General features: G+C 59.7%; 85 protein-coding genes (1 of these 85 only partly in view). 54 read left to right on the forward strand and 31 right to left on the reverse strand.

What is annotated here, in order from left to right; translation table 11 throughout:
* From DW211_RS03550 to DW211_RS03595, 10 genes are all read left to right on the forward strand, one after another.
* Positions 1-798 carry the 3' portion of an MFS transporter gene (locus tag DW211_RS03550; protein ID WP_118259240.1) on the forward strand. 402 nt of this gene lie to the left of the window's left edge, so the window shows 798 of its 1,200 coding nt (coding positions 403-1,200); its start codon lies beyond the left edge, outside the window; it ends in the stop codon at positions 796-798.
* Between the two features lie 240 nt (positions 799-1,038).
* The gene (gene dnaE / locus DW211_RS03555; RefSeq protein WP_117647693.1) at positions 1,039-4,842 is read left to right on the forward strand and encodes a DNA polymerase III subunit alpha; all 3,804 of its coding nucleotides are present in this window, start codon (positions 1,039-1,041) and stop codon (positions 4,840-4,842) included.
* Between the two features lie 28 nt (positions 4,843-4,870).
* Positions 4,871-8,335, forward strand: coding sequence for an SNF2-related protein (locus DW211_RS03560; RefSeq protein WP_118259242.1), 3,465 nt, complete (start codon positions 4,871-4,873; stop codon positions 8,333-8,335).
* A 150-nt stretch (positions 8,336-8,485) separates the two neighbouring features.
* The gene (locus DW211_RS03565) at positions 8,486-8,848 is read left to right on the forward strand and encodes a desulfoferrodoxin family protein (RefSeq protein ID WP_089572163.1); all 363 of its coding nucleotides are present in this window, start codon (positions 8,486-8,488) and stop codon (positions 8,846-8,848) included.
* Positions 8,849-8,965: 117 nt separating this feature from the next.
* Positions 8,966-10,951 carry a hypothetical protein gene (locus DW211_RS03570; RefSeq protein ID WP_118259243.1) on the forward strand — a complete coding sequence of 662 codons (1,986 nt, stop codon included), beginning with the start codon at positions 8,966-8,968 and terminating at the stop codon, positions 10,949-10,951.
* Positions 10,952-11,193: 242 nt separating this feature from the next.
* Positions 11,194-11,715, forward strand: coding sequence for a crossover junction endodeoxyribonuclease RuvC (gene ruvC / locus DW211_RS03575; protein ID WP_035137351.1), 522 nt, complete (start codon positions 11,194-11,196; stop codon positions 11,713-11,715).
* A complete protein-coding gene (ruvA, locus tag DW211_RS03580) occupies positions 11,715-12,335 on the forward strand; it encodes a Holliday junction branch migration protein RuvA (protein WP_117735947.1) in 621 nt (206 codons plus the stop codon). Before ruvC ends, ruvA begins: the two co-directional genes overlap by 1 nt.
* A complete protein-coding gene (ruvB, locus tag DW211_RS03585) occupies positions 12,335-13,402 on the forward strand; it encodes a Holliday junction branch migration DNA helicase RuvB (RefSeq protein WP_118259245.1) in 1,068 nt (355 codons plus the stop codon). Before ruvA ends, ruvB begins: the two co-directional genes overlap by 1 nt.
* A 146-nt stretch (positions 13,403-13,548) precedes the next feature.
* On the forward strand, positions 13,549-15,216 hold the full coding sequence (locus DW211_RS03590) for a formate--tetrahydrofolate ligase (protein ID WP_118259247.1): 1,668 nt from the start codon (positions 13,549-13,551) through the stop codon (positions 15,214-15,216).
* A gap of 180 nt (positions 15,217-15,396) precedes the next feature.
* Positions 15,397-16,386, forward strand: coding sequence for a hypothetical protein (locus DW211_RS03595; RefSeq protein WP_118259249.1), 990 nt, complete (start codon positions 15,397-15,399; stop codon positions 16,384-16,386).
* A 12-nt stretch (positions 16,387-16,398) separates the two neighbouring features.
* Here DW211_RS03595 and DW211_RS03600 read toward each other — a convergent pair whose 3' ends face one another.
* Entirely contained in the window at positions 16,399-17,580 is a 1,182-nt protein-coding gene (locus DW211_RS03600) for a cation diffusion facilitator family transporter (protein ID WP_118094763.1), read from the reverse strand.
* 218 nt (positions 17,581-17,798) lie between these two features.
* Here DW211_RS03600 and DW211_RS03605 point away from each other — a divergent pair, with 218 nt between their 5' ends.
* The 3 genes from DW211_RS03605 to DW211_RS10425 all read left to right on the forward strand — a co-directional run bounded on the left by DW211_RS03605 (position 17,799) and on the right by DW211_RS10425 (position 19,721).
* Positions 17,799-19,136: a hypothetical protein gene (locus tag DW211_RS03605; protein WP_118259251.1), complete on the forward strand. Its 1,338-nt coding sequence runs from the start codon at positions 17,799-17,801 to the stop codon at positions 19,134-19,136.
* Between the two features lie 116 nt (positions 19,137-19,252).
* Entirely contained in the window at positions 19,253-19,624 is a 372-nt protein-coding gene (locus tag DW211_RS10110; protein ID WP_158568477.1) for a DUF1499 domain-containing protein, read from the forward strand.
* Positions 19,551-19,721 carry an SHOCT domain-containing protein gene (locus DW211_RS10425; protein WP_118259253.1) on the forward strand — a complete coding sequence of 57 codons (171 nt, stop codon included), beginning with the start codon at positions 19,551-19,553 and terminating at the stop codon, positions 19,719-19,721. Before DW211_RS10110 ends, DW211_RS10425 begins: the two co-directional genes overlap by 74 nt.
* Positions 19,722-20,230: 509 nt before the next feature.
* Here the strand turns inward: DW211_RS10425 and DW211_RS03615 are convergent.
* The 3 genes from DW211_RS03615 to DW211_RS03625 all read right to left on the reverse strand — a co-directional run bounded on the left by DW211_RS03615 (position 20,231) and on the right by DW211_RS03625 (position 22,350).
* Entirely contained in the window at positions 20,231-20,452 is a 222-nt protein-coding gene (locus DW211_RS03615) for a hypothetical protein (RefSeq protein WP_118259255.1), read from the reverse strand.
* A gap of 32 nt (positions 20,453-20,484) precedes the next feature.
* The gene (locus DW211_RS03620; RefSeq protein ID WP_118259257.1) at positions 20,485-21,273 is read right to left on the reverse strand and encodes an ADP-ribosylglycohydrolase family protein; all 789 of its coding nucleotides are present in this window, start codon (positions 21,271-21,273) and stop codon (positions 20,485-20,487) included.
* 63 nt (positions 21,274-21,336) lie between these two features.
* Positions 21,337-22,350 carry a YhcG family protein gene (locus DW211_RS03625; protein ID WP_148334027.1) on the reverse strand — a complete coding sequence of 338 codons (1,014 nt, stop codon included), beginning with the start codon at positions 22,348-22,350 and terminating at the stop codon, positions 21,337-21,339.
* Between the two features lie 203 nt (positions 22,351-22,553).
* Between DW211_RS03625 and DW211_RS03630 the strand changes: the two genes are divergently transcribed.
* On the forward strand, positions 22,554-22,823 hold the full coding sequence (locus tag DW211_RS03630; RefSeq protein ID WP_147357234.1) for a hypothetical protein: 270 nt from the start codon (positions 22,554-22,556) through the stop codon (positions 22,821-22,823).
* Positions 22,824-22,918: 95 nt separating this feature from the next.
* Here the strand turns inward: DW211_RS03630 and DW211_RS03635 are convergent, their stop codons facing one another.
* From DW211_RS03635 to DW211_RS03645, 3 genes are all read right to left on the reverse strand, one after another.
* Positions 22,919-25,405 (reverse strand): phosphatidylinositol-specific phospholipase C, encoded by a 2,487-nt coding sequence (locus DW211_RS03635; protein WP_118259263.1) that lies wholly within the window; start codon positions 25,403-25,405, stop codon positions 22,919-22,921.
* A 304-nt stretch (positions 25,406-25,709) separates the two neighbouring features.
* Positions 25,710-26,303 carry a hypothetical protein gene (locus tag DW211_RS03640; protein ID WP_118259264.1) on the reverse strand — a complete coding sequence of 198 codons (594 nt, stop codon included), beginning with the start codon at positions 26,301-26,303 and terminating at the stop codon, positions 25,710-25,712.
* 231 nt (positions 26,304-26,534) lie between these two features.
* A complete protein-coding gene (locus tag DW211_RS03645) occupies positions 26,535-27,134 on the reverse strand; it encodes a hypothetical protein (RefSeq protein ID WP_147357235.1) in 600 nt (199 codons plus the stop codon).
* Positions 27,135-27,510: 376 nt separating this feature from the next.
* Between DW211_RS03645 and DW211_RS03650 the strand changes: the two genes are divergently transcribed.
* From DW211_RS03650 to DW211_RS03680, 7 genes are all read left to right on the forward strand, one after another.
* Positions 27,511-28,143 (forward strand): cyclodeaminase/cyclohydrolase family protein, encoded by a 633-nt coding sequence (locus DW211_RS03650; protein WP_158568478.1) that lies wholly within the window; start codon positions 27,511-27,513, stop codon positions 28,141-28,143.
* A gap of 2 nt (positions 28,144-28,145) precedes the next feature.
* Positions 28,146-29,000: a bifunctional 5,10-methylenetetrahydrofolate dehydrogenase/5,10-methenyltetrahydrofolate cyclohydrolase gene (locus tag DW211_RS03655; protein ID WP_118259269.1), complete on the forward strand. Its 855-nt coding sequence runs from the start codon at positions 28,146-28,148 to the stop codon at positions 28,998-29,000.
* 99 nt (positions 29,001-29,099) lie between these two features.
* Positions 29,100-30,623: a C69 family dipeptidase gene (locus tag DW211_RS03660; protein ID WP_118259271.1), complete on the forward strand. Its 1,524-nt coding sequence runs from the start codon at positions 29,100-29,102 to the stop codon at positions 30,621-30,623.
* 99 nt (positions 30,624-30,722) lie between these two features.
* On the forward strand, positions 30,723-31,139 hold the full coding sequence (locus DW211_RS03665; protein WP_117583986.1) for a hypothetical protein: 417 nt from the start codon (positions 30,723-30,725) through the stop codon (positions 31,137-31,139).
* Between the two features lie 8 nt (positions 31,140-31,147).
* Positions 31,148-32,911: an AarF/ABC1/UbiB kinase family protein gene (locus DW211_RS03670; RefSeq protein ID WP_117655841.1), complete on the forward strand. Its 1,764-nt coding sequence runs from the start codon at positions 31,148-31,150 to the stop codon at positions 32,909-32,911.
* A 431-nt stretch (positions 32,912-33,342) separates the two neighbouring features.
* Positions 33,343-37,119 (forward strand): DUF4430 domain-containing protein, encoded by a 3,777-nt coding sequence (locus tag DW211_RS03675; protein ID WP_158568479.1) that lies wholly within the window; start codon positions 33,343-33,345, stop codon positions 37,117-37,119.
* Between the two features lie 9 nt (positions 37,120-37,128).
* Positions 37,129-38,019, forward strand: a complete 891-nt coding sequence (locus tag DW211_RS03680; RefSeq protein WP_233540937.1) for a DUF4430 domain-containing protein — start codon at positions 37,129-37,131, stop codon at positions 38,017-38,019.
* 160 nt (positions 38,020-38,179) lie between these two features.
* Here DW211_RS03680 and DW211_RS03685 read toward each other — a convergent pair whose 3' ends face one another.
* The 3 genes from DW211_RS03685 to DW211_RS03695 form a co-directional block, all read right to left on the reverse strand.
* Entirely contained in the window at positions 38,180-38,587 is a 408-nt protein-coding gene (locus DW211_RS03685; protein WP_022095123.1) for a GtrA family protein, read from the reverse strand.
* Between the two features lie 218 nt (positions 38,588-38,805).
* Entirely contained in the window at positions 38,806-39,201 is a 396-nt protein-coding gene (locus DW211_RS03690; protein ID WP_117629590.1) for a GtrA family protein, read from the reverse strand.
* Positions 39,202-39,279: 78 nt separating this feature from the next.
* Entirely contained in the window at positions 39,280-41,196 is a 1,917-nt protein-coding gene (locus tag DW211_RS03695) for a fructose-1,6-bisphosphatase (RefSeq protein ID WP_118259275.1), read from the reverse strand.
* A gap of 320 nt (positions 41,197-41,516) precedes the next feature.
* Here DW211_RS03695 and DW211_RS03700 point away from each other — a divergent pair, with 320 nt between their 5' ends.
* Positions 41,517-42,407 carry a DegV family protein gene (locus DW211_RS03700; RefSeq protein ID WP_118259277.1) on the forward strand — a complete coding sequence of 297 codons (891 nt, stop codon included), beginning with the start codon at positions 41,517-41,519 and terminating at the stop codon, positions 42,405-42,407.
* 81 nt (positions 42,408-42,488) lie between these two features.
* On the opposite strand, the gene DW211_RS03705 is transcribed toward DW211_RS03700, so the two are convergent.
* Positions 42,489-43,580 (reverse strand): hypothetical protein, encoded by a 1,092-nt coding sequence (locus tag DW211_RS03705; RefSeq protein WP_118259279.1) that lies wholly within the window; start codon positions 43,578-43,580, stop codon positions 42,489-42,491.
* Positions 43,581-43,771: 191 nt separating this feature from the next.
* Between DW211_RS03705 and DW211_RS10115 the strand changes: the two genes are divergently transcribed.
* The gene (locus DW211_RS10115) at positions 43,772-43,942 is read left to right on the forward strand and encodes a hypothetical protein (RefSeq protein ID WP_158568480.1); all 171 of its coding nucleotides are present in this window, start codon (positions 43,772-43,774) and stop codon (positions 43,940-43,942) included.
* Positions 43,943-43,966: 24 nt separating this feature from the next.
* On the opposite strand, the gene DW211_RS03710 is transcribed toward DW211_RS10115, so the two are convergent.
* On the reverse strand, positions 43,967-45,070 hold the full coding sequence (locus tag DW211_RS03710) for an RsmB/NOP family class I SAM-dependent RNA methyltransferase (RefSeq protein WP_118259281.1): 1,104 nt from the start codon (positions 45,068-45,070) through the stop codon (positions 43,967-43,969).
* Positions 45,071-45,106: 36 nt separating this feature from the next.
* Complete coding sequence (locus tag DW211_RS03715) at positions 45,107-47,257, reverse strand: class I tRNA ligase family protein (protein WP_118259283.1); 2,151 nt, start codon at positions 47,255-47,257, stop codon at positions 45,107-45,109.
* Between the two features lie 132 nt (positions 47,258-47,389).
* Here DW211_RS03715 and DW211_RS03720 point away from each other — a divergent pair, with 132 nt between their 5' ends.
* From DW211_RS03720 to queA, 3 genes are all read left to right on the forward strand, one after another.
* The gene (locus DW211_RS03720) at positions 47,390-47,959 is read left to right on the forward strand and encodes a DUF3267 domain-containing protein (RefSeq protein ID WP_118259284.1); all 570 of its coding nucleotides are present in this window, start codon (positions 47,390-47,392) and stop codon (positions 47,957-47,959) included.
* 126 nt (positions 47,960-48,085) lie between these two features.
* Positions 48,086-48,661, forward strand: coding sequence for an epoxyqueuosine reductase QueH (locus DW211_RS03725; protein ID WP_118259286.1), 576 nt, complete (start codon positions 48,086-48,088; stop codon positions 48,659-48,661).
* A gap of 70 nt (positions 48,662-48,731) precedes the next feature.
* Complete coding sequence (queA, locus tag DW211_RS03730) at positions 48,732-49,943, forward strand: tRNA preQ1(34) S-adenosylmethionine ribosyltransferase-isomerase QueA (RefSeq protein WP_118259288.1); 1,212 nt, start codon at positions 48,732-48,734, stop codon at positions 49,941-49,943.
* 367 nt (positions 49,944-50,310) lie between these two features.
* On the opposite strand, the gene DW211_RS03735 is transcribed toward queA, so the two are convergent.
* Positions 50,311-52,074: a hypothetical protein gene (locus DW211_RS03735; RefSeq protein WP_118259290.1), complete on the reverse strand. Its 1,764-nt coding sequence runs from the start codon at positions 52,072-52,074 to the stop codon at positions 50,311-50,313.
* A gap of 294 nt (positions 52,075-52,368) precedes the next feature.
* Here DW211_RS03735 and DW211_RS03740 point away from each other — a divergent pair, with 294 nt between their 5' ends.
* The 5 genes from DW211_RS03740 (at position 52,369) to DW211_RS03760 (ending at position 56,441) form a co-directional block, all read left to right on the forward strand.
* On the forward strand, positions 52,369-53,169 hold the full coding sequence (locus DW211_RS03740) for an SDR family NAD(P)-dependent oxidoreductase (protein ID WP_006235414.1): 801 nt from the start codon (positions 52,369-52,371) through the stop codon (positions 53,167-53,169).
* Between the two features lie 437 nt (positions 53,170-53,606).
* The gene (gene tgt, locus DW211_RS03745; protein ID WP_118259292.1) at positions 53,607-54,746 is read left to right on the forward strand and encodes a tRNA guanosine(34) transglycosylase Tgt; all 1,140 of its coding nucleotides are present in this window, start codon (positions 53,607-53,609) and stop codon (positions 54,744-54,746) included.
* A gap of 213 nt (positions 54,747-54,959) precedes the next feature.
* A complete protein-coding gene (locus tag DW211_RS03750; RefSeq protein ID WP_117629061.1) occupies positions 54,960-55,718 on the forward strand; it encodes a TIGR00730 family Rossman fold protein in 759 nt (252 codons plus the stop codon).
* Between the two features lie 112 nt (positions 55,719-55,830).
* Positions 55,831-56,130 carry a type II toxin-antitoxin system RelB/DinJ family antitoxin gene (locus DW211_RS03755; protein WP_117583791.1) on the forward strand — a complete coding sequence of 100 codons (300 nt, stop codon included), beginning with the start codon at positions 55,831-55,833 and terminating at the stop codon, positions 56,128-56,130.
* A gap of 2 nt (positions 56,131-56,132) precedes the next feature.
* Complete coding sequence (locus DW211_RS03760; protein WP_117583790.1) at positions 56,133-56,441, forward strand: type II toxin-antitoxin system YafQ family toxin; 309 nt, start codon at positions 56,133-56,135, stop codon at positions 56,439-56,441.
* 64 nt (positions 56,442-56,505) lie between these two features.
* On the opposite strand, the gene DW211_RS03765 is transcribed toward DW211_RS03760, so the two are convergent.
* From DW211_RS03765 to DW211_RS03770, 3 genes are all read right to left on the reverse strand, one after another.
* A complete protein-coding gene (locus tag DW211_RS03765) occupies positions 56,506-59,490 on the reverse strand; it encodes a DEAD/DEAH box helicase family protein (protein WP_158568481.1) in 2,985 nt (994 codons plus the stop codon).
* A gap of 369 nt (positions 59,491-59,859) precedes the next feature.
* Positions 59,860-60,036: a hypothetical protein gene (locus tag DW211_RS10120; protein WP_158550945.1), complete on the reverse strand. Its 177-nt coding sequence runs from the start codon at positions 60,034-60,036 to the stop codon at positions 59,860-59,862.
* Between the two features lie 193 nt (positions 60,037-60,229).
* Positions 60,230-61,090 (reverse strand): DegV family protein, encoded by an 861-nt coding sequence (locus DW211_RS03770; protein WP_158568482.1) that lies wholly within the window; start codon positions 61,088-61,090, stop codon positions 60,230-60,232.
* A 157-nt stretch (positions 61,091-61,247) separates the two neighbouring features.
* Between DW211_RS03770 and DW211_RS03775 the strand changes: the two genes are divergently transcribed.
* The 9 genes from DW211_RS03775 (at position 61,248) to DW211_RS03815 (ending at position 70,733) form a co-directional block, all read left to right on the forward strand.
* On the forward strand, positions 61,248-61,910 hold the full coding sequence (locus DW211_RS03775) for an HAD hydrolase-like protein (RefSeq protein WP_158568483.1): 663 nt from the start codon (positions 61,248-61,250) through the stop codon (positions 61,908-61,910).
* Positions 61,911-61,964: 54 nt separating this feature from the next.
* Positions 61,965-63,401: a M20 family metallopeptidase gene (locus tag DW211_RS03780; RefSeq protein ID WP_118259299.1), complete on the forward strand. Its 1,437-nt coding sequence runs from the start codon at positions 61,965-61,967 to the stop codon at positions 63,399-63,401.
* 294 nt (positions 63,402-63,695) lie between these two features.
* Complete coding sequence (locus DW211_RS03785; RefSeq protein ID WP_118259301.1) at positions 63,696-64,634, forward strand: phosphate ABC transporter substrate-binding protein; 939 nt, start codon at positions 63,696-63,698, stop codon at positions 64,632-64,634.
* Positions 64,635-64,658: 24 nt separating this feature from the next.
* Positions 64,659-65,567: a phosphate ABC transporter permease subunit PstC gene (pstC, locus tag DW211_RS03790; RefSeq protein ID WP_118259302.1), complete on the forward strand. Its 909-nt coding sequence runs from the start codon at positions 64,659-64,661 to the stop codon at positions 65,565-65,567.
* On the forward strand, positions 65,560-66,486 hold the full coding sequence (gene pstA, locus DW211_RS03795) for a phosphate ABC transporter permease PstA (protein ID WP_118259304.1): 927 nt from the start codon (positions 65,560-65,562) through the stop codon (positions 66,484-66,486). The genes pstC and pstA overlap by 8 nt, the downstream gene beginning before the upstream one ends.
* Positions 66,483-67,355 (forward strand): phosphate ABC transporter ATP-binding protein PstB, encoded by an 873-nt coding sequence (gene pstB / locus DW211_RS03800; protein ID WP_118259306.1) that lies wholly within the window; start codon positions 66,483-66,485, stop codon positions 67,353-67,355. The genes pstA and pstB overlap by 4 nt, the downstream gene beginning before the upstream one ends.
* A 163-nt stretch (positions 67,356-67,518) precedes the next feature.
* Complete coding sequence (locus tag DW211_RS03805) at positions 67,519-69,378, forward strand: ABC-F family ATP-binding cassette domain-containing protein (protein WP_117655831.1); 1,860 nt, start codon at positions 67,519-67,521, stop codon at positions 69,376-69,378.
* A 6-nt stretch (positions 69,379-69,384) separates the two neighbouring features.
* Positions 69,385-70,155 (forward strand): Cof-type HAD-IIB family hydrolase, encoded by a 771-nt coding sequence (locus DW211_RS03810; RefSeq protein ID WP_118259307.1) that lies wholly within the window; start codon positions 69,385-69,387, stop codon positions 70,153-70,155.
* A 188-nt stretch (positions 70,156-70,343) separates the two neighbouring features.
* Complete coding sequence (locus tag DW211_RS03815; protein WP_118259309.1) at positions 70,344-70,733, forward strand: metal-dependent transcriptional regulator; 390 nt, start codon at positions 70,344-70,346, stop codon at positions 70,731-70,733.
* A gap of 279 nt (positions 70,734-71,012) precedes the next feature.
* On the opposite strand, the gene DW211_RS03820 is transcribed toward DW211_RS03815, so the two are convergent.
* The 5 genes from DW211_RS03820 to DW211_RS03840 form a co-directional block, all read right to left on the reverse strand.
* Positions 71,013-72,965, reverse strand: a complete 1,953-nt coding sequence (locus DW211_RS03820) for a heavy metal translocating P-type ATPase (RefSeq protein WP_199576676.1) — start codon at positions 72,963-72,965, stop codon at positions 71,013-71,015.
* A gap of 100 nt (positions 72,966-73,065) precedes the next feature.
* Positions 73,066-73,284 carry a cation transporter gene (locus DW211_RS03825; protein WP_035137286.1) on the reverse strand — a complete coding sequence of 73 codons (219 nt, stop codon included), beginning with the start codon at positions 73,282-73,284 and terminating at the stop codon, positions 73,066-73,068.
* A 62-nt stretch (positions 73,285-73,346) separates the two neighbouring features.
* Positions 73,347-73,712 carry a helix-turn-helix transcriptional regulator gene (locus DW211_RS03830; protein WP_117634970.1) on the reverse strand — a complete coding sequence of 122 codons (366 nt, stop codon included), beginning with the start codon at positions 73,710-73,712 and terminating at the stop codon, positions 73,347-73,349.
* 389 nt (positions 73,713-74,101) lie between these two features.
* Complete coding sequence (locus DW211_RS03835; RefSeq protein ID WP_147357236.1) at positions 74,102-75,223, reverse strand: hypothetical protein; 1,122 nt, start codon at positions 75,221-75,223, stop codon at positions 74,102-74,104.
* A 637-nt stretch (positions 75,224-75,860) separates the two neighbouring features.
* On the reverse strand, positions 75,861-76,829 hold the full coding sequence (locus DW211_RS03840) for a 3'-5' exonuclease (RefSeq protein WP_117766893.1): 969 nt from the start codon (positions 76,827-76,829) through the stop codon (positions 75,861-75,863).
* A gap of 171 nt (positions 76,830-77,000) precedes the next feature.
* Between DW211_RS03840 and DW211_RS03845 the strand changes: the two genes are divergently transcribed.
* Entirely contained in the window at positions 77,001-78,089 is a 1,089-nt protein-coding gene (locus DW211_RS03845) for a putative manganese transporter (protein ID WP_118259312.1), read from the forward strand.
* Between the two features lie 167 nt (positions 78,090-78,256).
* On the opposite strand, the gene DW211_RS03850 is transcribed toward DW211_RS03845, so the two are convergent.
* Together DW211_RS03850 and DW211_RS03855 are read right to left on the reverse strand one after the other, a co-directional pair.
* Positions 78,257-78,739 (reverse strand): DUF188 domain-containing protein, encoded by a 483-nt coding sequence (locus tag DW211_RS03850; protein ID WP_118259314.1) that lies wholly within the window; start codon positions 78,737-78,739, stop codon positions 78,257-78,259.
* Positions 78,740-79,342: an HdeD family acid-resistance protein gene (locus DW211_RS03855; RefSeq protein WP_118259315.1), complete on the reverse strand. Its 603-nt coding sequence runs from the start codon at positions 79,340-79,342 to the stop codon at positions 78,740-78,742.
* Between the two features lie 264 nt (positions 79,343-79,606).
* Between DW211_RS03855 and DW211_RS03860 the strand changes: the two genes are divergently transcribed.
* The 3 genes from DW211_RS03860 (at position 79,607) to DW211_RS03870 (ending at position 81,556) form a co-directional block, all read left to right on the forward strand.
* A complete protein-coding gene (locus DW211_RS03860) occupies positions 79,607-80,278 on the forward strand; it encodes a nitroreductase family protein (RefSeq protein WP_158568484.1) in 672 nt (223 codons plus the stop codon).
* 82 nt (positions 80,279-80,360) lie between these two features.
* Positions 80,361-80,903, forward strand: a complete 543-nt coding sequence (locus DW211_RS03865) for a histidine phosphatase family protein (RefSeq protein ID WP_055252053.1) — start codon at positions 80,361-80,363, stop codon at positions 80,901-80,903.
* Between the two features lie 17 nt (positions 80,904-80,920).
* Positions 80,921-81,556 carry a histidine phosphatase family protein gene (locus DW211_RS03870; protein WP_118259319.1) on the forward strand — a complete coding sequence of 212 codons (636 nt, stop codon included), beginning with the start codon at positions 80,921-80,923 and terminating at the stop codon, positions 81,554-81,556.
* Positions 81,557-81,684: 128 nt separating this feature from the next.
* On the opposite strand, the gene DW211_RS03875 is transcribed toward DW211_RS03870, so the two are convergent.
* Both DW211_RS03875 and DW211_RS03880 read right to left on the reverse strand, forming a co-directional pair.
* Positions 81,685-82,368, reverse strand: a complete 684-nt coding sequence (locus DW211_RS03875; protein WP_118259321.1) for a DUF1015 family protein — start codon at positions 82,366-82,368, stop codon at positions 81,685-81,687.
* A gap of 39 nt (positions 82,369-82,407) precedes the next feature.
* The gene (locus DW211_RS03880) at positions 82,408-83,628 is read right to left on the reverse strand and encodes a M20 family metallopeptidase (RefSeq protein WP_118259322.1); all 1,221 of its coding nucleotides are present in this window, start codon (positions 83,626-83,628) and stop codon (positions 82,408-82,410) included.
* A 397-nt stretch (positions 83,629-84,025) separates the two neighbouring features.
* Between DW211_RS03880 and DW211_RS03885 the strand changes: the two genes are divergently transcribed.
* Positions 84,026-84,832 (forward strand): hypothetical protein, encoded by an 807-nt coding sequence (locus tag DW211_RS03885; RefSeq protein ID WP_147357237.1) that lies wholly within the window; start codon positions 84,026-84,028, stop codon positions 84,830-84,832.
* Between the two features lie 347 nt (positions 84,833-85,179).
* Here the strand turns inward: DW211_RS03885 and DW211_RS03890 are convergent, their stop codons facing one another.
* The 4 genes from DW211_RS03890 to DW211_RS03905 form a co-directional block, all read right to left on the reverse strand.
* Positions 85,180-86,343, reverse strand: a complete 1,164-nt coding sequence (locus DW211_RS03890) for a phosphoglycerate dehydrogenase (RefSeq protein WP_118259326.1) — start codon at positions 86,341-86,343, stop codon at positions 85,180-85,182.
* A gap of 72 nt (positions 86,344-86,415) precedes the next feature.
* Positions 86,416-87,540, reverse strand: a complete 1,125-nt coding sequence (serC, locus tag DW211_RS03895; protein ID WP_118259328.1) for a 3-phosphoserine/phosphohydroxythreonine transaminase — start codon at positions 87,538-87,540, stop codon at positions 86,416-86,418.
* A gap of 129 nt (positions 87,541-87,669) precedes the next feature.
* Positions 87,670-88,020: a type II toxin-antitoxin system RelE/ParE family toxin gene (locus DW211_RS03900; RefSeq protein WP_158568485.1), complete on the reverse strand. Its 351-nt coding sequence runs from the start codon at positions 88,018-88,020 to the stop codon at positions 87,670-87,672.
* Positions 88,007-88,309 (reverse strand): type II toxin-antitoxin system Phd/YefM family antitoxin, encoded by a 303-nt coding sequence (locus tag DW211_RS03905; RefSeq protein ID WP_158568486.1) that lies wholly within the window; start codon positions 88,307-88,309, stop codon positions 88,007-88,009. Before DW211_RS03905 ends, DW211_RS03900 begins: the two co-directional genes overlap by 14 nt.
* A gap of 381 nt (positions 88,310-88,690) precedes the next feature.
* Here DW211_RS03905 and DW211_RS10125 point away from each other — a divergent pair, with 381 nt between their 5' ends.
* From DW211_RS10125 to pglX, 9 genes are all read left to right on the forward strand, one after another.
* Complete coding sequence (locus DW211_RS10125; RefSeq protein ID WP_158568487.1) at positions 88,691-93,076, forward strand: hypothetical protein; 4,386 nt, start codon at positions 88,691-88,693, stop codon at positions 93,074-93,076.
* Positions 93,077-93,087: 11 nt separating this feature from the next.
* Positions 93,088-94,317, forward strand: coding sequence for a hypothetical protein (locus tag DW211_RS03930; RefSeq protein WP_118259342.1), 1,230 nt, complete (start codon positions 93,088-93,090; stop codon positions 94,315-94,317).
* The gene (locus DW211_RS03935; RefSeq protein WP_118259343.1) at positions 94,318-95,202 is read left to right on the forward strand and encodes a hypothetical protein; all 885 of its coding nucleotides are present in this window, start codon (positions 94,318-94,320) and stop codon (positions 95,200-95,202) included.
* Entirely contained in the window at positions 95,117-96,235 is a 1,119-nt protein-coding gene (locus tag DW211_RS03940) for a helicase-related protein (protein ID WP_118259345.1), read from the forward strand. Before DW211_RS03935 ends, DW211_RS03940 begins: the two co-directional genes overlap by 86 nt.
* Positions 96,236-96,238: 3 nt before the next feature.
* Positions 96,239-97,249, forward strand: coding sequence for a hypothetical protein (locus DW211_RS10130; RefSeq protein ID WP_158568488.1), 1,011 nt, complete (start codon positions 96,239-96,241; stop codon positions 97,247-97,249).
* Positions 97,250-97,354: 105 nt separating this feature from the next.
* Positions 97,355-98,026 carry a DUF1819 family protein gene (locus DW211_RS03960; RefSeq protein WP_118259351.1) on the forward strand — a complete coding sequence of 224 codons (672 nt, stop codon included), beginning with the start codon at positions 97,355-97,357 and terminating at the stop codon, positions 98,024-98,026.
* Positions 98,027-98,029: 3 nt separating this feature from the next.
* A complete protein-coding gene (locus DW211_RS03965) occupies positions 98,030-98,653 on the forward strand; it encodes a DUF1788 domain-containing protein (protein ID WP_118259353.1) in 624 nt (207 codons plus the stop codon).
* Positions 98,654-98,662: 9 nt separating this feature from the next.
* Positions 98,663-102,316 carry a BREX system P-loop protein BrxC gene (gene brxC, locus DW211_RS03970; protein WP_118259355.1) on the forward strand — a complete coding sequence of 1,218 codons (3,654 nt, stop codon included), beginning with the start codon at positions 98,663-98,665 and terminating at the stop codon, positions 102,314-102,316.
* A gap of 30 nt (positions 102,317-102,346) precedes the next feature.
* Positions 102,347-104,878 carry a BREX-1 system adenine-specific DNA-methyltransferase PglX gene (gene pglX, locus DW211_RS03975; RefSeq protein ID WP_118259357.1) on the forward strand — a complete coding sequence of 844 codons (2,532 nt, stop codon included), beginning with the start codon at positions 102,347-102,349 and terminating at the stop codon, positions 104,876-104,878.
* 72 nt (positions 104,879-104,950) lie between these two features.
* Here pglX and DW211_RS10030 read toward each other — a convergent pair.
* On the reverse strand, positions 104,951-105,410 hold a 460-nt coding region (locus DW211_RS10030), incomplete at its 5' end, for a BREX-1 system adenine-specific DNA-methyltransferase PglX (RefSeq protein ID WP_233540938.1).

A 105,410-nucleotide genomic window follows, 5' to 3' on the forward strand; every position in this document is an offset into this window, starting at 1 on the left:
GCTCGGCTGCTTGCCGCACAATCAATCGCTACGGGAATGGCAATTGTGCTCGGATCTTTCATTGCCCAAGTATCTTGGAGCGCCCTCTACGTATGTGTCTCCGTTTTCTATCTCCTGCAGCTTTTCCTTCTGTATCCCATTGAGAGGACGGAAGCGACCCGTTCTGAAAGCTCTGAAAAGGGAAGGTTTGACGCGGCCAAGATGTTCAGACGCGAAACCTGGCGTGTTGGAGAATCCGCTTTTGCGGTATTGCTTCTTCTAATCGGCACAAGCATGCTCGATGGATTCTATGGGAGTTATTACAACTTGAATCAGTTGGTATTCGACGCATTTGATGCTCCCGTCTCCATAATAGGAATCTTTTTCGGTGCATCCTATGCAGTAAATGCGACGGCCTACATTGCAGCAGATTTCTTCTCATTGCGTTTCGGGAAAAGAAATACCATGCTCGGCTCGATGCTAATCGAGGCTGGCCTTTTCATGATTCTTCCGTGGTTCGCTTCAAATCCGCTGTGTTTGTTTGGCCTTAGCATGGTGCTTTGTTTTCTCCCAGAAGTGGTGTACATCACTTCGGAAAACTTAATCCAAGACGCGATAGCGGACGATCTCCGCGCGACGATCCTTTCCGTCGCGTCTCTGGTAAGGGCTCTCTTTTCTGCAGTGTTTTTCTCCATATTTGGACATGTGTTGGGGTTATATCCCATTCAGATAGCGCTCGGTATTATTGGTGCAATCGCGATAGCAATTACCGCCGTTGTTTCATTAAAAATGGTTGGAATACAGGTCTCCAAGAATTGATATATCGATTGACGAGCTATCTGAAGCGTCGAGCCTTCTTGATGGACATGACTATTCGTCACAAATCATTCCGCGCATCGCCGGGGTTCCAGTAATACTCGATATATCTGGATGCCCTCATTCCCCTTTTTGAAGGTCCCAAATTGACTACCCGTGTTGGTTTGGCTAGGTTCGGGTGCTATCCGCGCCGTGCGGTAAAATCGTTCAGTCAGAACACGAACCCGCATCGGAGCTCATCACATGGCATTCGTCCATCTGCACAACCACACCGTTTTCTCCATGCTCGACGGCGCAACCCGTATCCAGGATATGGTCAACCGTGCCGTTGAGCTTGGCATGCCCGCCGTGGCCATTACCGACCACGGCTACATGTATGGCGTGCCCGATCTGGCGCTGGCCTGCGACGCCGTCAACCACAACACGCCCGAGTACAAAACCTGGAGCCACGACAAGGCCTTCTTGGAAAAGGACCGCCGCGACGAGCTGGTGGAGCCCGATCCCGAGGAAAACCCGCGCGAGCATGCCCAGTATGTGAAGGACATGGCCATGTGGGACGAGAAGGGCAACATCGACGAGCTCAAGCCGCCCCTGGTCATCAAACCCATCTTTGGCTGCGAGGTCTACTTTACGCCGGACGAGACGCTCGCTCGCGACCATAAGCCCGAGCTCTACCACATGATCCTTCTGGCCAAGGACCAGGAGGGCTACGTCAACCTGATGCAGACGGTCTCCGAGGCCGCCGTGCAGGGCTTTTACTACAAGCCGCGTGTGACGCTCGACAACCTGCGCCGCCATGCCAAGGGCATGATCTGCACGAGCGCCTGCATCGCGGGCATCATTCCCAAATACATCGACCGCGGTGACATGGAGGGCGCCATCAAGTGGGCCGAGACCTTCCGCGACACCTTCGAACCTGGCGACTTCTACATCGAGATCCAGGAACACGGCATCACCACCGACAACGGCCTGACCGACGAGCAGATGGACCGCACGCTCATCGATATCGCCAAGCAGGTGGGCGTCAAGGTCATTGCCACCAACGACTTCCACTACCTGCGCCGCGAGGACGCGCCGGTGCAGGACGTCATCATGTGCATTGGCATGAACGCCAAGGTCGACGACCCCAACCGCATGCGCATGACCGGCTCGGAGTTTTATATGAAGACCGAGGAGGAGATGCGGGCGATGTTCCCGTATTGCCCCGAGGCCTGCGACAACACGCTCGAGATCGCCGACAAGTGCTACGTAGAGCTGGACTGGGACTCCATCATCCTGCCGCGCTTCCCGCTGCTCGACCCCGGTGAGACGCACGAGAGCCAGTTCCGCCGCGAGTGCGAGAAGGGCCTGCGCCAGCACTACGGTGACGACTGGGCCACGCGCGAGATCGGTGGCGTCAACATCAAAGAGCGCTTTGAGTACGAATACAAGGTCATCTGCGACAAGGGCTTTGCCGCCTACTTCTTGATCGTTGCCGAGTACGTGCAATGGGCCAAGGACAACGGCATCGGTGTCGGCCCTGGCCGTGGTTCGGCCGCCGGCGCTATCGTCGCCTACGCCATGAACATCACCGCGTTCGACCCGCTCGAGAACGGTCTGATGTTCGAGAGGTTCCTGTCCCCGCAGCGTACCGAGATGCCCGATATCGATATGGACTTCGACGATGAGCGGCGCCTCGAGGTCGTGGAGCACGTTCGCCAGCTCTACGGCCCCGAGAAGGTCACCCACGTCATCACCTACTCGACCATTAAGGCCAAGCAGGCCATCAACGACGCCGCGCGCGTCCTGGACTACCCGGTCTACATGGGCCAGCGCCTGTCCAAGATGGTCTCGAGCGACCCCAAGGTCAAACTCAAGCAGGTGCTCGACAAGCAACCCGGCAAAGAGGATCTGTTTAACCCCGATTTTGCCGAGGCATATAAAAAGGACGACGACGCCCGCCGCATCATCGACACGGCGCTCTCGATCGAGGGCCTTACCCGTGGCGAGGGCGTGCACGCTTGCGCCGTTCTGATCTGCCGTGACCCCGTCAACGAGCACGTGCCCACCAAGCTCGACACCAAGGGCGGCGTCGAGATTACCCAGTACGAGGGTCATACCGTCGCCGATATGGGCCTGCTCAAGATGGACTTCTTGGGCCTGCGCACGCTGACGGTTATCTCCAAGGCAAAGGCAAACATCAAAAAGAACTTCGGCATCGACATCAAAGAGGAAGAGATTCCCTTTGACGACCCCGAGATCTTTAAGCTCATGGGCTCCGGTCACACCGCCGGCGTCTTCCAGGTCGAGTCCGCCGGCATGACGGCCACGATCAAAAACATGAAGCCCACCGAGTACAAGCACGTCGTGGCATTGATCGCCCTGTACCGCCCGGGCCCGCTGGGCGCCGGCATGGTGTCGTCCTACATCAACCGTATGAACGGCAAGGAGCCGGCCGTCTCCTACGACGACCGTCTGGACGACATTCTGGGCGAAACCTACGGCACCATGGTCTACCAGGAGCAGGTCATGCTCATCTCCGTCGAGATGTGCGGCTTCTCCAAGGGCGAATCGGACTCGCGTATCCGTAAGCCCGTGGCTAAGAAAAAGATCAAGCTGCTCACCTCGACGGTGCTCCACTGGGAGGATGGTTCGGACGAGACCACCTACGACCACTGGATGAACGGCGCCATCAAGAACAACTACACGCGCGAGGTCGCCCAGAAGATTTGGGACGATGTTCTTGAGTTTGCGTCCTACGCCTTTAACAAGTCGCACTCTGCCGGCTACGCCATCCTGGTTATGCAGACGGCGTGGCTCAAGGCGCACTATCCGCACGAGTACATGGCGGCCGTTCTGACGTCCTACACGGGCAAGACCGACAAGATCGTGCACTACGTCTCGGCATGCCGCCACGACGGCATCCCCGTGCTTTCGCCAGATGTCAACGAGTCCGGTACCGAGTTCACGGCTACCAAGGAGGGCGTGCGCTTTGGTCTGGCCGGCATCCGCGGCGTGGGCACCGGCGTGGCGCAGGCGATTATCGCCGAGCGCGAGGCGGGCGGTCCGTTTAAGACGCTGCACGATTTTGTCGAGCGCGTGGACTCGAGCCAGGCCAACCGCCGCGTGATCGAATCGCTCATCAAGGCAGGCGCCTTCGACTCCACGGGGTATCCGCGTCGCCAGATGATGCACTTTGTGGACAAGAACAACCCCGAGAACATCATCGATGCCGCGGTAAAGCGCCAGAAGGATCGCGCGAGCGGCCAGACGTCGTTCTTCGATATGTTTGGCGACGTTGAGGGCTCGGGCTTCGAGGTCAGCGTGCCCGATCCGGACGGCCAGGAGTGGGATCGCCACCTTAAGCTGAGCCAGGAGAAGGAGGTTCTGGGCATCTATGTCTCGGACCACCCGCTGCGCCCGTTTGAGTATGCACTAGCCAAGGCGCGCGACTTCTCGTTCTCGCAGATCGATACCGGCTACGAAGTTCAGAATCCTACGGGCGGCACCATCAACCAGGAGATTCCCGAGGGCAAGGCGCTGTGGTGGGCCGGCATGGTCTCGAGCGTGTCCAAGCGCGTGACCAAAAACGGTGACCCCATGGGCATCGTGCAGCTCGAGGACATGGAAGGCGAGGCCACCGTCGTCGTGTTCCCCAAGACCTATAAAGAGGCCGAGGGGTACCTGTACGGCGAGGTCGATCCCGAGACCGGCGCGCAGCTGTCCGATGCCTTTGTGCGCATTAAGGGCAAACTCGAGCGCTCGGACCGCGGCGACCAGATCATCGCGCAGGAGATCGTGCCGCTCGAGCTCAACGAGGAGAACAACAAGCCCAAGGTGTTTGAGGTCATGGTGCCCAACAGCCGCTTTAGCCAGGGCAATATGGCGCGCCTGGCCACGGTGCTCACCGCCAACCCGGGCGGCGACCGCGTGGAGATCTTTATCGAGCAGGTGGACGGGCGCGTACTGCGTGCCGAGGTACCTGCCAAGGTCAACGCGCGTTCGATTCCGCTGCTGGCCGAGGCCAAGGCCATTGTGGGTAACCAGGGTCGCGTGACGGTGATCTAAGCTACCCCGGGTGAGATTGGAGGAAGTGATGGCGCAGGGGACGTTTGTGCAGGCGCTTCGCAAAGAGGCGGCGTTGAGCGGCACCTTTATGAAGGGGCGTTCGCTCATGCTCAACGGCGCCGTGCTGTCGATTGAGGACAGCGGCTCGCGCTTCTCCAAAAACGTGACGGTTGAGGGATCGGTGCGCGGCTCGCGCGGCGACCTGTACAAGACGCACGTGGCGCTCGATATGGACGAGCACGAGGTTATCGACTACGACTGCGACTGCCCCGCCGCATACCGCTATCCCGGTATGTGTAAGCACGCTATTGCCACGGCGCTGGCGTATTTGGATGCCAGCGGCGCCGAGCCCGTCGAAGGTTTGCGCACACCGGTTCGCACGTTTACGGCGCAGCCGAAACAGCCCGCGCGCACCGCGCCCAAAGCGCCGGCCGTCAACCCCAACTTTCCCTTCCCGGCGCCCGTCCCCACGAGCCCGAGCCTTATGGCGGCGCTCTCCGATCTTTCGGACGCGCGCATGAATGAGCTGGCGAGCATGCGCCGCAAGCTTGCCGGTGCCGTCGATCCCGACGCCCCCAAAGCGGCATTGGAGCCCTCGTTGGTGCCGTACTACAATCCGCTGTTCGCTGACCGCTTTAGCTGGGCGCTCGAGTTCCGCATTCGCTGTGGATCGGTCTCCTACGTGGTCAAGGACATCGACGGCATGGCCGATGCCTACGTGCGCGGCGGCACGTTCTCCTATGGCAAGAAGCTCACGTTTGTCCATTCACCTGAGGCCTTTGACGAAACATCGGCAAAGCTGCTCAACCTTGTTGTGACGACAGTTGCCTATCTCGATGACATCACAAGCTCACGTTCGGCGTCGTACGACTTTGCCCGCAGCGGTTTTGTTGCCGAGCGTCAGTTGCCTCTGTCCGAGCATAGCATCGTATATGTGCTGGACCTGCTGCGCGGCCAGACCATCTCCTTTGAGCCCGCCTGGTCGCGGGGGATGACGACGCATCGCACCTACGACGTGGCGGTTGAGCTGTCTCCGCAAGGGGAGGACGAGGCATCCGCTAAGCGCCCACCGCTGCTTGCCGCCAAAATCGCGCCGGCGGCTGGTGGTAGCTATGACCTGCGCCTGCCCGCCGATATGTACTGCTTTGCGTCGGGCGATGCCGCCTACTTGGTTGACACGCGCCGCGCGCGCCGTACCGACGCTGCATTTGCTCAGCATGCCGCACCTTTTTTGTCGCGCTTGCTGCCGTGCCGCACGCCCGCCCATATTGCCGCCGAGCAGGTGGGTGAGTTCTGCCGTATGGCGCTGCCCATTTTGCGCGACTACACCGACCTCACCGCGCCCGCCGCGCTCGATACCGTGGCACCCGAGCCGAGCTTTGCTATGGCGATCGGTGTCGACGATGGGCTCGTGACCTGCAAAATTACGGTTACCTACGGCGATTGGTCGGCGGATCTCTTTAGCCTGGGCGCTCCGGGCAGCCCCTTCGAAGAGCAGCGCCCCGGTGTGCCGCCCCGCGACGAGGTGGCGGAGTTTCGCGTTATGGATACGGCGGCCCTGTACTTCGATTTCTACGAGGGCGGTCTGGCGTTTGAGGAGCGCGATGACGCCCGCTTGTTCTGCCTGCTGACCGAGGGCCTGTCCGCCCTGTCCGAACTGGGTGAGGTCATGCTCAGCGACCGTCTGCGCCAGATCTCGGTCCGCCCCGCGCCCAAGCTCTCGGTTCGTGCGACCGTTAAGAGCAATCTGCTCGATGTCGAGCTGGGCGCGAGCGGGCTTTCGGCCGCGGACCTTGCCGTCTATCTCGATTCGTACAAGCGCCATCAAACGTTTGCGCGCCTTACGTCCGGCGACATCATTCGCCTGGACGAGGGGGCGCGCGCCGCGTTTGGCCTTGCCGAAGATCTTGGTGTCGATGCCGTCGACCTGCTCGACGGCGTGTCGCTTCCCGCGTCGAGCACCCTTTTTGTCGATAGCATGCTCGTGCGCACGCCGGCGCTCGAGGCCGATCGCGACGCTGCGTTCCGCCGCACCGTCGAGCGCCTGGACACGCTCGGCAAGATGGACTTTACGGTACCCGCCTCGCTCAAGGCCACGCTGCGTGGCTACCAGGTCGACGGATACCAGTGGCTCGGCTCGCTCGAACACCTGGGCCTTGGCGGCATCTTGGCCGACGACATGGGCCTGGGCAAAACGCTCCAGATGATCGCGCATATCCTGGCGCGCGTGGAGGCGGGGGACACCAAGCCCACGCTCGTGGTATGCCCGGCCTCACTCGTGTACAACTGGACCGCCGAGCTGGAGCGCTTTGCCCCGTCGCTCGATGTGTGCGCCATCGTGGGCGCCAAAGCTCAACGTCGTGTACAGATTTCCGGCGTGGCCGAGCATAGCGTGGTTGTGACGTCGTATGATCTTATGCGGCGCGATATCGACGAGTACGTCGAGCAGGATTTTGCCCGCGTGGTGCTCGATGAGGCCCAGTACATTAAAAACCCGCTCACGCAGGTGGCGCGCGCCGCAAAGCGCCTGCCTGCCGGCGCGCGCTTTGCCCTGACGGGCACGCCCATCGAAAACCGCTTGTCCGAGCTTTGGAGCATCTTCGACTTTTTGATGCCGGGCCTTTTGGGGACGCGCGAGTCGTTTGCCAAGCGCTTTGAGAGCCCCGTCGAGCATGCCGAGGGCGATAGCGCCGCTCGCCTGCAGGCGCTCGTGTCGCCGTTTGTGCTGCGCCGTGTTAAGGAAGACGTGGTGGCCGACCTGCCCGAGAAGATCGAGGACACCGTCATGGCACAGCTTACCGGCGAGCAACGCAAACTCTACCTGGCCAACCAGGACCGCATCGCCCAGCAGGTGCAGCACCGCGAGGCTGGGGAGTTTAAGAAGGACAAGCTCAAGGTGCTCGCCGAGCTCACCAAGCTGCGCCAGATCTGCTGCGACCCGCGTCTACACTACGAGGATTACAAGGCGGGGAGCGCCAAGCTCGATACGTGCATGGAGCTCGTGCACGGCGCACTCGACGGCGGGCATCGCATCCTGTTGTTCAGCCAGTTTACGGGTATGCTCGATATCATCGGTAAGCGCTTGGCCAAGGAGGACATCGCCTTCCTTAAGCTCACGGGCGCTTCGTCCAAGGAGAGCCGCGCCAAGATGGTCGCGCAGTTCCAAGCGGGCGAGGTTCCGGTCTTTTTGATTTCGCTCAAGGCGGGCGGCGTGGGCCTTAACCTGACGGCGGCCGACGTGGTCATCCACTACGACCCGTGGTGGAACGTGGCAGCGCAGGACCAGGCGACCGACCGCGCGCACCGTATTGGCCAGCAACATACCGTGACCGTGTACAAGCTCATCGCCAAGGACACGATCGAGGAGCGCATTATGCAGATGCAGGAGTCCAAGCGCGACCTGGTCAACAGCGTGCTCGGCGGCGACGGCATCTCGTCGGCGCTGTTTACCCGCGAAGATGTTCTGGCGCTGCTGGGCGGCGACGGGCGCTAACCCGCTCGGGTGGGGCCGCCAGGGCGGATAGCGCACGCTGCCCCATCGTCCCCGCCTGTTATGTGTTCATTTGCAATGCCGTGGATGGTTTGTCTGCCTTTGGGCATAAGAACCATCAAGAACATTGGCACGTCAGCAAAGGAGAACATCATGGCGAAATTCTTTAAGGACCCCGACGGTAAGCTCATTGCCGCCCTTGGCAACGACGTTGCAACCCCTGCCGGTTGCACGGAACTGACCGCAAACACTGAGGACGCGGCGCACGAGAAGCACGTGCCTGTTGTCGAGACCGAGCGCGACGGTCACGTGATTCGCGCACGCGTTGGCTCGGTCGAGCACCCCAGCCTGCCCGAGCACTATATTGAGTGGATCGCCCTTGAGGCCGAGGGCCGCTTAGAGGTCCATTACCTTGAGCCCGGCATGAAGCCCGCGACGTTTTTTGCCGGCGGTTCCAAGACCGGTACCGTCTATGCCTACTGCAACCTGCACGGGCTGTGGTCTGCGACGTTCTAGGAGCGCGCCCCCGCTCGGGGTATCATAGCTAGCATATGCACATGCGAGCGCCGACTGCATCATGCGGCCGGCGCTTTTACTACGATTTCGATGGTTTACGATGGAAAGGGCTGAGCCATGAAGCTCGCGCTTGCACAGATCGATATGCGCCTGGGTGATATTGAGGGCATTTGCGGCCGCATCGAGGACCAGGCTCGTCTGGCCCACGAGCGCGGGGCGCGCGTGCTGTGCGTTCCGGCTCCGCTCTTTATGGGCGCCATGCCCGGTGGCCTGGTGGGCGCTGCCGACTTTGAGCACGACATGCTTGCCGGCTTGACTGGTGTCGCCGAGCGCATCCAGGAGCTTGACATGATCTGCATCGTGCCCGCGGCGGTTTCGTTTGAGGGTCAGCCGCTGCTCGACTACATGATGCTCAAGGACGGTCATGTGGTGCCGGCGCGTTCGAGCATTGCCCTGCAGCGTGGCGAGAACAACGACACGCGTTGGGCGCCGCCGGTGTTCGACGTGGACGGCGTGCGCATCGCCGTGATTTTTGACTTGGACCGCGAACTCGAGATGTTGCCGACCGGTGTTGACCTCATTGCGTATTTCCAATTCAATGCGTTTGACATAACCGACCGCGAGACTGCCGCCATTGCCGCCGTTCGCAGCGGCGCCTACCGCAAGATCGCATCCAAGCGCAGCGTGTGGTTTGCCTGTATGGCGCCGGTCGGTGCCTATGACGAGTCGGTGTATACCGGCGGTTCGTTTGTGCTCGACGACTGCGGCCGCGTGGTGGCCCAAGCGCCGTGTTTTGAGGAGAGCCTGCTGGTTCAGGAGATTCAGCGCGGCGTGATGCTCGATGCCCTGGAAGATCACGAACTGCCCGAGTTCCGTTCCGAGGAGTGGCTGTGGCAGGCGCTGGTGCTCGCCGTGCGCGACAACGCCCGGGCCCACGGTGCGTCGCGCGCCGTGGTGGCACTCGAGGGCGACTTGCCGTCGTCCCTGCTGGCGGCGCTGGCCGTCGACGCTCTGGGCCCACGTAATGTGATTGGCCTGGTGCTGGGGCGCAACCGCATCTTTACGCCGGCGCAGGAGGAGGCCGAGGCTGCTCGCTGTGCCGCCGTTCGCGCCATTGCCGAGCGCCTGCATATTCGCACGGTTGAGCGCGATGCGCCGGATGCCGCGCGCGTGCTCGACCGCGATGTGTCGGCGGGCGACGCCGAGCGCCTGCGCTCTCGCACGCTGGGCCTCATGCTGGAGGATACGGCGCTCGAGCTGGGTGCGATGACGTTGAGTCCGCTGTCCAAAACCGAGTACGCGCTGGCGGCGCCGGCGCTTTGCGGCGGCTACCAGGGAGATTACGCGCCCTTTGGCGATGTGTACCTGTCGACGCTTGAGTTTGTGGCGCGTGTGCGCAACCGCGCGTCTGCCGTGGTGCCCCAAGAGCTCGTGACGCTCAACGCGGTGGAAGATTGTATGGAGCGCGTGCTGGCGCAGGCGCTCTCGACGCTCGACGGTCCGGTCGATATGCTCGACCGCGCGGCACAGCTGCTCGGCGGGGTCGAGCCGGGTGAGATCGATGGCGCGCTTGAGGCGCACGTGGACCGCAATCGATCTTTCGACGACATCCCGATGGCCGCTGGCAAGCCTGAGGCCTGCTCGCTGCTGCTGATGCTCGTTCGACAGGGTGAGGCTGCCCGCCGCATGTTGCCGACGGCGCCGATCGTTTCGTCCCGTTCGTTTGCCGAGCGCTCCTGGCCGTACATGCTTGCGTGGTCCGATCTGGGGCTCAACGGCAAGGAGCGCATGACGGTTGATTCGCTTGCGCGCGCCGAGGTGCGACGCTTTGCCGACGACGATACGAGTGACCGTATGCGCGGCGAGATGATGGGCCTGTTGGGCGAGCTGTTGGGTATTTCACCCGAGCAGATGGAAGAGCTGCGCTCCGAGGACGGTCAGCGTCGTCTGCATGAGGGCATGAAGCGGTTTGAGGGCGAGGTCCAGGACGCCATCGACAAGATGATGGGCGGCCAGGGCGGACCGCAGGGCGGGCCCCAGGGCACGCCGATGTCGCATCCACCGGTGGATCCGAGGCAGTTCCCGTTCTTCTCACAGAACTAGGTCGCTGCGCGCCCGCCAGAGCGGCAATCTGCCTTTCAATCGTCGGGCATGACCGCAAGGTCAATGCCCTCCTCTTTCAAGGCACCTTGCTCGCTCTGGCGGGCGCTCGCTTGCGTATGCTCAACCTACAATTCGATCTCGGCTGACTTATGGAGCTAGCGTTGTGTTATTCTAGAACAGACGTTCGTGAATGATGCGCGGGGCCTTGTCTTGCGCTGTGCTTGTGGCGAGGGGAGGTTGGCTTGGTCATTTTGGGTATCGACCCTGGTTTGGCCCATACGGGTTGGGGGATTATCGAGGAGCGGCGTGGCGAGGTTCGTTGCCGTGCCTACGGTTGCATCGAGACCAGCGCGGGCAGCCCGCTCGCGGTGCGCCTGTCGCATATCGCCCGCGACCTCAAGGGTGTCGTGGAGCGTTATCGACCCGATACCGCTGCTATCGAGAGCATTTACTTTGGCGCCAACGTTCGCTCGGCCATCCCCACGGCGCATGCCCGCGGTGCTGCGCTCGTGGCGCTTTCGGAGTGCGCGCTCGAGATTGGCGAATACACGCCCATGCAGATCAAACAGGCCGTGGTGGGCACCGGTGCCGCGGACAAGCGACAGGTCGCCTACATGGTGCGTACGCTCACACAGCTCGATCACGACCCGCATCCCGACCATGCCGCCGATGCTCTGGCTTGCGCCATCTGCCACGTTAACCTCAGCCGCACCCGGGCGCTTACCGGCGGCGAGTTCTATCAACAGAGAGGAACCGGATACTGATGATCTCCCAGCTCCATGGAACGCTTGTCGAGGCCACGATGAGCTCGGCCGTTGTCGATGTATCGGGCGTGGGCTTTGAGCTCGGCATTTCGGGCAGCACTGCCGCCACGTTGCCCACACCCGGCGGCGAAGTTCGCCTCTATACCCGTATGCAGGTGCGTGAGGACGCCATGACGCTCTTTGGCTTTGCCTCCAAGGACGAGCGCACGATGTTCGATCGGCTCGTGTCCGTCTCGGGTGTCGGTCCGCGCCTGGCGCTTGCCGTGCTCTCCACCTATACCGTGGGCCAGCTGTATTCCCTGGTAATGGCCGAGGACGACAAGGGTATGGCCAAGGTTCCCGGTGTGGGCAAAAAGACCGCGCAGCGTCTGATTCTGGAGCTCAAGAGCACCTTTGCCAAGGACAAGGGCTTTGTTCCGGTCGACGTGATTCCCGGACAGGTTGCGATGCCCGTGCCCGCCGCCGCTCCTTCGGCGATCGATGACGCCCGTGCAGCACTCCTTTCCATGGGCTTTAGCCCGCAGGAGACCGATGTTGCCCTGAGCGGGTATGATGGGCAGAATATGCGTGTCGAGGATCTGCTCGGCGCGGCGCTTAAGCGACTTGGAATGGATGCGTGATGTGGGAAGCCGATGACTCTCAGGACCTGTGGGCGACGCCCGGCAGCTCGCCGGCGGCATCCATGGCGCACGGTGAGCGCATGGTGGGCTCGGAGCTGACGCCCGAGGACCTCGATGTCGACCGTACCCTGCGCCCCCAGCGCTTGGATGACTACTGCGGTCAGGAGCACATCAAACAGAGCCTTCGCGTGCTGATTGAGGCCGCGCAGAGCCGTGGCGAGACGCTCGACCACGTGATCTTCTCGGGCCCTCCGGGTCTGGGTAAGACCACGCTGGCTACGGTTATCGCCAACGAGCTGGGCGCTCAGATCAAGACGACGAGCGGTCCGGCCATCGCGCGCACCGGCGACCTGGCGGCCATTCTGACTAACCTGCAGCCGGGTGACGTGCTGTTTATCGACGAGATCCACCGCCTTAACCGTTCGGTCGAGGAAGTTCTGTATCCCGCGATGGAGGACTTTGCGCTCGATATCGTGATCGGCAAGGGTCCGGCGGCGCGCTCGATTCGCCTGGATATCCCCAAGTTCACGCTGGTGGCGGCAACGACTCGCTCGGGCATGTTGACCGGCCCATTGCGCGACCGCTTTGGCATCTCGTATCGCCTGGATTACTACACGGTCGAGGAGCTCGCTCAGATCGTGACACGCTCGGCGACCATTCTGGGCGTGACGATCGACCATTCCAGCGCACTCGAGATCGGCTCGCGTTCGCGTGGTACGCCGCGTCTTGCCAACCGTCTTCTCAAGCGCGTGCGCGACTACGCGCAGGTGCGCGGCAACGGCCCCATCGAGCTCGATATCTGCCGTCAGGCGCTCGAGTTCTTTGAGATCGATGAGCTTGGTCTGGACTGGATGGATATTCGCATTTTGGAGACACTCGCCAAGACGTTCTCCGGCCGTGCCGTGGGCCTGACGACGCTTGCCAGCGCGGTGGGCGAGGACCCGGGGACGCTCGAGGATGTCTATGAGCCTTATCTGCTGCAGTGCGGCTTGATGATTCGTACACCGCAGGGTCGCCAGGCAACCCTGCGCACATTCGAGCATTTGGGTATTGAGCCAACCCTGTAGGAATGGGCTTGTTTTAGCGCATCTGTAGGCTATCGCTGAGCATTGGATAAACATATCGCCGTTTGTCGGTTGCGGGTGCTTTACTATTGCGCGCCCGTGCTATGCTGAATTGGTCTTTTTCTCATCCGGTAACGAAAGGACCGTCCATGCCTACTGACATCGAAATCGCACGTTCCGTCACACCGCTGCCCATTACCGAGGTGGCCAAGAACGCCGGTGTCGACGTAAAGCACCTGATTCCGTACGGCTTCGACAAGGCTAAGGTCGACTACTCTCTGCTCAACGAGCCGACCGATCACCAGGCCAAGCTCGTCCTCGTGACCGCTATCAATCCCACGCCCGCAGGCGAGGGCAAGACCACCACGACCATCGGCCTGGCCGACGGCCTGCGTCGCCGCGGCGTCAAGAGCGCCGTGGCCCTGCGCGAGCCTTCGCTCGGTCCCGTGTTTGGTGTGAAGGGCGGTGCCGCCGGTGGCGGTTGGGCCCAGGTCATCCCCATGGAGGACATCAACCTGCACTTTACCGGCGACTTCCATGCTATTGGTGCCGCCAACAACCTGCTGGCAGCCATGCTCGACAACCATATTCAGCAGGGCAACCAACTCGGTATCGATGTTAAGCGCATCACCTGGAAGCGCGTCGTCGACATGAACGACCGTCAGCTGCGCCATGTCATCGACGGTATTGGCGGCAAGGCCCAGGGCGTGCCGCGCGAGGACGGCTTCGATATCACCGTTGCCTCCGAGGTCATGGCGATCCTGTGCCTGTCCACGAGCATCAACGATCTTAAGGAGCGCTTGGGCGAGATTGTTGTCGGCTACAGCTATGCCGGCGAGCCCGTCCGCGCACGCGACCTTAAGGCCCAGGGAGCTATGGCCGCACTGCTCAAGGATGCGCTCAAGCCCAATCTGGTGCAGACGCTCGAGGGTACGCCCGCGTTTGTCCACGGCGGTCCCTTCGCCAATATCGCCCACGGCTGCAACTCTATCATGGCCACGCGTATGGCCATGCGTTTTGGCGATGTTGCCATTACCGAGGCCGGCTTCGGTGCCGATCTGGGCGCCGAGAAGTTCCTCGACATTAAGTGCCGCATGACGGGCGTTCGCCCCAGCGCCGTCGTGGTCGTCGCGACCGCTCGTGCGCTGAAGTACAACGGTGGCGTCGCCAAGGCCGACCTCAACGAGGAGAACCTCGAGGCACTCAAGGCTGGCATGCCCAACCTGCTGCGTCACGTCGACAACATCCAGAACGTCTACGGTCTGCCCTGTGTGGTCGCCATCAACCGCTTCCCGACGGACACCGAGGCCGAGCTCGAGCTCATCGAGTCCGAGTGCCAGAAGCTGGGCGTCAATGTGAAGCTGTCCGAGGTCTGGGCCAAGGGCGGCGAGGGCGCGCTCGATCTGGCCGATGAGGTCATGCGTCTGATTGAGCAGCCGAGCGAGCTCAAGTTTGCCTACGAGGACGGTGCCGATGTGGCCGACGCCCTCGAGGCCGTTGCTACCAAGGTCTACCGCGCCGACGGCGTTGACTTTACGCCGGCTGCCAGGCGCCAGCTCGCCGAGCTGCGCGAGAACGGCTTTGGCAACCTGCCGGTGTGCGTGGCCAAGACCCAGTACAGCTTTAGCGACAACGCCAAGGCGCTGGGCGCTCCCGAGGGCTTCCGCATCACGGTGCGCGAGCTCAAGGTTTCCGCCGGTGCCCACTTTGTGGTCGCGCTGACCGGTAGCGTTCTGACCATGCCGGGCCTGCCCAAGGTTCCCGCGGCCGAGAACATCGACGTCGATAACGACGGCAACATCACCGGCTTGTTCTAAGCCTGCTGCTCATAGCCGCTTGCCCGCCCCGTCGCGCCTACCAAGGCCCGGCGGGGCTTTTTGATCCTTAGGCCCGCGCATGTCTTGTAGATACCGACGGCCTTTGCCCATCACAGGCTTTTGCGCGGGTAGAATGCATGGATAACTTGATGCTCACGAGCGACGGAAAGGAATCGTTGCATGGATCAGGACAAGACAACCGTGATGGGCGGCTACGGTTCCGCGCAGGCTGGCGATAGCGCCGATGCGACCCGCGTTGTTCCTAACCCCGGTTATACCGACCCCGCCGCGACACAGCCTTCTGCCGAGCCCACCCGGGTTATGGGCTATGGCGACTCGGCGCAGGATTCTTGCGCTGCATCTTCGCAAGGCCCCTATGGCAACGCAGCTCCGGACCCGTTTGATTACGCGCCGCAGGATTCTTATGCCGCCTCGACACCGAATCCCTATGATGACCTGCCGCAGAATCCCATTCCGCAGCCTCAGCAGACGACGTATATGCCTCGCACGGCGCAGCCTCGCTACGAGTCGCGCGAGCCGTATCGCGAGTACCCCAAGTCGATACCGCAATATGGCGAGGACGAGGAGAAGAAGCCGTCGCGTTCGTCGAGCGTGATCAAGAAGATCCTCATCGTGTTGGCGATCTTCTTTGCTCTCTCGGTTGTGTTTGCCATTGTGTCGGGCATGCTCAACAAGCGAGGGAGTTCAACGGCCGATACCGCTGCCGAGCAAACCGAGTCCGCCTCGTCTAGCACCGTCGATCTGAGCGATATCCCGGGGCAGTACTGGTCCAACGCCAAGAAACTTCTCAAGTCGCGCGGCGCCAATCTTTCGAATGCCGTGGTCCTGACTGATGATGGCTCAACGCCCGTCATCGATGCCAACTGGGTCGTTACTTCTGCTTACTATAACGACAGCGGCAACCTCGAAATTCAACTCACGCACAAGAACAGCTCGGGCAACTCGTCCGACGGCCAAAGCGGTACCGACAGCTCGAGCTCCAATACGCTGGAGGACTTGAGCAACAAGGCACAGGAGTTGGGAGACAAGGCGCAAGAGCTGGGCGATACGGCGCAGAACCTAGGCGACACCGCTCAGAACCTGGGTGATATGGCGACGGATGCCTGGAACGCACTGCAAAACGGCATCTCGGGCGCGCAGGGAAACTAGCTGTTAAGCGGGCTACAGTTGCTCGGCCGGACGCTCGGGCGAGCTAAAGCCCGAATCAAACGTGACGACGCACGAGACGTCGGGCCGGCGCTCGTGCACGATGCGCGTGACGAGCTCCAGCAGCTCCTCGTCGGATATGTCAAAGCCGTCGGGACGCACCAGGTCAAGCGAAACGAACCCGTCGTGCTCGTGCAGGTCGTGGATGGAGAGCGCGGGGTCGATCTGCATGACGCCGCGCTTGACCCAGCCGCGTAGGTCGTCGCCGGTGGTGGCGATGGGGTCGCAGTGCAGCGTGATACCGATGCCCATCTGCCGTTTGATATCGTGCTCGATGGTGTCCAAAATCTCGTGGTGCTCAAATGCGTCGCCCTCGCCGGGCATCTCCACGTGGGCGCTGGCAAACTGACGACCGGGGCCGTAGTCGTGCACCATGAGGTCGTGTGTGCCCAAGACCTGGGGGTACGACATAATCCTGTCGCGGATTTCCTGGACGAGCTTGGGGTCGGGCGCTTGTCCTAACAGCGGGCTGATGGCGTCGCGCACCAGGCCCAGGCCGCTGATGCAGATGAAGATGCCCACACCCAGGCCTGCCCAGCCATCGAGGTCAAAGCCGGTCGTCTGCGAAATAAGCGCCGCCACCAGGACCGAGCCCGAGGTGATGACGTCGTTTTTGGAGTCCTGTGCTGTGGCGATGAGCGTCTCTGAGTCGATGCGGTCGCCCAACGTGCGGTTGAACGCGGCCATCCAGAGCTTAACGAGCATGGACAAGACGAGGGCGGCTAAGGAGAGCACCGAATATGCAGTGGGGGAAGGCTTGATGATCTTAGTGACCGACTCGAGGATCAGGTTGATGCCGACGGCGCAAACCAGGACGGCGACGAACAGACCGGCTAGGTACTCGTAGCGACCGTGGCCATAGGGGTGGCCTTCGTCTGCCGGGCGGCTGGCAAGGCGGAACCCGAGCAGGCTCACGATGTTGCTCGAGGCGTCGGAGAGGTTGTTGAAGGCGTCGGCGATGAGCGAGACAGAGCCGGCGAGCAGGCCCGCGATGCCCTTGGCCAGGCACAGAGTGACGTTGAGGCCAATGCAGATGAGGCTTGCGGCGAAGCCCGCGTTGGTGCGGCAGGAGGTATCGACCGGCTCGCCCTCGCTGCCGGGAACAAGCGTATGTACCAGCCGATTTACAAATAGCATAGCGGTCGTCCTCACAATCATGTTTAAGGGGATAGTGTAGCTCGCGCGGAGGCGCTGTGCACCGATGCTCAGAAAATGCAGTAATGGTCTGCCGGTGCTAACGAGCGGGCCTTCTCGTCTGCCTGGGTGGTCCATTTTGGGCCACATGGGTATGGGCATGTGCCTGTTTGCTCGACATACTTAACGTCGATAGCCCCTGTGCAAAGGAGGACGTTTCCATGGACGAGATGTTTGCCATTAAATGTCAAAACTGCGGCGGCCCTATGTACTCGCACCAGGCTAAGCGCAGCTTTGAGTGCGCCTATTGCGGCGCGGTCATTCCGTGGCAGGCGGACGCCGGAGAGCCCAAGAGCGCTTTGGGCATTCGCCATACGCCGTTGACGGTGGTGGATGGACTGCTCAAGCTCACGCATGTGTCGCAACTCGAGCGCCCGGAGGACCCGGACTGGTATTTCTTCAATTCGCACTGGCGCAATCAGTCGGTCCTGGAACATCTGCTGTGGGAGGATCGCGGCACGGCGCAGGAGTTCCAAGAGGCCACGCATGTGAGCATTCCTTGCCCCTTCTGCGGAGCGTCCTTTGAGGGCGAGTCAACGCAGCGTGTGTTTGAGTGCCCGTCCTGCGGCAACAAGATCGGCATTGCCGACCTGCTCAAGCCCGGTACGTTTAGCAAACGTCTGACCATGGGCGTGGGTGCGGAGTATGTGCCGGAGCAGGGTATTCCCTGCGAAATCTCACCGCAGCAGGCACGTGCCAACGCACTGCAGCTGGTGCGCCAGTACCCGGATGCCTTTGCCGGGCACGAGGTGGAAGACGCAATCCAAAACGACATGATGCTCTTCTATTTCCCCATGGCGCTGGCGGACCTGCGTATGATGGCGAGCTTCCCGGGCAAGGGCCTGAGCAAGGAAACCCTGGTGTACTACGAGGTGCTCGACTGGGCGTATCCGCGGGCAAACTATCTGGATGTTCGCCTTATGGGCATTTTGGAGCCGTGGGACTTTGCCAAGGTTGGGCCGTTTGACCCGGCCATGCAGGAAGGTGACTTTCGCGTTGTCTCCGTCGATGCGTCTACCAAGGACCAAGTGGTCATTGATAAGTTGGCGCTCGACATTGTCGGCAACGATGCCGAGGCAGTGCTTGGGCTCAATAAAAAGAGCATCCGAACCTGGGCGCGCAAGGCCCGCAAGCATAAGGACGGTCTGGTGATGGTGCCGGTCTACTTTGTCGATCGTCCGGCGACGGACAGCCGCGACGGCGAGCAAGTGCGCATCGCTGTGAACGGCCAGACGGGCCGCGCGGCCGCGGTGGTGTTTAGCGACAAGCGCGAGACGCATGTGGTGGCACCGCTCAACCCGAGCCTGCATCTGTCCGGCGAGAGCACCGTGCACGCCACGCCCATCGAGGTCAAATACGTTAAGTCGCCGTTTCTGTACCAGATCGTGCGCCGTGGAGGCGGCGAGCAGCAGCATCAGGTGGCAGCGGTCGCCGAGGGTTCTTACCGAGAAGAAAAGCCCAAACGCAAGGGATTGTTCGCTGCGATTTTTGGTAAGTAGGGGAGTGGTGCCGGGGCGTCGGGCTGCATCGCAAGGTCATGAGACGAACTTAAGACTGCTGGGAACGTGCTACCATTGCCGATAGCCTTAATCTTGTAAGAAGCGGAGGCCAGATTATGGGTTTTGCGGATCAGCAGCTTCAGCTTCAGGTACCGTATTCTCCTGACGACACGTTTAATGCCTTGAAGGCAGCTATGGAAAAGCTGCCTAAAGTAAAAGTTGATAGTGCATCGCCCACAACAAGAACAGTTGCAGCCGAGATTGGTATGAGCCTTTGGTCTTGGGGCGAAAATATCAGTATTTCGGTTGTTCCAGTTGAAGGCGGATCTGGCGTTACTGTCAAGTCGTCATCTAAGGTCAGGGCAAACGTATTAAACGGGGGCAAAAATGCAAAGAATATTGCCGAGATAGTCGATGCCCTATCGAAGGAGCTCGAGCGGTATCCGCAGGTTTCACGGACTATTGAGACGCTGGCGGATAGTGGTTGATGTAGTTGCAAGGCTTGAGAGGCTTGCAGCACTGTGTGAGAGTGGAGTACTTACCGAGGAAGAGTTTGCTGCAGAAAAGGCAAAAATCCTTTCGTAATCAGACATGATGGTTGGATTTGCATTCTATTATTGAACTTGTTTATACCAGGCTGAAAACATCGTGTGTAATAAAGGTGCGTAGTAGTCTCGTCTTGATTGGCAGATGTAAATAAACGGTGGAACGGCTGTAAAAGAGCCTTGCCACTGGGTAAAATCAGGATGTGCCGCGGAACCCGCTCCTCAGTCGGTCAACTTTGGAAGCGCGGGCAACGCAGGTATTATCGTCTAAAGGGCCGGGTGCAACCGGCCCTTTGCATGACTCCCTTCGCTATCCGTTACTGCTTATATTCCCGCCAGATCGAGTAGAGGTTCCGGACGATGCCGGTTACATACATCGAGAGGCGCAGGATTTCAAGAAACAAGTTCATAGGCTTCACCCCAATCAGAGATTAGAGCGTTGCCCGCAGGCGGATTCCGCGGCAGGCATAATTCTACCTCACGGGCCGCGGTGGAGGATAGCCTGCCCCCTGGTTTTGAGCAGTGTCGATCTAACGGGCAATCAAGCCTCTAGTTCTCTTTGAATTGAGCAAGCATCTGCCCGAAGAAGCTTAGTTCGGATGGCTCATAAATGATCGAACCGCCGTCCGCGGTCCTGTAGACCCCGCAGGGGAGGTAACGCCCGTCGGGGAAGACATAGAGGCTGGCTTCCTCCTTCAGTCCTACTGGAAATAGCGGAATCCCGTTTTCGTCCACTTGGAACTCGTCTATATTTGCGATCTTCCTCTCCATGATGCCTCCTGCCTTATTTCTTGAATGGCGCCTTAAAACAGGCAGCTCTCAATCAGCTCTTTGCCGCGCAGAGTGTCGATCCACTCCTGTGGGATGGCTTTGAGACCGTATGCCGTGCCGGCGAGGGCGCCGGCGACGGCTGCGGTGGTGTCGGTGTCGTCGCCTAGGTTGACGGCGGCAAGCACGCAATCTTCGTAGCTGTTAGTGTTGACGAAACACCAGGTGGCTGCCTTAAGCGTGTCGCGCACGAAGCCACCCGACCTGATCTCCTGCTCAGGCACGCCTTTCAGATGGAGCGCCCACGAGGGGAGCACGTCGTTCATCACATCCCTCATCAGCTCGACAAATATGATGCATGCGTCGGTCGACGTTCTGTGGGCGTGCGTAATCGCGGAGACCTTGCTGACCTCTTCGTCTGTCGCATCGGTGAACGCCAGGGGAGCGATGCGCATGAGCGATCCGTTGCCGTTGTCGCGCTCGCCGGAGCCTCCTTTGCCGGTGCGCAGGGCGCGGGCGGTCGTACCGCCGTAATCGAAAACGCCGTCGATCGTATACTCGCCACGGGCAATCCAGCTTACGAACTTGTCGCGCATGTCCGCGGTGTCGATGTGCCCGAGCTCCCTAATCGAGTCGCAGGTAGCAAGCGTCATAGATGCGTCGTCGCTCCAGGTGCCGGCGGGTTGCCCATGCGTGCCGTAGCCGATCATGTCCGTGCATTCGAACGTACCGCGGGGCCTGAACTCGTAGGGAACGCCCAGCGCGTCACCGACGGCAAACCCATAGATGCAGTCGCGCAGTGTTGTTTTCGGTCTGTCTGTCATGGAAAGCTCCTCTTATCCCGGGTGATGTGGAGCGCCGTCGGGGGTATCGGTCGCAACGTGCCGCTACCCTTGCGCTTCGCCATTAGTCGCTTCGTTGATGGCGCGGTACTCGGCACTCAGCTCGCGCGCCAGCTCTTCCTTGCTTGGAAGATACGGCAGGTATTTGGCGGCAAACACTTGGTCGTTGTCTTCGGGCAGCGTGTACTCGACGATCGAATCGCTTTTGTCCGCGCAGAGCACGATGCCTATGGGCGGATTGTCGCCTTCGTTCATGAGCTCGCGCGTGTAGTAGTTCATATACATTTGCATCTGGCCCAGGTCCTGGTGCGTAAGATCGTCCGTCTTAAGGTCGATGAGCACGAAGCAGCGCATCAGATAGTTGTAAAACACAAGGTCAATATAGAAATGGCGCCCATCAAAGGTGATGCGCCTTTGGCGCGCCTCGAAAGCGAAACCACGGCCAAGCTCCAGCAGGAACTTCTGAAGATGCGTGATGAGCGCCTGCTCTAGATCGCTCTCGCGAAACGCAGTATCGTCCGAGAAACCTAAAAACTCCAGCACATATGGGTCGCGGATGATATCCTCGGGGCGACGAGCCGGGGCGCTCTTTTGGATTTCCTGGGTGACGGCCTCCTTGTCCTTGCTGACAAGCAGGCGCTCGCGGAACATGGTGTTGATCTGGCGCTCGAGCTGACGCGTGCTCCAGCGAGAATCGGCACATTCGTTCATGTACCATGTTCGAGCATCAGGGTCGGTTATACGCGATAACCTGCGGTAATGTGTCCAATTCAATTCGGAACGCAGCGCGTTCCGAATTGGGAACGCAAGATAAAACTGACGCATGTATCTTAAGCTTCTGGCGTTGAAGCCTCTGCCAAAATCCTTAGTCAATCTAACGGCAAGTTCGTCGATCAGTGCATCGCCATACTTGGCGCGCTCCTCTCCGCCCTGCTCATCAACAATGCTCTTGCCGATCTCCCAATATGCCTCAACCATCGCAAAGTTAACGGCGGTATAGGCCTTGTTGCGAGCGGCGTTGAGAATCGAGGAAACCTGCTTGTAAAGAACTTCTGGCACGATTGCCGATTCCCCGCGGTTTACCAGTTCATCCATCAATATCGCCCGACTTTCCTCTTGAGGAGTGCATCTTTATTGTCTTTAGTTTAAAGCCTCGTGCGGACACGGATTCCAGTGCTCTGAGCGCGATCGCGAAAAGGGTTTGCGGCGACTAGAATGTGATGGTGAAGGCAGTTTTAACTCTAACCATGAGAGCGATGCGTATGGACAACAACACGCTGCTGTTTCAGGACAAGGGTTCGGGTAGGTTTAAAGACGTCAAGATCTACCCTAACCGCATTGAGGTGCTCAAGAAGGGCTCTTTCGGCGGCAAGCACACCGAGATTGTCTATCTTAAGGACATTACGGGCGTCAATAGAATCAAAGGCCGCGACGTTTTCCTACGTAACAGGCTGTTGACTGCTTGTGTTTTTAGCCTAAGCAGTCGTGCGAAGGCCCAGGAGTTTGTTAACGCGCTGAATATGGTGATGTAGCCTATGGCGGCGTTCGGGCCAAGGTAAAAAATGGGGGGCGCAGAACGGTGTCCTGCGCCCCTCGTCGAGTCGATGTGTCAAAAGGGTCGGCTTGTCTATTCGCTATCGTCCTCAGCGTTTTCGCGGTCATTTGCAAGCATCGCTGCGCCAGCGACTGTCGTCGCCACGGCGGCGGCGGCGAGCCCGGCGGCGATGCCAGAGCCGTCGCCTGTGCCGGCAAGCTTTTCGCCTGAGCCCTTGCGCTTGTTGCCCTTGTCGTTCTTGTCGGCGCCGCCTGCGTTGGTGCCGTTGCCGTTGCCGTCGCCGGTGTCCGTAGCGCCTGCGTTGCCCGAAGCCGTCACGGTAAAGCTCGCGGCTCCGTCATTAGCGAGCTTGTAGTTTTGCGCCGCGTCGCCCAAAAGGCCTTTCGCGCGCACCCAGTACGTCCCTGCGGCAAATGTTTCGCCCTCGGCCATTGCCGTGCCCGGAGCGCCGTTCGCGTCGTGCACAAACTCGAGCTGGGCCGTGCAGGCATCGGTTTCGAGCTTGCCGTCGAGCAGCGCCGTGATCTTGGCGCGCACGTCCTCGCCGGCCTTAAGGCCCTCGAGCCCCTCAAAATGGGGCGTCAGCGCGCGCGGGTCGATATCGATGGGCACGGAACCCTGCAGCCCCGTAACGGTCTTGTTGCCCAAGGCGTCGACATCCACATATTCGATGGCAAACGCATGGCCCGAAGCCGCCACGTTGAGTACGTTGCTGCTGTCGACAAGGCGGAAATGGCCCTCGCCAACGGTCTTGCCATCCTGGAGCGAGGCATCGCTCAGCGAGTCGCCATACGTCATGCGCATGCGGGTCGGGAGATAGCACGAAACGGTCTGCTTGTGCTGCGCATCGTTGTAATTGCGCTGGTAGATGCTTCGTGCCAGTGCCGCATCAACAAAGTCGGATGCGATGATGCCAATGTGCTTACTGCAGTCCTCTTTTGTGCCCTCAACTCCGGTATTGTTTATATACGAGCTCTTGTACAGGTGCTCGTCGACCACTCGCGCTGCGGTAAAAGGGTTGTTTTGCGTGCAGCTCGTGTAGTTGATAAACCAGCAGCGCTCCGTTGCCTGCGCCGTTGTCCCGTCCGCGGCAGGGACATCTACGGAGTTACGTTTGAGTTCGGTCGCTGCCTTCAAGGCCATATCGACCCAGTCGATCTTACTGGATCCCGTGCAGCTGTAATGGTCTTGGGCATATACCTTGGTGCAATAGGGCTCTTTGTCGCCTGTATTGCCCGTAGCCTCAAAGCCTCGCGCGTCTTGGACGAGGCACATGGACTTTCCGGAATGCACCTTGATTTTGTCGTCCCATTCGGTGAGGTCGAGGCCCCACGTGTGGCCGTCTACGCTGTCGCCGGCGAGTTTAAATCGACGCAGCAGGACGATCTTTCCGCGCACCTCGTTCAGTGTGGGGACATGGCTCGACGTATAGAACAGATCGGAGTTATTGCCCATAACATTGGCGAAAGCCGTCGTAACGCTTTCGTCGGTAGCTTCGTCGTTGCCTCGTGACACAAGCATGATGAGCGCTTCTGACGGGTGTTCGTTCAAAAATGTTTTGAAGTAACCGATGACATTGGAGAGCTGCATATAGCCCCCGTCTTTTTTGAGCACGTAGCATATTCCATGATCGATGCCGGGGTCGCCGTTCTTGTCGTTCTTTCCAAGTCGGATATCAAAATAGCGAATGCCTTCGAGCAACTGCGTGGGGATGTAATCCTGCTGGCACTTTGCAAGCGAGGTTTGGGGCTCGGTGTCGTTGTCGACGCTGCAGGTGCCCGAATCGTGAGTTCCCGGGATGCTCAGCTCGTCGAGGTACTTGCTGCCATCGACGTGGCTCATCCAACATGGTCCGTCGACGTAGCTGCTATACGTGGTCCAGTCGATACTGCTAACTGTGGCATTGGTCTTGTCCATGCTGTAGCCGACAAGTTCGAGCTCCCACGGAATGCTCTTACTCTTATGGCAGATCTTATTGTTGTCCTGGTCTTTGCCGTCCTTTTCTATTGCCAGGTACTTAATGTCTTTTTTCTCGGTTTCTTTCTCGACCGTGCGGTCTCGGATGATGTAGGTTCCGTTTTGCTGGCGATCGAACGCAAAAGAGCGGCTGGGCTTGTCGTCATGCTCGCCACTCCATACGTGGATGACCTTTCCATCTTTGTCCGAGTCGCCATCGACCGACCAAATGCTGTAGCCCGTCTTCTTGTGCTCTTCGAAATTGAGCAGGGTGCGGATGGCATACCAATTTCTATTATCTGTATCGGTCCCTACGTGCTCAAGGATGAGCTTGCTGGACGTGCCGTCGTTAAACAGATGGCAGACGTTGCCCTTGAAGTTGCCGTCTTCGTTGACGCTCGCGGTGCGAAAATAGCCCGCGGGGCGAAGGCGAATGACGAACTTGTCGAGGTTGACCGCTGATGTGGGCGTGTCTTCTGCAAATGCCGCGCGCATGGGATGGCCCAATCCCGCGGTTTCGGGCAGGCTTGCAAGCGGCGACAACGCCGCGAGTCCAAGGCCCAGCGTAAATGCTCGACGACTGATGGCATGATGTTCGGTCATAACTCCTCCATTCGCAGGGTGCGGTTATGCACTCATTTTGGTAACTATACCGTCCAGATGTCTAAACGTGTTGGCTTAATTGTCTGCGCGGCGCTATAAATCGGCGGGCGGACATGTTGAGGCGCCTGTCTATTGGTGCTACTGGCGCGCTTGGGATAGTTTTGGAGTCCGGCATCCTCGCGTTCACCAGCTACCGGCATAAGAAAGGGAGGGCCGGTGAGCCGACCCTCCCTTGGTACGAAGCGCTGGGTCACTGTCGCTTGCTTGCGCTGCGCCCGTGTTTCCCGTTGCGCTCGCCAGTCGCTTAGCGCTTGATCTCGATATCGTCGAGCTTAACGTCCATGGCCTCAGTCTTGGCCTTGGCGATGTCATCGGCAAATTCCAGGGACTTCATCATGGCTTCGACGGCGTCCTTGTGCTCCTCGACGTTGTCGATGCGCACGTAGACGCTGCCGCCCTCAACGTCGGTGAAGTACTCGGTCGTCACGCCGCCCGAGTGCGTAAAGTAGGCGCTGCGCCAGGTCTTGCCGTTGTACTTAACGGGATCGCTCTCGGTCCATCCGGAGTTGGCCTTCCACTTTGCCTCGTAGTCGAAGAGCTCGTCGGCGTTCTTGTCAGAGTCGAAGACAGGGATGAAGCGGTCGCTGGCGTGCTCGCTCTCGGTGAACTTAAACTGGGCCCTGTCGGCGGTGTCGCCTGCGACGTCGGTGATCTCGACGCCCTCCGGGACCTCGACCTTAAACCAGATGAAGTCGGTCCTCATGTCCACGGCCGGCTTTTCTGCGCCGCCGCCCCCACCGCTGCCGGCAGCGCCGCCGCTTCCACCACAGCCTGCCAGGGCAACTGCGGCAAAGAGACTGATGCAGAGGGTGAGAATCGCAAAGGCCTTCTTTTTCATGGTCGTGTCCTCCTCGGTCTGTAACCGCCCATGGATTACCTGTCTTTACTGTACGCGCGAGCGGCTCGTTCGGGTGGGCCATGTGTCCCATTCTGGGGGCCGGATTTGCGCCGACAAGTGGCAATATGCCCGGGCGCAAAAGAGGGGAGGGCCGGTGCTGCCGGCTCTCCCCGGGATGAGGTGCCCGTTGTTTTAATGGGGTGCGTGTACGCGGGCGTGTGCGGGATTCAACTACTTGATCTCGATGTTCGAAATCTCAACTTCGCGTGCCTCGGAAACCGCCTTCGCCATGTCATCGGGGAATTCGATGGAGTTGAGGAGCGCCTCGGCTTCTTTCTTGTGCAGGTCGAAGTTTGAGATAAGGACGTAGACGCTTCCCGGCTCAACGTCGGTAAATAGGAGGGTCGAGACGCCGCTGTCATCCTCGTACGTTCCGACGAGCCACGTCCTGCCGTTATACTCGACGGACCCGCTGTCCTTCCACTGGAACGTATCACCTTTCTTTTCTGCCTGGTCGGCGTGGGATTCCTCGGCAGTCAGCGCTTTTTTCCAAACGGGGATAAAACGATCGGCCGAGGCGTTCTCGTCTTCGGGGAAGGTGAGCTGGACCCTGTCGGCATTCTTGCCGGCGGAGTCGCTTACGCCGACGCCCGCGGGCATCTCGACCTTAAACCAGATAAAGTCGGTCTTCTTGGCGACGGGGGCCTTTTCCTTGCTCTCGCTCTTGGTGCTGCCGCCTCCGCCCGATGCGCTCCCGCCGCAGCCGACAAGGGCAAACGCGGCAAAGAGGGCGATGCAAAGGGAAAGGATCGATAGGGTCTTTTTCTTCATGGTGGCGTCCTCCTTGTCTGCCAGGGACATCATGTGCCGCGGATCGCTGGGGCAGCGGTGACGCATGCACATGATGCCTTTGTTTACTGTGCGGTTATTCCTCCATTCGTCGTCCGGTGCCGTGATGAGCTTGCCCCAACATAGGGCTCCTTACCTATATGTATGCCCCAGTTGCCGCTGCCCGGAAGTCTCGAAAGGTGGGCCATGTGTCCCATGTTTGCGGTGCCGACGCCTATCGTTCGTCATAGTAATCCGCGATGGCCAGGTGCGCTGACGCTCGAGTACTTATGGGCTAGACTTAGCACCATTATGTGATCGATGCGGTCGGTCGGCGGTTGCCACCCGACCGATGTATATGACTTGAAGGTGCATGTGTATGAGCCAAGAGATGATGGACAAGACCTGCCGCGGGTTTGCCGAGGCGCTGGCCGCGCGCGAGCCGGTTCCCGGCGGTGGCAGCGCGAGCGCCTTTGTGGGCGCGCTGGGCGCCTCGCTGTGCGGAATGGTTGCCCGCTACGGTGCGACCAATCCCGCGCTTGCTGATCGTGCGGATGACCTGACGCGTGCGTTTGCCCATGCTGATGAGCTGGCCCAGGAGCTTGTCGAGTTGGTTGCCGAGGACGTTCGTGCCTATGGGCAGGTGTCCGCGGCGTACGGTATTCCGCGTGACGATCCGGCTCGAGCGATCGCGATTCAGGATGCGCTGCATGTGGCCGCTATGCCGCCGTATCGCATTATGGATGCCTGCGGGCGTGCACTGGCGCTGCTCGAGGACATGGCCGACAAGGGTTCGCGTCAGCTGCTGTCCGATGTGGCGTGCGGCGCCGTGTTCTGCCGTTCCGCTATGCAGGGCGCGAGCTTGACGCTCTTTGCGAACACCACGTCTATGAAGGATCGCGCTCGTGCTGAGGAGCTCGAGACGGCGTGTGATGAGTTGCTCGACACGTGGTTGCCGCGCGCCGATGCGCTGGCGCGCCGCGCCGCCGACGCTGCAAGGAAGAGAGGATAGCCATGGCTGAACTGCTGAAGGGTGCCCCCGTTGCTCGCGCTTTGACTGAGGAACTTGCTGCTCGCTGCGTGGCTTTGCGTGAGCGCGGCGTTGTGCCGACGCTGGCCATCGTTCGCGTGGGCGAGCGCGAGGACGACCTGTCCTACGAGCGCGGTGCGCTCAAGCGCTGCGAGAAGGTTGGCATTGAAGCTCGCCGCATTTTGCTTCCCGCCGATGTTTCGCAGGACGAGCTGTTGACGGCCATCGAGGACATCAATACCGATTCGTCTGTTCATGGCTGCCTGATGTTCCGCCCGCTGCCCGCCGGCCTTGACGAGGACGCGGTTGCCGCAGCGCTCGATCCTGGCAAGGACGTTGACTCTATGACGCCGGCTTCGCTGCTCACCACGCTTTCGGGGCGCGGCGAGGGTTTTGCCCCCTGCACAGCCGAAGCCGTGCTTGCTTTGCTGGATCATTACGGCGTTGAGCTGGATGGAGCTAAGGTTGCTGTGGTCGGGCGCTCGCTGGTGATCGGGCGTCCTGTTGCCGCCATGCTTACGGCGCGCAATGCGACCGTGACGACGTGCCATACGCATACGCGCGACCTTGCTGCCGAGTGCCGTGCTGCCGACATTGTGGTTGCCGCCGTTGGACGCGCGCGTACGATTGGCGTGGATGCGGTTCGCGAGGGCCAGACGATCATCGATGTTGGCATTAATTGGGACGAGGCCGCTGGCAAGCTGGTCGGGGACGTCGATTTTGATGCTGCGGAGCCGGTTGTTAACGCCATCACGCCCGTGCCGGGCGGCGTGGGCGCTGTGACGACGGCGATCCTCGCCAAACACGTGATCGAGGCGGCCGAGCGCGCATCGAAATAGGTTTTTGACCACAAGGGCTGCCGAGGCCGTGGTTTCGCCCTTTTTGTGCCGAAGCGATACACTGTTGCCGTTTGATTTCTTCGCTCAAGGAGGATGCGCATGCCGTGCACAACGATTTTGGTTGGTAAGAACGCGAGCTACGACGGGTCGACGTTGGTTGCCCGCAACGAGGACTCGTCCAACGGGGTGTTTGAGCCCAAGCGTATGCGCGTGGTGCATCCCGACGAGCAGCCGCGCGTCTACACGAGCGTCCTGAGTCACCTGACCGTTGAACTGCCCGATAATCCCATGCGCTACACGAGCGTCCCCGATGTTATTCCCGGTCACGGCATTTGGGCCGAGGCGGGCTTCAACGAGCTCAATGTGGGCATGTCCGCAACCGAGACGCTCACCACCAACGAGCGCGTTCGCGGCGCCGACCCGCTCGTGGACTACGTGCCCGCCAAGGGCAACGAGGGCGAGGACGGATACGTTCCGGCACAGCCCGGTGGCCTGGGCGAGGAGGACATGGTGACCCTGGTGCTGCCATATGCCAAATCCGCCCGCGACGGCGTACGCATTCTGGGTGACCTGCTCGAGCGTTATGGCACCTACGAGAACAACGGCATCGCCTTTAGCGACGTGGACGAGATCTGGTGGCTCGAGACCATCGGCGGCCACCACTGGATCGCCAAGCGCGTGCCCGATGACGCCTATGTGACCATGCCCAACCAGCTGGGTATCGACAGCTTTGACCTGGATGACGCCGAGGGCGCCCAGGCCGACCACATGTGCTCCGCCGACCTGCGTGCCTGGATGGCCGAGTGGCATCTGGACCTGACGCTGGGCGTCGATGGCGACGGCCCGGCTGCGATCTTTAACCCGCGCGAGGCCTTTGGCTCGCACAGCGACAGCGACCATGTCTACAACACGCCGCGCGCGTGGTACATGCAGCGCTGCCTTAACCCCAGCGATGTGTGGGACGGCCCCGACGCCGACTACACGCCCGAGAGCGATGACATCCCCTGGAGCCGCGTGCCCGAGCGTAAGGTGACCATCGAGGACATCAAGTACGTACTCTCGAGCCACTACCAGGGCACGGAGTACGACTGCTACGGCAGCAAGGGCACGCCCGCCACGCGTGGCGCTTATCGCCCCATCGGCATCAACCGCAACAGCCAGCTCGCCGTGTTGCAGCTGCGCCCCTATGCGCAGCCGGCCTATCGCGCCGTGCAGTGGATGGCCTTTGGTTCCAACTCGTTTAACGCGCTGATTCCGCTGTACGCCAACGTCGAGACCATGCCCGAGTACTATGCCGACACGCAGGCTCGCGTGACGTCCGAAAACTTCTACTGGGCCAACCGCCTGATCGGCGCGCTGGCTGACGTTCGCTTCCATGAGTGCGGCCGCGCCGTGGAGGACTATCAGGAGAAGGTCGGTGGCATGGGCCACAAGCAGATTCATGACGTCGACGCCGCCGTAGCTACCCTGCCCGAGGCCGAGGTGCCTGCCGAGCTCGCCCGCGCCAACGAGGAGTTTGCCGAGCGTGTTCGTGTAGAAACCGATGCCCTGTTGGGCAAGGTGCTCTACACCACGAGCTGCGCCATGAAGAACTCTTTCGCGATGAACGACAACGTGAGGTAGGGATTTCCCGTCGATCGTATAGCGCTAAAACGCTTTGTCGCTTTCGCTCAATCTTGGGTACAAGAACGCCAATGCAGTTGTTTGTGATTGGAGACAACCATGGTTATGAAACTCGATCAGCTTGTTAACGGCGCTATTAACGTTGGCTTTGGCGCTGCCGCCGTTGCCGTCGAAGGCGGCAAGAAGGTCCTCGACGACCTTAATACCAAGGGCGAACAGGTGCGCAAGGACACCGCCACCCCCGATATCGCCCGCAGTGTGTCCGACATGTTCGAGCAGGCCGGTGGCACCATCTCCGATCTGACCGAGCGCTTGGGCATGCAGGGCGAGACCGCGGCCCAGCGCGTGCTCGACGAGCTCATCCTTGCCCGCGTCCGCGTTATGACCGCTCCCGAGCGCACGGCCTTCCTGGCCCATGTGCGCGACATCGTCGATTCGGTCGAGGACAACGTGACCTCGGTGCCCGTCGAGTCCGTTGAGCCCGACGATGCGAAGGATACCGAAGAGGCCGAGTAGCAGCGCAGATGGCAGATTCCACCACCGATTACAACAATCTAGATCCCTTGGGTGACGAGGCGGCGGTTGTCGATGAGGTCGACGCCGCCGTCTCGGGCGCTCGCAAGAAGCCGCGCGCTGTCGATATGGTGCCAGAGGAGCCCGACGCGATGGCGCCGGACGAGGAATACCAGCTCACGCCGGCGGGTCGTCGCGAACGCATCGGGCAGATTGTTCGCCTGGTCAAAAAGTACCGTGTGTGGGATAACCTCACGCCGGTTCGTTTGCGCCGCCTGCTCGAGGAACTCGGCCCCATGTTCGTCAAGATGGGGCAGATTCTGGCCAACCGGTCCGAGATTCTGCCGCAACGCTTTTGCGACGAGCTGCGTCGTCTGCGCTCCGACGTGGAGCCGGTGCCGTACGAGGTCGTACTCAGTTGTCTGGAAGAAGAATACGGCCTGCGCCTGGGGGAGATGTTCGATGCGATCGACCCCAATCCGCTTGGTAGCGCATCGCTCGCGCAGGTGCACCGCGCTCGTCTGGTGACGGGCGAGGACGTGGCCGTCAAGGTGCAGCGCCCCGGTGCGCAGCAGGTTATGGCACAGGACATCGATATCATCCGCTCGGTGGTGCGTATCGTTTCCAAGTTCGTCAACACCGATCAATTTGTTGACCTGCACGGCGTAGTCGAGGAGTTGTGGACCTCGTTTCGCGAGGAGACCAACTTTTTGGCCGAGGCCAAAAACCTCAACGACTTCTACGAGTTCCATAAGAGCGTTCATGGCGTGACGTGTCCTAAATCCTATCTGGACCTGTGCACCGAGCACGTGGTGGTTATGGACTACGTCGACGGCATTTCGATCGCCGATCCTGAACGCTTGGTGGCCGAGGGCTATGACTTGGAAAAGATCGGTGCCGCAATCGTCGAGGATTACTCGACGCAGGTGCTCGATGACGGCTTTTTCCATGCCGACCCGCATGCGGGAAACATTATTCTCAAGGACGGCATCGTTTACTTTATCGACTTGGGCATGGTCGGACGCATGTCGAGTCACGATCGCGGTATCGTCAAGGACATGATTTTCGCCGTGGCCGAGGGTGACGTGCCCAAGCTCAAGGATTCGCTCATGCGCTTCGCCGTGACGCGTGGCGACTCGGCTGAGCTCGATCATTCGGCCTTTTTGTCCGATTTGGACTTTATCGTGGCTGACTTTGCGGGCCTTGACCTGAAGGATCTGGATATCGGCGAGTTTTTGACCTCGCTGTTAAACCTGGCGCGCAAAAACGACGTTGAGCTGCCGAGCGTGGTAACGATGTTCGCCCGCGGCATGGTGACGCTCGAGGGCCTGTTGACCGAGTACATGCCCAACGTCAACATGATCCAGATCATTCAGACGCATATCAAAAACGAAAAAAGCACTTATGCGCGCGTGCGCGACATGGGACGCGATCTTGCCGCGAGCAGCTATCGCGCGGCAAAAGGCTCGCTCGAGGCGGCCGAGTATCTTGGCCTGGCTTCGCGCATGCTCACGCGCGGCCAGCTTAAGGTGAACACGCAGATCATGAGCAGCGATAAGGCGCTGCGACAGCTGGGTGGAATTATCGACCGCATGTCGATGGCAATTGTGATCGCCGGTCTGTTTATCGGTTCGTCGGTGGTGTACTACGCGCGCATCGAGCCGGTTGTCCTCGGCATTCCGGTCATCGGCTTCTTTGGCTACGTGAGCGCGCTGGTGCTGGCGCTTATGCTGGGTCGCAATATCTGGCTCAACAGCCACGGCGGCAAGCACTAGAGGCTGCGGCCGTCACCGCATTCTCCTATCGCAAACAATAGCTTTTACCTTGGGCTTCGCCTGCGTGCGAGGCCCTTTTGCGTGATACCATACTGACGGTAATAATCGATGGCCTAGATGGTGGTGCGGAGACGCATGAATGCGCGGTTTACCTGCGCGTTTGGGAGAATTGGGGTGCAAGTCCCCGGCTGTACCAGTAACCGTAATTCCTCTTGGCTCGGGATGTTCGCGTCGCAGATCGGACGACGTGCCCGAGTCGTTAAGGTTAAGTCGGATCGCCTCCCATCTTGCATGCGGCTGCGGCGTATGCTGCCGGTGTGCATAGGGCTCTGGAGGGAAGAGAGATCCCAATGGGGGAACTCGAGCGCAACATGCGCGATGACGTGGGGCAGCCTCAAGGCAACGCTCCAAGTACAGACAATGGGGGACAAATGGATATGTTTGAGGACGAGCGCGAGCGCGCCTCGTTGCATCGCCGTGGCGCGATTGCACGCGGTGTAGCCAAGCGCGGCCTGGTGGCATTCCTGACCTTCGCGATGGCCTTTGGCACCACGCCGGCTCAGTTGTGGGCCGAGGGCGCCGAGGGCATTGCCGAGGCTGTGGCTCAGGCTGCGACGTCGGGCGAGGACGCAGCGCTTGCGGGCGGTGCCGCTGAGCAGAGCGGCGCCGAGGTTTCGGATTCCGAGGACGCGCCTGCAGCTAGTGCAGCCATAACAGAGGCAGCAACTGGCGACGAAGGCTCGGCGACGGGGGAGAGCCCTGCTACGAGCGAGCAGTCTTCGACGGCATCCGCTGGCCAAGCAGGATCTGCCGCCGCGGCTGCCGTTCAGACGGAGAACCCGACAGAAACTGGCGATGTCGCCAAGAAGCAAGTCGAGGTCTCGTTCTCGATTATCGGCACCGATGCCGACGGCAAGGCTCAGACCTGGGTGGCACCTACGCAGCTTAAGCTCGACGAGGGCTCGACGGCTGCGGACGCCTTCGTTAAGCTGCAGGAGAAGACGGGCTTTAAGGCGAAATACGATCCGAACACGGCATACGGTTTCTACCTCGAAAGCATCACGTCCCCGAGCGATGGCCGCACGCTTGCCTTCGATCCGGCGACTTATGCCTACTGGCAGCTGTTTGTCGACGGCGCGTCTTCCTCGGTTGGTGCGAGCGGCGTCAAGCTCACCCAGGGGCAGAAGATTGAGTTTGCCTATACGGCTGGTAGCTCGTCCCCTGTCGTTAAGGACCAGGTTGCCGCAAATGTGACCGTCATTGGTCGCGATGCCCAGGGCAAGACTCAGACTTGGGTCGATAACGCGCAGTATGTGGTGACGTCCGGCTCGAACGCACTTGACCTTACGAAGGTCGCGCTCGAGGCGAATGATATTGACGCCGTTGTTGCGGGCTCCTTCATTCTGAGCCTTAAGTACAATGGCGTTGAGCTGGGTACGCCGCTCGATTATTCGACCTCTTGGCAGCTGTTCATCAACGGCAAGTCGAGCGACCGCACGGCGGACAATGTCACCATTCATGCCGGCGATACCGTTACGTGGTTCTACGGTGGCTGGGGCGACCAGTTGCCCTCTGATTCCGTCCATGCTTCCGTTCAGGTGCTTGGCAAGGACAAGGACGGCAAGCAGCAGGTGTGGGCCTCGACGGGCCAGACGAGTCTCAAGGCGGGCTCTACTGCCAAGGACCTGTTGGAGCAGACTGGTCTTGATCTCGTTACTAGTGAAGAGTCTTGGGGCTGGTACCTCAGCGGCATTAAATCGCCGCTTGACGGTAAGACCTATAAGTCTGATCCTGCGACCCGCAGTTATTGGCAATTCTATGTAAATGGCAAGTCCGCCACGGTCGGTGCCGGCAACTACGAACTCCAAGATGGTGACGCCGTCACCTTTATGTATGCTGGCGACAGCGATGCCCTTCCTGGTCAGGTTCTTGGGTCTGTCGATGTTATCGGTCCCGATGTCAACGGCAACAATACTTGCTGGGGCTCGGCAAGCAGTGTTTCTTTGCCCGAAGGCTCTACTGCCCAGAACCTTATTGAGACGGTCCTGAAGGCCAAGGGCGTTACGTACAACGGCTCCCAGAGTGGTGAGTACTGGTCCCTCAATTCCATCAACTCGCCGTTCGATCACAAGCCGTATGCCTGGGATGCTGCGACCAATAAATCTTGGCACCTGTATATCAATGGAGAGCCCTCCTTACTCTGCGCCAACCAGATTACGCTCAAGAGCGGCGATAAGGTCACGCTTGCCTATACCACCGACGATTCGCCCATGCCCGATCCCGACAAGATTGTCGTGGACCCGAGTGCGACGACTCCTGATTGGGATGCCGAGTGGGCCGGCTACGGTAACAGCGGCAACGGTACGTCCGTTACGGACGCCAAGACGCCTGCGCAGGCCGCCGGTCTTAAGTGGGCCTTCGATTGGAAGGCCGAGTCTGGTCAGCAGTATGCCAACTGCAGCGAGCCTGTCATTGCTAACGGTTTTGTGTACATCGCGACCGAGAACGAGCTCATTAAGATCGATTCGTCCACGGGCAAAAAGGTTGCCTCTGCGCCGCTTGCCTCCAAGGTGAGCTATACCTCTCGTCCGATCTATACCAATGGCCTTATCATCGTTCCGCTCAACGGCGGTGCGGTCCAGGCGATTACTGCAGACAAGCTGATCTGCAAGTGGCTGACGCCTGGTTTGACGGACTTGACGCAGAGCTCCTGCACCGTCGTTTCGGACGGCGAGTACGTCTATGTAGGCTCGGTCGATATTTCGTATGACGAGAATTACAACGCGACCTACGGCAACGGCTCCTTTGCGCGCATTAAGATTGCCACGGGCGAAGTTTCTTGGCAGAACATCGACCCTGCCGAGGGCTATTACTGGACTGGTGCGGCTTTGACGGATAAGTATGCCATCGTTCCTACGAGCGCGGGTACGCTTAAGTGCATTGATAAGACGACGGGCGATGTCGTTTCGACCATGAAGCTCGGCGCTCTCGCAAATGCCGATTGCATTGCCGATCCGTCCAATGGTTCGACCTTCTATCAGATGACGCACGACGGAAAGCTCCATGTGATTTCGCTTTCGGCGAAGGGCGTGTTGAGTGAACAGAAGACGGTTGATCTGGGCCTTACGAATAACATGAGCGCTCCGGCGGTGGCTGGTGAAAACTTGATTGTCGGCGGACAGACGGCTACTGGCTCTGCTCTGGTTCTCTATAACCTGAAGACGGGCAAGACCACGATGGTCGCTGCTGCCGACGGCAAGGCGCTGCCGGCTGGTCTCAACGGTATTGCTGCTACTCCGCTGGTGAGTGTTCAGGGCGGCAAGACCTATGTGTACTTCACCGTTAACAGCGCGGATAGCAAGGATTACGTCAACTACTCTGCTGGTGGTGGCGTGTATCGCTATACGCTTGGCGACGCAGAGGCGACGCAGATTTATGATGCGGCTGGCCATTACCAGTACTGTGACTCTCCGGTCATTGCCGATGCATCTGGCAACCTGTACTACATCAATGATTCGGGTACGCTGTTCAAGCTCGGGGCTGTTGAGTCTTGGACGGTTGCCTTTAATTCCAACGGCGGGTCTGCTTGCGACACTAAGTTTGTTGCTACGGCCGACGGCAAGCTGGTCAAGCCGGCCGATCCGACGCGCGATGGCTACACTTTCGGCGGTTGGTTCACCGATGAGGCTTGCACGCAGGCGTATGACTTCAGTACGCCGGTGACGGCCGATCTGACGCTGTATGCCAAGTGGACCAAGAATGCTGTTAACCCTGGCGGCAATGGCGGTTCTGGCACTAATGGTGGCAACGGTGGCGCTGGCAACGGTTCCGGTGCTGGCACGGGCACGGGCTCCGGCTCCGGCACGAAGGGCCAGCAGGCTGGCGGCGCTGTCGCCCCGGGTCAGAAGCCGGTGACCAAGACGACGGTGTCGACCAAGACCGAGACCAAGGACAACAAGTCCGACAAGAAGGACTCCGATAAGTCCGATAAGAAGGACGAGAAGAAGCCTGACAAGAAGGACGGCAAGTCCGACAAGAAGTCCGATTCCAAGTCCGATACGGGTGCTGCTTCCACGACCACTGCTAAGAAGTCCTCTAGTGCTTCCGAGCAGGAGATTGGCACCAACCCGCTCGCCATTGTTGGCGTTGCCGCCGGCGTCATCGGTCTCGCCATCGTCGGCGTGTTCGTGTTCACCAAACGTCGGTAGGTGAGGGCTGTGTCCAATAAATCCAAGGACGCTGAACCCAAGCAACCAAATTCCTCGTTCATTCAGTTCGACGATGCAAAGCAACAGGGCGCCGCTTCGGCGGCGTCCGCCCCTCGACGGAAGGCGCTTCTTGGCGTTCTGATTGCCGCGTGCGTTGCGCTGATTGTCATATCGCTGGGCTTCGTCCATCCTTCCGAGAGCGGCGCCTGGTCCGTTGATTGGATCATTCAGACCGTGACGGGGGAGAGCGTCGTCGCGAAGGACGCCAAGGGGTCTGAATCGACTACGACTTCGGGCGAGGCCAGTTCCAAGGATTCCAAGTCATCGAATGACGCAAAAGATGGGTCCAAGTCCAAGGACGATTCCGAGTCTTCAAACAAGGAATCGGATAAAAGCGCGGATGGCAAGAAGTTCGATAGTCAGGACGGCAAGAAGTCTGGAGATAAATCCGCTGCCCAGAATACGGGAGCCGGCGATACTTCCAATGTGTCTGGCGGTGCTTCTTCGGGCGGCGGTCAGTCGTCTGATGGAGCCTCCAGCTCTAATGGCGGAAGCGCTCCCTCGGGCGGCCAGGGCGGCTCGCAGGAGTCCAACTACGTAACGGTGACGGTTTCGGTCACATCGAGCGCCGTGGGCAATCCTGTGTCTTCTGGCGGCACTTTTACCTTTAACGAAGGCGCTACCGTTTACGATGCCCTGTGCGCGCTGGGCCTTTCTGTCAACGCACACGGCTCATCGTACGGCACGTATGTTTCTGCGATTGGTGGTTTGGCCGAGAAACAGTACGGCGGCACGAGCGGCTGGATGTACTCCGTCAACGGCGCAACGCCCATGACGGCCTGCAGTAACTACGTTCTCTCCAATGGCGACAACGTGGTCTGGTATTACGTAACAGGCTAGAAGCCTCGACATAGCGCGCCAGACGGGCGGTTCGGACAAACATCCGGGGCCGCCCGTTTTTCATGCGAATTGGACTGGGTCACCGGGTCTCTCGGCAAACAAAAAACCGGTTGGAACGGGAATTCCAACCGGTTATACATTCAAGCAAATAGTGAATCGACTACGACCGTGCGCCCTCGAGGAAGAAGCGGCGGCTGAAGTAGTTGTACCAGGTGACGAGGAACGTAGCGATCGCTTTCATGGCCTGGTAGCCGATGCTCAAAAACGTGACGCCCACAAACATGTACAGGTCGTTGAGGCCCAGGCCGATCACCGACAGGATGGTGAAGATCGTGAACTCGCGCTTGCGGCTCATGCCCTCGCGATGGTCGAACACGTACTTCATGCTGAGCCAGTAGTTAACCACGACGGACGTGATGAACGAGACCGTGGTGCTCATCAAAAAGTCGAGGTGGAACAGCTCGACAAGCGCAATGAGCATACCCCAGTCGATGCCAAAGGAGATAAGACCTACGACAGCGAACTTGAGGAACTGCTTAGTATGAGGTTGTGCCAGTGCCTTGCGCACGTAATCACATCCAATGCGTTGATGAATCGAGCAGAGGATACTTTAGAGCTTTTGCAAGGGAAACGTAAGGTCTTTGCCAAGAACTATACGAACTCGCCAAATTTTCAAGAGCTAATCCGCAAACGTTGAAAATTTGCCCGTAAACGAGCAAAGCCCACGAACAACACAGCGCTCGACGCGCGTCATCCGTGGGCATCGTAAAGCTGTAAGGTTGCGAGTTACTTGGTCTCGTCGCCTTCCAGGAAGATCTTTCGGGTCACAAAGTTGTAGACCATGACAAGCGCGGTGGCGCAGATCTTGGCGATATTGGCCTCGAGTCCCAGGCCGGCGTTGAGTGTCAACACGATACCGTCGTTGAGTGCCAGGCCGATCACGGACAGCACGACAAAGATAATGAACTCGCGGCGGCGGCTTATGCCTTCCTTGTGCGCAAACACGTATTTCATGCTTGCGAGGTAGTTAAAGATGAGTGAGATGATAAAGCCGCTGGTGTTGGCGATTAGGATGTTAAGGCCCAGACCGTAGTGGAGCAGATTCATAATGCCAAAGTCGATGACCGTGGCAATGACACCGACGACGCCAAATTTCATGATCTGCGCAAGGAGCTTTTGCATGGTACCTGCCTTAAGCTGGCGCCGAAGCGCCGCGGGGATGACAAACTCAGCAAGTTTAGCCAATCCCCACGGGTGGAGCTAGGCGCGCTCCTCGATAGCACCGTTTCTATATGCATCGAGCAGCTGGCGCAGGTCCTGGATCTGGCTGCGGATCTTGACACCGGAATCGGTGTCGCTCACCATGCGGCGACGGTCTGCTTGGTCAAAACGATTGGTCTCGCTCTCGATGTCCACGTTGCGTGTGAGTGCCTCGGCAACCGTCGTAAAGGCCCGGTGCGACTTGAGGCGGCAGCCGCGCGAGCTCGAGATGAGCGTATAGCCGGCGATACCCGTCTTGGGATGGTAAGCGCGGCAGAAGCCGCCATCGATGACCAGCAGCTTGCCCTCGGCGCGGATGGGCTGCTCGCCCTTGGTGGTTTTAACGGGCGTGTGGCCGTTGATGATGTGGCCGGTCGGTGAACATGCCATGGGCGCGACACCAAACTCGTGCATGATGTCGTCGCAGACCGAGGGCGACTTGGTAAGCGTAAAGTACGGGTCCATCGGCTCGACCCAGGTGCTCTTATCGGCGATATAGGCGCGCTCAAAGGTGCGCACCAGGCGTCCGCTGGCGGGTGAGTTAAAGCCAATCCACAGGTACCACATCCAGTCGAGAGCGTCGCGGTCGCCCACGCGCCAGGCGCGGCGGGCGATGTGGTCGCAAAAATCGAGATAATCGCGGCCAGCGTGCCAGGTGCCCAGGCATTTCATGCTGCTAAAGGTGCCGTCTTCGTTGAGTGGCACGCAGCCATGGAACAGCAGGTTGCCGTTGGCGACCTTGTACATCGAGCCGTGGGAATAGAGGAAATCGATATGGCGATGCAGGTGATCGGCGGTGATAAACTCGGACACGAGCTTGTCGATGATGTGCTGCTCCTGAGACGTGAGCGTATAGGGGTCCGTCGGGTCGACGGTGGGGAAGTCGTTGGTCGTGAGCGGCCACACGCTGCCGTCGGCGAGCGTGACCGTGCCGGCGTCGTGGTCGATCTTGTCGAGTAGCAGGCGGTCGGTCATGTCGAACTCGGGGTGGCGCTGGATAATCTGACCCTCGAGCTTAAAGAGCAGCACGTTGATGGCCTTGATCAGCGGGGTGATGGACTCACCGGCGGTGTAGGTGGCATCGGCAAAGGCGACAAGCTCACGCAGCGAGATGCCGTAGTCGTTCTCCAGGATCTCGTAGTTGTCGTAGCGTAGGTTGTTGCGCAGCACCGTGGCGATGCAGGCGGGCTCACCGGCCGCAGCGCCCATCCACAGCAGGTCGTGGTTGCCCCACTGGATGTCGAGCGAATGGTAGGTGAGCAGGCGGTCCATAATCTTGGCCGCGCCGCCGCCGCGGTCGAAGATGTCGCCCACCAGGTGCAGGTGGTCGACGGCCAGGCGCTTGATGAGCGAGGCAAGCGACTCGATAAAGTCGTCGGCGCTGGCGGTCTCCAGAATGGACTCCACGATGCGCTCGTGATAGCGCACGCGATAGTTGTTCTCGTCCGGATGCGTGTGCAGCAGCTCGTCGATGATGTAGGCGTAATCGCGCGGGATGGCCTTACGCACCTTGGAGCGCGTATAGCGGCTCGAAAGCGAGCGGGCGACCATGATGAGCTGGTCAAGCATCGTCCTGTACCAGGTGGGCGAGTCTTCGCGCCGGCTGCGGACCAGGTCGATCTTCTCGCGCGGGTAGTAGATGAGCGTGCACAGCTCGCCCTTCTCATCGAAGGAGAGCGTGTCGCCATAGATTTCGTCGACATGCTCGCGCACGACGCCCGAGCAGTTGTTGAGGATGTGCATGAAGGCTTCGTATTCGCCATGCAGGTCGCTCATGAAGTGCTCGGTGCCCTTGGGCAGGTTGAGGATGGCCGAGAGATTGATGATCTCGGTAAACGCGGATTGCTCGGTGGGGAATTGTCTCGACAGCAGGCGCAGATACTTGAAGTCTTGCGGATTGCGATCGAATGCGACCATGAAACACCTTCCGATGGGGTTGGTAAAACTGATAAACAGCGTCAAACGTTTATCAGTATGCGCCGCTTTTGTTTCGATTGGGTATGGGCGGCCGAATTGTTGGCCGAACGGTTTGGTAAATCGATTTAGTTGAGGTAGATATGGCGGTTGGGTGGAGACGACAGAGGGTGTTTTCTCAGATATTTATGCGTGGGGTCGGTGGAGACGATGGTGGTAAAGATGTTCGCTATTATTGGTTCGATTTGGTAAATAGTGGACATATGTACCGTATGTAGGCTCACTGTGCGATAATTTGCGCAGCAATGAGTAAGGAGTCTCATATGAGTGATTTTGTCCTGACCTGTGAATCCGCCGCCGACCGAACCCGTGAGTTCTTTGCGTCGCGCAATATCCCTGTCGTGTGTTTTCATTACGAGATCGACGATGTTGTCTATACGGACGATCTGTATCAGTCGATTGCGCCGGACGAGTTTTTTGCCCAGATTGCCGCAGGCGCCATGCCTAAGACGTCTCAGGTGAGCGTGGGTGAGTACGAGGAGTTTTGGGAGCCGCTTGTTGTCGAGGGTAAAGACGTGCTGCACCTGACGTTGTCGTCGGGTATTTCGGGTACGTATGGCTCGGCTTGCGTTGCGGCGCAGATGCTCGTGGATCGCTATCCCCAGGGCGGCAAGGTGCGCGTCATCGATTCGCTGGCGGCGTCTTCGGGCTTTGGCCTGCTGGCGGAATGTGCCGCCGACGTGCGCGATAGCGGGGCTTCACTCGACGAGACGGCTGCCTGGATCGAGGAGCACAAGCTCAACCTGCACCACTGGTTCTTCTCGACCGATCTGTCGAGCTACCTGCGCGGCGGTCGCATTTCGGCTGCGAGCGCGATCATCGGCACGGCGCTTAAGATTTGCCCGCTTATGACGGTCGATTGCGACGGCAAGCTGTCGCCACGTGAGAAGATTCGCACTAAGAAGCGCGCGATTTCCGAGATGGCTAAGACCATGATGGCACACGTGCAGGACGGTGCGGATTATTCGGGTAAGTGCGTCATGTCGCACTCGGCGTGCCGCGAGGATGCCGAGGCAGTTGCGGCACTGATCGAGGAACAGATTCCGCAGCTTAAAGGCAAGATTGAGATCAATAACATCGGTACTCTGATTGGCTCGCATACCGGACCTGGTACGGTGGCGCTCTTCTTTATGGGCGACAAGCGCGTGGATTAGTTTGCCCCATCACATCGCTGCATGATTGCTCAAACGAAAACGGCCCGCCTCACGTTTGTGGGGCGGGCCTTGCTGTTGGGGTTAGCGTTTCTTTCCGCGGAAGAAGAAACCGTGCAGTGACGGCTTGAGGCCGCGGTTGGCGCGACGCTCCTCGACGCGCTCGTGGATCGAAGCGACGCGCTCGATGACCTCGTCGGGAATCGGCACGTCGGGATTCATGTTCTCGACCTGGCTGACCTCGGCGGCGGCGACCTGGTCGATAATGGGCACATCGTCGTGCGAGATGACAGGTGTGGCGTCTTCCTTCATCTTGCGGTAGCGCTGCATCATGTCGGTCTGCAGCTGCTGGGCCGAAGGCGGCGTCCAGATGATGGCGTTGGCGCCGGCGGCGATGGTCTCGCGGATGCTCTCGGGCGTCTTGCCGCCCGGCGCGATGAGCGGCAGGTTGGGATAGTGCTCGCGCAGTTCACGCAGGACCTGCGGCGTGTTTTTGCCAGCGGCGATGTTAAGAATCTTGGCGCCGGCGCGCACCTTTGCGTGAGCATCGTCGTCGCAACGTACGACCGTGGCGATGACGGGGATGTCGGCGATGTTGGTGATGTGCTCGACCATCTCGGCGGTGGCGGGGGAGTTGACCACACAGCCCGCCGCGCCCTGCATCTCGGAGACGGCTGCCATCTGAACGGAGCGCTTGCCGGTGGTGGTGCCACCGCCCACGCCTACGAAGACCGGGCACTCGGCGACGGTCAGCAGCGCCTGCGTAATGGCGGGCTGCGGCGTGAAGGGGTAAACGGCAAAGACGGCATCGGCGTTGGAGTTGCGGATGACCGCGACGTCGGTGGTGTAGATGAGCGATTTGATACGACGGCCGAAGAGCGTAAAGCCGCTGGCTTCCTCGATCTCGTCGGGCATTCGGAGGGCCGCCTTTCGCAGACGCCCGTCGATGGGCAGCGGCTCCATGGGGAGCAGTCCGTTGGGGGTCACGGCTACCTGGGGCTCGGTGAACTCGTCTGCGAGCTCGACCTCGGAAAAATCGACCGACGCGACGATGTCCTCGTGAACCTCGGCGGGAACATCGATGGGGGCTTGGTCGTTTGCCGTGACCGGCGTGTCGAAGGAGCTGGTGCCGACAAAGGCGTCGACGCGCTCGTTTAGGTCGTTGAGGGTATCCATGGACGCTCGATTCTATGCGATGGTGGTCGGCAGGGTGCCGGCAGCGTTGTGCTTGCTAAATCGTTTGACGAGTTGATTTTTCCCCGCCGCGCCATCCGTTAGACCGAAGGGCCGGCGAACGTGAAGGAGCTGTGGTGGCGGGTATTGAGGTGCTATCTTGAATGTCCCGTTTAAAAGAGAGGTGACGCGGAATGGAATTCACAGCAATGTTGGTCTCGATTGGCCTGTGTGTGGGCGCAATCGTTGCCGCCGCGGTCATCTACTTGGTGGTCACGGCCATTAAGGGCAAAAGAGCCGAGCGCAAGGAACGCGAGGCACTTAAGCAGCACCGTGACCAGCAGGACAAGCGCGCACAGAGATAGCTTGTTGAGTTTTGAATCCGTGCGCTAGCTGCGTTTTCGGATCAAGGCGATGTAGAAGCCCTCAAAGTCGCGGCTGGGCGGAATGGTCAGCGTGCCGGGCATACCGTTGGTGACGGACGAGACGTGGCCGGCGGCGATGGCCACGGTAAGGGCGTTGCTCTCGACGCGTGGCTCTTCGCCAGCTTCCTGGGCGCGGCGCTTTTCACTTTCGCTCGGCGTGCCATCGAGGGGGATAAGCTCGCAGTCCATGTGCTTGTCGAGGGCCTCTTGCAAGGCGTCCTCGTTTTCCTGCGGCATAATCGAACAAGTGGAATAGACGAGCGTGCCGCCCGGTTTGAGGGCACCCATGGCGCGGTCCAGAAGTGCTCGCTGCGAGCGGGCGCACTTGTTGAGCAGCTGCTCGGTCAGGCCACGCAGGCTCTTCTCGTTGCCGCTGATGACGGTGCCCGTGCCGGTGCAGGGAGCGTCGAGCAGGATACGGTCAAAGCGGAAGAACTCGTCGAGCTCGCGTGCGTCAATACGCATGACGGGCACGTTTTTTGCGCCTTGGCGGTGGAGGTTGGCTTCGAGCTTTTCGGCGCGGGGAATACTCATCTCGCAGGCGGTAAGGTGCGCCTGGCCCTGCGTGAGGGCGGCGATCTGCGTCGTCTTGCCACCGGGGGCTGCGCACATGTCCAGGATGTCCTCGCCGGCCTGGGCGCCCAGGACCAACGGCGGCATCATGGACGACAGGCTTTGCAAGTAGATCTTGCCGTCGCGGTAGATGTCGAGGTCCCACAGATCGGTCACCTGGGCCTCGGGCAGGATGAAGGCGTCCGGATACCAGGTAACGGTTTGGTGCGCGATGCCGGCCTCGTCGAGTGCGGCGGCGATGTCCTCGGCGGTCTCCTTGAGCGTGTTGGCGCGTAGTGTGACTGGGCGTGTGGCCGCGGCGCCAAAGCCTTCGATCATGAGCTGAGCATCAGTGGGGGCATAGGCGCCGGCGACCGTGTCGACCATAAAGCGCGGCAGGTCGGCGGCGGAGGGTTGGGCGGCAAGCTGGTCGGAAAGCTCGGTGGCGGCAAACTGCCTGAGCTTGAGCTCGGCCTTAACCTGCTTTTTCTGCTTACGACGACGCGGCTTGGACATCCGTCTTTCCTTCCCATTCCATTACATGTCGAGTGTTTAGTACTGGCTCTCGTGCTTGCTGAAGAAGTCGAAGCGCGGGGGCAGCGGCTTCACGCGGTGCTCGCCGGGCTTCTCGCCCAGGCTCTCCACAAACTCGTCCGTGGAGGCAAAGATGTTATCCCAGCTAAAGAAGGCGACCGGATCGACGTCGAAGTACTCGCAGATGAGCTCGCAGCCGGCCGGGACAATGCCGTGCATGAGCACGGTCGCCACGCGCAGCTCGGTAAAGGCGTCGACGAGGGCCTGCGTCATCGCGGCATTGGCCGGCTCGCCCTCGAGCTTGTTGGCGGCCTTGGAGGCATCGCTCCAGCGCTTGTTGGCGGCACGCAGGTAGTCGTCGCACACGGCAAGCGCGCGGTGCGTCTCGAACTTGTACATGGCCTGCTCAAAGGCAAGGGCGGCCTGCTCGGCGGCCTCGACCACGGCGGCAGAGGCCGCACCGGCGGGGATGCAGCCGTTGCGATAGGGGCTCTCGTCGCCCTCCTTGACGGCGACGCCGTAGAAGCAGCTGCGGGCCAAGCGGTTGAACACGCCGGTCAAAAGGGCGCTCTCCTTAAGGGCCGGATCGATGACGCGCTTGTCGTCGCAGGCGCGCACCTCGTTGCCGTCCTTGTCCTTGCCGGTCACGCGCGTGTCGTATGCCTTGGGACTAAAGCTCACCGGCTTCTCGGACAGGCCGAGCGACAGCCAATGCGCACGCATCTGCTCGCAGGTGTAGTGGTTGAGCAGGTCGTCTGCCGGCGGGGGAGGCGTCTGCGAGGACGAGCTCGCCTTTTTGCCCATGTAGAGCAGGTGATAGCAGGCGCTGACGGTGCTCTGCGTAAGGTCCCAGCCCAGGGCCTCCCACATGGCGGTTTGCGCGATGCAGTAGAAATAGATGTTGTCCTGACCGATGAACTGATAGATCTGCGCGTCGTCAGAGCACCACCAGTCGCGCCAGTCGAGCGAGCTGTGCTGGTAGGTGGGCGCGGGGACCTGCGTGGAATCGGCGGCGGGCTCGCCCATGAGGGCGGCATCCTGGGCGGCGACGCCCTCGGTCACGCCGGCGGCACGGGCGTCGCGGGCGAGTACGGTGCGGGTGTAGCTGATGGGCGCCCACAGGCTCTCGGGCCAGCACCAGCAGGTGACGTCGGTCACGCCGTCGACCTCGGGCACCGGAACGCCCCAGTCGATGTTGCCGGTGATGCGGAAGGGCACGAGCGCCTTGCCGCTGCGGAAGCGCACGCCGCCGTTGGCGAGCACCGCGTGGGCGTCGTCGCGCTCTTTCCAGCTGGGGAAGGTGACGGTAAAGCTGCTCTTGTTGCCCTCGGGCTCCAGCACGGTGTGTTCGGGGAGCTGGTCCTCGACGGCATCGAAGGCCTCGCGGAACTTATTCTGGATGTAGAGCTGAGCCGGCAGCAGCCACTCCTCCATGGTCTTGGAGACCACGGAGCGAACCTGCGGGTTCTGGGCGAGCTTGGCGGTGTAGGTCTTCATAAAGTCGAGGTAGGCCGGCAGGTCGAAGTAGAGGTTGTCGACCGGGCGCAGCTCGGGCACCTCGCCGGTGAGCTGGCTCTTGGGTGCGATAAGCTCCTCGGGCTCAAACTGGTGACCCAAGTCGCACTCGTCGGCGTACGCCTTCTCGGACTTGCAGCCCTGGATGGGGCAGCGGCCAATCACCTGGCGGCCGTTGAGGAATGTGCCGGCCTTGGCGTCGTAGAACTGCAGCGTGGAGCGCTTGGAGATGGTGCCCTGCTCGTGCAGGCGCTCGATAATCTCGGCGGTAACCTCGTTGTGAATCTGCGCAGCCGGCTCAAGGCCCGAGCCGCCGTAGATATCGCAGCTGATGTTGTAGTTGTTGAGGGTCGCGGCCTGGCGGGAGTGGTTGGACTCGACGTACTCGCTAATGGACTTGTCGTAGTCCTCGTTCTCCTTGAGCTTGCGGTAGCTCTCCATGATGGGCGAGCCGTAGCAATCGGTGCCCGAGGTGAAGATGACGTTCTCGCGGCCCAGACGGTCGCGCAGGAAGCGGGCGAAGAAGTCGGCCGGGACAAAGACGCCGCCAACGTGGCCAAAGTGAAGGCCCTTGTTGCCGTAGGGCTCGCCGGCGGTAACGATGGCGCGGCGAGGCCAGCTGGGACGGTCGTTCATGGAGTATTTGGATGCCATGGGACTCCTTCGCATATGGTGAGAGCGCGTCCGGGCGCAAGGCCTGGCGACGCGGTGGTCAATTCGTGCATATCGTTCGACATTATCGCACATGCGGGCGGGTGCGTGACGGGGGCGCTATCCTAAGATGCTATGAATGAGATTTCCAACATACATGCGTTTGAAGACGAGGATTTTCTGCACGCTTGCTTCGTGTGGGGGATGGCCGTGCTTGTGGTGTTTGCCGTGTGCCTGGTGCCGGTGTTTATGCTGCTGGGCGGGCCCGCAGACCTGGATGCGGCCGACGCGGGCGGCTGGATGGCGGTCTTGGGCTGGATAGTCGGCTTGGCGGTCGTCTCTGCGGCGTCGTTTGTCGTGCACGAGCTGGTGCACGCGGTGTTCTTTAAGTTGTTTGCGCCCGCCGGTGCGCATGTGACCTTTGGGGCAAATCTCGAAACTTGCATGATTTATGCCTGCGCCGAGGGCGTTGTGTATTCGCGCCGGCGGTACATGGTCATTTGCCTGGCGCCGACGGTTGTTTTGACGGCGGCGTTTGCCTTGGGGTTTGCATGCTCGGGTTATCCGCTGCTGTGCTACTTGGCAGCTGGTCTGCACTTGTCGGGCTGTGTGGGCGACTGGCATTACGTGCGGACCATCCTGCGCGACCGCCGCATTGTCGCCTGTGAGGACACATCCTTTGGCGTCCGCTTTTTTGGTCAGTAGTCTTTTTGGGACGGGGCTATTTTGACTACTTTTCTGTTGAGATAGGCATTGCGACTGCTTTACGTCAAAAGTAGTCAAAATAGCCCCGTCCCAAAAAGACTACTTATTGCGGGGGAGGAGATGTTGATGAAGCCGTTGCTGCTGCATGCTTGCTGTGCGCCGTGCTCGCTTGAGCCGGTTCGCCTGCTGCGCGAGGAAGGGTTTGAGCCCACGATTTGCTGGACCAACCCCAATATTCAACCGCGCGATGAATGGCAGCGGCGCTTGGACGAGCTGCGCCGGTGGTGTGCCGATGGCGACATCGAGCTTATCGAGGCAGGCGAGGACCGCGAGCGCTGGGAGGCCGGTGTGGCCCCGTTGGGCGCCGATCGACCCCGTCGCTGTCGTGCGTGCTATGCCTTGCGCTTGGCCGAAGCGTGCCGCGTGGCCCAGGATCGCGGGTTCGAATATGTGGGTACGACGCTCGCCGTCTCGCCGTATCAGCTGTTCGAGACCTGTAATGACGTGCTTGAGCGCTTGGCAGCGGCACATGGGCTCACCCCGGTCATTCGCGATTTTCGCCCGTATTACCCCGAGGCCACGCGTCGTTCGCGCGAGCTTGGCATGTATCGGCAGAACTACTGTGGTTGCCGCTTCTCGGCCGTCGAGGCGGCCATGGACCGCGCCCGCATCCGCGACGAGCGCAAAGCTGCCAAAAAGTAGTTCATTTGGGACGTTAGCCTGCTAGGATGTAGAGCGGACTTTAGCTATATAAGGAGAATCCGACGTGTCTATGCGTACCGATGATTTTGACTATAACCTTCCTGAGGAACTGATTGCCCAGGCTCCTGCCGAGCCGCGTGACTCCTGCCGCCTGCTGGTGGTGGATCGCAAAGGCTCCCAGGCAGGAACGCCGCTGGAGCATGGCGGCACCGTCGAGCACCGCATCTTCCGCGACATCATCGACTATATCGAGCCGGGCGATGTGCTCGTCATCAACAAGACGCGCGTGATGCCGGCCCGCCTGATCGGTCGCAAAGCCGGCTCGGGTGGCGTGGTCGAGACGCTGCTGCTCAAGCGTCGCGAGGATGTTGACCCGCTGGGTCACGTTTGGGAGTGTCTGGTCAAGCCGGGCAAGCGTCTGAAGCCCGGTGCTCAGATTGAGTATCGAGCCGGTGGCGCCCATGCGCCCGAGGGGGCTCCCGTGGTGCTGACGGCCGAGGTCATCGACTTTGTCACCGATAGCCGTGGTGGCCGTCTGGTGCGCTTTGAGCCGGCCGGTTGCAATGCCGCCGGCGACCCGCGCACGCTCGACGAGGCCATCCATGCTGCCGGCCACGTGCCGCTGCCGCCCTACATTACCGATTACGAGGGCGATCCCGAGAAGTACCAGACCGTCTACGCCATGAAGGAGGAGCACTCGGCTGCCGCTCCTACGGCGGGTCTGCACTTTACCCCCGAGCTCATGGCCGCTATCGAGGCCAAGGGCGCGAAGTTTGCCGCCGTCGAGCTCGAGGTGGGTATTGATACCTTCCGTCTGGTGGAGGAGGACGACCCCACGCAGCACGTCATGCACACCGAGCGCTACCACGTGTCACAGGAGGTTGTCGACGCCGTGCATAAGGCGAAGGCCGAGGGGCACCGCGTGATCGCCGTCGGCACCACCGCAGTACGCTCGCTCGAAAGCGCGTTTGACGCTGAGGCACCGGTGTCCAATCCGGCCGTGACAGCGCGCTATTTTGAAGGCCGCGAGGACGGCGCTGACACGCTCGGCCGCGGTGACATCGTGGTGCGCGAGAACGCCACGACGCAGCTCTACCTCATGCCCGGCTCGACCTATCACGTGGTCGACGCGCTGATTACGAACTTCCACGTGCCGCGCTCCACGCTCATGATGCTCGTAAGCGCGCTTGCCACCCGCGACCAGATCATGGATGCCTATGCCGCCGCCATCGAGGAGCGCTACCGCTTCTTCAGCTTTGGCGACGCGATGCTCATTTGTTAGTTACGCGGTTCTACGAACCGCGTAACGGCTCGACGCTGCAAACCCGCCAGAGCGGCAATCTGCCTTTCAACTTCGGCGGCATGACCAGAAGGTCAATGCCGCCTCGTTTCAAGGCACCTTGCTCGCTCTGGCGGGTTTTCGCTGACTTTGCCAAGGCATCGGCGTCGCCTTTGTTGGCACTTGGGGACGTTCCTTTTGTGTCGGCACTTGGGGACAGTCCTTATGTCAAGAGATTGGTGCAAGAGGGATAGGTTGCCTTGCGTCGATTTAAATAGGTTGCGGTGAGATAGTTCTTGAATTGGCCTTATTGAGGACTAAACAGGAACTATCTCACCGCAACTGCGTTGAACGTTTTTTGGCAACTGGTTTACTTGCTCGCGAACAGCCAGATTAGGATGATCACGAGGACTACGGCGACAATGCAGACGATGGCGCCGGTGAATTTGATGCGTGAGTCGCGGGTACGCTCGCGCACCGCGTCCTCGGTGGCCTCCAGCTGGGCGACTTCTCGCTCGGTCTCGGCGTGTTCGGCTTTGTCTCGGGCCAAGGATCCTGCAAGCGACTCAGTGATCTCTGGGTGGTCGTGTACCTCGGTCGCCTGTTCGATGATCGACTGCGCATGTGCGGCATCTGCTTGGGCGTTGGCGATGGTCTGCTCCTGCTCGCGGCGTGCCTTGTCCTCCGCGGCGATCTTCTCGCGCAGTTCGCGCTGACGAGTCGCGGCGGCGGTCTTCGCCGTCTGCAGCTCGTCGCGCGCGGCATCGGCTTCGGTCGTCACGGCTTGGTGCGCGCGTTTTGCGTCGGCGATAGGGGCTTGAGCCTGCTCGACGGCCTGCTCGGCTGCGGCAAGCGAGTGCTCAAGGTCGGCGGTGATGCGCGGGACATCTTCTTCGGCTTTACGCAGGGCATCTGCCGTGTCGGAGATCTGCATCGAGAGCTCGCTGGTGCGCACCGTATAGTTGGCGGGATTTGCCGAGGGATTGCGTTGCAGCTCGGCATACTCATGGCGCAGCGTCTCGAGCTGGGCGCGCGTGGCGTCGACGGTTTGTTGTGCGGCGGCAATGCCGGCGTCTCGCTCTGCCTTCACCTTGTCGCGGATGCGCTTGGAATCCTCAAGACGTCGAACGAGGCGGTTGCCGGTCTCGCGCGAGCTCGCCTCGCGGGCCTCCACGGCATCGAGCGCGGCCTTCAGACGGAGCTCAGTCGCGTTATCCTCTGTCTTCATTTGTTCGAGCTGACCCTTGAGCTTTGTCGCTTTGGAGGCGTGGGCATCACGGTCAATCTCGGCGGCCGCTGCAGTCTTTTGGGCCGTGGCAATCGCCTGGCGCTGGTCGGCGACGATCTGGTCGTAGCGGCCTGCGATATCCTGGCGCGTCTCGAGTTCCTCGGCCTGATCGGCAATGCGCTGCTCAAGTTCGGCCAGGTGGGCGCGGGCATCGGCAAGTGCCTTTTTCGCGGCGTTCATCTCGCGCATGGCCGAGGCGCCCTGGGCGATAAAGGTGCCCACGGCGTTCGCAGTGTTCGAGACAGCGGTCCCCAGATCGCGGCTCGCGGCGGGGGAGTGCGGGGCAGTCGGGCGAGCGGTGTCGGCAGCGTCCGTATCGGCAGCCTGCGGCACGGCGATATTGCCGGTACCGCCCTCGATCACAGAAAAGCCTGCTGCGTGCGGGTCGACCGCATCGGCGCCAATCGTGGGATGCTCGAGCTGCAGAAACGAGGGCATGGTGCTGCCCTGGTCGGCAACCGGAGTCTCGCCGGGTACGAAGGTCGAGGCTGCCTCGGCGGCCTCCTCTTCCTCGGCGTCAACATCAGCGTCGGCCACGGCGTCTTTCATCGCTTTGACGGCATCCATCATGGAGTCCATGACGGCGTCGAGCTCTTCTTCCGAAGAAACCTCGATGGGGCCCGCAGCTTGCGGAGCGGCATCCTGTACGGGGTCGTCGTCCTGAGCGGGCGCATCGTCGTTTTGCTCGCCTGCATCTTCGGCGCCGGGGGTTTCCGCCGTAGCGCTTTCGTCTAAGATGGGGTCGTCGAGGCCAATATCATCGCAGGTCACAGCGTCAGCATCTGCAGTGACGTCTGCGGAATCATCAATATGCTGTTGAGTCTGGGGGTCCAGCTCGTCTGTCATAGGCATGTGCTCCTCATCGTTGTTTGTCACCCTATGATAAAGTCTCGCGCCGACATCCCGCGCGCTGCAGCAAAGTTTCAAAACGTGTTCGATGGCTCGCGTCGATAGCAAAAACTCGGCCACTTTATCCAGTTTGTACTTGACAATCCCTTCGCCGAAAGACGTTATGCCGTTCGCCTGCCGAGGCCTTTTCTTTTCACTTGAACCCGTTAAAGTTGCATTTCAGCTTTTGTCGCGTTTATTTGGATGCGCGCAGTCGGCGGGTGCGCCCGTCGCGATTTGAAAGGACTTTATATGGGACTTTTCACTGGTAAGACCGTGATCGTCACCGGCGGTGGCAAGGCCACGCTCAAGGACGGCTCCGCTGGCTCCATCGGCTACGGTATCGATATCGCTTTTGCCAAGGAGGGCGCAAACCTCGTCATTACCGGCCGCAACGTTGCCAAGCTCGAGGCTGCCAAGGAATCCCTCGAGGCCGAGTACGGCGTCAAGGTTCTGCCTGTTCAGGCCGATGTCTCGGCTGGTCAGGACAACGAGGCCGTCGTCCAGAACGTCATCGACAAGGCTATTGAGGAGTTCGGCCGCATCGACGCCGTCGTCAACAACGCTCAGGCCAGCGCCTCGGGCGTGACCATTGCCGATCACACCATGGATCAGTTCAACCTCGCCATTTACTCTGGCCTGTATGCCACCTACCTGTACATGCAGAAGGCCTATCCGCACCTGAAGGAGACCAAGGGCTCCGTGGTCAACTTTGCTTCGGGCGCCGGCCTGTTTGGCAACTACGGCCAGTGCAGCTATGCCGCCGCCAAGGAAGGCATCCGTGGTCTGACTCGCGTTGCCGCCAACGAGTGGGGCAAGGACGGCATCAACGTCAATATCGTTTGCCCGCTTGCTTGGACCGCCGCGCTCGAGAACTTCCAGGATGCCTATCCCGAGGCGTTCAAGGCCAACGTCCACATGCCGCCGGCTGGCCACTACGGCGACGTCGAGAAGGAAATCGGCCGCGTTGTCGTTCAGCTCTGCGGTCCCGACTTTAAGTATATGAACGGCGAGACCGTCACCCTCGAGGGTGGCATGGGCCAGCGTCCGTAGGAGTTACGGCGTTTTACCAAACGCCGTAACGGGCCGACGCTGCGCGGGCCGCATTTGGACAATCTGCCGTTCAATTTCAAGGGCGCGACCAGAAGGTCAGCGCCCTTTCATTTCACGGCACCTTGTCTCAAATGCGACCCGCTCGCTGACGTTGCCAAAATATCGGCGTTGCCGTGGCTGGTAAATAGCTCCACTCATCGGGGACGTACTTAAATGAGTGCCCGCAGAATGAAAGTGGATAATCTCCCGTTTTTGGGCTGTGCTTTGGGCAAAAGTGGGAGATTATCCACGCTCATCCGGTAAGCGTCCAAAAATCCACGCTCACTTGCCGTGTCCCTGCCGTATCCTCCTCGCGCCAGTTTCTGTCGAGTCGGTGCTTCTTGCGGGTTGCCCGTATAATGGTTTGCGTATGAACCGCAACCAAGGAGTTCCAGTTTATGGACCAGAACCTTTTTAAATTCGACCTGATTACCGAGGATCCGACGACGCACGCGCGCGCCGGCGTACTGCACACCCCGCACGGCGACATCGAGACGCCGATCTTTATGCCCGTGGGCACTAAGGCAAACGTCAAGGGCATTCCTACCGAGACTGTCAAGCAGCTCGGCGCCCAGATCGTGCTCGCCAATACCTATCATCTGTCCATGCGTCCCGGCGAGGATACCATCGCCGAGCTGGGCGGCCTGCACAAGTTCATGAACTGGCACGGCCCCATCCTCACCGACTCGGGCGGTTTCCAGGTCTTCAGCCACAACGATGCCGTCAAGCTCACCGATGAGGGCGTGCGCTTTATCGTCAACGATTACGACGGCCGCCACGTGTTCTGGACGCCCGAGGATAACATGGAAATCGCTATGAAGCTCGGCTCCGACATCTGCATGCAGCTCGATCAGTGCCCCGGCTATCCCGCCACGCGTGCCTATGTCGAGCGCGCCGTGGAGCTGTCGAGTATGTGGGCCGAGCGCTGCTACAAGGCACACACCCGCGATGACCAGGCACTCTTTGGCATCGTCCAAGGTGGCATGCATCTGGACCTGCGCCTGCGCTCGTTGCGCCATCTGGAGGAGTGCGGCGACTTCCCCGGCTACGGCATCGGCGGCTACTCGGTGGGCGAGGACCACGAGACCATGTTCGAGACGCTGGCGCCGCTGGCTTCCGAGTACATGCCTAAGCACAAGCCGCGCTACCTGATGGGCGTCGGCAACCCCACCACCCTCGTGCGCGGCGTGGGCGTGGGCATCGACATGTTCGACTGCGTGCTGCCGACGCGTACCGGCCGCATGGGCACGGCGTTTTCGAGCGAGGGTCGCCTCAACTTCCGCAACGCCCGCTTTGCGCACGACGACGGCCCCATCGATCCCACCTGCACCTGCCCGGTGTGCACGGGCGGCTACAGCCGCGCGCTCATTCGTCACATGGTCACGCAAAAGGAGATGCTCGGCGGCATTTTGCTCTCGATGCACAACATCTACTACCTGCTCAACCTTATGCAGCAGGCTCGTCAGGCCATTATCGAGGGCCGTTACGGTGCATTCGTGAGCGACTGGATGAACAGCCCTGCGGCGGTGGATTACTAAGAGCTGCGCGGGCGCTTGCAGAGCGCGGGCAACGGCAAGGGGCGAGCGCCGGCCGGTCATCACGTTCGCTAACACCGTCTGCGCGACCGATGACCGATAGCTTGCAAGCACTTGATGCATCGTGGGTACCATACCGAATAGTTGATGCTCGGGCGGGTGTTTGGCGCATGGCGTCGACCCCGCCCGTTTTTCTTTTTCTCGATAGGAGTACCCATGATTAAGAACGAGAATGTCGAGGGCGAGCCTGCCTACGACGAGACGTACCGCCGCGGCCCCGTGGTCATGCGCGGCCCCATGATTCCCAAGGACAATACCTACGCCAACCTGCTGGCGCCCGAGGATTCAACCGACTGGCTGCATGCTGATCCGTGGCGCGTGCTGCGCATCCAGGCAGAGTTTGTCGATGGTTTTGGCGCGCTTGCCGAGCTTGGTCCTGCGGTGACCATCTTCGGTAGCGCCCGCACGCCCAAGACCGATCCGCTCTACAAGGCGGCGCGTACCGTCGGGCGCAAGATCGCGCAACGTGGCGTGGCGGTCATCACCGGCGGCGGCCCCGGCATCATGGAAGCGGCCAACAGGGGAGCGGCGAGTGTCAACGGCAAGTCGGTCGGCTTGGGTATCGAGCTGCCGCACGAGCACGGGCTCAACAAATACGTGAACCTTGGCATGGACTTCCGTTACTTCTTTGTGCGCAAGACCATGTTCGTCAAATACAGCTCGGGCGCCATCGTGTTTCCTGGTGGCTTTGGTACGCTCGACGAGATGTTCGAGGTGCTCACGCTGGTACAGACGCACAAGGTCAAGCGCATGCCGCTCGTTTTGGTGGGAACCGAGTACTGGCAGGGCCTGTTCGACTGGCTCAACGGCCCGGTGATGGACGCCGGTATGATTAGCCCGCTCGATCCGGAGCTGGTGCACATCACCGACGACCTCAACGAGGCCGTTGACATTGCCCTGAGCGGGCTGATGTAGGGTGCTGTGACTGTTGTTATAGCAATGTGAACGGCATACTGATGCTATTTAACATCAGTATGCCATCTAAACTGGGTATACTGATGTAAAAGACGAGGCGAGGAGGTCGCGTATGTCTACTGCAACGGTTAAGCCTACGACGGTTCGCATCGAAGAGGGGCTCAAGGAACAGGCGACTGAGTTCTTGGATACGGTTGGTCTGAGTCTCAATTCGTATCTCAACCTTGCTGTTCGGCAGCTGGTAAATCAACGAAAGATTCCTTTTGAGATCGTAGGAAGGGCGGAGGTGCCCAACGAGGCAACGAGGCGTGCCATGGTGATCGCCGAAGCTCATGAGTTGGGGATTCTGCCGGACGACAGCCCGTCATTCAATAACGCTGATGAGCTTATATCATTCCTCGATGAGGACTAGCGATGTTTGAGATTAAGGTCGAGGCTCAGTTTAAGGCGGATTACAAACGGACGATGCGCATCCATCCGCAGCTAAAAACCGAGTTTAAGGCGGCGGTCGCAGAGCTTGCGGCTCACGGCTCGCTTCCCGCGGAATATGGTGCCCACGAGCTTTCAAACCCGGGCGGCAACTACAACGGCCACATCGATTTCCATCTATCCGATGGCTTGGTCGATGTGGTCGTTCTCTACTTGCCGCATAAGACTAATCCTGTGATCCGGCTGGTCAGAATGGGCTCGCATGAGGAACTATTCCAGGGCCCGCAGGGCTGATTGCTCGCTTATGAATCGCGGTGGAATAGGGATTGATTTGCGGCCGATTGGCCAAAAACGGCCCCTATTCCACCGTAACTGTTGGAGACGTCCCGTTCGTGGCTGCGACCTCCGGTTCTCCTCTTCGCTGGATTTCGCTTAAAAGCTCGGCTGCAACTTCACTGCTTTTGAAACGGATGCTGCAGTCCTCTTTCTTAGGAAAGGCCAGTAATGGAATAGTTCCGTACCAGACGGTTTCCTCGTCAATTACTGACGCGCACAGGCGTCTTTCGGCTTTGATGGAATAGTCGACGTTCATCTCGGTTAAAATCGCTTTCACGTCATTGTGCGGAGTCGAGGCAATTGAAATCTCAAGGGCAATCCCACGGGCGGCTGCGCCTGTGAGTACGGCAGCGAGCTTTGCGAGGCATGCAGCGGATGCGTAGGGCGCGGCAATAAAAATGTTTTTCGTTGCGCGCGCGATGTCATCTGCTAAGGCCTCCACGGCCCTTGCCGGCCTAACGAGGATGTTTTGATCGGCCCGTTTGTTGTCATTTGCTGCAAAGACTTCATACCCCAGCTTGGCGTAGGTCTTGAGTCTCTTCTGGTACATGCGCGCGAGCATGGGTATCGACAAATCAACATAGTCGAATATCTCAACCCGCTGCTTGCCCTCGTGACTTCTATGTAGCCTGCCTGCCTGCTGCGTTATACTGCCGTCCCAAGATATCGGTGTGGCAATGAGCAGAGTGTCAAGGTAAGACAGGTCGAAACCCTCGCCCAGAAGGCCTTCGGTTGCGATGATAATTCGATGCTCATGCTCGAAGCCGGGAAGGCTGTTCAGTATTGCCTTTCTTTCTTTGGCGTCGATTTCTCCGGTTAAGAGTATAGGTTCGTGTCCGCGGCTTTGAAGCAGCCTACATAGCTCTTCGGCATGTTTTTTCCTTTTGGATAGCACAAGCGGATGTCGACCGTTTGACGCGGTCTCGAGGGCATCATCGACAATTGCTTCGTTTCTCGCTGTGTGCGCACACAGGAGATCGAGAACTTGATTAAAGGACGCCCCTGGTTCGTAGGCGGGTAGCCGAACTCCGGTAAAACGCGGCCTAACAACGCGCTGAATTCCCTGTTGGATTGCTTGCGTTTTTGGATCAATGACATGGCGAAGCGGGCCGCAGAGCATTGAGAGTGCTCGCGTGAGTCCGTCCGAGCGTTCGGGCGTCGCGGAAAGGCCGTATACATATTTGGCTGGAGCGGACTTGAGGACGAGCTCAAGCTGTGGTGCGGCTGCATGGTGACATTCATCACAGATGATGAGGCCGTAATCACGAACGAACTCCTTGGCTATTGGTTCTCCGGTCTGGGGGTCCTTGCTGGACAGAGACTGGAATGAAGCAATGTCGATGAGATGGCTTATGGTGGTTTTGCCTCCTCCGATTTGGCCAATGAGCGGAGGCTGCCTTTTACTGATTCGTCCTTTTGGGGTTCGAACTGGCTTTCTGTTATCCGTAATGTCGATAAACCGTTCGAGCTGGGATTTCCATTGGGCAATGAGCGCAGTCTTGGGAACGATGACAAGCGTTGGAAGACCGATGGCAGCAATAAGATAGGCCCCAATGACGGTTTTCCCGAAACCCGTCGGCGCGGACATGATTCCGTCTTCATAGTTGAGCATCTGTTCGGTGGCAATTTGCTGTTCAGGGCGAAGAGCCCCTTTAAATGTCATCACAATTGGATTGCCCGACATGCGCTTGTCTGAATAGTGAGCAGAAGCGCCGGCTTCTTGAAGCAGCCGCTTGAGTTGAGCTTTACAGCCTCTGGGAATCGCAACGCAGCCATCTCTAAGTTCGCTGAGGTCTATGTACCGCGGTTTGCCGAATACTGATTGGTGCATTGATTGGGCGCGGAAGAATTCCGGGTTGGCAAATGTTGCAAGCCTGCGAACCTCCATCTGGGCGGCCGGGCTCAGAGATTTTTCGGTTATGTAGAGCATATCGGCTTGCGTGACGGGTAGCGATGACGGGAAGTCCTGCGGCGTGAGCGGAAGCCGCTTTCGCGGCCTCTGAGAATGTGGCGCGGCGGTGTTTCCCGCCACTGCAGCTGATATTCCATGCGGTTTATTGTCGATGCTTTCGATTAGATTTTGCACCGTTGCATGTGGAACCAGCTGAATTTGCGAAAGGTAAAGCCATTGATCGGGAAAAGGCTCAAATTGCTCGTCAACAAATACACTGTTCCCTTTTCGCTGCGCTTTTCCTTGAAAAGGCAGTGCTATGAGATTTCCGAAGCCGCCCTCAGGAATGGTGGACTGTGCGGGCAGCATCCGGTCAAAAGCTTCAAAGGTGATTGTCTTGTTGAGCGCCGCCGCTTCGGTGATAAGGCTACTTCCAAATTCTCGTGCGATCTTTGCGCTGGTGAGCTCTAGGAAGAAAAACCAGACATGTGTGCCGTTACCTGATCTCGATCGCTCGACTGCAGCATCGATTCCATGGTTTTTTGCGACAAGCCGAATGGCGTTTGTCGCTTCTTTCCAATCGGCTCCGTCAAAGTCGATGACCAAGACTTTTGTGTTGCTGTCATTATCGAGAACATATTGACCTATGACGTCTCGGAGTCTGTCGTCACTGCCCTTGAAATGGGAGATGATCGCGGTATCGCTCAACTCGGGGAAGACGCGGTTGCCACATTCAGCGCATTTGGTTTTCTGACGATTTGCTTTGGGACAAATGCCTGACTTCCACTCGTTTGCGCAGACGGGCGTATAGCCGATTCCCCCGTCTTTTCTGCGGTACCCATGGGCGTAAACATCTTTGCGGCCAGTAAAGAGATTGCGAAAGAGCTCGAGTTTGTCGCGCGCTGGACTCGCACTGGTGACGATACCCTCGACCTGCGCCCATCTATCGAAAGATGTGCCAGCTTTCTCCCATTCTTCGAGCGTTGCGTAACGGATGTCTGGGCCATTGCTGCAGATGACGATTTGGCCGTGCAGCTCAGATACATGAACGACTGTTTCCTTGAATTGGAATACCGTGTCCCCGATGAGGGCGTATTGATGCGTAACGGTGCTCATGTAAATGCCGTTCTTGTTGGGGTTCATTAAAATGAGAGTACGTTATTTTGTTTTTTTGGGCATCCGATTCTGATTTTGGTTCGGTGATAGTGGAGTGCGGCTCCGTGAGTGGTGTTTGGCTAGTGCCAAAATGTGTGGTAGCTGTTGTTGAATGGGTTTGAGTGGCTATGAGACGGGCTGGAGATCCTGGGAACTACCTCCGAATAGACCCGGTGGACAAAAAATGGCAAATATGAGTACTGTTGTTGTGGTGGTATCATATCATCTGGAAAGTATTTAAGACCAATCGAGTGAAATCGAATATAACCAACCCCTAACCACGGCGATTCGGGACTTTACGGCGCTCAAAATCGGCAGAAGAAAGCAAATTCAGCCAGATTTCGCTGCGACTAAATTGGTAACAGTACTCATATTTGCCATTTTTTGACCAAGGGGTATCGCAAGGGGGCTGGATAAAGCGTCGATGGCCTTCGAAATCTCGATTAGGTAGTTGAGCGGCAATGAAGTTGCGGCGTAATGGGAAGCGGTTCGCAGCTTTTCGGCCATAACGGCCCCTTTACCGCCGCCATTCCTAAAGAGATGCCGGCGCGCCTTGAGTTGGAGCACGCCGGCGTGATGGCTTTGCTGTGGCTGGGCGCACCTCGGTCGTTCGACTGACCGGCATGTCCGGTCTTGCCAAACGGGCTTTTGTTAGCGCTTAATGTTTGCCCAGATAAAACCTGCCAAAATAAACCTGTCCCTAATTGGCAGGTTGGTAGCGGGGGCAGTAGCTGATGGCTATGGCGTCGACGCCTACGTGGGTGGCGATGGTGCAGCCGATGGGGCCGGTGCCGGCGTCTACGAAGTTCTGGCCTGCGAGCGCTTGGTAGACGAGCTCCTGCTCCTCGGCAGCGCCGGTCGTGAGCACGCGCACGCTGGAGCCCGGATGTTCGGCCAAAAATGCGAGGCAATCGGCCATGGTGTTGGCAACGATGCGCTTGGCTCCGCGGCCCTTCTTGATGGCCTTGATCTCGCCCGACTGCCACTCCGGCGAAACGGCCAGGCGAATGTTGAGCATCTGCGTCAGCTGACCAGCGAGCTTGGGCGCGCGGCCGTTCTTGACCAAGTTCTCGAGCGTGCGGGGAATCAGCAGCAGGTGTGCGTCGGGCAGCGTCGCGCGGATCTGCGCCTCGGTCTCGTCCAAGCTGCGGCCGTCTTCGCGCATGGCCAGCGCGTACTCAACCAACAGGCCCTCGGCGCCCGAGCCGGTGCGCGAGTCGACGCAGCGCACGTCGAGCTCATGGGTGTCGGCTACCAGACATGCGTTGGCATAGCAGGCGGACCACTCGCTGCACAGCGAAATAAAGATGGCGCTGTCGTGGCCATCGGCGAGCACGCGGTCAAAGAGCGCCTTGAACTCGCCGGCGCTCGGCTGCGACGTGTGCGGCAGCTGCTCGGAGTCGGCCATGCGAGCGACGTACTCCTCGGCGGTAATCTGCGCCTGGTCGAGCAGGTCCTCGCCTTCGATAATCACGTGCAGCGGAATCACGTAAATACCGAGCTCTTGGGCGCGGGCGGGGGAGATGTCCGACGTGGAGTCGGTTATGATGGCAAAAGACATAGTTGCACCTTTCGTCGGGGCGCTTGTGCGCCGCCTTCTGAGAGCAAAATGCGACAAGTATAGTGGAGTCATTCCACATTACTAGGTTCAATTGTTGAATAGTCAACAGTTTGAAGTGACGGTGTGGAAATCATCAATTGGGGAAGAGGGGGTGCCGGTGGAGGCACTGGAGATAGGTAAGCGCCCGGTCGTGCTGTTCGATTTTGACGGTACGGTGGCCGATACGGGCCGGGCGGTGATGACCTCGACGCGCAAGACGCTTGCCGCGCGCGGGTTTTCGGAGGCGCAGATGGGCGACCTGCGACGCATGATCGGGCCGCCGCTGTGGAAGAGCTTTCACGACTTTTACGGCTTCTCCCGCGAGGAGTCGCTCGTGGTGGCAGACGAGTACCGCGCCTTTTTTGACGAGCTGGGACCGGAAGAGTATCCCGTGTTCGATGGAATTCCCGCGCTGCTCGATGGCCTTGCCACGCAGGGACATCACCTGGCTGTGGCGACCTCTCGCATGGAGGCGAAGTGCATTGACATGGTGGGCGAGCTTGGCCTTCGCCAGTTCGAAGCCGTGGTCGGCATGAATCCTCCGCAGGGCCGCGAGACCAAGGCCGATTCGATCCGCGATGCCCTGGCGGCACTTGGGGCGCGCGCCGACGATGCCGTGATGATCGGCGATCGCTTTAACGACGTGGAGGGCGCACACGCAATGGGCGTGCCGTGCATCGGCATTTATTCGGGTGCGGCGGCGCCGGGCGAGCACGAGGCGGCGGGTGCCGACGCAGTGGTGCACTCGGTGGCCGAGCTTGCTAAACTTTTCGCTATCTAGGGACTTAATGTGAGGGGCGGGCGCGCTCGTCGCTCATTGGTAAGGAGGTCGTTCATGAATCAGGTGGAGCAGAGTGTTGCCGAGTACGTTGACGAGGTCTGGGAGGACGTCGTCGCCGATATCGAGCAGCTGGTGAGCTACCCGTCTGTTGCCGTTGCCGCCGATGCAGAGCCCGGTGCGCCGTTTGGCCGCCCGGTCCGTGATGCGCTCGATTGCGCGCTCGGCATTGCGCAAAAGCTCGGCTACCAGACGAGCGATGACGAGGGCTATGTGGGCATCGCCGATATCCCGGGCCGCGGCGACAAGCAGCTCGCGACCATCTGCCACGTGGACGTGGTGCCCGCCGGTCCTGGCTGGAATACCGACCCCTTTGCGATGGAGCGTCGCGAGGGCTGGCTGCTCGGCCGCGGTGTGATCGACGACAAGGGCCCGGCCGTGCTGTCGCTCTACGCTGGCGCCTACCTGCTCAAGCACGGCATTGTGCCGCGCTATACCTTCCGCGCGCTGCTGGGCTGCGATGAGGAAGTGGGCATGTCCGACGTTCACCATTATCTTGAGAACCACGCGAACCCCGACTTTCTGTTTACGCCCGATGCCGAGTTCCCGGTCTGCAATGCCGAGAAAGGTCAGTTTGGGGCGACGTTTGTGAGCCCCAAGATCGACGGTGGGCGCATTGTGTCCTGGAGCGGCGCCGAGGCGAGCAACGCCATTCCATCGCAGTCTATCTGCGAACTTGCGATTGCCGCCGATGAGCTGCCAGCGCCCGTTGAGAACGCCGACCGCTTGGAGATCACGGCACTCGATAACGGGCATGCGCAGATTTTCGCCCATGGTATCGGCGGTCATGCCTCAATGCCCGAGGGAACGATCAATGCCGTCGGCCTCATCGTGGCGTATCTGCGCGAGGCCGAGGACGCGTTTGGTGCCCGTGACGAGTGCCTGTTGACGCCTGCCGAGCACGAGTTCGTTAAGTTCCTGGCCTTTGTGCATGCGGATGCCTATGGCCGCGGCCTGGGTATCGACGCGACGAGCCCGGCGTTTGGCCCGCTCACCTGCAACCCCGGCGTCATCCGTGTGGCGGACGGCCACATTGAGCAGGTCATCGACGTGCGCTTCCCGGATAGCACGAGCGCCGACACCATCTGCGAGCAGCTCGAGCCGCTCGTGGGCCGTTTTGGCGTGACGTGTCGTGTGGGTCGTGCGAAGGTGCCGTTCTCGGTTTCTGCCGACGATCCGGCCGTGAAGGCGCTTATCGATACCTATAACGAGTTTACGGGCAAGCATGCCGAGCCCTTTGCCATGGGCGGCGGCACGTACGCGCGCAACTTTGCCCGCGCTGTCTCGTTTGGTCCCGAGGAAACCGGCCTGGAGCTGCCCGCATGGGGCGGCCAGATGCACGGTCCCAACGAGTGCGCCAACGAAGAGCAGCTCAAGCAAGCGCTCAAGATCTATATTGTTGCGATCCTCCGTTTGAATGAACTAGAACTTTAAGGTTACGCGGTTTCCCAATCTAAGTTGCGGTGGAATAGTTCCTAGAATGGGCCATTTGATGGCCAAACAGGAACTATTTCACCGCAACTATGTTTTTATTGGTGTAAAAGGCTGGCCATGCTTGTCGGCGGGTTTGTTATCCGTTTGTAAAGGCTGGGCAGAGCTTGCGGTAAGGGTCTATCAAATGCCCGTAAGAAACAGCAGTTGGCGCGGGCGCTGCCCGGTCGAGGCCGTATCTTTCCAAACAGCAAAGCGGGCAGGGTGCCCGCGAGTCGCATGTATGAAAGGAAGATCATGCTCGATCAGGCTTATTCTCGTCGTCAGTTCCTCGGCCTCGCTGGTGGTCTTGCCGGCATCGTCGGTCTCGGCCTCGTTGGCTGCGGTGGCTCCAACGCCGCCAACACCGCTGCTGAGGGTAGCGCCGCTGCTGCCGAGTCCGTCTCCGGCGAGGTGACCTACGACGGCGCCTCCTCGTTCCAGGCTCTCGTCGAGGCTGCTGCCGAGAAGTTTATGGATGCCAACCCGGACGTCTCCATCTCCGGTTCGGGCAACGGTTCGGGCAAGGGCCTGACCGCTGTTGCCGCCGGCACCGTTACTATCGGTAACTCCGACGTCTTCGCCGAGACCAAGCTCGAGGCCGATCAGGTCAAGAACCTCGTCGATCACGAGGTCGCCGTCGTGGGCATGGGCCCTGTCGTCTCCAAGAACGTCAAGGTCGATGACCTGTCCCTCGAGCAGCTCAAGGGCATCTTCTCCGGCCAGATCACCAACTGGAAGGAGGTCGGCGGCGACGACGCCAAGATCGTCGTCCTCAACCGCAAGGCAGGCTCCGGCACCCGCGCCACCTTCGAGGCCGCCGTCTTTGGCGACGAGGCCGTCGACTTTAAGGGCGACGCCGAGCTCGATAAGTCCGGCGACGTCCAGACTCAGATGGGCAGCACCGACAATGCCATCTCCTACCTCGACTTCTCGCACTTCGACGACTCCAAGTTCAACGCCATCAAGGTCGAGGGCGTGGAGCCCAAGAGCGCAAACGTCACCGACGACTCCTTCAAGATCTGGGCTACCGAGCACATGTACTGCGCGAAGGACGCCGACGAGGCCACCAAGGCCTTCCTGGAGTTCATGCTTTCCGACGACGTCCAGGGCAAACTCGTCGAGGAGCAGGGCTTTATCCCCGTCTCTGCCATGAAGGTCGTCAAGGACGCCAGCGGTAAGGTCTCTGCTAAATAAGCAATCGCCCCGGAAAGGTTTGCAATGGCAAAACAGCTGCCAAAGCGCGAGCTTGAGAACGTGGGCCTGGGCGTCACGGGCGCGTGCGTAGCGCTCGTGACGCTTGTCGTTGCCGCGCTCATCTTTATGGTCGCCCAAAAGGGCCTCTCGGCTTTTCTCAAGGACGGCGTCTCGGTCGTCGAGTTTTTTACCGGTACCAAGTGGGACCTGGCCAACACGGCCGAAAACGGCCTGCCCTATACCGGCGCCCTGCCCCTGATCGTCACCTCGTTTGCGGTCATGGTGCTCTCCACGCTTATCGCGCTGCCCATCGCCATCGGCTCTGCCATCTTTGCGGTCGAGATCCAGCCTAAGTTTGGCTCCAAGGTCTTTCAGCCGCTTATTGAGCTTTTGACCGGCATTCCCTCGGTCGTCTTTGGCCTGATTGGCTTTCACGTGGTCGTCGGTCTTATGAAGAGCGTTTTCCACGTAAGCACGGGTCTGGGCATCTTGCCCGGCGCCATCGTACTGGCCGTCATGATTCTGCCGACGATGACTACGCTTTCGGTCGACGGCCTGCGCGCCGTGCCCGATAGCTACCGCCAGGGTTCGCTCGCGCTGGGCTACACCCGCTGGCAGACCATCTGGCACGTGGTGCTCAAGTCCGCCATGCCGTCGCTCATGACCGCAGTCATCCTTGGCATGACCCGCGCCTTTGGCGAGACGCTCGCCGTGCGCATGGTCATTGGCGGCATCGAGGCCATGCCGACGTCGCTGCTGTCGCCGGCGTCCACCATCACCACCACGCTCACCACGTCCATGGCGGTCTATGCCGAGGGCTCGGCCCAGGACGACGTCCTGTGGGCGCTCGGCCTGCTGCTGATGGGCATGAGCCTCATCTTTATCCTGATCATCCACCTTATCGGCCGCAAGGGGGCGAAGGCTCGTGGCTAGCACGCGCATCCACATCGACGAGGCGAGACTCGGGCGTGTCCAAAAGCAGGACCGCATCGCCACGGGCGTGCTGACGGCGATTGTCGCCATCGTCATGCTTATCGTCGTCTCCATGGTGGCCTACATCCTGTTCGAGGGTATCTCGACGCTGTTCCAGCCGGGCTTTCTCACGCAGCCCGCACGCGCCAACGGAACGCAGGGCGGCGTGCTCTACCAGCTGTTCGACTCGTTCTATCTGCTGCTGATCACCCTGATCATCTCGTTGCCCATTAGCCTGGGCGGCGCGGTCTTTTTGGTTGAGTACGCGCCCGATGGGCCTATTCGCGACATCGCCTCGACCGCCATCGAGACGCTGTCCTCGCTGCCCTCCATTGTCGTCGGCATGTTCGGCTTTCTGGTGTTCTCGGTGCAGCTGGGCTGGAAGTACTCCATCATCTCCGGCGCCGTCGCGCTCACCATGTTCAACATCCCCATCCTGGTGCGCGTGATTCAGCAGGCGCTCGAGGACGTGCCGCAGGCCCAGCGCGATGCGTGCCTGGCCATGGGACTCACCCGCTGGGAGGCCACGCTGCACATTCTGATTCCCGAGGCCATGCCCGCCATCGTGACCGGCATCGTGCTTTCGGCCGGCCGCGTGTTTGGCGAGGCCGCGGCGCTGCTCTTTACCTCGGGCATGAGCTCGCCGGTGCGTCTGAACTTCTTGAGCTTTAACCTGTCGAGTCCCACCTGCGCCTGGAACGTGTTCCGCCCCGGTGAGTCGCTCGCCGTGCACATCTACAAGATTTACGGTGAGGGCAGCCCCGAGGCCCAGCAGATCGTTTGGGGCACCGCGGCGCTGCTGATGATTTGCGTGCTGCTGTTTAACGTAGTCGCCCGTATCGTGGGCAAGCAACTGGCAAGGAGGATGACGGCCGAATGAGCGAGATGAATACAACGCCCGCAACCGAAGCGGCCACGTCCGAGACCCAGGACTTTCTGTCGAGCGTGGGACAAAGCGAAAAGCACGTGCGCGTGAGCGGCAAGGCCGTGAGCGACGAGGTCGTGCTCTCCACCAAGGACGTCAACGTGTACTATGGCGACCACCATGCGCTGCACGATACGTCGCTCGACTTTCACAAGGGCGAGATCACGGCGCTCATCGGGCCTTCGGGCTGTGGTAAGTCGACCTTTTTGCGCAGCCTTAACCTTATGAATCGCGAGATTCGCGGCTGCCGCGTAGAGGGCGAGATTAACTACCGCGGGCGCAACATCAACACGCGCCGTGAGAACACCTACGAGCTGCGTCGCTCCATTGGCATGGTGTTCCAGCAGCCCAACCCCTTCCGCAAGTCTATTCGCGACAACATCACGTTTGCGCCTAAGCGCCACGGCATCACCGACCGCGACGAGCTCGACCGCATGGTCGAGGAAAGCCTGCGCGGCGCGGCGCTTTGGGACGAGGTCAAGGACAAGCTCGACAAGAGTGCCTACGCGCTTTCGGGCGGCCAGCAGCAGCGTCTGTGCATTGCGCGCACGCTGGCGCTCAACCCCGACGTGATCCTGTTCGACGAGCCCTGCTCGGCGCTCGACCCCATCTCGACGTTGGCGATCGAGGACCTTATGTCGTCGATTGTGGCCGAGCGCGCCATCGTCATCGTGACGCACAACATGGAGCAGGCGTCGCGCGTGTCCAACCGCACGGCGTTCTTCTACATGGGCGATATGGTCGAGTACGACGAGACCGACGAGATTTTCCAACGGCCCAAGGATAAGCGGCTGAATGATTACCTCACCGGCATGTTCTCCTAGTCCGGGACATGCTTGAGGCCCGCGGCGGCCACGGTTGCCGCGGGACTGATTGGAGTGGCGGGTCATCTCTTGTGGGAGATGGCCCGCCTTTTTGTGTCGTGTGCGGCCCGCCTTTTCGCTGCTATCATGGACAACGTTGAATTTCTACGAAGGAGCAGGGCATATGGCGATTCTTTTGGGATGCGATTCCGTCAGCCTAGAGTTTCCCACCAAGCATATTTTCGATAGCGTTACGCTCGGCGTGGGCGAGGGCGACCGTATTGGTATTGTCGGTAAAAACGGCGACGGCAAGTCGACGCTGCTGAGCGTGCTCGCCGGCACGCTGGAGCCCGACGACGGCCGCGTGACGCACCGCCGCGGCATCACGATCGGTCTACTCGGCCAAAAGGACCAGCTTGTCGATACCGATACCGTGCATCATGCCGTTGTGGGTGACGCCCCCGAGTACGAGTGGGCGTCGAGCCCCCGTACGCGCCAGATCCTCGCCGGCCTCATTAGCGATGTGCCCTGGGAGGGCATGGTAGGCGAGCTCTCGGGCGGTCAGCGCCGCCGCGTGGACCTCGCGCGCCTGCTGATCGGCGACTATGACGTGCTCATGCTCGATGAGCCCACCAACCATCTGGACATGCGCACCATCAACTGGCTTGCGCGTCACTTAAAGGCCCGCTGGCAGCGCGGTCAGGGCGCGATGCTCGTGGTCACGCACGATCGCTGGTTCTTGGACGAGGTCTGCACCAGCATGTGGGAGGTTCACGACGGCCAGGTCGATCCCTTCGAGGGCGGCTATTCGGCATATATCCTGCAGCGCGTGGAACGCGACCGCATGGCCGCGGTTACCGAGGAGCGCCGTCGCAACATGGCGCGTAAGGAGCTCGCGTGGCTGAGCCGCGGTGCCCAGGCGCGCTCCACCAAGCCCAAGTTTCGCGTGGATGCCGCTCGCGAGCTGATCGCCGACGTGCCGCCCGTGCGTGACGAGCTGGAGCTCAAGCGCCTGGCCGTGAGCCGCCTGGGCAAGCAGGTTATCGATGTGGTCGACGTGGACGCCGGCTATGCGGATACCGATGGCGCGCCCAAGCAGGTGCTCAACGACGTGACCTGGCTCATTGGTGCGGGCGACCGCTATGGTCTTTTGGGCGAGAACGGCGCCGGCAAGTCGACTTTGCTCGACGTGATCCAGGGCAAGATCGCGCCCCTGCGCGGCCGCGTGAAGATCGGCCAGACGGTGCGCTTTGGCGTGCTGTCGCAGCAGCTCGAGGAGCTCGAACCCTACATGGGCGACACGATCCGCGAGGTGCTCAGCCACTATAAGAAGTACTACGTCATTGACGGCAAGGAGACTTCACCCGAGAAGCTCTGCGAGCGTCTGGGCTTTACGACGCAGCAGCTCTGGAGCCGCATCGGCGATCTTTCGGGCGGCCAGCGCCGTCGCCTGTCGCTGCTGCTGACGATCCTGGACGAGCCCAACGTGCTCATCCTGGACGAGCCCGGCAACGACCTGGATACCGACATGCTGGCGATTGTCGAGGACTTGCTGGACGGCTGGCCCGGCACGCTGATTCTGGTGACGCACGACCGCTTTTTGATGGAGCGCGTGACCGACCAGCAGTGGGCGCTGCTCGACGGCCACCTGACGCATATGCCCGGCGGCGTCGACCAGTACCTGCGCCTGTGCAACGCCACCGCCGAGGGCGAGCCCGTGGGTGCACCGAGCGCCAAGACCGGTACGTTCGACACCGGTGCCGCGGCGGCTGCGGCCGAAAAGCCCAAGTCGAGCGGTCAGCCCAACGGCCTTTCCAATGCCGAGCGCCAAAAGCTCCGTCGTGAGGTGAGCTCGCTCGAGCGCAAGATGGAAACGCAGCGCGCTCGCGTGGAGGAGGCCGAGGCCGCCATGGCCCAGGTCGATCCCACCAACTACACGGCGCTGGGCGAGCAGCAGGCAAAGATCGACGAGGCCCACGCCGCCATGGACGAGCTGGAGATGGCGTGGCTCGAGGCGAGTGAAAAGCTCGAGGGCGAGGAGTAGGCGAGGATGATCAAGGCCGCGTTTTTTGATATCGACGGCACGCTGCTGAGCTTTGAGACGCACCGGATTCCGGCGTCGGCGCAGCAGGTGCTCGACAGCTTTCACGAGCAGGGGATTGCGTGCGTCATTGCCACGGGTCGCCCGACCTACCAGATGCCCGATTGGCTGTTCGATCTTGGTTGGGATGCGTACATTACGCTTTCGGGCCAGCACTGCTTTGATGCCGAGGGGGTTTACCGCAGCTGCCCGATCGATCCGGACGACGTCGCGGTGATTGTGGACCAGGTGGCCGAGGGGTGCTACGACTCGCTGTGCATGCAGGGCGAGAACTCGTTTGTGAACCGCCTGTCCGAGCGCGTGGTGACGGCTGGCAGCAACGCGGGAATCGTCTACCACGAGGAGCCGTTTGAGCACGCCTTCGATGCGCCGGTTTACCAGTTCTGCGCCTTTGTGGACCCTGCCGACGAGCATATCGTGACCGACGCCGTGTCGCATTCGCTCACCACGCGCTGGTGCGATCTGTTCTGCGACATTATTCCCGCTAACGGCGGCAAGGACCTGGGTGTCGCGGCGACGCTGGAGCGCCTGGGTGTCGACGCGAGCGAGGCGATTGCCTTTGGCGACGGCGAGAACGACCTGTCGATGTTTGCGGCCGTGGGAACAAGCGTGGCCATGGGCAACGCACAGGACACGGTGAAAGCTGCGGCGACCTATGTGACGACCGCCGTGGACGACGACGGAATCTACAACGCCGCGAAGCACTTTGGATTGATGTAACTGCGGGCCGGCACCCGGCACCTGGGGACACTCCTTGCGGGGCGTCCCCATTTTGTTTTCGTCCCGCACGTTTTGTGAAACACGGCTAACTTTTAGGCAAAGTAGTAAGACATGGGCAACTTTTGCGGTAAAGTAAATCAAGCAAAAGTATCCAAAGGCTAACTAGAAGCCATCGCGAAAGGCGGCCCATGGCCCTGCGTGAATCCGGAGAAGACTATCTCGAATCGATCTACGTTCTATCGGAACGTCAGGGCATCGTGCGCTCGATCGACGTTGCCGAATACTTGGGCGTAACCAAAGCAAGCGTCTCTAAAGCCATGGCGGCCTTGGAGAGCACCGGCTACGTGGAGATGGGCAAACGCGACGTGCATCTGACGGAACGCGGTCTTGAGGTTGCCCGTCAAATGTGGGAGCGCCACTGCTTTTTTGTAGGTCTGCTAGAGGACGCAGGCGTAACGCCCGAGGTCGCGTTGCAAGAGGGCTGCCACATGGAGCACTGCCTGAGCGAGGAGAGCTTCGAGAAGCTAAGATCGATGCTGAGACGGGAAGATGTAGCGGGTCCAACAACAGAAGCCTAACTGACCCACAGTAGCGCGGAGTTCACGCAAAGCGCGAACCAGCGACCGGGACCAGCGGCCCTTTCGGCCAAGTCCATTTCAGCAAAGGAACCCCGCCAGCAAGCGATGCCCAAGAACCGCCAGCTGTGTCAATGCAGGCCGGGGCCGGGCTTGGTTTTGAAAACACTCCGCAGCGCGAGGCCCGCCTTTCCGTTGCTCCGCAGGAGCAAGAAAGACGGGCCTCATGCGCGAGGACGTTTTCAAAACCAAGCCCGGCCCCGGCCGGAGGGACCACGAGCGCTACAGGTTCTTGACACCCATCGCGCGCATGGCGTTCAGGATGGCGATGATCGCCACGCCCACGTCGCCAAAGACGGCAAGCCACATGTTGGCGATGCCCAGCGCTGCCAGCATAAGGATCAGCAGCTTAATACCCAGCGCAAAGATGATGTTCTGCCAAACAATCGACATGGTCTTGCGTGCTACGCGGATCGCACGGGAGATGTTGGACGGTTTGTCATCCATGAGCACCACGTCGGCGGCCTCAATCGCAGCGTCGGATCCCATGGCGCCCATGGCAATGCCCACATCGGCACGGGTGAGCACGGGCGCATCATTGATGCCGTCGCCCACAAAAGCGAGCTTGCCCTTGCCGCTTTCGGCCGCGAGCAGCGCTTCAACACGCTCGACCTTGTCGCTCGGCAGCAGCTGCGCGTGGAACTCGTCGAGCCCCAACTGTTCGGCTACGGACGCAGCTACTTCCTCGCGGTCGCCCGTGAGCATGACGGTGCGCTTGACGCCGGCGGCGTGCAGGTCGCGGATCGTCTGCTCGGCATCGGCCTTGACGGTGTCTGCAATCACGATGTGGCCGACATACACGCCGTTCACGAGCACGTGGAGGATTGTGCCGACAACCTCACAGTCCGGTGCTTCAACGCCGGCCGCGGCGAGCATCTTTGCGTTGCCAACGACGACGTGCTTGCCGTCGATGGTTGCCGTCACGCCGTGGCCCGCGTCATTAGTGGAATCCGTCACGCGCTTGGGATCGAGCTCGCCCTGGAAGGCGGTGCGTACCGACTGCGCGATGGGGTGGTCGGAGAATGACTCGGCGAGGGCTGCGACTTCAAGCAACGATTGCTCGGTATAGCCTGCCTCGGGGTGCACCGCGACCACCGAGAACGTGCCGTTGGTGAGCGTGCCGGTTTTGTCGAAGACGACGGTGTCCACGTCGGCGAGCGTCTCGAGGTAGTTGGAGCCCTTGATGAGAACGCCCAGCTTGGACGCGCCGCCAATGCCGCCAAAGAAGCTCAGCGGCACGCTGATCACGAGCGCGCACGGGCAACTGACGACCAGGAAGGTCAGGCCGCGCAGGATCCAATCGGACCAAGCGCCAGTCACCAGGCCGCCGCCAAGCGCGAGCACCGCGGCCGCGCCGGTGACGGCGGGCGTGTAGACGCGGGCAAAGCGCGTGATGAAGTTCTCGGTGCGCGCCTTCTTTTCGCTGGCATTCTCTACGAGTTCCAGGACGCGCGCGACGGTGGACTCGCCAAACGGCTTGGTGGTACGCACTCGGATGAGGCCCGTCATGTTGATGCAGCCGCTGATGATATCGTCGCCGGTCTTGGCGGGGCGGGGGACTGACTCGCCCGTGAGTGCGGCGGTGTCGAGCTGGGTTTCGCCCTCGACGATGACGCCGTCGATAGGCACGCGCTCGCCGGGCTTGACCACGATCACGGTGCCGACGGTGATGTCATCGGGGAAGACCTGCTCGAGCGTGCCGTCGGTCTGCTCGACGTTAGCGTAGTCGGGTGCGATGTCCATCATGGCACTGATCGACTTGCGGCTCTTGCCCACGGCGTATGTCTGGAACAGCTCGCCGACTTGGTAGAACAGCATGACAGCGGCGCCTTCGGCCATGTGCGGGTCGGTGTCGGGGAAGAGCACCATGGCAAATGCGCCGATGGTCGCGACGGCCATAAGGAAACTCTCGTCGAAGGCCTTGCCGCGGCGGATGTTATTGAATGCCTTTTGCAGTACGTCGTAGCCAGCAATCAAAAACGGCACGAGGAACAGCACAAAGCTGGCGTAGATGTCGCCCGGGGTGCCGAATGCGGCAGTAAGGGTACCGAGCTCGTCGAGGGCGTACACCACCGCAAAGATGCCTAGCGCTACCAGGATGCGGTTGCGCTTATGCTCGAGTGACTCTTTTTTCTTGCGCTTCTTCTTTTTCTTTTTGGGGTCGGCGGTGGCCATGACTCGTATCCTCCCATTTGAATGTATGAACACTCGCTCATATAACTTCGCGAGCAAAGGCCGCGGCAAGCGCGGCCTTGCAGGTTGGCGTAAACCTGGGCTAGAGAATGATCTCGCAGTCCGGCTCGGCGTCGGCCGTAAACTCTACAACGCGGTTGAGCACCTCGTCGAACTCGGCGTCGTCGGCCTCGAGCGTCAGCTTCTGGGTCATAAAGTTGACGGACACGGATTTGACGCCCTCGAGCTTGGCCAGTTCGTCCTGAAGCTCGCGCGCGCAGTTGGCGCAGTCGATCTCGTCGAGTTTAAACTGCTTTTTCATGGTGGGTTCCTTTCCCTGTTTTGCGGCTTGGGTGCAGGCCGCGCTGGTACCGCGGTTGGTTGCTATTCGCAGATATGGCTCATGCCCTGGTTGAGCATGGTGTAGACGTGATCGTCGGCGAGCGAGTAGAGAATGTTGCGGCCGTCGCGGCGGAACTTGACCAGGTGCGACTGCTTGAGCGTGCGCAGCTGGTGCGATACTGCCGACTGCGAGGTTGCGGTCGCCTCGGCGATGTCGGCCACGCAGAGCTCGCGGCCCATGAGGGCATAGAGGATCTTGATGCGTGTGGTGTCGCTGAAGACCTTGAACAGGTCGGCAAGGTCGTAGAGAAGCTCCTCGTCGGGAAGGTCCTCGGGCGAGCAGCTGGTGGGAATCACGGGCTCGGTGGCCTCGATGTCGGGTTTCGTTTCATCAACGCGGATGCTCATTGCAATATCCTTTCATATGAACATGCGCTCATATAATTTACTTCCGATTATATGAGCGCATGTTCATATGTCAATACAATTTGCGATAATTTCGATGACTGCTTGCCGCCTCTGCGGTTTTCTGTGGGTTGGGATGCATCGACGCAATGCTCGCCAACATATTTCGAGATGTTTGGCCAGCATGCTAAGAAAGCCGCCTTGAGAAGCATTAGAACTGTTCATATTTGTACTTTATCTTGTTAAATACCGGGAGAATCAGTTCTTTCTCTACGGGAGTTCCTGCAGAATCAGTTTTATCTAAAGTTATATTGAGCGTTGCAGCAGCCAATCAGGCACATCTGTGGCCGAATAAGTCGAAAAATGTAGGTGGACATCCGCAGAGACCGCCTTTAGAAGAGCGAATTCTCAATTAGATCAATAATCGTGTCGTCTTCCGCGCGGTTTTCATCGATTTTTGCGAACATGTCGCATTCCCAAGGCCCATTGATTTCCTCAGCAAGGGCCCCGACGTGTTGCATGTCGTTGGGTTCGGGCACATCGTTGATGCTCGGGTCATCAGCTTGCGGATATTGGCTTGCAATTTCGCGCTTGGCGGCCTCTTCTTCTTTGAGTGTCTCCAGGACGCGGCGACCGTATTCGAAGTAGCGCCGCAAGACAAATTGACGAAGAGTTTCTTGCAGGATGGCGAAGTTATCCGGGAGTCGACCGGGCCATATCTTCTCGCGAATGCGAATCGCTTCCATGACCCGTCTAAAAGCGGACTGCTTGAAAAACGAATGACGACTAACTGTGATAACGGCATATCCCATGTTTCGCAGCGTGTTTCGGCGCTCCTCGTCAATTGATTGCTGCTCGGGCTCGTCGTGGTAAAAGCCGTTGTATTCGATATCGGTCATCGAATTTTCGAGCAGCGCGTCGAGGTAGAAAACCGTCCGTCGCGTTAGGGCGGCGTATCTTTTGGGGACTGGGATCGGATAATCCGTTTTGATAGCGCGTATGGCTAAGCCACCCATTGACTTGGGCATTGTCAGCATCATGACAAACGCCGTTTCGAGTGGGGAGCGACAGCCTTCGCGTACATAAGAAAGTGCCTTAAGTGCTTTATTAGATCCACGATACCCCGATGCCTCTGAAAAGAAGGCTCTGAGCTCTTCAACGCTGGTTAGGGCTGGGCGCTCGCGATATTGAGTTTCGTCGGACGTTCCAAGCGCGTAGGAGCCGCAGATTTCAAAGTAATACTCAACGAGCTCCGAAAGGTTGAGGTCGGCTGTTGCTTCTAACGCGCACAGCTTGATTTCGACGATGTAGACGTTCGGCTCGAGTTCTAGGTAGCTTTCTGCATCAAACGTATAGCGCGTGCAGTGGCAGATGCAGCCCTTGCGGTGCCTTTTGGCATTATTGGAAAACGTCAGCACATGGATGCGTTCAGAATCGACATTCTTTCTGTTGAGCCATGCTCGTGCCGATTCCAGGTCGGACGAGGTCGGCGCAGACACCCTGATCTTTTCCATAGGTATGGGACCGGTCGCGTAGCTTGCGAGCGAGTTGGCTGTTTGGTATACAGCACGTGCCGTGGTATGTGACAGAATGATTCCCATACGCGCATGATGGCATAGCGGACGCCGCATACGCCCGAAACTTCGGGCAACGGTATTGGAGCGCGGCTTATCTTCTGCGAACGGTGGGTTTTTGAGCTGTCGTATTGAGGGAGCAGCTTCGGCTGGGGAGGTTTCTGCTGGCTGCCCCTTTTTGGCGAACTTTAGTTGCGGATTCGTAGCTTCTAAGCGTTTTGCCGACCGCTCAGATGCCTCACCAACATAATTTGAGTTATTAGGCCTTATCCTATACGAATGGTGCGATCGCAACGTCCTATTCGAATTGATTCAGGTAGATTTATGGGGCTTGGTTGCGAAATTGGGGCGACTATAGCGCTCGATTGCGGTTCAAGGGGCCTCGACTAGTGGTTCAGCTGGCCGAACAACTCGAAAAAAGTAGGTGGGCCAACCTGCCGACTATGTGAAGCACGCGAATTTGCTCGTTTTGATGCAAACTAGGGTGCAGCCATAAGACTGCGCCCTAGTTTACTGCGTGCCGGTGCCTCCAGACGGATTGCACTGTGCCTGGCAGGCGCTCCCGCAGATGGATCGGTTATTTCGCGAATAGGTTCTTGAGGTTGAACTCGGCCTGTACCGTGCGGAGCATGAGGTCGGTGTCGTCCAGACCCAGATGCTGCTCGTTGGCGTCGGGCGCGAGGGTGCCGCGACGGCGTGCCCAGTTCTCGAGCGCGGCGGGGGCGGACTCGCGGGGGAGCGAGCGCACGTCGGCGTCCAGGCTGCGGCAGATCTGGCGCGAGTCGATGACGATGATCTTACCCGCGCGGCGTGCCTCGGCGTAACCGTCCAGGTGAATCTTGAACCAGCTGTCCTCAAAGGCGGCGTTATGCGCCATGTACGGGTACTTCTTCATAAGCTTGAGCAGCTGCTTTTGCAGCTCCTTGTTCTCGCGGAAGGGCGTTTTGCCGTCGATGTCGTCCCAAGTAATGTGGTGGATATTCGACAGCGGCACATCTTCGCCGCGGTAGATGTCGGGCAGGCCGCAGTAGTGTGCCTCGGCGTCATGCGGGACGGCATCGCTGGTGAGCTCCATGATCTCCCAGCCCACGTTGATGATATAGCCGCGCTCGGGTGCACGGCCGGTGGTCTCGATGTCGATACCGAGCACGGTGCCCTGGATGGGCTTGCGGGCGTAGGCCACGCCGAGCGCGTCGCGGTCGCCGCGGATTTCGCGCATAACGGACGCGGCGGTGCGCTTTTGCATCTTGCCGATGGCGGCGCAGGTGTCGGCATCGGACAGGCCGCGCGAGAGCGTCGCGGGCGTCACGTTGCGCAGACGCGCCTCGCCAATCTGGTCGCACAGGTCGCGGTTGCGGTCGGCCAGGTCGCGCACGGTGGCAAAGTCGAAGCCGGGGTCGCCCTCGGCGGTAAAGTACTCGGTCTCGAGCACCTTGAGGGCCTCCTCGCCCTTCTGGCGCTCGGACTCCATGGCGCCGTGGTCGCCGTAGATAAACATGGGGATAAACGGCTGGCGCTCGTATTCGAGTGCTTGCGATACGTTCATATGCTACTCCTTGGACGGGCCGCGTTGTGCGGCTCGAGGTTACTGAGTTATGGCGAGATGATAGTTTACCATAGGCAACTATTGGCACCGCGCCCGGGACAACTACAATACCCTAGTTGACCGCTAGGACTTTTACAATGCTGCCGAAAGACACGAAAGGTTCCATCCGTCATGGATTTACTGATTGATATTCTGCTCGACGCCGGCAAGGACACGCTGTCGCTGCTGCCGTTTTTGTTGGTGACGTATCTTGCTCTCGAGACACTTGAGCACGTTGCGGGCGACCGCGTCAACGGCGCTATCAAGCGCGCCGGCGCTGCGGGTCCCGTGGTTGGCTCGCTGCTGGGCATGGTGCCGCAGTGCGGATTTTCGGCCATGGCAGCAACGCTGTACGCCGGCCGTGTCGTGACCTTGGGCACGTTGGTGGCGGTGTTCCTTTCGACCTCCGATGAGATGCTGCCGCTGTTGCTCGCCGAGCAGGTGCCCGTGCAGACCATGGCGATGCTTTTGGCTTCGAAGGCACTGATCGCGCTGGTCACGGGCTTTATCGTGGACGCCGCCATTCGCGGCCTGCGTCGTAACGCTCGCGCGCATGCGGCGATTCGCCGCACCGTGCTGGGAACCGCGGCCAACCCGGCCCACGTGAACTGCGCGCACGACGACCACAGCGGCGGCGACATCATCGACGAGGTGGCCGAGGCAGGCGTGAGCGCCGACCACATCCACGAGCTGTGCGAGCGCGACCATTGCGGTTGTGATGAAGACGAGGACGAGCACGAACACGGACATGGCCACGATCACGGTCATGAGGGCGAACATGAACACCATGATGGTCACGGTCACTCTCACTCCCACGAAGGGACGCCTGTCCTGTCGATCATCCGCAGTGCGATCTCGCACACCGTGCAGGTCTCGGTATTCATTTTTCTGGTGACGCTGATTCTGGTCGCCGTGCTCGAGACGTTCGGCGAGTCCGCGATCGAGCAGTTCCTGCGCGGCAACGAGACACTCGCTGTCCTGGGTTCGGCGCTTGTCGGGCTGATTCCCAATTGCTCGGCGAGCGTGGTCATTGCACAGCTGTTTCTGGAAGGCGCGCTGCAACTGGCGCCGATGCTCGCCGGCACGCTCATTTCCGCCGGCGTGGGTTATCTGGTGCTGTTCCGCACCAACCGCAGCGCCCGCGAAAATGCCGTGTTCCTGATCATGATGTACGTCATCGGCGCTGGCTGGGGCCTCATCCTCTCCGCCGTTGGGCTCTAAGTAGGCCTAGTAAAACGGGCTTCAGAATAGCCATGCTCGTCGCCTGCACAATGCGGCGGCGCATGGCATTTTGAAGCCCGTTTTTTTGTTGAGCCATGGATCCTGAGCGCTCACGCCACTAAAACAAAAAGGCAGATTTCCGGGCATATCCCAAAAATCTGCCTTGGTTAGCGCAGCAGCTCGGTGAGGTTGCGCTTAAAGCGGGCGCGGTCTTCGCTGGTGAAGGCTGCCGGCCCGCGGGTGCGACCGCCGGCGCGGCGCACCTTCTTTTCCTCGTGACGAATAAACAGCTGCATGTCGATGGTCGCCTTGTCGTACACGCGCCCGCGCACACCGGTTGCGGCGGCATCGCGGCCGAGCACCATGCTCGCCAGGCCAATGTCCTGCGTCACGACCACGTCGCCCGCCTGCAGACGTTCGACAATGGCAAAGTCGGCACTATCGGCGCCCACGCTCACATCGAGCGTGGTGACCCAAAAGCCGCGTCGCGCGTGCTCGGCATCGCGCGGATCGTCGCGGCGAATGTGGCGTTCCAGGTTTTGCGTGCTGTTTCCGGCGATTACCACGGCAACGCCCGCCCGCCGCGCGCAGTCGATCGACTCGCGCGTAACCGGGCAGGCGTCGGCATCAATAAAGAGCGTTTTTAGCATCTAGTGCACCAGTTTGCCAAACTGAATGGCGCGGACAATGAGCGTCACACCAAACACCAGGAGCGCAGCGCCGCTAAAGATGACGAGCATCTTTGCCGACCACAGCGGATAGATAAACACGAACACGCCGGCGATGATGGAGAGCGCGCCGCTCAGGATGGCGAGGGCGCGGTTAGACGAAAGCTCGGACTCCAGAATGGACATGACACCTTCGACGATCCAGCCAAAGCCGGCCACGACCACCACGAGCGTGGTGAGCGTCGCGGTCGAGAAGGCCTGATTGCGCAGGATTATGACGCCGCCCAGAATGATGAGCAGGTTGGAGATGATGCTCGTCACGCGCCAGCCGGCGGGCAGCAGCGGCTCAAAAACGGCGGTGAACAGCCTAATGGCTGCCGTGATAATAAAGTAGAAGCCCAAGACGGTCGTCAGGAAGATGAGGGACTTGGCGGGCGCAAACAGCAGCGCGATGCCGGCGATGAGCGCGATGACACCCGTGATGGCGTAGATCCAGCGCACGGCCTTGATTGCCTTGCCTGCCATGCTTTTCTCGTCAAATCCAAACAGGTCAGACTGCTGGCCATCGTTCTTAAAGATGCCCATAAGGTCTCCTTTCCGTGCGGCGTTTGCCGTGATTGTTGTTTTTTGCGGCGTATGCCGCAGTTGCTGCAACAAGTATCGCCCAAGGGTGCCGGCGCGTGGGGCGGGGAGGGCGAATTGCCGCCTCATCTTCCCGAATTGTTACTTTTGTCCCCATTTTGATAGGGAGTATTCAACAGCTGTGGAACATTATGCCGTTGAGTGTAATTGCCTACGTTTTGGGTTAGATTCTCCTAAGAACAATTGCCCGAAATGGGGGGGGTCCCTATGAACGAAACAGTTCCCGCGGCGCCGGTAAGCGCTGAGTCGATGGCAAAGCAGGGTTGCGAAAAGCTCGGCTTGAACGCGTTTGATGCACTGGTTCGTCGTGCCCGCACGTGCCGTCGCTTTGACGAGTCCATGCGCGTGCCGCGTGAGTTTTTGCTTGAGCTGGCGGAGCTTGCGCACCTGACCCCGTGTGGTGCCAATGCTCAGCGTCTTCGTTTTCATGTGGTGAGCGGTGCCGAGGACTGCGCGCGCGTGTTTGACGAGCTTGCATGGGCCGGCGCGCTTAAGGATTGGCCGGGTCCTGCCGAGGGCGAGCGTCCGACCGGCTACATCGCGATTCTTGCCGAGCGCGCTGTTCCGGGTAAGCCCGCCGCGCCCATCACCGAGGTCGACACGGGCATTGCCGCGCAGACGATGATGCTCGCCGCTCGCAGCGCCACGCCCGAGGTGGCAGCCTGCATGTTCAAGGCCTTTACGCCCCACGCGATCGATGCTATGGGGCTCGATAACGACAAGTATGAGCTCAAGCTGATCATGGCTTTTGGCGTGCCGGCCGAGACGCAGATGATCGATGCGATCGATTCCAACCCCGACGGCTCAATTAATTACTGGCGTGACGATGCGCAGGTGCACCACGTACCCAAGCGCCCGCTCGCCGACGTGCTGGTGTAGCTGAGCGTCACCGCGGCGTGATCAGACGGTAAACCACCACAAAGGTGCCTGTCCCCTTTGTGGTGGTACGAGGGGAGAGCGTGTGGCAGATCTGTATTTGGTGCGGCATGGGCAGACTGAGCTCAATGTGCAGAGCATTTTGCAGGGCTGGCACGATTCGCCGCTTACGGCGCGCGGGCGCGAGCAGGCGCTGACGGCGCGTACGGCGTTTGCGGCGCGTGGCGTGGCCTTTGATCATGTGTATTCCTCGCCGTTGGGCCGGGCGCGGCATACGGCCGAGCTTATCGTTGGCGAGGGCCGTTCCATTGAGCTGGTCGATGACCTGCGTGAGTGGCATTTTGGCTCGCTGGAGGGCACATCAAATCGCGAGATGCCGCCGCAGCCCTGGGGCGATTATCCGGTGGCCTTTGGCGGCGAGTCGGAAGTGCAGCTTCAGTCGCGCATGGTCGCGGCGCTGTCCCGTATTATGGCCCGGCCGCAGCACGACTGCGTGCTGGCGGTTTCCCACGGCTCAGCCTGCCAGGAGTTTCTTGAGTATGTGACTGGCGGGGGAGAGCTACCCGACAACGGTGCCGTGCTTCATTTTGGCTATTGCGACGGGGCGTTTTCGCTCTTGGGTTGGTAACGAACGAAAGGACCCCTATGAATAAAGATCTGTATCTGGTCCGTCATGGACAGACGATATTCAACCTTAAGCGTATCATTCAGGGGTGGAGTGACTCGCCGCTTACGCAGTTGGGTTGCGACCAGGCGGCGCGCGCCGGCATGTTTTTACGTGCGCGCGGCATTGAGCCCGATCATGCCTACACCTCTACGCTTCATCGCACCGAGCAGACTATCGCCAACTTGTGGCCGGGCTTGGCGTACGAGCGCCTGGACGGCCTGCGTGAGTGGTTCTTTGGCGACTTTGAGGCCGAGCGCGTGATGCTTATGCCCGAGCGCCCGTGGCGCGACTTCTATCGGCAGTTTGGCGGCGAGGGCCAGATCCAGGTGCGCACGCGCATGGTGGCGACGCTGACCGATCTTGTGCGACGCCCGGACCACGAGTGCGTCCTCGCGGTGAGCCATGGCTCGGCCATCAAGGAGTTTTTGGATCACGTGAGGGGAGCGGCGGCCGACGAGCACGAGCGCGTGCCGGGCAACTGCTCGGTGCTGCATTTCGTGTTTGACGATACGACCGATACGTTTGAACTGGTTGAGATCTTTACGCAGGAAGACTACGCGCGCGAGCTGGGGCTTGAGCCGCTCGTGGCTGCCGCGGGTCCGCAGCGCGGATAACGCGAGCGCGACGGCACGGGTCGCAGGCATACTTCTCGACGCAAAAGGGGCGGAGATGCATGTACCTGCTGCATCTCCGCCCCCTGTTTGTTGAGCTGCCGATTTTTGTGCTGGGCGGTCTGGTCTTGCTAGAACCGCGCGACCTGGTGCGTGAGCAGACCTGTCGGAACTTGCGGCGCGGCGCCGCTGACCTGCGCGGCGGGGAAGAGCACGGCAACGGTAAAGTTGAACGGCTCCTTGCCGGTGTACGTTCCGGCGGCACGGGCCTCATCGGCCAGCAGCTGCGACGCCCCGGTCAGAGCGGCGGCGTAGGCGGGGTCGTCGGTCAGTACCGGCTCCGGTGCTTGGTCGAGCATAGCGCGGATGGCCCCGACGGCGTCCTCGCGCTTGACTTCCCACGCGCGGTGCGTAATGCCCGCGGGGTCGGTGACGGCGTAGAGCGACGCGCCCTCTTTGGCGGCGCCCAGGATGATATCCATGACGGGCGAGGCCTCGTAGGCGAGCGACACGGGGCGCGGCTGCACCTTGAGCTCGGCGATCGCTCGCGCGGCGGCGGCCACGTCGGCGCTGGCATCGCCCTTGCCGTCCGCAAGTACACTCGTCGGGCAGATCGCCACGACACCCGTCACGCGACCCAGCTCGCCCGAGCATTCGTACACGTAATACGCCGCACCCGGGTCCTTGAGCATTAGGCCGTCAGCAATGGCGCCGCGCAGGGCGTCGTTGCCGCTCAGGATACCGCCCATCGCAGGCAGCGCCTCGAGCACACGGTCCTGAGCCGGGCGGATGCAGGGAAACGGAAGTGCTTTCATGGGCGGTCCTAACGCACGAGTCGGTTTGTTCGCGGCTTATTATGCCCCAACTTGGCCGCTCGCGTCCCAGAGCACGTTATCGGCGAGCGCGATTAGCACCTGCTGACAACGAACGATATCGGCATGGGGCACATATTCGTTGGGCTTGTGTGCGAGCGCGAGCGACCCGGGACCGTAGCTCATGCAATTGCGGTTGCCTGTCTTGCCGGCAATGACGGCGGTGTCGGTGTAGCCGGTAAAGAAGCCGACGGTCGTGTCCGCGTCCGTCACGTCATCGGCGGCACGCTTGAGCGCTGCTAGAAGGGGAGAGTTCGGGTCGCGCTCGATGGCGGGGCGGTCGCCCGTCACGGTGTAGCTGCCATGGCAACCGGGAACGGCGGCTTCGGCGACGGCGATGGCCTGCTCTACCATGCGCGTCGCGGCGGCCGTATCGGTCGGCGGGGTCAGACGCATGTCGACCCAGACTTTGGCGCGGTCGGGCACGACATAGGGGCGATATCCGCCCTCGATTTGGCCAAACGTGATGGTCGAAGACCCCAGCTCATCGTGCGCGGGCAGCGCCACAAACGCGCGACGGAGCGAACACACGACCTCGGCCATGGCGGCGACGGCATCCGCGCCCTTCCAGGGCTGGCTCGCATGCGCCGTCACGCCAGCCATTTCAATCTCGAACCACGTGCGTCCCTTGTGCGCCACCTGGATCTGTCCGTCGGTGGGCTCGGTGTCCAGCACCCATTCACGCGAGCCGACCCAGCCGGCATCGATCGCGGTCTCTGAGCCGCGCATAAAGTCTTCCTCGTCGACCGAGCAGATGAGCGAAAAGCCGCGGCGGGGCAGCTCGCCTTCTGCCGCCACGCGCTCGAGCGTATGGACCAGTGCGGCAATGGCGCAGGCCAGGCCACCCTTCATATCGCAGGCACCGCGGCCGTAGAGCTTGCCGTCGCGCACGACCGCCCCGAGCGGCGTAATGTCCGCGTCCCAGCCATCGCCCAGCGTAACGGTATCCATATGGCAGATATAGACCAGCCGCGGCTCGTCGCTCAAACCGGGTACGGTGACCATGAGATTGCGGCGTCCGGGCAGCACCTCGAGTTCCTCAACCTGCACGGCATGGAGCACCGGATGGCTCAACCGCCCCAGTTGAGCCTCAACCAACGCTTTGATATAGCGTCCAATCTCGCCCTCATACGCGCCCGGGTCTGAGCTGTCGATCCGCACGAGCTCCTGCGCAAGCCGCCAGGCAAAATCCTCATCAACCATATGCAACCTCACAATCAGTTTGCTTTCCAAACCGATTGTAAGCCTCCTGAGAGATCCGCGACGTGGGCGTGGCAGTATTTACCGTTCGCAGGCCGAGCCAGCGCGTTTGCCGTCCGAGCGGGTTCACAAGCGACGCAGCGGGTACGTACCCTTCATGGACGACATGCTGTGCGACATATCTGCCTTTCGGTATCACCGGATACCTCCACAGGTCTTGGCAATAATGCCGGACCTGCCCGATTCTGCGGACGATCCGCGCAGGGAGCACCTATGTGAGCATCCGCTCGTCACGCATTTCCTGGGCACCCCGTTACACGTGTTGGCGCAGGGCAGCTGCGGACGTAAGGGCGATCGCATTGTCAGGCATGTTTGGAACGGGGAGAGGCCGTTTGATTCCATGCGACAGACAGAGTTTGGCCTCGATGTCGCGTCCCCGCTCTTTACCCTGCTGACCCTGGCTTCCTCGGTCTCAAACGAGCGTCTGATCATGTGCATGTATGAGATGTGCGGCACCTTTGCCGTGTGCAAGATTGCGCCTCAGGTAAAGTCGGCACTTGAGCAGGCATACGGGGGCCGGTGGGGTGACGCACGGTCGGGCTGGGAAAACGTAAAGGATACCTCGGGGAATCCAACAGACTTGTGGAAACGACCTCCCTTGATTGAGCTCTCTGAACTTACCGAGTACGTCGATAAGATCCCGGGGCTCCGCGGCGCTAAATCGTTCACGCGTGCCGCGAAATGCATTACGGGGGTGGCGGCATCGCCGCTCGAGGTCCAGGCTTCGATGCTGTTTGGCCTTACGAGGTTGCGCGGCGGCGAAGGGCTGCGCCTTACCAATAACGTCGAGATTCGCTTGACGCGCAGTGCCCGCCTGATTTCGGGGCTTGATAGGCGCTATGCCGATATTTTGCTGGCAAATAAGGACGGCAGCCGAGAGTGCTTGGTTGAATGCCAAGGCAAAGCCATTCACGGATCCATTGAATCCAAGATCTCGGACTCCGATCGAACGACGGCCTTGCAAGCCATGGGATATCCCGTCGTTCTGATGACCTATGGCCAGCTGGCCGACTCCGATGCCTTTCGCGTGGTGATGGAGCTCATCATGTCCTATCTCGATATGCCGCTGAAAGACAAGACGACGCGGCAGCTGGAGCTCGAACGGCGGCTTCGTGAGGAGATTTTTATCGATTGGGCGGGAATGTAACCGCGCGGGTGGAAAACGGTCGCGCGAGCTAGAGTTTTGGCCGCGAAAAGGCTTCAGCTTCGCCTTGTAAGGGCTTTAAAAGTGCTACCCAAAACAAGTTATTTCGGAAAATGGACAGTCAACTTGAATATGGCATATAGAGATTGATTTTTACCTACTAAAACCCCTGATAAAACTGTTTATAAAAGCAATTGTAGTTAGCGACTTGGGCCTTACTGTCGATTATCCGAAACAACTTGTCCTGGGTAGCACTTCCGAAACCGTCCAGAGCATGAATTCGGCCCCCGTTTCGTGAAAACGGGGGCCGAATGAGCTTCGTGGCCTGTCTGACAGATTTGGCGCCGGTGCTATTTAATCACACGCACACGATACATCGATGGAATCTGCTTGAGCGCCTCGATGGTGCTGCTGTCCAGGTGCTCGTCGGTGTCGAACATGGTGTAGGCGTTCTCGCCAGCGGACTCGTTGGTCATACGCTGCACGTTGGCGTTGTCCTTGGCCAGGATCGCCGTGATCTGGCCGATCATGTTGGGCACGTTGGCGTGCAGGCAGGCGATGCGGCTCGCGGCGCGCGCCTTGCCCATGCTGCAGGCGGGGTAGTTGACGCTGTGCGCGATGTTCCCGTTCTCCAGGTAATCCTTGAGCTCGCTGATGGCCATATCGGCGCAGTTGGCCTCGGCCTCGCCAGTGCCGGCGCCCGAGTGCGTCGTGATAAACGTGTTGGGCATCTTGACGGTCTTGGGCGTGGCAAAGTCGCAGCTAAACCAGCTCAGCTTGCCTGCGCGCAGGGCAGCGTCGACGGCGTCCTCGTCAATGATGGTTTCGCGCGCGTAGTTGATGAGCACGGCGTCGGGTGCCAGCAGGTTAATCTGCTCGGTGCTGATCATGCCGATGGTGTCTGCCTTGCTGGGCACGTGCACGGTGAGGTAGTCGCAGCCGCGGCACAGATCCTCGAGCGTGCCCACGCGCTGCACCTCGCGGCTCAGCACCCACGCGTGCTCAACGGAAATGAACGGATCGTAGCCGTAGACGTCCATGCCCAAATCGACGCAGGCGTTGGCGACCTTGGAGCCTACGTTGCCCAGACCGATGACGCCGATGCGCTTGCCCTTGAGCTCGCGACCCACAAAGGCCTTCTTGGCTTTCTCGGCATCGACCTGGATTTCGGGGTCGTCGGCGTTGTCGCGCACCCAGTTCATCGACTGCACCACGCCGCGGCTCGAAAGCACTAGCATGCCCAGGACGAGCTCCTTGACGGCGTTGCTGTTGGCGCCGGGGGAGTTAAAGACGACGACGCCCTTCTTGGCGTACTCCTCGACGGGGATGTTGTTGACGCCGGCGCCGCAGCGGGCGATGGCGCGGATGCCCTCGGGCAGCTCGTAGCCGTGCAGGTCGGTCGAGCGCATCAGGATCGCGTCGGCCTCCTCGGCGGTGCTTACAAACTCGTAGCCCTCGCCAAACTCGACTTTGCCGTCTTTAGTGATGTCGTCGATGGTCTTAATCTTGCGCATGGAAAAACTCCTTAGCAGGTTTTGATCTAAGCAGGGTGGTCTGAGGTGGCTGGTCAGCCCGCGCGTTGCGGGCTAGTTAGATCGCGGACTCAAACTATGCTGCGCTTCGAAGTCCTTCATGTACGAGGCCAGTGCCTGCACGTCCTCCATGGTGACGGCGTTGTACACGCTGGCGCGCATGCCGCCGACGAGGCGATGGCCCTTGACGTTTTGGATCTGGTGATCGGTCGCACCTGCGACAAAGGCGGCGTCGAGGTCGGCATCGCCGGTACGGAAGGTGACGTTGGCGATGGAACGGCTGTCGGCCTGCGTGGTGCCATGGAACAGCTCGCTGTTCACGAGCAGGTCGTAGAGCAGGTTGGCCTTGGCCCAGTTGCGCTCGGCCATGGCGGCAAGTCCGCCGGTTTGCTCGACCCAACGGAACACCTTGCCGCACACGTAGATGCCAAAGGTGTTGGGCGTGTTGAGCATGGAGCCCTTGGCGGCCTGGGTCTTAAGGTCCATGTACTGCGGCGTCTGCGCAAAGGCGGGGCCATCTGCGATAAGGTCGTCGCGCACGATGACCACGGTCACGCCCGCAGCGCCGGCGTTTTTCTGTGCGCCGGCGTAAATGAGCCCGTAGCGCTCGACGTCGAGCGGCTGCGACAGGAAGCAGCTCGAGACATCGGCGACCAGCGGCACATCGCCGCAGTTGGGCAGCTCGTGGTACATGGTGCCAAAGATGGTGTTGTTCTGGCAGATGTAGACGTAGTCGAGCCCATCGCTCGCGGCCTCGGCGGCAATGCGCGCGTTGACGTCGGCCATGGTGGGAATGCGGTCGAAATTGGTGTCCTCGGAGCTTGCGAGCAGCACGGCCTCGCCGTACTTGGCGGCCTCCTTGTACGCCTTGTTGGCAAAGTTGCCGGTCACGACGTAGCCGGCGCGGCCGCGGCGCATGAGGTTCATGGGGATGCCCGCAAACTGCAGCGTGGCGCCGCCCTGCAAAAACAGGACGCGGTAGTTGTCGGGGATGCTCAGCAGGCGGCGCAGAGTTGCCTCGGCGTCGTCGATGATCTGCTGATACATGCTAGATCGATGGCTCATCTCGAGCACGGACATGCCGCAACCGCGGTAGTCCATCATCTCGTCGGCGATCTCGGCGAGCACGCTTGTGGGCAGTGCGGCCGGGCCAGCTGAGAAGTTGTGCACACGTGCCATCTTCTAGTTCTCCCTCGTAGTCGTTTGAACGTTCGGGATACTTTAGCACAGTGGAGCGCCAGGCGCGACCGCATCACGGTAAAACTCGAGTGCGCCGCTATGATTTACAGGATGGTTACATGGGGGAGGCTACTTGAGTAGTTCGAATCTACTCAAAGGGTTCTTTCGATGGTCCTCGATTGCCAGGATGCTGATGTTTCGCTGCTCAACATCCACGTGGTAGTACACGCCGTAGTGCGCGCAAAAGAAGACCCTGCAGTCAATGGGCGGAAAGGCCGCCTGATAGTAGGGGTCGTATTCTTCGCCAAAATAAGGATGCTCGGCTAGAAAGTCGATGAGGTTGCCGATTCTGGCGTAGACTCGCTCCGAAGGAATCTCGGCATAGGCATAGAGTGCCTCGTCAGTCATGACAACATCAAAAGGCTTATCAAGTTCGTCGAGCTCCGAGTAGAACTCGACGTCTGCGTTATCCAATTTCATGGCGAGCTGCCCTGATGCGATCTGCATCTGCTTTGGCCTGTTTCCAAGGCCGCACACGACCGTTCACTAAGTCGTCGTAGCCACGCGTGATGGCTCGCTGAATGCGTTCTTCGCGCTCCTGAATGGCGGATAGCGCGCGCGTCTGCTCGTCATAGGCTTCGGCATCCATGACGACAAGCGATGCCGACCCGTTTTTGGTTAGGTAGACGGGCTCTTTGGTTTGGTGGCAGCTATCTGCTATGGAACCAAAGTTGCGTTGCAGATCTGAAATAGGCTTTACGACAGGCATATGAAACTCCTTATATAGAATCATATGTATAACTCTATGTTGATTATAGCGTAAAGCCAAATGAGGACATGAGCGAGCAATCTTGCTTGTCCCATCTGGTGGTAGAAAGACGTGTATGACGTGCGGTACGTCCGCGCGGCAGGTTCATTTTAATTGCCGCAGAGCCGATGAAAGTCAAACGGGTTCCAAGTGTCCGTGATCGCCGTTCACCGATTAAAACTACCGCTCATCTACATATGCACAGTTGATTTGTTGCACAACAAAATGTTGCTAAACAAAAACGTTCGCAAGTGGCGTATGAAGTATTTATAAACAATCATCTTCCTTATTTCCCGACGTAGCCGGCGGGTTGCGGCGTGGATTCTTGGGGGTCGTTTCTGTATGAATTACAATGACACGAGTGCAACAAACGATTCGATGAACATAGACACGTATTTCGAGTCGCTCATTCTGGATGCGGTTGCGCCGGCCGATGCTCCGTTGCACGAGGCGTTGGTGCGCTCGAACGTGTATCGCACCATTAATGACTCATACGAGCGCGCGCTAGCCCAACTTGTTATAGATGGTAAACTTTTATATGCCAACGGCGAGTACAGCATGGCACCCGAAAAGGTCGAAGAGGTAGCGAAACCCGCGGAGCCCGAGGCCGTTGAATCCGTTACTCCTGAGGACCCTGCACCTGAGATTAGCGGCCCTATTTCGTTGCGTGCTGATTCGACTCTTGAGCAGCTGAAGGTTAATGAACGTAGCTGGCCCATCCCCGTTGCCGTGGGCGTTTCGTATGACAAGAAACCGGCCGACGGTTTGTCCCTCATGGGATTCGAACTGCCGGCGGAGTCTGTGGCGAACGCCGAACAGCCGGCCGAGCAGCAAGAGCCGGTGCAAGTGGAGCAGCAGGAGCCTGTCCAGCCCGGGCGTCCCGAGCTCACGCTGTCTTCCGAGCCGCAGCAGCTAGCCATTTCCTTCTCGGACGGTCCTGAGGCTGAGAAGGTTGTTGAGTCCGAGCCTTCCGCTGAGCCTGAGCTTACTTTCGTCGGAGAGGCCGAAGAACCCACTGCTGTCGATGAGGCACCGTTGTCAGCTCTCGTGGGCATCGGCTCCTCTGCAGAGGCCGCCCGCGGCGAGCTAAAGTGTCCACGGTATTTGAGTGGTTGGGATGACCCGCGGTGCGTGTTCAACAGCGATTACCAGATTGCGCTTCTCGATAAGCTGAACGTTCAGGATATATTTGGGCTTGTTCGCAAGTTGGGTCAATCGGATGCGGATGAATTGTCTTCGGTCTTCGACGAGTCTATGCTCCGCTCTCATGCTTTCCGTCTTACACCTCGATATAGGACTCAGATTCCTACTCTATGCAAGCTCTCCGGTAACAGCCGCTTCATATTTGACATGTTCGGAAATCTTCGCAGGGTAAAACCCGGTTTTGAAATCGATGAATCTGCGTGTCGTCAACAGGTTGAGTTGTTAAGCACTTTATATTCAAACCGTGGCGAGCCGTTGTCACTTTGGAACCTTCTCATTACGCAAACCGTACAACGGAAGCTAAAGTGGGAACTCGGCGTTCGCAGTCTTCCTAAACTAGTCGTTTTGAGTGCATCTGAATTGCGGCAAAAAGGCCTTACCACGAGTGAGGTACATTCGATTGTGTCTGCATTAAATGAATGGGATGCGGGTCCTATTTCGTTGGGAGTTGCTTCGGAAAAGGTCGAGCTAGCGCGGCAAGCTGCGGTGGGGGGTTGGTATCCAGAGGATAATGCCAATCCAAAGCGCGTCAAGATAGTTAATTCGGCTTCCGATGTGGCTCTTTCGGAATCGCTTTCAGATTCTCTTTCAGTATATGTGCCATCCTTCCGTGTGCTCTTTTGCATGAGATTGTACGAAAGGCTCGAGCTGTGTCAGGACGTTGATGAGTGCATAGCCGCTGTGCTTGCAGGATTGAAAGAGGAATATCTCGCAAATGATGCAGCGGCTTCATCATTTGAACGGCTTGGATTTGGGAAGTCTCGCGCTTACTCGGATATTAATCTATTAAATACAACTTCTACCTGCGAACATGTTAATGCGGACAGAGCGGTTATTGCACCGATTGATACAGATAGCTCGGAGGATTCGTCATGTGCTCAGGCGGGAGCGTGTGAGGCGGATTCTTCAGATGAGACTGGTTGGTATGAGCCCAAGGACCTTACTCTTGAGCAGGCCCTTGGGCTGGCTATTGGCCAGGACGCCGCTAACTTTAACGGGTGGTTTACGGGCCTTGCGTATCAGGATCGCGCTCTGATGGGCTATATGCTTGTCGAAAAAAATCCGGACAAATGGGCTGACAGGATTGGGAAGCCTGCTAATTATATTGAGGTACGCTACGACTTCCTCATGGAGGAACGTCCGTGTTTTGACATCGATGTTTTTGGCACGCTCTTTAAGGTGTACAAGATTTCTGAAGAGGTTTTTTGCGCCTTAACGCATGCTGTACAGCCTGCTTACCTGTATATGAAGCGTGTTTACGGGCAGGGCATTATTCCCCTTAAATATGCAGAGATTGATAAGGATCTTGAGCCGTCTGTCTGTCGGGTGGTTCGCGCGTACTTGGCGAGTGCGGCGACTGAAAATGCTGGCGGCCGGGCTGAGAAGAAGGCCGTGCCGGTGGAGCAAGCTGTCGCGCCGACACCGGAGCCCGAGCCAGCGACCGAGCCCGAGCCTGCGACCGAGCCCGAGCCAGACCAGATGCCTGACCCTGCCGCTCCCGAGCCAACTCCCGCCCCGGCCCCGGAGCGGCCGGCAAAGCCCTTTATCAGCAAAATCGAAGACCTCACCGGCAAAGGCCCTATGTCTATCGAGGCGTGGCTGGCGTTGCTGCCCGCCGATGATGCCGACCTACTGCGCTGGGTCTTTAGCGACAGGCCCCTTATGGATTACCCTCGCAAGCCGGCCGGACTCGGTCCTCTGCGTCGACGTCGTGATGACCTGATCAGCAGCCGTCCGCAATTGGACGAGGATCAATTTAGTTCGTTTTACACGTGTTACGATCTTACCGTGGAGACGTTTTGCGAGATAACGCAGGCGTCTCCGCTGGCCTTTGGCTATCTGAAGGCCATTAAAGTCTCGAACAGGTTTAGTCTTCGCCGCGCCGCCAATGATCCGACATTGCCGCAGGAGTGGCGTGATAGGATAGCGCAGCTGCACCGCCGTCCTGCCGCGGATACGCTTCGAGCGCCTATAAACATCGAAAAGGACAATGCCTCTCAGCTCGAGCAGATTGCGCGTAAAAAGCTGGGCAGCTTCTCCACTCGCTGCGCCGCGCTGCGTGCCTTTGCCGAGACCGGAGCTGTTGAGGAATATCACGCGCTCAAAGACATCCGCATCAAGTACCAGCGGTTTTTGAATGATAACAAGTGCGGCTTTAAACAGATGTTGGTGATGCCTTCCGAAGACACCAAGTGCCTTAACGAATTACGCGGCACCGGAAGATTTTTGGTGCCGCGTGGCAACAAGATACGCTCCTACAAGATTGACAACCGCCTTACGTCCGAGTTGCGTCGGGTCTTAACGCTCGCCGCCGGGCGCAATATCGAGTGCGGCGCGGGTCTTATCCTGCGCGAGAACAAGGAGTTGTGCGACCTATACGACGTGCGTGATGATGAGGAGCTCTACGAGATTATCCGCACGTACGTGCGCCCGGATACGGTGCACGGTTTGCGGACGGTTGTGTCCCCCGTGATACGCTTGGGCGAGACGGATCGCAAGCGTCAGATGCTCGATGTACTGCGCGACGCGGGCACCGAGCTGTCGCGCGAGGAGTTTGCCCAGCGCTACGCGGAAAAGTACTGCATAGACACGAAGACGGTTCGCAGCAACTACCTGCGCGACATGAACGCATATCTGCGCAACGATCGCTACTCGTATGTCGATGTCGACCTTTCTGCCGAGCAGCAACAATTCATCAAGGACATGGTGACCGAAGACTACGTTTCGCTGCCGTACGTCAGGGCGAGCTTTATCGCTAAGTTTGGCTCCACGTCCGGTCGTCTTATTAACGATCAGACGCTCGCGCCCCTGGGCTTGGAGGTCTCGAGGGACCTGATTGTTAAAAAGGGTGTTGACCTGCGGAAATCGTTTGAAAATCTGCTTATGTCGCGCGATAGCTTTGCCTATGGAGCGCCGGGGTTTGGTGATGAAGTCATTAACCACCAGGACTTTAGGCTGGCAATAGCTCAGCTGCTACGCAACTTCACCTTTATCGAGTGTAATCACGGTTCATTTATTTCGCTCAAGCACTTAGAGGAGTCGGTGGGAATTCGACGTATAGACCTAAGCTCATATGCATATGCCGTTTCTGGTCGTACGGAGCCGGGCGTGCCATTTACAGTGGCAAGCCTGCGCAATCAGGGCTTTGAGCACAAGCTCGATGCTGTGGCAGAGGAGTGTGGCTTTGACGATGCGTTTTTCGACTCGATTGTTGTGTACGGGCTGCCGCAAGAACAGATTAGGCGCACCCGCTTTGGCGGCACCTACATGTTCTGCCGAAAGGAAGGGAGTTTCTCCATTGCCGATGCGGTCGAATATGTCGCCAAGCAAAAGGGCCCCATAGAGGTGGGTGACCTTATCGATGCGTTCCAGGACGATTACGGCGTGGTCGTTACCGCTTACGACATCAACAGGGCGGTCAATGACAAAGACCTGTTCCACAACGAGGACCTTGACATGGTCATGCCCAACAAGGAAGCGAATGCAGCTTACCTGCGCGAGCTGTATATCAAAAACAACCAATAGGAGGAGTCAACATGAACCTGCTCGAGATGATTGGCGACGGCGTCAACATTAAGCCGACCGGTGCCAACCACAAGATCGTGATCGACGGCAAGCCCGAGATGTATCCCGTCTACAGCATTAAGCTCGAGTTCCTGCGCTATAACGTGCAAAACGACCGCATCGCTTCCTGGATCAGCCGCTACAAGGCCGAGCATGGCGAGGGCGGGTTTAACGAGCTGGACGTTGCCGCCTGCAATGACATCATCGAGGGCTTTATCGTCGACAGCAACAAGGATGCCATCGAAAAGACGCAGCGCAGCATTGCCCTGCGTTCGCAAGAGCGTCCCGGCGTGGTGTTGGCCGACGGCCTGATCGTCGACGGCAACCGTCGCTTTACCTGCCTGCGTCGTCTTGCCGCCGAAAACCCAAGTTATGGCTGGTTTGAGGCTGTCATTCTTCCCGAGAGCCTGGGCAACGACCCCAAGAAGATCAAGATGCTGGAGCTTTCGATCCAGCATGGCGAGGAAGAGAAGGTTGGCTACGACCCGGTCGACCGCCTGGTGGGCATCTACAACGACATCATCAGCTCCAACTTGCTCTCGAAGGAAGAGTACGCCCAGTGCATTGGCGTTGAGCCCAAGGAGCTCGAGAAGGAGATTGTAAAAGCCCGCTATATGAACGAGTTCCTGGAGTTTGCCAACGCCAAGGACCAGTTCCACCTGGCGCGCGAGCTCAAGGTTGCCGGCGTTATCAACGACCTGCAGGGCGTGCTAAAAAAGTGCAAGAGCGACGATCAGGAAGAGGACGTTAAGAACATCGTCTTTGCCAACATGATTGCCGAACCGCAGGGCGACATTGTGCGCTTTGTCCGCAAGATGAAGCCGATTCTGGAAGGCCCCGATGCGGACCGCTTTATCGAGCGCGAAAACGAACTGGCCTTTGAGGTTGCCGAGCGTCTGAAGAACAAAGAGGTCGTGACCTCGACCGACATCGCCGAGATTCGCGACGATGTTCAGCTGGCGACGGCCTTCCGCGAGGTTATGGAATCGGCAGAAAACACCACCAAGATGAATAAGGCCCTCAAGTCGCCTTCGCTTTCGATTGTCCGCGCCATCAAGGACCTCGATCAGGTGGAGGAGTCCACTTTTGGCCTGTTGCCCGCGGATGAGATCGCCAATATCGCTGCCGAGGTTGCCAAGCTCGAGGCCAGGGTGCATATGATCAAAGACAAGATTGCGTACAAGATGGGCGAGGAAGCCTAAATGAAACTCCGCCTCTCGTATAGCGACGGCATTTCCGTCGTGCCGCTCGACATGACGGTTGAGCAGCTGCGCCGCGAGCCGGTCTGGAAGATCCGGCTTTCGGCGCTGCGCCGCTATGCGCCGAGCTATCGAGAGGCGGACGTGCTCTTTTCTCTGGGGATTGACGATCCGGGCGCCAAGCGCATCGTCGAGCTGCTGCAGCAGGCGGCGAGCTTTGGCGTGGAGTGTCAGGTGGACCCGGACTTGCTGCGAGGCCTTACGGCGCGCGAGGACTATCTGCGCGAGAAGGCACGCGTGGGCCTGCTGATCAAGGCGCACGACGCGTCGGTGGCCGATCGCTTTGATGAGTTCTGTCGCGCCGAGGACGTCCTAATGCAGCGCCCGCTTAAGGACCGCCAGCTGTGGGACGCGTTCTTTATGAGTGCCATGGGCCGCAGCGCCAACTTCTCCGTTCCCGGTTCGGGCAAGACGGCGTCGGTCCTGGGTACGTTTGCGTACCTGCGCGAGCGCGACCTGGTCGACCGCATCATCGTGCTTTCGCCTAAGAATGCCTTTGGCTCGTGGCGTGATGAATGGGCGGCTTGCTTTGGAGCCGACCGCCCGTTGCGCTCGCTGTGCTTCCACGACCCCGAGTTTCGCGGTCGTTCCACGCGCGACAAATACAGCACTTTGCTGTTCGACTACAAGCGCTACGACATGATTCTGCTCAACTACGAGTCGGTCGCGCTGGGGGAGGCGGTCGCGCGCATTGCGGCCGATCGTGCCCTAGTGGTGTTTGATGAAGTCCACAAGGTGAAGCGTGTGGGCGGCAAGCGCGGTGCAGATTGCAGCGGCGGCGCCGTATTTTGTCGCGCTTACCGGTACGCCGATTCCCAACTCGTTTGAGGACCTGTACAACCTGCTCCATTGCCTGTGGCCGCGCGACTACAACTGGTACTTTGGCATGAGTGCCAATGCCCTTAAGTCGACGAGCGAGGATGACGTTGAGCACATCAACGAGTCCATCGCGCCGTTCTTTTGTCGTACGAACAAGCATCAGCTGGGCGTGCCCCAGGCCAACGAGGACCATCTGGTCGATGTGCCGGTGGAACGCTGGGAGCAGCAGCTGTTCCAAAAGGTGCTGCTCACGCTTTCGGGCGAGCCGTTCGAGATGATCATTCGCCTACTGCAACTTTCGTCCGACCCGCGCATGCTGGCCGAGGACCTGAGCGCCGGCGATTACGCCGACCTGTTTGACGGGGAGGTGCAGACGGGGGCGGGCAAGGCGCTGGAAGGGCTGCAGGTGGATGACCGGCTCACAGCCAAGATGAGCGCCTGCCTGGACTTGGTCGCGTCGCTGGTAGCCCAGGGCAAGTCGGTCATCGTGTGGTGCATCTTTAAGCGCAGCATTCGCAATGTGGTTCACGAGCTGCACGAGCGCGGCATTACGGCTCGCGCTATTAGCGGGTCGACGGACATGCCCGCGCGCGCCCGCGTCATCGATTCGTTTAAGGCGGGGGAGACGAGCGTGCTTGTCACCAACCCGCACACACTGGCCGAGTCGGTCTCGCTCCATGGAGTATGTCACGACGCCGTCTACTTTGAGTGCAGCTACAACCTGGTGCACTTGCTGCAGTCCAAGGATCGCATTCACCGCGTGGGTCTGTCGCAAGAGCAATACACGCAGTACCACTACCTGCGCGTCGTGTACGGGCGCCGCGACGGACCGTGGTCGCTCGACCGCAACATTTACGAGCGGCTGCAGTACAAGGAACGGGTCATGCTCGACTCGATCGACCGTGGCACGCTGGAGCCCGGCTATACTGACGAGCGCGATCTGGAGCTCGTGTTTAAGGGCCTGTTTGATGACGAGGAGCAGCGGATCGAGGTCAACGACCACGACGCCGCGGACGATACGCAAGAACGCAAGGAGATGTAAACGATGCAGAAAGCCTTTCCCATCTTTGCCATGGAGCTGTTTTGCGATGGCTGGCTGTTCTTAACGCATTCCGATGTGACGTGGGATGGGTCGTCGCACGCCGTTAAGCGCATCCGTATCAATGCTGACAAAAGTGAGCGGCTCCTGAGCCATGCGCGCGAGCACTTTACGGATGTTCCGAGCAACATCGATTTGTGCCAGTACGTCGGCACCACGCTCGTGGAGCTCGAGAAGCATGCCGAGCCAGTTGTTCCCCGCGACGTTGTTTCGCCCCATCTGCAGTTGCTGTTTGAGGGCGACTTGACGCCGATTACGCTAGTGCAGCTCATGTGTGTGGGCGACTGGCTTTCGGTACGTCAAGGCAATGAGGGCGAAATCCGCGTTACCTACGACGAGCGCTTGGCACAGCAGATTTCCGGGTTCGGCCTGTTTATGGCGAGCTTTGTCGAGTCGCTTTGCTCGCAGAGCACTATGTTGAGTGACGGATCGGTTGCCACGGTGTTTGAGGAGAGGCCAGCAACGGAGCCTGGCATATGCGCGTTTTTGGAGATGGACGAAGCGGCTTCCATGGAGCCTGAACCCGAGGAGGCGCTCGGTGTTGAACCGGAGCCCGAGCCCGTGTCCGAGACGGCGCCAGAGCTCGAGCCTGACATTGAGCCCGTGTCCGAGTTTGAGCCAGAGCCTGCACCGGAACCTGCTCTTGAGCCTTCTGCAAAAGAGCAGGAAAAGCTACGCATCGCCCGAGAGGTAAAGGCTGCGCGGGACAAGATGGATGAGCTCGACAAGGCACGTGTTGCTTTGCTCAACCAGCTGCTTGTCCTGCGCCATAAGCATGAGACGCTTTCCGATCAGCGCGGTTGGAGGACAATTGTCGAGATGGAGGAAGTCGGCAGGCAGGTCAAAGACCTCAGCGGCCAGGTCGACCAGATTGACAAGCAGCTGAGCGACGCGCGCCTTGCCTACGCCGAGACGCGCGCGGCGTCGCTGCAAGCGCTTAAGGAACTAGGTCAGTAAGGCAGCAACAGCCCCCACGACCCGGTACTTAAACGGTATGATTGGAAGGCATGTTTGCATCGCCCCGATGCGAATAAAAAGGCCCGAACCCTTGGAGTGTGTCCTGTGGATAGCACCGACAAAATATCGCTGGGAGGCGTGCTTACCCGCGAGCAGTTTTTGCTGCCCGAGATGCGCATCGTCGCCGCGTTGCGCCTGGAGGGCGTGAGCGACGACGAGATCATCGCGCGCGTTAAGCGCGACAACCTGTTTCAGTATCCCACCGAGCGCATGCTGGCCGACCGCGCCCGCGTGTGCCTGCGCCGCTTTGATGCCGTAGCGCTCGACGAGGCACAGTGCGCTGCCCGCGGTATCGACAAAGATGCTGCCGACCAAGCGGTCGCACGCATTATGGACCTGATCGCCAACGGCATGCCCGACCAGGCGGCCCAGGCCAACCTGTTTGTCATGATGTGCCGTTACACCATGGTTCGCGAGCTCATCCAGGTAGAGATTGGCGAGCGCATGGCCAGCTTCGACTACAACTTTACCGACATTGACCTCAACGCGTTTGTCACCCGTTTTCAGGTTGAGCATGCCGAGGCTGTCAAATGGTCCGATGCCACGCTGGGCCGTATAAAAAGCACCCTGCGCCAGATTCTGCGCAGCGCCGGTTTTAAAGCATCGCAGCGCACCGATACGCTCCAGCCCCTGCTGCTCGACCCCGACGTGGAGCAGGCCATCCGCGATCTGGGCGACATGGATGCCCTGGCCGCACTTACCGGGCAGGTGATGTAGCCCATGGCAATAAACCAGCCGCACATTCGCCCGCGCAACCGCGCCGAGCGCATCCATGAGGATTTTGACCATCGCCGCGAGGCGCTGCGCGAGCGCCTGCAAGACCAGGATTTCTTGGCCAACAAGGGCATCGGTAACGAGATCGGCTTCTACACGTTTTGCTACGATCCCTCGCTGGAGTTTGAGTGCCGTGCCTACGTGGACGAGCTCAAAGCGGACGCCCAGGCCGGCAAGCTCCCGTGTAATCTGGAGGTCTTTAACCTGTACGACGTGATGCTCGACATCTGCGAGCAGCGCCGCATCCTTCGTGCGATTCCCCGGCGTGAGGCAAAGGTCGGCTCGGAGGCCCAGATCAAAGAGCTCCAGAAGCCCTGCAGTTCCAAGAGCTTTGCCCAGTACCTCTTGGAGCACACCCAGCCTCACCAACCCGGCGACGTGATCATGGTCACGGGCGTGGGCGAGGTCTTTCCGCTGCTGCGCGTGCACAACCTACTCAACGACATGCTTGCCGATTTTGGCACCGTGCCCGTCGTTGTCATGTACCCCGGCAGCTTTGACGGCCGCCAGCTCAAGCTGTTCAACAAAGAGAACGCCAGCAACTATTACCGCGCGTTCGATATTTCTTAGGAGCGACAGATGATTATCCAAGACCTGTTTTCAAAGGACATCAACCGTTCCATCAACGGCGTCGTCAAGGTGCAAGACGCCAGCGACGAATCGGTGCGCCAGGAGCTCGACGAGTACGTGGTGACGCGTGAGCTGCAGGGTCATTTTGCGCACTTCTTCGAGGCGTACGATAAGGCGCTCGACGTTCCTACCGACAATATGGGCGTGTGGATCAGCGGCTTCTTTGGCTCCGGTAAATCGCACTTCCTCAAGATGCTCTCGTATCTGCTGCAAAACGATGAGATTGCCGGCAAGCCTGCCGTCGATTACTTTAAGGGCAAGATCTCCGATCCCATCGTGGCCGCTCGGGTTCGTCGCTGCTGCGAGGTTCCCACCGAGGCGATTCTGTTTAACATCGACAGCAAGGGTGGCCAGTGGAAAGAGGGCGACACCTCGCGCACGGCCCTGCTGCGTGCCTTTGAGCGCGTGTTCTTTGAGCACCTGGGCTTTTTTGGCGAGGATCTAAAGCTCGCACGCCTGGAGCAGCATATCGACAGCAAGGGTAAGACGCAGGAGTTCCGCGCTGCCTACGAGCGCATTGGCGGTGGCAACTGGCTCGAGGACCGCGAGAGCTATAGTTACTTTGAGGACGACATCGTCGAGGCCCTGCAAGAGGTGCTGGGCATGAGCGAGCAGGCCGCGCGCCATTGGTTCGACGGCACCGAGGACGACGCCATCGCTGCCGACACCTTTGCCAAGATGGTCAAGCAGTATGTCGATAAGCGCGCCGGGGAGTGCGACGGCGAGTTCCGCCTGCTGTTCATGGTCGACGAGGTGGGTCAGTTTATTGGCTCCGATGCCGACATGAGCACGAGCCTCATGTTGTCGCTACAGACGCTCGTCGAGGAACTGGGCAGCCGTTGCGGTGGCCGCGTGTGGGTCATGGTGACCAGCCAGGAGGCCATCGACGAGGTGGCCGTGATCGTGGGCGACGACTTCTCCAAGATTCAGGGCCGCTTTAACACGCGCCTTTCACTCTCCAGCTCCAGCGTAGACGAGGTCATCCAGCGCCGCGTGCTGCAAAAGAACGATGCCGCCACGGTAAAGCTCCAGCAGGACTACGAGACCCAGAGCACCGTGCTCAAAAACGTGTTCAGCTTCGATGGCTCGCGCAGCAACCTGATCGGCTACGCCAGCCGCAACGACTTTACGGCTAGTTACCCCTTTGTGGACTATCAGTTTAAGGTGCTGCCCGACGTTATGACCGAGGTGCGCAAGCACGGCGTTAAGGCCAAGCATATGTCTACGGGCGAGCGCTCTATGCTTTCGGCCTTCCAGGAATCGGCCCAGGCCATCCAGGATCAAGAGGTGGGCGCCCTGGTGCCGTTCTGGCGCTTCTTCGATACCATCGCCAAGGATCTGGAGCATGGCGTGATTCAGGTGGTCACGACTGCCGAGCGCGCGGCCGAGGACGGCCGTGGCCTTAAGGCCCAGGACGTTAAGGTCTTAAAGCTGCTGTACCTGATCCGCTATATCGACTACATTAAGTCCAACGTCGAGAACATCTCTATCCTTATGGTCGACGGCATGGACGTGGACAAGGCGGCCCTTAAGGATCGCGTTAAGGAGTCGCTCGACCGTCTGGTGCGCGAGAACTACGTGGCACGTCAGGGTGATGTATATAACTTCCTTACCGACGAGGAGCAGGATATCTCGCGCGCCATTAGCGAGACGCCGGTGGATGCTGCCTTGATTATCGAGGACATTAAAAAGTTGCTTTTTGGCGGAATTTATAAGACGACCAAGTTGCGCGTGGGCGAAAACGACTTTCCCTTTGACCGTTATGTTGACGACTCACTCTGCGGTGCTGCCCAGGGCGGTATGAAGCTCAACGTGGTCACGGTAGCCGATGACCTGTCGCGCGCTGACGATGCCGAGCTCGCCGTCAAGTCTGCCAATATCGCGCTGGTGGTGCTTGCAGACGACATCGACTACTTCGACGATCTGCAGAATGTGGCTAAGATCAGCAAGTACCGCAAGACCATCAACACCGAGGCTCTGCCGCCTTCGACCCAGCAGATTATCAAGAAAAAGAATGACGAAGCTACTTTCCTTAAGCGCGAGGCGACCAAACTGCTGGAGGAGGCCGTGCTGCGCGCCCGCGTGGCCGTGAACGGCTCCATGATCGCGATTCGCGCTACCAAGCCGGTAGATGTGTTTGACCAGGCCCTGTCCAAGTTGACGAATGCCATCTTTACCAAAGCCGACTGCATTGTCGACTCCGCCAAGACCGATGAGGACATTCGCGCCACGCTGCGCGGCGCCAACCAGATGGCGCTCGACCGCCAGAGCTCCCAGAACGCCCGCGCCGAGAAGGAGGTCGCGGACTTTTTGCATGCCCAGACGCGCCTGTCGCTGAATACGACCATGGGTGACCTGCAGCGTAAGTTCCAGGGTGCCCCCTATGGTTGGCGCGAAATCGACATTGCCAACGTGGTGGCGCAGCTGGTGGTTTCGCAGCGCGCAACCATCACGGCTGCCGGCGCCAATGTTGCCCCTGCCGATTCGCGTATGGTTGCCTTCCTGCGCAAGGACGCCGACAGGGCACAGGTGCGCGAGCGCGTCAAGATGAGCGACGAGCTCATCAAGAAGATCAACAGGGTGCTTCGCGAGACCTTCGATGCCAAGCGCGACATTTCCAACGAGGACGAGCTCACCGCCACGGTGGTCGAAACGCTTAAGGGCTTCAAGAACGAGTGCGTGGAGCTCACGAACAACAACTTTACGGGCCTGGCCCCGGCCTATCCGTATCCGGGCCTAAAGGTGCTGGAGGACGGCATTAAGCTGACCACGCGCCTGCTGGACAACCAGAACGACGCCCAGGCACTGTTCAACGCCGTTGTAAAAGCGCAAGACAATTTGGATGACTGGAAAGAGGACTACGACCAGGTCACGTTCTTCTTTGAGAGCCAAAAGCCCGTCTTTGATGGGGCCGTTGATTTTATGGGCCTTATGAAGGACGAGGGCTTCTACATGGACTCTAACGCCCAGGCGGTCGAGGCTAACAAGCGCATTGAGCAGATTCTTAAGAATCCGCGTCCGTACCGCGAGGTCCGCGAGTTCCACGAGCTGATGGAGCCGGTCATGGCTGCCCACAAGCAGATGGTCGATACCAAGCGTAAGGAGATGCTGGACGACATAACCGCACAGATGGCCCAGGTGCACGAATATGCCCAGAGCCAGGACGGCTATGCCAAGCTGGCCGAGCGCGCCATCGAGGACGTCGGCCGCATGGCTAAGTCGTTTGAGGGCCGTGCGCACAGCGCCACCAAGGCCAGCGAGCTTGCCGCGCTCAAGCAGCAGCTGATTGAGTATTGCGACCGCGCATGCGAAAAGATCGATACCGCCATCGATGAGGAGAAGGCCCGTCAGCAGCGCGAGAGCCGCCACAAGGAAGTCACGCCCAACGGCGAGATCGTTACCACGATCAATGAGCCCGGTAAGGACGCCCCGGAGACCGCAAAGCCCGCGCCTGCTCCCAAGAGGATTAAAAAGCTGCGCCTGGCCGATCTGGGCGAGCGCAAAAAGCTGGAGAGCGAAAGTGATATCGACGTTTATCTTGCCCAGCTCCGCGCACGTCTGCTCGCCGAGTTGCAGGGCAACGACGCCATCCGCCTGAGCTAACCAAGAACCACCGGGGAAGGGTAGACCGCCATGAACGATACCGCCATCAAGAACTACTGCATCTGGGCCCGCAACGAGCTCATCGCCGGTGTCGAGGCCCGCATGAGGCTCTACGGCGTGGCCGAGGGCGCCGAGCCTGCCGGCGCCACGGCGGTGGGCGGGCGCGCCCTCTCCCCGGAGGAGACCGAGTGGCGCGACGCCCTGCTGCGCGCCGGCGCCGAGGAGGGCTTCGCCCGCCTGCGCGACCGCGCCGCCTACACCTGGTTCAACCGCATCGCCGCCGTGCGCTACATGGAGGTCAACGACTTCCTGCCCTCCCGCGTACGTATGTTCACCCGCCCCGCGGCGGACGGCTCCTGGGAGCTGGGCAGCCAGGCCGCGGACGAGGCACTCGATGTCCAGATCGAGGGCGCAGACCCGGTGCGCGTCGCCGAGCTCAAACAGGCCGGCGAGGACGGGCCGCTGTTCCGCTACCTGTTCCTTGCCCAGTGCGCCGAGCTCTCCGGGTGCCTCCCCGGCGTGTTCCAGCCCGTGGACGCCTGCATGGCGCTGCTGCTGCCGGCCAACCTCATGGACGCCGACGGGGTCATCGGCCGCATGGTGGGCGACATCCCCGAGGAGGACTGGGAGAGGAACGTCCAGGTCCTGGGCTGGATGTACCAGTACTACAACTCCGAGGTCAAGGACGCCTTCTTCGCCTCCAAGGCAAAGGAGACCCCCGACACCATAGGTCCGGCCACCCAGCTGTTCACGCCCGACTGGATCGTGCGCTACATGGTGCAGAACTCGCTGGGGCGCCTGTGGATGCTCAACAACCCCGCGAGCCCCCTGCGCGACCAGATGGAGTACTACATCGAGCCCGATTCCGAGCACGAGGACTTCATCAGGATCGGCGGCCCCGAGGACATCTCCCTGTGCGACCCGGCCTGCGGCTCGGGCCACATCCTGGTCTACGCCTTCGAGCTGCTGGCCAAGATGTACCTGGAGCGCGGCTACCGCGAGCGCGAGATCCCCGGGCTCGTCCTGTCCAAGAACCTGCACGGCATGGAGATCGACCCCCGTGCCGCCCAGATCGCGCGCCTGGCCTTGGCCATGTGCGCCCGCGGCATGGACCGCCGCTTCTTCGGCCGCGGCGTGCGGGCCGACATCGCCGTGCTAGCCCCGGTCGCGCTGGGGGAGGGCGACGTGCCGCGGGGCAGCGCCCTCGCCAAGAGGAAGGACCTCCTCGGCGCCCTGGCGCACCTGGACGAGGTGGGCTCGCTGCTCGCCCCGGGCGAGGGCGACCTCGCCGCGATCCGCGAGGCGGTGGCGCTCGCCGGCGACGGCGGCCTGTTCGGCAGCAGCTCCAGGGAGAGGCTCCGGCGCGCCCTGGACACCTGCGAGACCCTGGCCCGCCGCCACGACTGCGTGGTGGCCAACCCGCCCTACATGGGCAGCTCCAGCTTCGGCCCCTTCATGTCCAGGTGGGTCAAGAAGAGCTACCCTGACTCGAAGAGCGACCTGTGCACTTGCTTCATCGAGCGCGGATTCAACCTTGCCAAAGACCGCGGCTACGCGGCCATGATTACCATGCAGTCATGGATGTTCCTGGGGAGCTATGAAAAGCTACGCGAAAAGATTCTGCGAAGCCATTCAATTTCTTCAATGGCTCATTTAGGGACCAGGGCATTTGGAGCAATTGGCGGTGAAGTAGTTTCGACGACGGTAACTGTGTTTAGCAACGCTAAAAATGATGTCGATGGAGTCTACTTCAGGCTCGTTGACATGGGGTCTGAAGAAGAAAAATCGGCAGGAATCTTGGAGGCCCTTGCGGACCCCGGTTGCGGGTGGTTCTTTCGACGCAACTCTGGTCTGTTCACCTATATCCCAGGAAGCCCGATAGCTTATTGGGCGAGCAAGGCGATGGCGCGAGCATTCGGGGAAAATCTGCCCATTTCTACCGCTGTTTCAGTTTTTCTAGGCATGACGACTTCTGACAATGAGTTGTTTGTTAGGTGCTGGTGGGAGGTATCTGAATCGCTCTTTACAAAAACCGCGAACAGCGTGGATCAAATTCGCAAATGGGCCCCATACAATAAAGGTGGTGACTTTAGACGCTGGTTTGGAAATCAGCAATTCGTAGTAAATTGGGAAAATGACGGATTTGCAATACGTAACAATAAAGATGGTAATGGTCGAATCCGATCAACCGTCCCCACGGCAGTAACAAGCTTAAAAGATTGCATCACTTGGTCGAAAATCTCGTCAGGTCGGATCGCCCTGAGATATTTCCCAAGAGGTTCTTTGTTTGATGTTGCGGGTGCATGTTGCTTTGGCCAAAGAAAAAACCTTTGTCTGGTTATGGGCTTCCTAAACTCTTCCGTCGCAATGGCTGCGCTATCGTTCATGTCTCCCACATTAAACTTCGAGGGAGGACAAGTACGCTCCCTTCCCCTTAGGCCACTTTCGGAAGAAGACGAAGAAAAAGTTGTCTCTTACGTTGAAAAGCAGATCATTGCTGCAAAAGCTGATTGGGATTCATTTGAGCAGTCGTGGGGGTTTGTCAGACATCCTCTGGGCTAATTGATTGGTTTGAACCACCATAACTAACGGCCAGGCCCAACCTCATCATTGGGGTTGGGCCTGGCCTGGAAATCAACCAATTAGCGGATGTTTTTTAAAATGGCTCGATGATTCAACGGAGTCCCAATCGTGCATCGATAACTGAATGCAATTTTGGGCAATAATTTCCGTTTCTTTTTCTCCCGTTCTGATATCAGGAAGAGTTTTAATCACGCCACATTTGTAGTTAAGCGTCGGCATTGTCAGTTCGGCAATTACGGAATACAAAGACGAATTTAGTGCGGCTATGGCTTCGATGCAGCCTGACCCAACAAGAACCTGGCCCCCCGCATCGAACAAGAATCCTTCAGGGTAATATCGAACACCTAGTTGTCCGGTGGAAATCGCTGTCCAAGTTCCGCCCTCTTTAAACCAAAGAGATTGACTAGGCCATACGCAGCCTTTGAGTTTCTTCATTTTCTCTCTAAAAGTTGAGCTGAACCCTATTAAATATGGCTCTGTTAGACCAGGATTGACATTCCGCCCCATCATC

The organism is Collinsella sp. AM18-10 (assembly GCF_003471585.1).
GTDB lineage: Bacteria > Actinomycetota > Coriobacteriia > Coriobacteriales > Coriobacteriaceae > Collinsella.

Excerpts from the sequence above, each read along its gene's own strand:
- DW211_RS10120 (WP_158550945.1), bottom strand. The coding sequence starts at position 60,036 with ATGGCCGAAAAGCTGCGAACCGCTTCCCATTACGCCGCAACTTCATTG.
- tgt (WP_118259292.1), top strand. The coding sequence starts at position 53,607 with ATGGACCAGAACCTTTTTAAATTCGACCTGATTACCGAGGATCCGACG.
- DW211_RS03595 (WP_118259249.1), top strand. The coding sequence starts at position 15,397 with ATGGATCAGGACAAGACAACCGTGATGGGCGGCTACGGTTCCGCGCAG.
- DW211_RS03765 (WP_158568481.1), bottom strand. The coding sequence starts at position 59,490 with ATGAGCACCGTTACGCATCAATACGCCCTCATCGGGGACACGGTATTC.
- DW211_RS03660 (WP_118259271.1), top strand. The coding sequence starts at position 29,100 with ATGCCGTGCACAACGATTTTGGTTGGTAAGAACGCGAGCTACGACGGG.
- DW211_RS03720 (WP_118259284.1), top strand. The coding sequence starts at position 47,390 with ATGAATGAGATTTCCAACATACATGCGTTTGAAGACGAGGATTTTCTG.
- DW211_RS03565 (WP_089572163.1), top strand. The coding sequence starts at position 8,486 with ATGGCGAAATTCTTTAAGGACCCCGACGGTAAGCTCATTGCCGCCCTT.
- DW211_RS03710 (WP_118259281.1), bottom strand. The coding sequence starts at position 45,070 with ATGTCCAAGCCGCGTCGTCGTAAGCAGAAAAAGCAGGTTAAGGCCGAG.
- DW211_RS03560 (WP_118259242.1), top strand. The coding sequence starts at position 4,871 with ATGGCGCAGGGGACGTTTGTGCAGGCGCTTCGCAAAGAGGCGGCGTTG.
- DW211_RS03620 (WP_118259257.1), bottom strand. The coding sequence starts at position 21,273 with ATGACAGACAGACCGAAAACAACACTGCGCGACTGCATCTATGGGTTT.
- DW211_RS03650 (WP_158568478.1), top strand. The coding sequence starts at position 27,511 with ATGAGCCAAGAGATGATGGACAAGACCTGCCGCGGGTTTGCCGAGGCG.
- DW211_RS03695 (WP_118259275.1), bottom strand. The coding sequence starts at position 41,196 with ATGGTCGCATTCGATCGCAATCCGCAAGACTTCAAGTATCTGCGCCTG.
- DW211_RS03825 (WP_035137286.1), bottom strand. The coding sequence starts at position 73,284 with ATGAAAAAGCAGTTTAAACTCGACGAGATCGACTGCGCCAACTGCGCG.
- DW211_RS03615 (WP_118259255.1), bottom strand. The coding sequence starts at position 20,452 with ATGGAGAGGAAGATCGCAAATATAGACGAGTTCCAAGTGGACGAAAAC.
- DW211_RS10130 (WP_158568488.1), top strand. The coding sequence starts at position 96,239 with ATGCAGAAAGCCTTTCCCATCTTTGCCATGGAGCTGTTTTGCGATGGC.
- DW211_RS03810 (WP_118259307.1), top strand. The coding sequence starts at position 69,385 with ATGATCAAGGCCGCGTTTTTTGATATCGACGGCACGCTGCTGAGCTTT.
- DW211_RS03655 (WP_118259269.1), top strand. The coding sequence starts at position 28,146 with ATGGCTGAACTGCTGAAGGGTGCCCCCGTTGCTCGCGCTTTGACTGAG.
- DW211_RS03890 (WP_118259326.1), bottom strand. The coding sequence starts at position 86,343 with ATGCGCAAGATTAAGACCATCGACGACATCACTAAAGACGGCAAAGTC.
- brxC (WP_118259355.1), top strand. The coding sequence starts at position 98,663 with ATGATTATCCAAGACCTGTTTTCAAAGGACATCAACCGTTCCATCAAC.
- DW211_RS03770 (WP_158568482.1), bottom strand. The coding sequence starts at position 61,090 with ATGTCTTTTGCCATCATAACCGACTCCACGTCGGACATCTCCCCCGCC.
- DW211_RS03675 (WP_158568479.1), top strand. The coding sequence starts at position 33,343 with ATGGATATGTTTGAGGACGAGCGCGAGCGCGCCTCGTTGCATCGCCGT.
- DW211_RS10110 (WP_158568477.1), top strand. The coding sequence starts at position 19,253 with ATGGGTTTTGCGGATCAGCAGCTTCAGCTTCAGGTACCGTATTCTCCT.
- DW211_RS03885 (WP_147357237.1), top strand. The coding sequence starts at position 84,026 with ATGCGACAGACAGAGTTTGGCCTCGATGTCGCGTCCCCGCTCTTTACC.
- DW211_RS03705 (WP_118259279.1), bottom strand. The coding sequence starts at position 43,580 with ATGGATACCCTCAACGACCTAAACGAGCGCGTCGACGCCTTTGTCGGC.
- DW211_RS03870 (WP_118259319.1), top strand. The coding sequence starts at position 80,921 with ATGAATAAAGATCTGTATCTGGTCCGTCATGGACAGACGATATTCAAC.
- DW211_RS03785 (WP_118259301.1), top strand. The coding sequence starts at position 63,696 with ATGCTCGATCAGGCTTATTCTCGTCGTCAGTTCCTCGGCCTCGCTGGT.
- DW211_RS03605 (WP_118259251.1), top strand. The coding sequence starts at position 17,799 with ATGGACGAGATGTTTGCCATTAAATGTCAAAACTGCGGCGGCCCTATG.
- DW211_RS03760 (WP_117583790.1), top strand. The coding sequence starts at position 56,133 with ATGTTTGAGATTAAGGTCGAGGCTCAGTTTAAGGCGGATTACAAACGG.
- DW211_RS03600 (WP_118094763.1), bottom strand. The coding sequence starts at position 17,580 with ATGCTATTTGTAAATCGGCTGGTACATACGCTTGTTCCCGGCAGCGAG.
- DW211_RS03570 (WP_118259243.1), top strand. The coding sequence starts at position 8,966 with ATGAAGCTCGCGCTTGCACAGATCGATATGCGCCTGGGTGATATTGAG.
- DW211_RS03715 (WP_118259283.1), bottom strand. The coding sequence starts at position 47,257 with ATGGCATCCAAATACTCCATGAACGACCGTCCCAGCTGGCCTCGCCGC.
- DW211_RS03860 (WP_158568484.1), top strand. The coding sequence starts at position 79,607 with ATGAACGAAACAGTTCCCGCGGCGCCGGTAAGCGCTGAGTCGATGGCA.
- DW211_RS03830 (WP_117634970.1), bottom strand. The coding sequence starts at position 73,712 with ATGAGCATCCGCGTTGATGAAACGAAACCCGACATCGAGGCCACCGAG.
- DW211_RS03780 (WP_118259299.1), top strand. The coding sequence starts at position 61,965 with ATGAATCAGGTGGAGCAGAGTGTTGCCGAGTACGTTGACGAGGTCTGG.
- DW211_RS03815 (WP_118259309.1), top strand. The coding sequence starts at position 70,344 with ATGGCCCTGCGTGAATCCGGAGAAGACTATCTCGAATCGATCTACGTT.
- DW211_RS03670 (WP_117655841.1), top strand. The coding sequence starts at position 31,148 with ATGGCAGATTCCACCACCGATTACAACAATCTAGATCCCTTGGGTGAC.
- DW211_RS03755 (WP_117583791.1), top strand. The coding sequence starts at position 55,831 with ATGTCTACTGCAACGGTTAAGCCTACGACGGTTCGCATCGAAGAGGGG.
- DW211_RS03930 (WP_118259342.1), top strand. The coding sequence starts at position 93,088 with ATGAACCTGCTCGAGATGATTGGCGACGGCGTCAACATTAAGCCGACC.
- DW211_RS03900 (WP_158568485.1), bottom strand. The coding sequence starts at position 88,020 with ATGAAATTGGATAACGCAGACGTCGAGTTCTACTCGGAGCTCGACGAA.
- DW211_RS03735 (WP_118259290.1), bottom strand. The coding sequence starts at position 52,074 with ATGACAGACGAGCTGGACCCCCAGACTCAACAGCATATTGATGATTCC.
- DW211_RS10125 (WP_158568487.1), top strand. The coding sequence starts at position 88,691 with ATGAATTACAATGACACGAGTGCAACAAACGATTCGATGAACATAGAC.
- DW211_RS10425 (WP_118259253.1), top strand. The coding sequence starts at position 19,551 with ATGCCCTATCGAAGGAGCTCGAGCGGTATCCGCAGGTTTCACGGACTA.
- DW211_RS03905 (WP_158568486.1), bottom strand. The coding sequence starts at position 88,309 with ATGCCTGTCGTAAAGCCTATTTCAGATCTGCAACGCAACTTTGGTTCC.
- DW211_RS03630 (WP_147357234.1), top strand. The coding sequence starts at position 22,554 with ATGGACAACAACACGCTGCTGTTTCAGGACAAGGGTTCGGGTAGGTTT.
- DW211_RS03845 (WP_118259312.1), top strand. The coding sequence starts at position 77,001 with ATGGATTTACTGATTGATATTCTGCTCGACGCCGGCAAGGACACGCTG.
- DW211_RS03725 (WP_118259286.1), top strand. The coding sequence starts at position 48,086 with ATGAAGCCGTTGCTGCTGCATGCTTGCTGTGCGCCGTGCTCGCTTGAG.
- DW211_RS03820 (WP_199576676.1), bottom strand. The coding sequence starts at position 72,965 with ATGGCCACCGCCGACCCCAAAAAGAAAAAGAAGAAGCGCAAGAAAAAA.
- ruvA (WP_117735947.1), top strand. The coding sequence starts at position 11,715 with ATGATCTCCCAGCTCCATGGAACGCTTGTCGAGGCCACGATGAGCTCG.
- DW211_RS03850 (WP_118259314.1), bottom strand. The coding sequence starts at position 78,739 with ATGCTAAAAACGCTCTTTATTGATGCCGACGCCTGCCCGGTTACGCGC.
- DW211_RS03665 (WP_117583986.1), top strand. The coding sequence starts at position 30,723 with ATGGTTATGAAACTCGATCAGCTTGTTAACGGCGCTATTAACGTTGGC.
- dnaE (WP_117647693.1), top strand. The coding sequence starts at position 1,039 with ATGGCATTCGTCCATCTGCACAACCACACCGTTTTCTCCATGCTCGAC.
- DW211_RS03875 (WP_118259321.1), bottom strand. The coding sequence starts at position 82,368 with ATGAAAGCACTTCCGTTTCCCTGCATCCGCCCGGCTCAGGACCGTGTG.
- DW211_RS03855 (WP_118259315.1), bottom strand. The coding sequence starts at position 79,342 with ATGGGCATCTTTAAGAACGATGGCCAGCAGTCTGACCTGTTTGGATTT.
- DW211_RS03750 (WP_117629061.1), top strand. The coding sequence starts at position 54,960 with ATGATTAAGAACGAGAATGTCGAGGGCGAGCCTGCCTACGACGAGACG.
- DW211_RS03645 (WP_147357235.1), bottom strand. The coding sequence starts at position 27,134 with ATGAAGAAAAAGACCCTATCGATCCTTTCCCTTTGCATCGCCCTCTTT.
- DW211_RS03700 (WP_118259277.1), top strand. The coding sequence starts at position 41,517 with ATGAGTGATTTTGTCCTGACCTGTGAATCCGCCGCCGACCGAACCCGT.
- DW211_RS03965 (WP_118259353.1), top strand. The coding sequence starts at position 98,030 with ATGGCAATAAACCAGCCGCACATTCGCCCGCGCAACCGCGCCGAGCGC.
- pglX (WP_118259357.1), top strand. The coding sequence starts at position 102,347 with ATGAACGATACCGCCATCAAGAACTACTGCATCTGGGCCCGCAACGAG.
- DW211_RS03840 (WP_117766893.1), bottom strand. The coding sequence starts at position 76,829 with ATGAACGTATCGCAAGCACTCGAATACGAGCGCCAGCCGTTTATCCCC.
- DW211_RS03880 (WP_118259322.1), bottom strand. The coding sequence starts at position 83,628 with ATGGTTGATGAGGATTTTGCCTGGCGGCTTGCGCAGGAGCTCGTGCGG.
- serC (WP_118259328.1), bottom strand. The coding sequence starts at position 87,540 with ATGGCACGTGTGCACAACTTCTCAGCTGGCCCGGCCGCACTGCCCACA.
- DW211_RS10115 (WP_158568480.1), top strand. The coding sequence starts at position 43,772 with ATGGAATTCACAGCAATGTTGGTCTCGATTGGCCTGTGTGTGGGCGCA.
- DW211_RS03740 (WP_006235414.1), top strand. The coding sequence starts at position 52,369 with ATGGGACTTTTCACTGGTAAGACCGTGATCGTCACCGGCGGTGGCAAG.
- DW211_RS03690 (WP_117629590.1), bottom strand. The coding sequence starts at position 39,201 with ATGCAAAAGCTCCTTGCGCAGATCATGAAATTTGGCGTCGTCGGTGTC.
- queA (WP_118259288.1), top strand. The coding sequence starts at position 48,732 with ATGCGTACCGATGATTTTGACTATAACCTTCCTGAGGAACTGATTGCC.
- DW211_RS03640 (WP_118259264.1), bottom strand. The coding sequence starts at position 26,303 with ATGAAAAAGAAGGCCTTTGCGATTCTCACCCTCTGCATCAGTCTCTTT.
- DW211_RS03590 (WP_118259247.1), top strand. The coding sequence starts at position 13,549 with ATGCCTACTGACATCGAAATCGCACGTTCCGTCACACCGCTGCCCATT.
- pstC (WP_118259302.1), top strand. The coding sequence starts at position 64,659 with ATGGCAAAACAGCTGCCAAAGCGCGAGCTTGAGAACGTGGGCCTGGGC.
- pstB (WP_118259306.1), top strand. The coding sequence starts at position 66,483 with ATGAGCGAGATGAATACAACGCCCGCAACCGAAGCGGCCACGTCCGAG.
- DW211_RS03805 (WP_117655831.1), top strand. The coding sequence starts at position 67,519 with ATGGCGATTCTTTTGGGATGCGATTCCGTCAGCCTAGAGTTTCCCACC.
- ruvB (WP_118259245.1), top strand. The coding sequence starts at position 12,335 with ATGTGGGAAGCCGATGACTCTCAGGACCTGTGGGCGACGCCCGGCAGC.
- DW211_RS03835 (WP_147357236.1), bottom strand. The coding sequence starts at position 75,223 with ATGGAAAAGATCAGGGTGTCTGCGCCGACCTCGTCCGACCTGGAATCG.
- DW211_RS03635 (WP_118259263.1), bottom strand. The coding sequence starts at position 25,405 with ATGACCGAACATCATGCCATCAGTCGTCGAGCATTTACGCTGGGCCTT.
- DW211_RS03935 (WP_118259343.1), top strand. The coding sequence starts at position 94,318 with ATGAAACTCCGCCTCTCGTATAGCGACGGCATTTCCGTCGTGCCGCTC.